The organism is Paenibacillus sacheonensis (genome assembly GCF_009909195.1).
Taxonomy (GTDB): domain Bacteria; phylum Bacillota; class Bacilli; order Paenibacillales; family Paenibacillaceae; genus Paenibacillus_Z; species Paenibacillus_Z sacheonensis.
On record NZ_JAAAMU010000018.1, the window covers coordinates 1 to 115,343 of the forward strand.

Below are 115,343 nucleotides of genomic sequence, written 5' to 3' on the forward strand. Positions count from 1 at the left end.
CACAGAGATATTCAGGCTTACATCCACTTCTACAACCATGAACGATTACAAGCAAAACTAAACGGCCTCAGTCCGATGGAGTACAGGACTAAGGCCGCCTAATTGACTTTATTTATTTGTACTGTCTACTTGACGGGGTGCAGTTCAAAAAAAGTCCTGGCTGCTGCTGTTTTATTGCCTGTTTTCGGTTCGATCAGCCGTTCGTAGAAGCAGCCGCAGCCGGCGTATTCTTCTCGAATAGTTTAGCTGTCGTCACCCAGTGAGGTCGGCCAAACGGCCCGCGAACGGCGGGTCAATGCCCAGAATGAAAGCGCAGAAGCGCTTACGGCGGCACCTAGCCAACAGACGCCGTTCCACCCCGCGTAAGCGTAGACGCGGGTCGAAGCGATCGAACCGGCGGCGCTGCCGATGGAATAGAAAACCATGTAGCCGGCGGTGAGCCGGCTGCGCGCCTCGGGCCGTACGTTATAAATCATGCTCTGGTTCGTGACATGTACGGCTTGAACGGCCAAATCAAGAAGGAGGATGCCGACGATCAAGGCAAGCAGCGAATGTTCGGTATAGCCGATCGGCAGCCATGAAGCGAGCAGCAAGGTCAGGGAGACGCCGGTCGTCCGTTGTCCCTGGCCCCGATCGGCGAGCCGGCCTGCCCGGGAGGCAGCCAATGCTCCGGCGGCCCCGGCGAGACCGAACGCTCCGATGGCGGTATGCGAGAGCGACAGCGGCGGGCTGCTTAGAGGCAGCACCAATGAGGTCCATAATATGCTGAACGCGGCAAAAATCAACAAAGCCAGTACGGCGCGAACGCGCAAGATGCGTTCCTGCACGAACAACCCGCATACCGAGCGAAGCAGCTGCAGGTAGGATAGCGGCGGTCGTTCGCGTTCTTCATGCGGAAGCACGCGGAACAGCACGCCGGCCATAACGAGCGTCAACGCTGCCGAGACGAGATAAACCGAACGCCAACCGGCGAGATCGGTCCATACCCCGGCAAAGGTTCTCGCAAGCAAAATGCCGATCACGACTCCGCTGATGACCAAGCCGATGGTTCGTCCGCGCTCGACGGGAGCAGCCAAAGCCGCCGCGAACGCCACGAGCACCTGCGTAACCACGGCGAGAAGTCCGACCGCAGCTAAGCCTATGAGCAGTACCGTGCCGGTCGGGGCGGTGCCGACCGCGACAAGAGCCAATACGGATAATAGCATCAGACCCGGAATCAGCCGGCGCCGATTCAGCAGATCGCCGAGCGGGACCAACAGCAGCAACCCCGACGCATAACAAATCTGAGTAACGGTAATGACGATGCCGACGGAGGAAGGGGCGATGCCGAACTCGCTCGAGAGCGCGTCCAGCAGCGGCTGCGCGTAGTAGATATTGGCAACGGCCAACCCGCAGGCGGCCGCAAACAATAGTGCCGTATAACGAGACATGGAGGCACATCCTTTCTCGAGAATATAGAATCATACCAAAGAGTATATTATATCGATCGGTACGTTATGTAACAATGCAAATTTAACGTGCGTATACAGCTGCTGTCAAGGGAATTGTTATCGGAAGTGCCTGTGGCAGCCGTGAACGGTTTGACAGGATATCCCTCTGCGTTTACAATCAAACCATACCGAACGATATATATTAAGAGGTGCTGTCATGGTTCGAAAACGGGAATTTGACATGGACATTGCATTGGATGCAGCCATGCAGGTCTATTGGGAGAAAGGTTTCGAAGCTGCCTCTTTAAGCGATCTAACATCCGGCATGGGAATTCAACGGCCCAGCCTGTACGCCGCCTTCGGCGACAAGAAGGAATTGTTCGAAGCCGCGCTGCGGAAATATACGGCCATTCACGCTTCCGATATTCGGGCCAAGCTTCAGAATCGCTCATCCGTGAAGGAAGGGTTCCGCGCCGTGTTCGAAGGCATCGTGGAAGAAGGCTATTCGGAAGGCCGATATCGGGGATGCTTTTGCATTAATACGATGGTGGAACTTGCTCCCCATGATGAGAAATTCGAAATTCTGACCAGGGAACATCAAATGTACCTTTCGGTTCTATTCCAGGAAGCGATTGAACGGGGGTTGCGGTCGGGCGAGCTTGAAGCCGGCATGAACGCGAAAGCGCTGGCACAGACGCTGGTTGTTTCGTTAATCGGACTCACCGTCATGCTGAAATCGCGTCCGGAGCGATCATTTATCAATAATTCCGTAGAGACCATCCTAGCGCTGATGAAATAGATGCCGGGTATATTCTTGGCTTCCAAATTGCTCGAATCGGTTATCGAAGTCCGGAGCGAAGCGTTCGGACTGTTTGACGTGAAAGGACCCCGAACCGGCCGGCACGAAAAAGGGAAAAACTTTTACTAGTTTCGACACGTTATTCGAACGAAAAATAGGGTACACTAGTAAAATCGAAAACTAGTAAGCTAGCTATTCGCAAGAACGGGCATCGATAAGGATGTGAATAAGCAATGCCGGATATGAACCTGTCGGTTCCGGTCCGAACCGGGAGGCGAAGAACGAGCCGCGGGCCATGGCTGCTTACGATGATGCTGCTGTCTTTGGCAGGGCTGATCGTGCTTCATTCGCCTGCGAAGGAACGCTTCTGGCCGGGCGATGAAGCCCGGGATAACGTGCCGCCGCCTCCGCCGGTGACGTCGCTGCATCCGGTCGTGGCCGCGAAGATGATGGAGCTGATCCAGCTGACGTCGAAGGCTGGCATCACGATCCTGGTCACCGACGGCTTCCGCAGCAGCCTGGAGCAGGACGTGCTCTACGAGCAGGGACGAACGGCCAAGGGACAAGTCGTCACGAACGTGAAGGGCGGCGCTTCGTACCACAACTACGGCTTGGCGATCGATTTTGCGCTGCGCACCCCGAAAGGGGACGTGATCTGGGATATGAAGTACGACGGCAACCATAACGGCAAAGCGGACTGGCTGGAGGTTGCGGGCATTGCCAAGACGCTCGGCTTCACTTGGGGCGGGGACTGGAAAAGCTTCAAGGACTATCCGCATTTGCAGATGGATTTCGGCTATTCGATCAGCGAGCTCAAGCGGGGCAAGAGGCCGCCGAACGATGCAAGTCCCAAATAGGAACAGCTCACGAAAACCGTCGTATCCACGGCGGCTTTCGCGATGAAAAGGACCGTGTTGCAAATGGTAATATATGTCTTTCATATTTCCGATTGACATACTAGGTTATGGCCGTTTATAGTAAATCCATTACGAAGATAGAGAAGATAGGATAGGGAGGCAAAATCATCATGAAAATCAAGCCACGCACAGGCTTCGCGCTGGCGCTCATTCTTGCGGTCGTGCTCGTATTGTCCGCATGCGGCAGCAAAGAAGAAAATGCCAATAACGCAGGAAACGCGGGCAATGCGCCGGCGAACAATGCGGCTGCGGGCGGGGACGCTTCGCTCGATTCGTTGAAAGGCAAGAAAATCGCACTCATCATGCAATTTAACCAAGGCACGTTCTCGGCGCAATACGTCGACGGCGTAAAGAAACAAATCGAGAAATTCGGCGGCAAAGTAACGGTGCTGGCGTCGGACAACGATTTGAATAAAATGGTGACCAATCTCGATACGGCGGTCAACCAGAAGTATGACGGCATTCTGATCGACCACGGCAGCGCGGACGCGCTCACGAACGGCGTGAACAAAGCGATCGCGGCTAAAATTCCCGTCGTTGCCTTCGACTCCGGCTTGTCCGTAGAAGCCGTTACGAGCCTGGCGCAGAACGATCAGCTGCTGGCCGAGAAGTCGCTTGAAGCGCTTAAGAAGGATTCCGGCGGCAAAGGCAACATCGTCAAAGTATGGGTAGCGGGCTTCCCGCCGATGGAAACGCGTCAAATCACGTACGCGGAATTCCTGAAGAACAATCCGGATATTAAGGAAATCTCCCAATTCGGCGATGCCAATCAGGCGCAGCTCGACGCGCAGACGCGCATGGAAGCGGTACTGAAGCAGTATCCGGAGAAAGGCAGCATCACGGCGGTATGGGCGGCTTGGGATGAGTTTGCCAAAGGCGTAACGAACGCGATCAAGCAAGCGGGACGCACGGAAATCAAAGTCTACGGCATCGACCTGAGCGACGAGGATCTGGCGCTCATTCAAGATCCGGCAAGCCCGTGGGTTGCATCCGCAGGCGCTGACCCGTCTTCGATCGGCCAAGTTCAGGTGCGTTACCTGTACCAAAAGCTGCACGGCGACCAAACGGACGCGACGGTTCAAATCGAGCCGGTATTCGTAAGCCGCGACGCGCTGCCGACGGACAAGAAAATCACGACGGCGGAACTCGGCGAGTATGTCAAAGGCTGGGGTACGAGCGAGCAAGGCAACACGGACTACCTCAAGGCGCTGGAGCAATCCGTAGGCAAATAAGCAATAAGCTCAAAAGAACGGCGCGGCGAAACCCGCGCCGTTTCCTATGTTTAGCGGTTGTATAGTATTGCCGGGTCGGCTAATGTTACACTATATACGTTATTTTGCCTGTTAAGTTTTAACATGCTTAACGAAGCAGCTGCCTAGTCGTCTAGCAGCTGATGTTTTGTTATCTATGAGTCTAGAAGCGTTAGCACGTTATAATGTGGTTTGGTGAAATGCGACCGAAGGTCGATATGGGCTCGGAGCAACAGCCTATGCTTTCGAAGCCGGCGAATGCTGCATTTCTGTCTCCGACAGTGAACGCAAACCAATCGCCTTAAGCGGTCGCCTTTGTGGGCAAATTTCTACGACTAAATCATTCATATAATGAATGAAATTTGCCCACAACAGCGATTGAAGGCTCATACCGACCGCAGGGAGCGGATGTTCACCATGCGGATTATCCCAAGCGAAGCGTGAAAGGGGAATGTTGATGGGACAGTCCGAACAGCCGGCGCGCCTGCTGCAAATGAGCGGGATCGGCAAATCGTTCGCGGGCGTAGCAGCGCTCAAGAACGTTGATTTCGAGCTGCGCGGCGGCGAGATTCACGCCCTGCTCGGCGCGAACGGCGCAGGCAAGAGCACGCTCATGAAAATTTTGTCCGGCGCGTACGAAGGCGACGAGGGAACGGTCGCGATCGACGGCGAGACGCTGCTCGTCCGTTCGCCGGCCGACGCGAAGAAGAACGGCATCCACTGCGTCTATCAGGAAGTGGATACGTCGCTCGTGCAGCATCTAAGCGTCGCGGAGAATATCATGCTGGATCGTCTGGCTTCCTCGGAAGGCAGCGCGTGGATCGCATGGGGCAAGCTGAACGAGGAAGCGGCGCGGGTACTGGGCCGGCTCGGTTTACGCATCGACGTCAACCGTGCCGTCGCGGATCTGACGCTGGCCGAGAAGCAGCTGGTGCTGATCGCGCGGCTGTTCGCGCAGGAAGCGAAGTTCGTTATCCTGGACGAACCGACGGCGCCGCTCAGCCTGGAGGAAGCGGATCGGCTGTTCGGCCTGATGGACGGCCTGAAGAAAGCCGGCATCGGCATCGTCTTCATCTCGCATCGGCTGCCGGAAGTCTTCCGCGTCAGCGACCGGATCACGGTCATGCGCGACGGGGGCGTCGTCATGAACGAGCCCGCGGGTGCCACGAATGCCGGCGAGGTCATTCGGGCCATGCTCGGCAAGAGCTTCGAGGAGGAATATCCGAAGCTGCCGGCCGTCATCGGCGGTCCGCTGCTGGAGACGAAGGGACTGGCCGCCGGACGGCGGGTCCGCGGCGTCGATCTGACCGTGAGCAGCGGCGAGATCGTGGCCGTCGTCGGGCTCGTCGGCGCGGGCAAGACGGAGCTGTCGCGTCTGCTCTTCGGTGCGGATGTCGCGGAGAGCGGAACCATGACGCTCGGAAGCAAGAACATCCTTCCCCGTTCGCCGGCCGAAGCGGTGGAAGCGGGCATCGTGCTCGTACCGGAAGAGCGGCGCAAGGAAGGCATTCTCGTACGGGAGTCCGTGCTGCATAATCTGAGCCTTCCGATTCTCAAGTCGCTCAGCCGGCTCGGGATTATATCCGGCCCCAAGGAGAAACGGCACGCGGCCGATACTATCGCGCGGCTCGGCATCAAGACCCACCGTGCCGAGACGGCGACCGCTTTTCTCAGCGGGGGCAATCAGCAGAAGGTTGCGATCGGGAAATGGACGAGCACGGATGCGAAGATATTCGTCTTCGACGAACCGACGAAGGGCGTCGACATCGGCGCGAAGCGCGATATTTTCCGGATCATCGGCGAACTCGCGCAGCAAGGCAAGGGTATTCTCTATTTGACCTGCGAATTCGCGGAGGCGCTGGGCCTGGCGGATCGGATTCTCGTGCTGTGCGATGGGGAGATCGTCCGCTCGTTCGACCGGGGCGAGGCGACGCAGGAGGATTTGCTTTACTATGCGAGTGCGGGTAAGGAGGAAATGGCTTGAACAATCGGGTGCTGCAATTCTCGTTTAAATACGGGGCGATCCTCTTCATCGGTATCGTTCTGCTGTTCTTTTCGCTCTACAATGAATATTTCTTGACGTACAACAACCTCGCGGATATTCTGCGCTCCATCTCCATCGTGACGTTCGTCGCGATCGGTGTGACGATCTCGCTGACGGTCGACGGCTTCGATCTGTCCGTCGGCTCGACCGTCTCGCTCGCCACGGTGCTGTCGGCGACGATGATGGTGTGGTATGAGATGCCGCTGGCGGTGGTCATTATCGTGCCGCTCGTGTTCGGAGCGATCGTGGGCCTCATTAATGCGTTTCTTATCGTTAAGGTCCGAATACCGGATCTGCTCGCTACGCTGGCGGTCATGTACATCGTGAGCGGCGTGCATAAGACGTACACGAAGGGCTACTCCATCTACAGCAACATGCAGATGCAGGACGGTACCAAGGCGCCGGGGGCAATCTCCAAACAGTTCCTGTGGATCGGCCAAGGCAAGCTGCTCGGCGTACCGTTTCCGGTCATTCTGATGGTCATCGCGGTCATCGCGGCGCATCTGTTCTTCAAATACACGCGGCTCGGCAGGCAGATGATCATGATGGGCGGCAACGAAGAAGCGGCCCGGCTATCCGGCCTTCGCGTCAAGCGGGTGCGCACGATCGCATACGTCGCGTCCGGCGTGCTTGCGGCCATCGGCGGCATCCTGTTCACGGCCCGCGTCGGCAACGGGCAGGTCGATGCCGGCGCGCCGATGCTGATGGAAGCCGTCGCGGCGGTATTCGTCGGCTACTCCGTCTTCGGCGCAGGGCGTCCGAACATTATCGGCACGTTCATCGGGGCGATTCTGATCGGCGTGCTCGTCAACGGCATGACGATGATGAACGTCGAGTACTACACGACGGACATCATCAAAGGCGCGGTGCTCGTGCTCGCGCTGGCGGTTACGTTCATTCATTTGAACCGCAGGAAGAATTGAATTTGATTGACTACGCCACTTGCGGCGCTGGCCGGATTCTCTTGGGAGAATCCGGCTTTTTTGCGGAGGCCGGCGATTTTTTCGTTATATCGCCTCCATTCACGCCGGCATCCTCACTTCCTTGGCCTGTGAACGTGCGGCGGAATCCATGTAGGGACGTTGAGCCGTTACTAGAAGACATGCATTTTCGCTTCGCTGGCCGAATGCATACGTACTATTTACCAACGGGCATAATAATGGCGGAGTCTGGTAAAAGGAGAGGGACAACGTGTTCTTTTTTGGTAACCTGTCCGGAAAAGGCTGTTTATTTAGTTTGGTCGTCACCATACTAGCCAGCGGTTTGTTCTACCTGATTGGCAGGATGTTCGGGTTTCCCTTTTTTCTATTTGTTCCGTTCGTCTTTCTTCCCTTTATGATGAAGAGAAGATAACAGACAAGAATAATGCTTATGTTCAATTCCTTAGCGGGAAACCAAATCGGAGCCGGGATCTTAAATGCCGCGGGCTCCGATCATGCGCCCGCATCCCAAGACAACCAGTCTTATGACGATCGTTCGATCATTCGCCATTCAGTGCCGAACTCCAACACATGATGGTTGGACGGAAAAGAACGAAAGAAGAAAGAAAAAAGAAGAAAGAGAAGAAAGGAAGAAAGAGAAGAAGAGAAGAAAGAGAAGAAAGAGAAGTCATAAGTTTGCAATGAGGCTGCCGGAGACGGCAGCTTTTTTGCATCAAAATGTCTTGTTTTTCTCAATACTGCTGCGGAGTTCCTCTTAATCGCAATGAACCGGGGTTCTACCCGACATACAACTCCTAGCAAGGAGTTCGTACCAATACTGACCATTGAAAAGGGAAGGCTCGCGCCTCCAATGAGAAATGTATTTGACATGACCCATTGTGTTAGTGTACTATTTCATTAATACAGTTATATGGTATTAAATTCAAATTTCGGGGGAGATTGAAATGGCCGCATGGGCAGCTTCATTCAAGAAGGATTTTCGATTGACAAGATCGTTTTTTTTCGTCGGTTTGGTCATGAACCTCATGATTTTATCGTTAACGTTGTTCATTACCCATGGCGATAACCTGTACCCGTTCATCCCGCTGTTAGCGGTTGTGGCGTTACATGTTTTCTATCTTCCGCTCTTCTTGTTTACCAGCTTGAGGACGGAGGCCGGTCATCTTCACCTCTGGCTCCATAATCCCCAATCGGCCGCCGCCTTGCTCCTTAGCAAGATACTGAACGGGCTGATCATGACGATTATTTCCTTGATCGTTCTATATGCGATGGCGGGTCTATTGCTTATTTCGAGGTTTCATTTAATCGAGCCGCATTGGACGGATACTTGGATGGCAGGCTGGTTGATTTTCGTTCATGTGATTTTGATTTCCGTGGGGATTGGCGTCTGGGTGATCCTTTTATGGTCCCTTTACCATGCGCTTAAATATCGCATCGGGCGTTGGAACTGGTTAGTCATTCTTGCGGCGGTCATCCTGCCAAGCTGGATCGGCAGCTTGTTCGATTCCTCCAGCCTATACAAGATGTTGACGCAATGGGGGAGCTTGGAGATGAATTTCCCGACGTTCTCGATCGATCCTATACCCGCCTATGCGGGTGAATATCTGTATCACTTTATAATTACCGTCGGGCTGTTTTACTTGAGTGCTTGGATTATGGATAGAAAAGCAGAGGTGTAAAGATGGATGGATGAATTTAATTCTTCAAAACCGATTTATCTGCAATTGGCAGATCGGATTAACCGACTAATCGTGAGCAAAGAGCTAAAAGCCGGCCAGAAGCTTCAATCTGTCCGCGAAATGGCGTTATCCTACAACGTCAACCCGAACACCATTCAGCGCACTTACAGCGAATTGGAACGCGAGGGCGTTCTGGAGACCAGGAGAGGCCAGGGCTCATTCGTCACGGAACAAGAGGAGCGACTGATTCAATTGCGCGGGAAAATGAAAGAAGAGCAGATTGAAACGTTTGTTCAAGTCATGCGGGAAATGGGTTTCAGTTCGGACGAGATCGTCTCGGGATTGCGGGACCACTTGCTCAAAATGAATAAAGGAGATGAATCCGTTGATCGAATTGACTAATGTCTCTAAGACGTATAAGAAACGTTCCGTAATTGCGAACATTTCGTTCACGGTGCCCTTAGGTAAAATCATAGGCATCGTGGGCGAGAACGGCAGCGGGAAGTCGACGATACTGAAAATGATCGCAGGACTGCTGCAACCGACGACCGGAACGGTAACGGTTAACGGGGAGAACGCGCACAGAAGAATAAGTAAACACGTGTCTTACTTATCCGACCGGGATTCTTTCTATCCCTTCTTTACGGTAAGAGAGGCAATAGCCTACCAGGCCTCGCAATTTTCCGACTTTAATCTCGCGAAGGCGGAAGAAATCATGGCCTATATGGCACTGGATCCAGACAAGAAAATCAGTGCGCTCTCAAAAGGAAATCGAGGCCGATTGAAAATCGTGCTTACGCTAGCCAGAAATGTACCTTACCTTCTAATGGATGAGCCGTTATCGGGACTCGATCCGATGGTGCGGCATGCGATCGTGAAAGGAATGATTTCTTATCTAGACTTGGAAACGCAGACCCTGATCATGACCAGCCATGAAATCTCGGAAATAGAACCGATATTGGATAGCTTCATAGCCATTAAGGACGGGGCACTGGTTAGAAAGACGGAGGTCGAGCACCTGCACGAATCAGAGGGACTCGGCATAACGGATTGGATGAAAAAGGCGTATCTCGAATGAATTCAACCCGATCGGAGCCGATTGAATGAATGGGATCTCGCTGTTTCGCCTTTATTTGTTGAGGGCGCTGTACGTTCTTGTCGCCGTGGGGCTTGGCATCAAGGTATGGCCTGGAATCATCCATCATGAAAAACCTTGGGAACTGATGGAGGGAGTGGTCCAATGCATGCTGGCCGCCTTTGCCGTTCTATCCGTCCTTGGGCTCCGGTATCCGCTGCAGATGCTGCCTTTGCTTCTGTGGGAAATGACATGGAAGTCGATTTGGCTCCTCGTCGTTGCGCTCCCGCTGTGGTCATCCGGCCATATGGACGAATCGACCTGGGCGACGGCATCGGCCTGCCTGCTGATATTGATTTTTCCGTTTGGAATTCCGTGGCGCTTTGTGTTTGAACACTACCTCAAGAAGCCCGGAGATCGGTTTTACTGAATGCGGCCGGAGAGCGCAGCCAGGGGCTGGCTCGGGATGCAGCAAACGATTCGGTTTGGCTGCCGCATATAATAGCATGCAGAGGAGAGATTCCAATGAATTTTACTAGCAGACAAAGCGCACGCATTGTAGGCGTACTCTTTATTCTTGCTGCCGTTACTTCGATAATCGGTCTTGCTTTATACCAACCCGCCTTAAGTTCCGATTATTTGACTAACGGTTCGAAACACGCCAACCAGACGATACTTGGAGCCGTTATGGAGCTCATTCTGGTCGTTTCGGCGATCGGTACCGCGACTACGATGTTTCCGATTCTAAGAAAGCATAATGAGACGATTGCTCTTTGGCATGTATGCTTCCGATTTCTTGAAGCGATTATTATTACGGTCGGCGTCATCAGCATGTTGTCCCTCGTGACCCTAAGCAGGGAGTTCATAGCGGCAGGGGCAGTGAATGCCGCATCTTTTCAAGCTTCGGGCACTTCGTTGAAAGCCGTGCATGACTGGACATTTTTGCTTGGCCCCAACTTCATGCTGGGCATCAATACGGCGATGTACAGTTATATCTTTTATAAATCCAAGCTCATCCCCAGGTTTATACCCATCTTGGGTTTGGTCGGATCCGCACTTATATTTCTTTGTGCCGTCTTAGTCATGTTCGGCGTCATTGATCAAGTTTCCGTCTGGGGGGCGGTTTTTGCGATACCGGTAGCTGCCAATGAAATGATATTGGCCGTATGGCTTCTCGTCAAAGGCTTCAATGAATCCGCGCTTGCCCCTACTAACAAGCCCAGCGTGTAGAACGAGGATAGAACAGAACGCGGTGAAGCACGGGTACATGTCGCTGCCGTACTCCGCCCGATTCAGGCAGCGCATGCAACATTCGGCAGGCATTCTCGTCTAGCAAGCAAGGGGGCGAGAGACCATGAATACGCGGAAAATGAAATCCGCAATCCTGGCATCGGCGGCTGCCGTCCTGCTGCTGGCCGGATGCGGCGAGCAAGCTTCGAATACGCGGCCTGTTCAGCCCGGCACGGGAAACAGCCAAACGAACGAGCCGGCCAAGGAGCCGGCGGGCTCAACTTCGAACGGCGGCGGCGTCGTGCTGCCGAAGATCGAACTGCCCAGGCAGTCCAATGCGGCTGCGGACATGATCGGATTATTCGTGTACCAAGGCCGAATCTATACGCAGACCGATACGAAGCTCGCGGCGAAGGATGCCAAAGCGCTGCTCGGCGAGAAGGTCGGCCGGACGATCGGCAGCATCGACGAATGGAGCAGCCAGGATGCCTATGCGACGGAGCTGGCCTCATCGATCGGCGAGGCGGATATTTATGCCGTTAAGGGATACGATCCGGCGTTCAGACTCATGTCGTACGCGGAGCAGGACGGGGAAGTCTGGACGGAGCTGTACGAGTGCTTGAACGGCTTCACGGTGAACAGCGGCGCGGATCTGTTCGGGCGTCTCCGACTGGAGGGCAACCTGCAATCCGCGCAATGGGAGACCTTCAACAGCTGGAATGAATCGAAGCGGCATTTGCAGCCGGTGGCGCAGGGCGACGCGTTCGCGGCGTTTCTGGACGCCTTGAACGAAGCGAAACCGGTCGCGTTCGACATCCTTTACAAGCAAGGGATCTATGATAACCCGGACCAGAAGTTCATCTCCCTCACGTTGAAGGACGGCAGCGTCACGCGCCTGCGCCTATTCGGGAACGGGTATGCGAAGTACGCGGGCGCGGCGGTGTTCTTCCGGGTGGAAGATGCCGCCTTCCAAGCCCTGTGGCAGGCAATGGCCTGATCTAAACCTGCAACATTCCGCCAAAGGGTAGATTCTTGCCGCGCCTGCGCTATAATCGGGTTGTTGGCATGATCAAGCATTATCCGAGGAGGAATGAACAGGGATGTTGAACGTCAAGCTAGGAATGCGGATTCCGCCCAAGATCGGCGCGGAGGGTATGGCGCAAACGGCGCAGCTGGCAGTAAACGCAGGACTTGAGGTGTTGGATCTCCCGCGGCTCACGCCGGAATGGAAAGCGGCCTGCGAGGCGGCCGGCCTTGGCTTCGGCTCGATCGACGCGAAGCACACGGCGCAGCTGCTTAGCCGCGACGAAGCGCGCCGCGCGGACGCGGTGGAGGCGACGAAGCGGGAAATGTCCGATATTGCGGCATTGGGAGGCCGCGTGCTGTTCATGTGCCTCGTACCGGAGGATCTCACGCTTCCGCGCAGCGAAGGCTTCGCGATCTGGAAGGATTCCTTCCCGGAAATCGTCAAGCATGCCGAGCAGCAGGGCATCTACATCGCGATCGAGGGCTGGCCCGGACCGGCGCCGCATTATCCGACGCTCGGCTGTACGCCGGAGATGCTTCGGGCGATGTTCGACGCGATTCCGTCGAAGCATTTCGGCTGGAACTACGATCCGTCGCACTTGGTTCGCCTCGGCATCGATTATATCCGGGCGCTCGGCGAATTCGGCGAACGGATCAACCACTGCCACGGCAAGGACACGGAGATTCTCCATGACGAGCTGTACGAATGCGGCGTGCTGGAAGCGACCTTCGGCGCGAAATTCGGTTTCTCCGAGGGCTCCTGGCGGTACACGATCCCGGGCCACGGCGAAGTCGACTGGGGCAAGGTTGCCGTACGTCTCGATCGTCTGGGCTATTCCGGCGCGGTCAGCATCGAGCTGGAGGACCACCGTTTCTGGGGTTCGCTGGAAGCGGAGAAGCAGGGCATCGAGAAGGCGGCACGGCATTTGGCAGCGTATTTCAAATAAACGGCATTCTAATCCATAAGCGGCATTCCGGTCCGAAACGATACGCATAGCCCCAGGCTTGGGCATAACCGAGCTTGGGGCGTTTATTTGCATACGAAGCCTTCGATGGCGATGCGCTATTGCAGCTCTCCTTCCTTGATAATAATTCGGAATATTGAAATAATTGGGCCACAACGAGAACGAATAGCGGGAAAACCCGTTCCGAAAGTAAAAATAGTACACCAAAACTAAAAATAATATCATTATGCGAGGCCCCCTGCTTCAGTAAGATGATAGTAATGGCGAAGAAAGTACATTACCGATGGGAGGCACGGCGCATGCTGAAACTGATGATCGTCGACGATGAGCTTTGGATACGGGAGGGCTTGAGGCAGACCGTCGATTGGACGGCGCACGGGATCGAGTGGATCGGCGAAGCCGAGGATGGCCGGGCGGCGCTTGCGCTGCTGGAGAAGAACGTGCCGGACATCGTGATATCGGACATTCGGATGCCATCCATGGACGGCATGGAGCTCTTGGAAGAGGCGAAGCGCCGGGGAATCGATACGAAGGTGATCCTGATCAGCGGCTTCAGCGATTTCTTCTATGCGCAGAAGGCCGTGAAGCTGGGCGCATTCGATTATATTCTGAAGCCGATCGAGGAGCAGGCGCTGCTCGACATCGTCGACCGCTGCGCCGCGGAAATTCGGAAGCAGCGACAGGCGTTCAACCGGATGGAAGCGCTGACGGATCTCGTGCGGGAAAGCGTCCCGCTCGCCAAGCAAAAGCATCTGGAGCTGTGCCTGTCCCGCCCGACGGCCGCGCATGAGCTGCAGCCGGTCTGGAAGGCGCTCGGCATCGATTTGGACCCTGAGCGGCTCGTCGTCCTGTCGGCCGTCGTCCATGATTGGGGCGAGCGGGGCTTGAACGAGAGCGGCTGCGCGTTATTGCGCTATGCGCTGGGCAATCTGATGGAGGAGATTTTTACCGAAGCGGGCCTGCGCGCGTTGGCCTGCCCGCTCAACGAGCATGAGATGGCCGACGCGGCGCTGATGGTCTCCTCCTGCCGGACAAGGCCGGATCGGCTTGCTCCCGATGCGGGCGGCGAACAGATCTTCGTCGTCGCGGATCGAGCCGTCAAGCGGGCGCTGCAAGTGCTCGGCATTCGAATCAGCATCGGGGTCAGCGGCCCCGGAGAACGAAACCAACTTTTTTTCGCGTTTAGGGAAGCGCTTACATATAACGCGCATTATTTCATTCACGGCGCTAGCCGCGTGTACGGGCCGACGGCGGAAGGATACGCGGCGGCCCCACCGCCGTTCGCGGCTTCGGGCGCGAAACAAGCGGCGCCGGATGAAGCCGCTCAAGCCGCGGCCAAATCGGAGGTGCTCGACACGGCTTGGACCAACCGGATGATACATGCGATGATGCTGTTGGACGAGAAGCGGCTGTCCTCCCTGTTGGACGAACAGACGAAGCTGCTGCGCGAGTGGGTCAAGCAGAGCTCGGCGCTGGCCGTGCGCACGGAGATGAACCTGTACATCGGCCTGCTGTTGACCAAATGGCAGGAGCTTTGCAAAGGCAAGGAGCATTTCAAGCCCCTCGCGGTGACGCATCAGATGAAGCTCCAGCTGTACCGCTGCCCGCTGCGGGAGTGGAAGCAGACCGTCATGAACGCCTTTTTGGTAAAGAATCCGAGCTCGATCGGGCTTGGGCAGAAGCGCAGCATCGATAAAGCGCTGCGATACATCCACGACAACTTCCACCTCGGTATCAGTCTTAACAACGTAGCCGAAACCATCTACTTGAATCCCTCGTATTTCAGCAGAATGTTCCATGAAGAGGTCGGAGAGCCGCTGAGCAAGTATCTGATCCGCATTCGCATCTCGAAGGCGAAGGAACTGCTCGAACAGACATCCCTCAAAATTTACGAAATCGCCGACCTGGTCGGCTATAAGGATTTTCGGCATTTCGTCAAAACCTTCAAGGATTGGGAAGGTATGACGCCGGCCCAATACCGCAATTACGGCGCGTAGCAGAGAGGGGCGACCATGCTGACGTTCTTACGAAAATCCAACCTTGCTTCGGTCGGAGTCAAGGTATTCGGCTTCTATGCAGCCAGCATTCTCATTATCGTGACCGTCATGGGCTATCTATCGTACGGCAAATCGGCGGAAATCATCGAAACCAAGGTCGGCGGCATGGCGCTTCAGAACGTGCATCAACTGAGCAAACGGATCGATACGATCCTGGCGGGCTACGAAGACCGGTCGATGCTGGTCTTGGGCAACAAGGAGATCCAGAAGCAGCTGAGCGGCAAGTTCCGGAGCGAACTGGAGCGAATCGACACGAACAACGCCAACACGGCTTTTCTCGCGAACCTCGTGAATTCGCGGAACGACATGAAAAATATTTATCTGCTGGGAGAGCGGGGCGCTTCCTTCCGTTATTCGCCGCGGGATTCTTTCCCGGCCTTTAACCCGTACGCGGCCGATTTCTCCAATACGACCTGGTACGAGCGCATCCGCAAGGCGGAGGGGGGCATCGTCTACTTCGGCATCGGGCCCTCGCTGATCCGGGGCGCGGAGCCGAACGCCAAGCCCGTATTTTCCTTCGGCCGGGCGGAGAGGGACATCGCCAGCGGCGGCGAAGTTATCGGCGTGCTGCTGTACGAGGTGGAAGCGGCGGAGATTACGGATTTGCTGTCGGAGATCGACTACGACGGGTCGGGCGTGAACGTCCTGGTCGACAATGACGGGGCAATCGTCGGCGACAAGGACGGCCTGCTGGGGGCGACCCGCCTCGGCCTTCCTTTAGCGAACGCCCGCCAAGGCCTGTTCGGCCGCATGATCGACGGGGAGAAGAAGCTGGTCGTCTACAATCGGCTCGAAACGGCGGATTGGACGCTGGTCGGCATGCTGCGCGGCGCGAACCTGATGAAGGAAGCGCGCGATATCCGCTGGTATATGCTGATGCTGGGGCTCGCATGCTTCACGATCGGCATCTTGCTGGCCGTCTTTATCGCCGCATCGGTCCACCGGCCGCTTCATCGGATGATCCGCGCCATGCGCAGGGCCAAGAACGGCGATTTCGACGTGCGCATCGCGGACAAGCGCGAGGATGAGTTCGGCTATCTGTTCCTTCATTTCAACGGCATGGTGTCCCGCATCAAGGAGCTGATCAACGAGCTTTACGTGCAGAAGCTGCTGGAGCAGGGGCTGCAGCTGAAGATGCTGGGCTCGCAGATCAACGCGCATTTTCTGTACAATACGCTCGATTCCGTGCATTGGATCGCACGCATTAACAAGGTGGACGACATCAGCACGATGGTTTTCGGCCTGTCCAAGTATTTGCGCCTCAGCTTGAGCGAGGGCAGGGACGAGGTCAACGTCGACCAAATCGTTCAATTGATCGACAGCTACATCATGATTCAGAAGGTCCGTTACCGGGATAAGTTCGCCATGCATCTGCATGTGGAGGAGACGCTGGGCGAGTACAAGGTGCTCAAATCCATCTTTCAGCCGATCGTGGAGAATGCCATCTATCACGGATTGGAGAAGAAGCCGGGCAAAGGAAGGCTCGACGTCTCGTTCCATCGCGAGGGCGGATGCCTGAAGTTCGTCGTCGTCGACGACGGCAACGGCATGCAGCCGGATAAGCTGAGCGAGCTGCAGCAGCTGCTGCGAAGCGAGGCGGCCATCGAAGGAAGCCATTTTGCGCTCCGCAACATCAACGCCCAAATCCAAATCGCCTACGGCATGCAGTATGGCATCGAGATCGACAGCAGCTGCGGACAAGGCACCCGCGTCGAGCTCACGATTCCGCTGGTCAAGGGAAGCTCTGCCAGACAAATCAGCTAATCCGCCGCGTTCCGCCGAGGATTGCGGATATCGCGAGGCATGGAAGGAGGAGGACTGAAATGTTGAAGACGCTGTTGATGCGCAAGAAGGCGGCCGCGTCGCTGCTGGCCGTTCTCATGGGGGCCGTGCCGCTGCTGCATGCCTGCGGCAGTGGGGACGATAACGGGGCCGGGTCGGGTATCGCGGAGGAGGCGGTCGGCGATCCGGTGACGATCAGCTTCTGGTTCCCGTGGGGCGGAGACTTCGAGAAGGAGTTCCGCGATAACGTGGTTACCCCCTTCGAGACGAACAATCCCGATATCAAAGTCCGGATGTCCTTCGTGGAGAACTCGGATAATTCGCAGGCATCCGACAAGCTGCTGACGGCCATCGCGGGCGGCAAAGCGCCGGACGTCGCGATGTTCGACCGATTCCTCGTGGGCGAATGGGCCGAGATGGACGCGCTCGAGGACTTGTCCGCGGAGGCCGAAGCGGACGGAATGGCAGGTATCTATTATCCCAACGTATGGTCGGAAGCGCAGTACGAGGGAAAGACGTACGCGCTGCCGTGGAACGTGGACAGCCGTGCCATGTTCTACAACAAATCCATGATGAAGGAGGCCGGCCTCGATCCCGATAAGCCGCCGAAGACCATCGCCGAGCTGGATCAGATGGCGGAACGGATGTTCAAGCGCAACGCCAGGGGAGAATACGATCAAGTGGGCTTTATCCCTTGGCAGGCGCAGGGCTTCCTCTATACGTATGGCTGGAATTTCGGCGGGGAATGGGAGCGGAACGGGAAGCTGACGCTCGATGATCCGGCGATTCTGCGGGCGCTGCAGTGGATGCAGGGCTACGCCAAGAAATACGACGCCGCGAAGCTGGAAAGCTTCTCGGACGGAATGAGGCAGTCCGGCACGAACCCGTTCGTATCCGGCAGGGTCGGATTCGCCGTGGAGGGCAATTGGCTGCTCAACGGAATGGGCGCGGCTCGCTTCGAATGGGGCGTGACGCCGATGCCGACGGCGGACGGCCGCTCCTCCGGGTCCTGGTCGGGGGGCTGGTCGTTCGTGATGCCCAAGGGCGCCGAGCATAAGGAGCAGGCTTGGCGGTTCATGAAGTTCATCGCCGGCAAGGAGGGATCGCTGTTATGGGCAGGGCGCGCGGCCGCGGGCAAGTACGATCTGACCAGCATTCCGGAGGTGAACGAACGGCTCGGGCTGGACAAAAAGAAGGATCTGAGCGTATTCGTCAAATTGCTGGAGCATGCCCATATTCGTCCGGTGACGCCGGTAGGGGGGTTCCTGTGGGACGAAATGTACCGCGTGCAGCGGTTGGCCGTCAGCCTGCAGGGGGAGCCCAAGGCGCTGCTGGGCGAGATGAAGAAGAAGGTCGACGCCGAGCTGGCCAAAGTGAAGGCGAGATCGACAGGAGGCGGAGGCTGAACATGCAGCCTTGCATGCGGAATTCGCAGCGCGCCGGAGTCTTGCTCATGACGGATTCATCCGCGTTGAATTCATGGCATTACGCATTCATAGCATTAATATTCGCAGCGTGAAGTTTCTTCGCGCAAGAGGCTGTCCCGACGTCATGAAGATGACGGAGGGGCAGCCTTTGCGTTATCCGCCTCGTGAAATCGGGTCAAAATACTACACCAAACCTAAAGGCGCTCGCATTACCCCGATCCGGTAATTCCTCTACACTAGAAGAAGGTTGACCGATTCCCAATCGACCATATCGAGGAGGCTTGAAGGTGAACAAAAGAAGAAGGAGCATGCATGCGAGACCGGAAATGATAAAGATTCTTGCGGCCGTGGTATCGCTAAGCGTGGTATTGGCGGGCTGCGGAGGGTCGAACGGGGGCGGCGAATCGGATACGGGCAACGCGGGCAGCAATGCCGATGCCGATGCCGGGGCGAAAGCGAACGACGCGGCAGGCACGGGCAACGCCGCAGGCGCGGGCAACGAGGCGGCGGCCGGCGACAAGAACGCCGACGCGGCAGGCGGCGATGCGGCCGCGGGCAGCGGGGAGAAGATCACGCTTACGTTATGGGGCTGGAGCGGCAAGTTCCAGACGGATTTCACGAAGATCGTGATCGGCGAGTTCGAGAAGGAGCATCCCAACATCAAAGTGAAATACATGCCCGACCAAGGCGGCAACGACAAGCTGACCACGCTGATCGCCGGCGGCACTCCGCCGGACGTGGCGATACTGGACCGCTTCTTGGCGGGCGCCTGGGCGGCCAAGGGTTCCCTGGAGAGCTTGACGCCTTATCTCGAGATGGACAGCGAGATCAGCGGCAACGATTACTATCCGGCCGTCTGGGCGGAGGGCAACTACAATAACGAAGCGTACGCGATGCCGTTCGGCACGGACAACCGCGGACTGTATTACAACAAGACGCTGATGAAGGAAGCGGGCCTCGACCCGAACAAGCCGCCGACGACCATCGACGAGCTGGACAGCATGGCGGAGAAGATCTTCAAGAAATCGACGAGCGGCGGGTACGAGCAGGTCGGCTTTATTCCATGGATGGGCCAGAGCTATCTGTATACGCAGAGCTGGAACTTCGGCGGCGAATGGACGAAGGACGGCGAGTTGACGCCGAACGACCCGCAGATCGTGAAAACGCTCGAATGGATGACGGGCTACGCCAAGAAATACGACATGGCCAAAATCAACAAGTTCAACGACGTCATGGGCAAGACCGGCATCAATCCGTTCTGGACGGGCAAGGTCGGCTTCATGGTCGACGGCAACTGGATATTGAACGATCTGAAGAGCAACGCGAAGGTCAAGCCGACCTTCGAGTGGAGCGTTGCGCCGATGCCTTCCGAGGAAGGGTACCCGCAGACGACATGGGCCGGCGGCTGGTCCTTCGCCATGCCGAAGGGCGGCAAGCACCCGCAGGAAGCATGGGAGCTGCTGAAGTTCATTACGGGGTACAAAGGCACGCTGCTCTGGGCCAAACGCGCGGACGCGGGCAACGATATCACGGCCATGCCGAAAGTCAACGAGGAGATCAAGATCGCGGATAACCCGCAGCTCAAAGTATTCCTGGACATGATGCCGAACGCTCATTTCCGTCCCGTCACCCCGGCCGGCCAGAAGATGTGGGACGAAACGTTCCGCGTGCAGGATCTGGCGTTGAACGGCAAGGGCGAGCCGAAGAAACTGCTGGACGAAGTCAAGAAGAACGTGGACAGCGAGCTCAAGAAACTGCAGGCCAAATAGCGAACGGACTCGGAAGGGGGCGGGAAGCCGCACCCCTTTCCCGCGCGCGGCGCGGACGCAACGAAACGATAAAGAGGTGAAGGGCTTGAATCGGCAGCGGAACAAGGCATGGAAACGGAAGCGGATCGCGCTGGTCGCGATAGCCTGCTTGGCGCTCCTCGCGACCTTTGGCGACAACCCTCAATCCTACGCCAGCGAGCGATTGCGGGATCGCACCCAGAATCAAGGAAATCTGCAGACGGATGCGGAACAGCTGTCCATGGACGCCATCCTGCAGCCGACCTACGGCAAGACGCTGGCGGCTTATGCGGAGAAGGGCTATACACCGGCCGATCAGCCGGACGACGCGTGGAACGCGAATCGATATTCGGCGTTCGGGGGCGCGAAGCCGCCGTCGGAGACGGTGGACGGGCAGACCTCCGCGCTGGTCTGGGACAAAGCGACGACGTGGCTGGAATGGACCGTGGACGTGCCGGCGGACGGCCTCTACAATTTGAACGCCCGGTACTATCCCCTCGCAGGAAAGCGGCTGCCGATCCAGCGCGAGCTGCTCATCGACGGGAAGAGTCCTTTCCGCGAAGCGCAGCGCATTTATTTCTATCGCAATTGGCTCGATCAAGGCGAAGTGCTCCTGAACAATCAAGGCGACGAGGTGCGCCCGAAGCAGATCGAGCGGCCCGTCTGGATCGAACAGCCGATCGTCGACGGAAACGGGCTGTATCCGGCGCCTTATCAATTCTACTTCGCGGCGGGCAAGCATACGATCCGCATGAATTTCCTGACGGAAGCGATGGCGGTCGACTGGATCTCGCTGACGTCGCCGAAGCGGCCGCCAAGCTACGACGAGGCGGAGCAAGCGTACCTCGACCAAGGCTTGGAACCGGTTCGGGACGTCAACGTCAAGGTGCAGGCGGAGAACAATCCGACCAAGTCCGATCCGACGATCCGGAGGGAATCGAACGGCGATCCGCTTACGGAACCGGCGGGCGACGGCAGGATCCGGCTGAACGCCTTCGGCGACTGGCGCTGGAGGAAGGGCGGCCAGAAAGCCTCTTGGACGTTCGAGGTGCCAAAGGAAGGGTTGTACAAAATCGGACTGAAAATCGGGCAATGGTGGGGCGACGGGCTGCCGTCCTATCGCCAGATTCTGATCGACGGCGAGGTTCCGAACAAGGAAATGGAGCTCTATCCGTTCAGCTATTCGCGGAACTGGCGCATCGAGACGCTGCACCGGGATAACCCCAAGACGGGAGAGGCCGAGCCGCTGCTGATGCATCTGACGGCGGGCGAACACACGATTACGATGGTCGCCGAGGTCGGTCCGTATCAAGGCATCGTCGAAGCGCTGACGGAGGATACGCAGAAGCTGTCCGATCTCTATCGGCGCATCATCATGGTCACGGGGCCGACGCCGGATCCGAACTTCGAATACGAGCTGGGGAAGAAGGTGCCCGAGCTCGTCGAGGACTTGAAGGCCATCGCCGACAACCTGCTCGTCCAGATGGACGCGCTGACGGCGATATCCGAGAAGGTCCCCAGCACGGTGAGCAGCCTGCGCATGATGAACCATACTTTCGAGCGGATGGTCAACAATCCCGACTCGATTCCGCGGCAGCTCTCGGAGCTCAGCAACAGCCAAACCAGCCTGAGCACGCTGCTGACGGGCCTGCAGAACGTACCGCTCGTGCTGGATTACCTGCTGATCAGCGCGCCGGACACGGACTATCCGAACGTGAAGTCGAATATCTGGCAGAAGTCCGTCAGCACGCTGAAGAACTTCGCGGCTTCGTTCACGAAGGATTACACCGGCGTCGGCAGCGTCTATGGCGACGGCAAGGGCGCGGCCGCGAAGGAAGAAGGACCGGTGCTCGAAGTATGGGTATCCCGGGGCAAAGAGTGGGCGGAGATCATGAAGGAAATGGCTGAGGAGGATTTTACACCGAAGACGGGCATTCGCATCAACGTGAATACGCTGCCCGCCGGACAATTGAATTCGGGCTCCGTCAATACGCTGCTGCTGGCGGCAAGCTCCGGCAAAGCGCCGGACGTGGCGACGGGCGTCGACGCGCATCTGCCCGTCGAGTTCGCGATCCGGGATGCCACCGTCGACTTGTCGAAGTTCCCGGATTACGCGGAAGTCAGCAAGCGGTTCCTGCCGGGCGCGCTCATCCCGTTCCGGTATAACGGCGGCAACTTCGCGCTTCCGGAGACGCAGGACTTCAACGTGCTCGTATACCGCAAGGATATTCTCAAGGAACTCGGCGTCAGCGTGCCGCAAACCTGGGAGGATACGTACGCGATGCTGCCGGTCCTGCAGCAGAACGGGATGCAGATGTATTATCCGATCTCGTCCCTCGGGTTCATGCCGTTCCTCTATCAGAACGGCGGCGAATTCTATCAAGCGGACGGCAAGAAGTCGGGCCTCGATTCGCCGGAGGCCTTCCAAGCTTTTACCGAATGGACGGAGCTGTACACGAACTATAAGTTCCCCGTGTCGGCCAATTTCTTCAACCGGTTCCGTACCGGGGAGATGCCGATCGGAATCGCGGATTATCTGACCTACGTGCTGCTGTCGACCGCGGCGCCCGAATTGGTGGGACGCTGGGGCGTCGCGCCGTCGCCGGGCCACGAGAAGGCGGACGGCACCATCGACCGCACGAGCGGCGGGAACGTCCAGTCCGTCGCGATCTTCAAGCAGTCGCAGCATCAGGAGGAAGCCTGGGAGTTTCTGAAATGGTGGACCAGCACGGAGAGCCAAGTGCAGTTCGGCCAAGAGCTGGAGGCGCTGCTCGGCGTCGAGGCGCGCTGGAATACGGCGAACGTCGAAGCCTTCACGCAGCTGCCCTGGCCGGAAGACGACTTGAAGGCGCTGACGGATCAGTGGAAGTTCTACAAGGAGCAGCCGTACGTGCTTGGCGGCTACTTCACGGCGCGCAACATCGATAACGCGTGGAACCGCGTCGTTCTGGGCGGCACGAACATTCGGGAATCGCTGGAGCAGGGAATCAAGGACGTCAACAAAGAGCTCGCAGCCAAGCAAAAAGAATTCGGGTTCTCGCCGGATTAGCGGCCTTGGGAGGAGGAGCGGCATGGAAAGCAGCGTGGAAATATCGAATCCGCTTCGGGTGACGGCCGAGAAGCCCAAGCGGTTGAAATTGAAATTAACGCAGGCAGGGAAGAAGGCGGCGCTGGGGTATCTGTTCCTCAGCCCCTTCCTCATTCTCTTCATCGTCTTCACGGTCGTGCCGGTCATTCAGTCCGTCTATCTCAGCTTCACCTATTACAACATGCTCCAGCCGGCGAAATGGGTCGGCCTCTCGAATTACAGCGTCTTGTTCCTGGAAGACGATACCTTTATCAAATCGATCAAGAACACTTTCGTGTTCGCGGTCATCGCCGGTCCGCTCAGCTACTGCCTGTCGTTCATGCTGGCATGGGTGATCAACTCGCTGCGGGCCAAGATGCTGTTCTCCCTGGCCTTCTACGTACCTTCGATTACGAGCGGCATCGCCCTCTCGATCGTCTGGCTGTACATTTTCTCCGGGGACCGCTACGGCCTGCTGAACAACTGGATGCTAAGCTGGGGGATGATCAGCGAACCGATTCTATGGACGACCGATCCGGACAGAATCATGCCGGTCATCATAATCGTGTCTTTGTGGATGAGCATGGGAACGGGCTTCCTGGTCTTCCTCGCGGGGCTGCAGAACGTATCGCCCGAGCTGTACGAGGCCGGGGCGATCGACGGCATCTCCAGCCGGTTCCAGGAACTGTGGTACATTACCGTGCCGCTGATGAAGCCGCAGCTGCTGTTCGGCGCGGTCAACTCCATCGTCGCCGCGTTCGGGGTGTTCGACATCGCCGTGGCCATCGCCGGCATGCCAAGCCCCAACTATGCGGGACATACGATCATCTCGCATTTGTTCGATTATGCCTTCATTCGCTTCGAGCTTGGCTACGCCTCTTCCATCGCGGTGTTCCTGTTCTTCTTGACCTTCGGCTTGGGCAGGATCGTGATGAAGCTGCTGTCGTCCAAAGAACAATAGGGAGGCCGAAGGACGTGACGATGAATTACGGAAAATGGGTTGCCCGCTTCAACAGGGGATTGCTGTACGCATTCATGATCGCGTTGGTCGGCTTCACCGCGCTGCCGATCATCTACATGGTATCGACGGCCTTCAAGCCGCTTAACGAGTTGTTTCTGTATCCGCCGACGTTCTTCGTCCGCAAGCCGACGCTGCGCAGCTTCTTCGACCTGCTGACCGCCACGGACAGCTCGGTCGTCCCGTTCACGCGCTACATCTTCAACAGCGTGTTCGTCTCCGGCTCCATCGTGGCGGCCAGTCTGATCGTCTGCTGCCTCGGCGCGTTCGTGCTGTCCAAATTCAAGCCGCCGGGCGCGAGTTTCATCTTCGCCGTCATCCTCTCCGCGCTGATGTTCGCGCCGCAGGTGACGCAGATTCCGACCTATATGATCGTATCGAAGCTCGGTCTCGTCAATACCTATTGGGCGCTCATTCTGCCGAAGATCGCCGTCGCCTTCAACATCTTCCTGATGAAGCAGTTCTTCGATCAGATTCCGGACGCCTTGATCGAGGCGGCCCATATCGACGGCGCGTCGGAGTGGAAGATATTCTGGAAGGTCATCATGGCGGTCAGCAAGCCGGCCTGGGCGACGCTGATCATTTTCTCCTTCATCGGCAACTGGAACGATTATTTCTCGGCGCTCGTGTTCACGACGAGCGAGACGATGAAGACGCTGCCGCTCGCCATCCAAACGCTGGCCGGAGGGCCGGGCGTCGTCGCGCGGTCGGGCGCGCTCGCCGCGGGCACGCTGCTGGTCACGCTGCCGCCGATCTTGATCTTCATGCTGTTCCAACGGCTGGTCATGAATACGATGGTTCATTCCGGGATCAAATCTTAGGGGGCGGAGAGGATGCACAAACGAATAACGGCGGCCGTACTCGGCTGCCTGCTGCTGCTGTGCGGCGGGCTGCCCGCCTATGCGCTCCCGCAAATGTCCTATACGATCGATCCCATGTACGGGTATAAAATCCCGATTCCGCTGACCTATTCGGTCGACAAGGTCATCCTGGACATCGGCGATCAAGGCTTTAATAAACCGAGCGACCTGTTCATCGACGACAAGGGACTGCTGTACGTGGCGGACACCGATAACGATCGGATCGTGAAATTGAACGCCGACGGGAAAGTGCTGGGAAGCTACGGCAAGGAGCAGGGCGTCGATCTCGACAAGCCGGGCGGAATCTTCGTCGACCAGCTCGGCGATATGTTCGTCGCGGATACGGGGAACGGGCAGGTCGTCCACCTCTCTCCGGAGGGCAAGGTCATCGAAGCTTTCGTCAAGCCGGAGTCGAGCCTGCTCAGCCCGGATATGGAGTTCGCCCCGGACAAAGTCATCTTGGACCGGCGCGGCTACCTGTACGTGCTCAACAAGAACGACTACAGCGGCTTTATGATGCTCGACGCGCTGAACCGGTTCCGCGGCTATATCGGCGCGAACCGCATCCCGTTCGATTGGAAGAAGCTGCTCGTCCGGGTGCTGGCGACGCCGGAGCAGCGGGAGCAGCTGAACAACGAGGTTCCGCCGCAGAACGCCAACTTGACGCTGGACGGGAAGGGCTTCATCTATACGCCCACCGTGCTGATCGATACGGATCAGATCAAGAAGTTCAACGCCATGGGCGAAAACATCTACAAGAAGGCCGCGTTCGGCCAGTCTTCCATCGACAGCGGCACGATGGAGCTGCCGTACTTCGTCGACCTGGCCGTCGATCAATACGGCGTCATCAATGCGCTGGACGCGATGTCGCGCAAGATTTACCAGTACGATCAAGAGGGAAACCTGCTTGCCGTGTTCGGCGGCCAAGGCGACGTGAAGAGCCGGTTCGAATACCCCGTCAGCATCGTGACGGACAAAGCGGGCAAGATTTACGTGCTCGACCGGGACCGGAACAACATTCAGATTTTCCAGCCGACGCGGTTCGCGGACTTGGTCCATCGGGCGAGCCAGCTGCATTACAGCGGGCGCTACCAGGAGGCGCTCGTCCCCTGGAAGGAAGTGCTGACGATCGACGAGAACTATCCGCTCGCTCACCGCGGCGTCGCGAAAGCGCTGATGAAGGAAGAGCAGTGGAAGGCGGCGATGAAGGAATTCAAGCTGGGCGAGGATCAGGACGGGTATTCGAAGGCGTTTGCCGAGTACCGGCATGATATCATGCGCAAGTATCTCGGATGGCTGATCATCGGCGCGGCACTGGTCATTTATGCGGTATACCTTCTGGTGAGAGGGATGATTCGCATCACGAACTCCGTCATAAGGAGGTACGGCTATTGAATAAAGCGTTGGTCATGAAACGAACCGGGCTGCGTTCGGCGCGGCTCGCCATCGCGGTTCTCTTCCGTCCGTCGGAGAGCTTCGAGGAGCTGCAGCGAACGAAGAACTTGATGGCGGCCTTCGTGCTGATCGTGCTGACCCTGTGCGTCCGGATCGCGACGATCTACATGACGAGCTTCCATATTACGTCGCTTCAGCCCGAGAATGCCGATCTGAACCTGGAAGTGATCCGTTTCGTGGTGCCGCTGGTCTCCGGCGTCATCGCCTGTTATCTGATTACGGCGATCATGGACGGCGAAGCTTACTTCAGCCAGATCCTGACGGCGATGTCGTACGCCTTGATTCCGTACATCGTGTTTGCCATTCCGCTCGCGGCCGTCTCCCGGATCATGTCCAGAGGCGAGCTCGGGCTGTACAACAGCATCAATCTCATCGTGTGGGTATGGGTCGCGCTGCTGATTTTCATTCAGCTCAAGGTGCTGAACGATTACACCTTCTCGAAATCCGTCGGCGTCATGCTTTTGTCCATCTTTGCCTTCTTGATCTTCTGGGGAACGGTCGGCCTCGTCTTCGCGCTGACGAACCATGTGCTGCAATTCGTTCGCGAGGTCATCGTAGAGGCCCGCTATTTAATGGAGAAGTGAGGAGGGGAACCCGATGAGGATCAAAGCCAAACGCTGGCTCTACTACGCAACCGTCGGCTGCGTCGTCGCCGCGCTGGTGCTCTTGGCGCTGCCTTCCCTGCGGAGTGCCGTCGAGCGGGCGCGGACGGAGCTCGATCCGGCGAAAGCGGCCGCTGCCGCGGCGGCGGAAGCCGATGCGGCGGCCGAAGACGAACCGGCAGGCGGAGAACCGGCCCCCGAGCCGGGGGCTTACGAGAGGATCGCGCAGACGGACCGCCTGGAGCTGCTGTTCCGCGCCTCCGATTCCGCGATCGCCGTCAAGGACAAGAGCAACGGGCATCTCTGGGAGTCGGCCGTGCCGCAGAAGGAGGTCAGCGCCGACGGCAACGAGCTCTGGACGGCCAGCAGCCAGTCGATCTTCCACTTGACGTTCGCGGACCCCGACCTGCCGGCGCTCGAAACGCAGGAGACCAACTCCGCGCTGGAGCGGCCCGAGATGAAGACGACTCCGCTGGATAATGGCATCTCCGTGCATTACGAGCTGCCGCGGCTGAAGATGAGCTTCGATATGAACTTCCGGCTGAAAGACGATGCCTTGGAAGTCACGATTCCGGGGGCATCTATCCGGGAATCGAAGAACAATTGGCTCATGGCGATCTCGCCGCTGCCATTCTTCGGCGCGGCGACGGATCGCGATCAAGGCTATTCCGTCTATCCGGACGGCTCCGGCGCGTTGTCGACGTTCAAGCGCATTCATCCCACGTATTTGAATCCTTACCGCGCCAGCGTGTACGGTCCGGACACCATCGATTTCAACAGCATGACGAGGCAGATGAACGCCATGCTGCCGATCTTCGGCCAGAAGGTCGGGGACAACGCCTTCCTCGGGATGATTACCGAAGGTGAGTACGACGCGAACATCCTGTTCTCTCCGAGCGGTTATCTGATCGACTTGAACCGCGTCTCCTCGGAGCTGGTCTACCGCCGGGATTACGAGGCGGTCAAGAAGGACGGGAACTTGACCAAGAAACCCGAGAAAGACTTGATCCGGGAAGACCATACGATTCGCTACGTGTTCCTGAGCGGGGAAGAAGCCGACTACAGCCATATGGCCGCGGCTTACCGCAATTACCTGGTCGACGAACAAGGCGTGCAGCCGCGGATCAAGAAGGGGGATCCCATTCCGTTCGGGCTCGACCTGCTAATGGGCATCAAGCAGGATCGGATCCTGTTCGACAAGTTCATCGCGACGACGACGTTCGACGAAGCGCAGCAGATCATGGCGGACTTGGGCCGGCAGGGCGTCGGCACGATCTCCGCGAATTTGCTCGGCTGGACCGGCAAGGGCTACCTCGCCTATCCGTCGGGGAACGAGCCGTCCGCGAAGCTGGGCGGACTCGGCGGCTTGGAGAAGCTGAGCGAATACGCCAAGAAACAGGGGATTCAGCTGTTTCTGCAGGACAATTACGTCGACGCCTGGAAAGGCATCGACGGGTTCTCCACGCGCACCGACGTCGTCGTGGGAGCGAACCATTTTGCCGTCACCGACCGGTACAGCGAGTCCTTCAACTTGAGCGCGGGCAAGCAGAACAAGCAGTTCCAGTCCAAGGTGCTCGATCCGCTGCGCAAGCTGTCCGTCTCGGGCATCAATTTCGACGGCATCGGGTATCAGGACTACTACGATTACAATTCCGATTACCCGGCGACCCGCGAGGGCACGGCCGCGCATTGGATGCAAATGATGGAGAAGTCCGTGAAGCAGTTCGGCGGCGCGGCCTCGATCGGCGGCAACGGGTACAGCCTGAAGAACTCCTCGCGCCTGTTCGGCATTCCGATGGAGGACAGCGGCTACTTCTTCACCGACGAGACGATCCCGCTCTATCAGATGGTCGTGCACGGGCTCATCCCGTATTCCGGCGATGCGCAGAATCTGTTCTACGACCCGCAGCTGCAATACCTCAAGATGGTGGAATACGGCTATATGCCGTACTACCAATTCACGATGAACTACGCCGACGAGCTGAAGGACACCTATTATAACGACTTGTTCAGCTCCGATTACAAGAGTTGGTCGGCGCAGGCGATCCGGCAGTACAAGGAAATGAACGAGAAGCTGGCGCCGCTGTGGTCCCAGGCCATGACGTCGCACCGGAAGCTTCGGAAGGATCTGTACGAGGCGGCCTACGAGGACGGCACTAGGGTCTTCGTCAATTATTCATCGGGTGAACTCCAGGCGGATTCGCATACCGTGCCGGGCAAAAACTTCATCGTCGTGCCGAAGGAGGGATAACATGAGAGGGAGAAGGCTCAGTCTCGAACGAAAGAAGATGATGGCGGGCTATGTCTATATCGCGCCATGGGCGATCGGCTTCGCGTTGTTCATGCTCTATCCTTTGGTGTATTCCATATGGCTGAGCTTCCACGAGGTGGCGAACGTCGGCAATTTCGAGCTGAAGTCGGTCGGCTGGGACAATTTCAACAAGGCGTTCGTGCTGGACACGAAGTTCATCCCGCTGTTTATCTCGGTCATCCAGGACGCGCTGATCAATACGCCGCTCATCCTCGTATTCTCGCTGTTCATCTCGATCCTGCTCAATCACAATATCCGGGGACGCGCGTTCTTCCGGGCGGCGTTCTTCCTGCCGGTGCTGATCGGCTCCGGGCTCGCGATGCAGCAGCTGCTGTACGCCGGCGTCGGGAAGGACACGATGGTCAACGGCATCGGGGTGCCGGACGAAGTCTTCCTCTACATGGGGCCGACGTTCTCCCAGATCGTCTTCGACATGCTGAGCCGTTTGACGGTCATCTTCTGGAAGACGGGCGTGCAGATCCTGCTCTTCCTGGCCGGTTTGCAGGGCATCTCCGTATCGCTCTACGAGTCCGCGAGATGCGACGGGGCGACGGAGTGGGAGATGTTCTGGAAGATTACGCTCCCGCTCATGACGCCGATCATCCTGCTCAATCTCGTCTATACGTGCGTGGATTCGTTCACGGACATCAACAACCGGATGATGGTCTACATCAAGGATACCGCCTTTACCAATATCGAGATGGGCTATGCCTCCAGCATGGGCTGGATCTACTTCTTGTTTATTTTCCTGCTGCTCGTTCTCGTGTTCGTTTCTACCCGGCGGCTGGTCGTGTACACCGGCGAAAAATAAGAAGCAAGGAGGCGTACGCATCGTGAAGTCGATACCGGCATCGAAGGCGAAGCCGCGCTTGGCCGCGCTCGCCGAGGCGAGTGTCCGCGGCAAAGCGGCGGCCGCGATCCGCAACAACACCGTCATCAATCGCATCGGGAGCAAGAGCCGCTGGGTCGGATTCATCTACCGGCTGTTCGTTTATCTCATCCTGATCGATCTGGCGTTCGTATTTCTGTATCCGTTCATTTACATGACGACCACCGCGCTCAAGCAGCCCGCGGATTTGATGGATTTTACGATCAAATGGATTCCGACGAGCCTCGCATGGGAGAACTTCTATTACGGCATGAAAGGCCTCCAGTTCTGGACGCACTTCAACAATTCGGCGCTGATCGCGGTCGCCAGCGTGGTCGGGCAGGTCTTATCCTGCTCGTTCATCGCTTACGGCTTCGCCCGCATCAAGTTCCCGGGGCGCGAGGTGCTGTTCGTCCTCTGCATGTTCACGATGATCATTCCGCCGCAGACCATCATCGTGCCGTTGTTCATGCAGTACAAGACGATGGGCTGGCTCGACAGCGTGCTGCCGCTCGTCATTCCGTCGTTCTTCGGCAACGGGCTGCGGGGCGCGCTGTTCATCTTCATCTTCCGGCAGCTGTTCCGCGGCTTGCCCTGGGAGCTGGAGGACGCCGCGCGGGTGGACGGCTGCGGCAGCTTCCGGGTCTACTGGAAGATCATCATGCCGCTGACGCCGCCGGCGATCGTCGTCACGACGCTGCTGTCGCTCGTCTGGCATTGGAACGACTTCTTCGAACCGTCGATCTATCTGACGAGCGAAGAGAAGTTTACGCTGCCGATGATGCTCCCGCGGCTCTATCAATCGCTCGATACGCTGACGGGCAGCACGTTCGAGGTGTTCAGCCTGCCGGTGGTCATGGCCGCGACGTTCGTTTCGCTCTTGCCGATGCTGCTGGTGTACCTGTTCCTGCAGCGGTATTTCATTCAGGGCGTGGAGCGTTCGGGATTAGTTGAATAGAGGGAATTGCGGGGAAAGGCATGACCTACGGTCGGTAGGGACCTCCAATCGCTGTTGTAGATCGATTTCTCTGATTATATGAAAGATTAAGCGGTTGAAATCGATCTACAAAGGCGACCACTTCGTTTTTCCGATCTCCTACCGACCTGCGGTCACTTTTTCACCTCTATTCAGGGGGTGGCGGAAAGGAAAACCTAAACCAAATTCGGGAGGTAAGGACAATTATGAGCAAAGTACGGATCGGTTTCATTGGCACGGGCGGCATCGCGGGGCTGCATGCCCGTCAGCTGCAAGAACTGCCGGAAGCGGAAATCACGGCCATCGCGGATACGAGCGAGATCAGCCGCGAGCGGTTCATGGAGCGGTTCGGCCTGTCGGACATCGGCGTCTTTTCGGATTATAGGGAGATGCTGCTGCAGGCGGGTCTCGACGCCGTCATCATCTGTTCGCCGGGACACGCTGCATTTCCAACAGGCCTACGACGTCCTGGACAGCGGCCGGCATGTCCTGATCGAGAAGCCGATGACCTGCTCTTCCGCGGAGGCGGAGCTGCTGCTCCGGAAGGCCGAAGACGCGGGCAAATTGATGCAGGTGTCCTATCAGCGCCACTTTCAGCCCGAATTCCTGTACATTCGGAGCGCGATCGCGAGCGGCGAAATCGGCAAGCTGACGTCCGTCACCGCTTCGCTGTATCAGCAATGGCGGCAAGGGTCGCCGGGCTCCTGGCGGGCGAATCCGGCGATGTCCGGCGGCGGCTTCCTGATGGATTCGGGCAGCCACATCATCGACGTGCTGCTCTGGACGACCGGGCTGACGCCCGTCGAGGTGAAGCCGCAGCTCCATATGCACGGCTCGACGGTGGAGATCGACACCTTCACGTCGATCCGGTTCGCCGAGGGGCAGGTCGCGGGGCTGAACCTGGTCGGTTATTCCCCCTGCTGGCATGAGACCTTCGTGTTCTGCGGCGAGGAAGGCGGCATCTTCTACGACAACGGCGCCATTACGCTGCGCCGATTGAAGCAGGAACCGATCGTGCCTGAGCTTCCGAAGCAGGAAACGAACCAGGACAAGAGCTTCATCGACGCCATTTTCGGCCGGCACGAGGTGCTGGTTCCGGGCGAGTTCGCTTTAAAGGTCGTGAAGCTGTCGGAGATGATCTACCAGGCCGCCGGCTACGATCCGAACGCGGCGGTGACGGACGCCGGAGAGGAGCAGCCGGCATGAATATGAAGCTGGGCATGCGAATCCCTCCCAAGATCGGGGCGCAGGGAATGGAGAAGACGGCGGAGCTTGCGGCAGCCGCAGGGTTGGATGTGCTGGATCTGCCGCGGCTGACGCCGGAATGGAAAGTGGCCTGCGAAGGGGCGGGACTCGGCATCGGGTCCGTGGACGTCGGGCACACGGCGCAGCTGCTGAGCCGCGACGAAGCCCGCCGCGCGGATGCGGCGGAGGCCGCGAAGCGGGAGATGTCGGAGATCGCGGCGCTGGGCAGCCGCGTGCTGTTCATGTGCCTCGTGCCGGAGGATCGAACGCTTCCGCGGAGCGAAGGCTTCGCGATCTGGAAGGAGACCTTCCCGGCGATCGTCAAGCATGCGGAGCGGGAAGGTTTGTACATCGCCATCGAGGGCTGGCCGGGGCCGGCGCCGCATTATCCGACGCTCGGCTGTACGCCGGAGATGCTGCGGGCAATGTTCGACGCGATTCCGTCGAAGCATTTCGGCTGGAACTACGATCCGTCGCACTTGGTTCGCCTCGGTATCGATTATATCCGGGCGCTCGGCGAATTCGGCGAGCGCATCAACCACTGCCACGGCAAGGACACGGAGATTCTCCATGACGAGCTGTACGAATGCGGCGTGCTGGAAGAGACCTTCGGCGCGAAGTACGGTTTCTCCGAAGGCTCCTGGCGGTACACGATCCCTGGCCACGGCGAAGTGGACTGGGGCAAGGTAGCCGTTCGGCTCGATCGTCTGGGCTATTCCGGCGCGGTCAGCATCGAGCTGGAAGACCATCGTTTCTGGGGATCGCTTGCGGCGGAGAGCCGGGGCATCGAGAAAGCGGTGATGCATTTGGCGAAGTACTTTAAATAAACGGCTTTCCGATTTCTAGCGCCGATTTCCATATTAGTGCTTCTATCGATACTAGCGCTCCTATCGTTCCTATAAAAACATCATTCCGATTTCAACGTTTTGCACAAAAAGCCCCAAGCGCGGTAAAAACCGCGTTTGAGGCTTTTTGTGCGTACTCGACTACCGGCTTGCCGGCGCAGGCCCGGTCGAGGCGCGCACGAGCAGCGACGTGGGCAGCAAGGTTTCTGTCAATGGCAGGTCCGGGTTACACAGCCGGGCGAGCAAACGTTCCACGGCGCATTCCGCGTATAACGGGAGATTAACGTCCATCGTGGTCGTAGGCGGCGTGGCGAGCCGGGACAGATAGCCGTTGTCGAAGCTGACGATCGAGGCATCTTCCGGCACGCGGCGTCCCATCTGCTGCAGCGCCGAGTTCACCATGAACCCGAAACCGTCGTTGACGCAGAACCAAGCCGTCGGCTGCGAAGGCAGCTGCATCAGCCGCTCTCGCACCGCGTCGTTCTCCTCGACGGCATCGGTGATCAGCCATTCCTCGCGAAGCGGCAGGCCGAGCTCGAAGCCCGCCAGGCGGACACCCTCCAGCCGCTCGTAGTAACTCGGCGATAGCCGGGTATTGCCGATAAACCCGATATCGCGATGGCCCAAATCCGCCAAGTGCTGCACGGCTTCGAAGGCGCTGAACCGATTGTTGGTCAGGATCGCATCCGCCTGCAGCGCCGGGTGATGATGATCGATCAACACCGCGGGGATGCCGGTGTCCAGCACGGCTTGAATGTAAGGGGTTGTGATATGCGAGAGAATGAGCACCCCGTCAACCGTGCGGTCTTGCAGGAATTCCGGCAGCGCGAGCGAGCTTGCCTGCTCGGGACTGATGGATTGTATGAGAAGACCGCAGCCGTTGCGGCTCAATTCTTTATCTACGCTCAGATAGATATCTCCGAAAAAGCTCTTCATCGAGAACGCGTAGTCCGAGGCAATGAGGGCAATGATACGCTTGGAACCCGAAACCGCGGCGGAATCCGATTGGCGCTTCGCGTACGTATAGCCCAATTCGGCTGCCGTCTGCACGATCAGTCGCCTTGTATCCTCGCTCACGCCGGGTTTTCCCGTCAATGCTTGAGAAACGGAATTTTTGGAGAGATTAAGCTTGTCGGCCACGTCTTGCATCGTCACTTTCGTTTTCAATACCGTTATAACCTCCGTTGCGGTCTGTTTCTGAGTATAAGAGATAGACCTGTCATTCTCATTGTTCCCTAATTACAATAGGCCTGTCAAGTGGAACAATACGGTGCGAATGCTGGGTCGCTAATACTGTCTATGTTATTTGTAACGTTACAAAAGTGACTGTATGGCATTACATATTTGAAAACATATCGTTACTTTAAATTATTGTCACTTGACTATAATAATTACAAGTAGCATAATAGGTCTCGTTATCACGTTGTGTGTTAGGTTTTATCGGTCCTCTACTTAAGGTTTCTCATTACATTACAGCATGGAGGGTTTCGTAAAAATGAAGAAAAGAAGTTCGGCATTACTTATGGTCACGCTTTCAGCCGTGTTGCTTTCGGCCTGCTCGACAGGACAAGGCACGGCGACGAACGATAACGGCAATACTGCCGCGGGCGGGGTGACGACGATTGAATTTTGGGCGGCGCCGAATCCGACGCAGCAGGCTTACTGGCAAGAGATGGCTAAGGCTTACCAAGCCACCAACGATAAAGTAAAGATCAACGTCAGCGCGATCAAAGAATCGCCGACATCGGAAGCCAGCATCCAGTCGGCCATCGCCGCGAAGAGCGCGCCTACGATGTCCGAGAACATCAACCGCGGCTTCGCGGCGCAGCTGTCGGACAGCCAGGCGCTCGTTCCGCTCGATACGCTTGCCGGCTTCTCCGACGTGATTAGCAGCCGCAGCATGACGAAGACGATCGAGCCATGGAAGTTCGCCGACGGCCATCAGTACGTGCTGCCGATCTACTCCAACGCGATGCTGTTCGGCTGGCGGCTAGATACGCTGAAGGAACTCGGCTACGACGCGCCGCCGAAGACCTACAGCGAAGTGCTCGAGGTTACCAAGAAACTGAAAGCCAAATACGGCGACAAGAAATACTTGTGGGCGAAGCCGGATCTTGCGGATCCGACCGCTTGGAAACGCTGGTTCGACTTTTACATGCTGTACGACGCTGCTTCCGGCGGCAATAAGTTCATTGAAGGCAACTCCTTCACGGGCGACGAGAAAGCCGGCACCGAGGTGTTGACCTTCGTGGACAACCTGCGCAAGGAGAAAGGTATTTTGGCCCGTCAGGTCACGGATCCCTTCGAGAACGGAACAGGCATCTTCACGGATGTGGGTCCTTGGACGTTCACGACTTGGGCGCAGAAATATCCGAACCTGAAGTATAACGACACGTACACGCTGAGCATGCCGCCGGTACCAGACGGCATCGATCCGGCGCAAAGCAAAACGTTCGCCGACACGAAAGGCCTCGTCATCTACGCGTCCGCGACGAAAGCGCAGCAGCAAGCAGCCGTCGACTTCATCAAATGGGTATACAGCGACGCCGCGAACGACGCGAAATGGTTCAAGGAAACGAACCTGCCGCCGGCGCGCGACGATCTCTCGACCAACGAAGCATTTAAGCCGATTCTGGATGCAAGCCCTCAGCTGAAGCCTTACGCGGAGAATGTGCCGAATGCCGTACCGCCAATGGACAACGCGAAATACAACGACCTGCAAACGATTATCGGCGTTGAAGCGTTCAACAAGGTGGTCAAAGGCCAAATCGCCCCTGCGGACGGATGGGCAGCCATGAAGGCGGCACTGGAAAAAGCCCTGAAATAAGGGAGGATTCCAAACATGGAACAACGCAACAATAAATTGGGCTGGCTCTTCACCAGCCCTTATCTCATCTACTCCGTCATTTTCTTCTTCATTCCGTTGATCTGGACGTTCTTCTTGTCCGTCACGGACTGGAATTTGATCAAACCGACGTTCAATTTCGTCGGCATCAGCAATTTCAAGGAAGCGCTGCAATCGCCTAACGTGCATGCGGCTTTCTGGAACACGTACCGCTTCATGTTGATTTTCGTTCCGCTCGTTACCGCGCTGGCCGTTGGCGTAGCCGTCTTGGTCCATGGCTTGCATCGCTTCAAGGGCTTGTTCTTAATCGGGTTCTTCCTGCCGTACCTTAGCTCCGGCGTCGTATCGGCGCTGATCGTGAAGGGTCTGCTGTCTTATACCAGCCCGATCAATACCGCGCTGCGCGGCATCGGCATCAATGTCGACTGGCTCGGAACGCCGTTCACGGCGCTCTTCATCGTCGGTCTCATTCTCGCTTGGAAATTCACGGGCTACTATGCCCTCATTATTACGTCCGGCCTCGAGAGCATCGACAAGGAAGTGTACGAGGCTGCCGCGATCGACGGGGTCAAAGACGGGCAGCGATTCTGGCGCATCACGCTGCCGCTTCTGTATCCGTCGCTGTACACGACGCTGATTCTGGCGTTCGGCGTTACGTTCGGCATCTTCACCGAGGTCTACCAACTGACCGGAGGCGGTCCGGGCAATGCCACGAACACGTGGCAGATGGAGATTTTCAAGCAGGCGTTCTCTAACCTGCAGAGCGGTTACGCATCGGCGGTCGCGCTGCTAGCATCGATCGCGACGTTCATCTCGATCTACATCATCCGCAAATTACTCGAAGTTTGGGGGAAGCGCAATGGTTGGGTCTAAACGGCACAGCGGCGCAAGACGGACCATCCGTTACGCGCTTGCCATCGTGCTTCTTCTCATCATGGTGTATCCGTATCTGTACATGGTGCTCAGCTCCTTCGCGGATTGGGCGCAAATCGACAAGACGCTTATTCCGACGAAATTCACGCTGCGTTCGTACGATTGGCTGTTTACGGGCGGGGATACCGGCATCACGCGGCCATGGCTGCACGCGTTCATGAACAGCGTGATCGTATCGATCAGCTCCACGGTGCTGATGATGGCATTCGGCGTCATGGTGGCCTACGCGCTGGCCAAGTTGAATTTCTTCGGACGCAAAGCGATCGATAATTTCGTGTTGTTCCATATGTTCTTCCCGGCGATCATTTTGCTCATTCCGACGTTTCTGATCATTCAGCGCGTCGGTTTGTACGATACGTATTTCGGGCTTATTCTGCCCAAAGCGGTCAGCCTGTGGGCGATCTTCATGTATACGAACTTCTTCAAGGCGGTGCCGCAGGTGTTCATCGAAGCGGCCCGTCTGGACGGGGCGTCCGATCTGAAAATCATGTACCGCATCATGCTGCCGATGTCGAAGTCGATCACGACCGTCATCTTCCTGTTCCTGCTCATGGAGCGCTGGACGGAGCTGCTGTGGGATATGATCGCCGTCAAGAGCGATTCGATGCTGACGCTGAACGTGCTCCTCTCGCAAATGTTCGGGCCTTACGGTTCGTTCCCGGGACCGTTGTACGCGGCATCGACGATTTTGACGCTTCCGATCATCATCATGTTCGTCATTTTCAGCAAGAAGTTCAAAGAAGGCATGCAGTTCAACTTGAAATAAAACAGTTTGAAATCAGGCACTTGGGTGAGGAGAGAGAAGGATGGCTTCAGGATTGGAACAAGGCAATCGGCCGCAGGCATGCGGGGAACTGCTCGCGGCTTACCGCGCTTCCGGCGCGCGCGCCGAAGACGCGGAGCGCATCGCATTCGGCGGTCATGCCGACAAGGACGTCTACAATATAGCCGCGCCGTTCGCGGACAATGGCGTGACGGTTATTCCGGGACGCGTGGAATCGCGCGACAGCGAGCATGCCGAGGTCGTATTCTTCGCGGAGCAGGCCGGACAATGGCTGCCGCTTGCGGATGCGCCGGTGCTGGTGCTGCAGGATCCGTTCCACAGCCGGATCGGCGGGGAATTGATCGTGGGCGGCGTGGAGATCTATCCGCATCCCGTGAACGAAGGCGCCCTGATGTGGCGCACGGTCTTCTACCGCGGTCAAGACATCCGCAGCCTGAAGCCGTTCTTCAAAGGGCCTGACGGCATGAAAGACCTTCGCCTCGTCGAGCTCGCGGACGGATCGATCGGCGTATTCACGCGGCCTCAGGGCGAGAAGGGCGGCCGCGGCAAGATCGGCTTCGCGCGCGTGAAATCGCTGGAGGACTTGTCGCTGGAGGCGATCAACGAAGCGCCGCTGCTGGAAGGCCAGTTCGCGGAAGGCGAGTGGGGAGGAGCCAACGAGGCGCATCTGCTCGAAGACGGACGGGTCGGCGTACTCGGCCACGTCGCGAATTTCGACGACGCGGGCAACCGGCACTATTACCCGATGGCGTTCGTGTTCGATCCTTCGGACGGGACGTTCACGTCGATGAAGCTGATTGCCGAACGCAGCAAGTTCCTGCCGGGTCCTTCCAAACGGCCGGATCTGCAGGACGTCGTCTTCAGCGGCGGCCTGGTTCGCCGCGAAGACGGCACCGCCGTGCTGTACGCGGGCATCAGCGACGCGGACGCGCAGCGAATTGTAATCGACGACCCGTTCCAAGGTCTGTAAGAGCAGGGCTAACGCTGCTGTAAAGAGAGATAACCTACTGTAAATGCAGAGATAACGTACTGTAAATGCAGAGATAACGTACCTATAGTTAAAGATAACGTACTTTTAAATATAGAGATAACGTACCTGCAAGCATAAAAAGCACCGAGCTTGGATTTGGATAGGAGTATACTACAGAGGAGTTAACGCTATGAATATTTACCGCTATGAACAGAATCCGCTGGTGACCCCGGCGGCCGTGAAGCCGCATCGCGACGATTTCGAAGTCATCGGTGCGTTCAACGCCGGCATCGCGGAGTATAATGGCGAAGTCATCATGCTGCTTCGCGTGGCCGAGCGTCCGATCAGCCCGGATCCCGAGGTGGTGCTGGCGCCCGTGTACAACGTGGACACCAAGGAGCTGGAGCTCATTCCGGTCCGCAAGGACGATGAACGTTACGATCTGTCGGATCCGCGCGTCATTATTCTGAAGGAGTATGCGCCGGCGTTTCAATATCTGACGTCCCTGTCGTACCTTCGCATCGCGCGCAGCAAGGACGGGCATAACTTCACGATCGACGAGAAGCCGTTCCTGTATCCGTCCGAATCGCTCGAGACGTTCGGCATCGAGGATCCGCGCATTACCCAAATCGGAGATACGTATTACATTTACTACTCCGCGGTATCTCCTGTAGGTATCGGCGAGTCGCTCGTCTCGACGAAGGACTTCGTGAACGTGGAACGCCACGGCATGATTTTCGGTCCGGACAACAAGGACGTCCTGATCTTCCCGGAACGGATCGGCGGCAAGTATTACGCGCTGCACCGTCCGACGACGAAGAGCGTCGGCCGTCCGGAGATGTGGATTGCCGAGTCCGACAATCTGCTCTACTGGGGCAATCATAAGCATCTGATCGGCCTGCGCGACGGCATGTGGGACAGCGGCCGCCTGGGCGGCGGCGCGGTTCCGTTCCGTACGGAGCGCGGCTGGCTCGAGCTGTACCACGGCGCGACGCTGGATCACCGCTACTGCATGGGCGCGGTGCTGCTCGACCTGAACGATCCGTCGAAGGTCATCGCCCGTTCCGTCAAGCCGGTCATGGAGCCGGAAGCCGACTATGAAGCGAACGGCTTCTTCGGCGGCGTGGTGTTCTCCTGCGGCGTCCTCGTGGACGGCGACCGGGTGCGCATGTATTATGGCGCCGCGGACACGTCGATGGCGTGCGCGGAGCTGAGCCTGCAAGAGATTTTGGACAGCCTGGAAGAGGTTTAATCGAAATTCGTACGAGAATAGAGCAGCTGCTTGGAGACGCGGGTCGTCTGGAGCAGCTGCTTTTTGCATTGTTTGCGAATGGGGATTCCAGCCGATAGCGGGTTGACAAGAAGGTATCCTAGAGTTAGGATGTAATTATAATAATATTAAGATAAATAATAGTAGGATATCGGCATAGGAGAATGAGTCTTGATGTCTGTTGGCGTTCAAATATGCAGCGGCTGCGCGAAGCGAGCCTCGAAAGGAAGGGACTAATAATGAAGAACATTCGAATCTATTCACCGGATCAACAAGTGAGCGAGGTATTCCCGGGAGGCAGCATTACCGTGCAAAAGCCGATCGGGTTCCCGCATCAGGATTCCGTCGTGCGGCGCGTCGGTCCGCTGTTTTATTGGTCTTGGGCACATACGGACAATGAAGGCGGGATCGGGCTTCACCCGCATGAAGGGTTCGAGATCATGTCGTACGTCTTGAACGGGAAGCTGATTCACGGCGATACGCTGGGCACGGAGAGCGCCGTTGGCCAAGGCGGCATTCAGGTCATGCAGACCGGCTCCGGCGTCTCCCACAAGGAGAAGTTCTTCGGTCCCGACGGGGAAGCCTTCCAGATCTGGCTGGAGCCGCATTTGAGCGAGGCGCTGAAGCGCCGGCCGACCTACGCCGACTATCGGCACGAAGACTTCCCGTTGGCATCGCCGGCTCCCGGCGTCAGCGTGAAGACGATTCTCGGCGCCGAATCGCCGATCGAGCTCGTGACGGACGCGAAAATGTGGGACATCACGGTGGAACCGGGCCATGCGCACGAACAGGACATTCCGCCGGGGTACACGTGGGCGGCGCTGGCGGTCCGGGGAGACGGCACATGGGAAACGCCGGATGGGGACGGCGAATCCGTACCGTTCCGGCATAAAGACTTTAGCGTGATCGATGCGGCGGACGGCGGCAGGCGTATCGTCCTCCGGGCAGGCAGCGATCGGGCGCTTCGGATGGCCGTGATCGAATTGCCGGCGGAGGTCGACTATCCGCTTTACCGCAAATAAAACATCTCGCAGAGCAACAAGCGGCTATCTCCTATTGGAGGTGGCTGCTTGTTTGTTTATGCTTCCGTTCGTTCCACCTGGCAGACCGTCTCCCACCAACGGCACGATATCCCGCCAAGCTTCGTTTTATGAAAAGCGTTTTCATAACTCCCCGCCCTGACCCGCCCAAACCTCTAATCATTGCGATAGAAAACCAATCGTTGTCTTCTAGTTCCCGTTTCCCCCTGTCCGTATAATTAGCGTACAGAGGTGATCGCATGCTCGAGAGACTGGCAAAATACCGTTCCCAGTACATTATGATCGCACCGGCCGTGATCTTATTGTTGTTGTTCAGCTACATTCCGATGGCCGGCATTCAAGTCGCGTTCAAGAACTTCCACATCGGCTACACGATTTGGAACGCTCCATGGACCGGGCTTGAGAACTTCTCTTTCCTGAAAGACGACCAATTCTGGGTCGTAGTCAAGAATACGATCATCATCGCGGTGCTCAAATTCGTCTTCGGCTTTCCGGCGCCGATAATTCTCGCCCTCCTCATCAACGAGGTGCGGCACAGCGGGTTCAAGCGGTTCGTGCAATCCGTCAGCTACCTGCCGCATTTCTTCTCCTGGATCGTCGTGGCGTACATTCTCCAATCGCTGCTGACGCTGGACGGGGGGCTGGTCAATCAATTCGTGACCAAGACGGGCGGCGACCCGATCTTCTTCCTGGGTTCGACGGAATGGTTCCGCCCGATGATCGTGGCGAGCGGCCTGTGGAAGGAAGTCGGCTGGAATACGATCCTGTACCTGGCGGCCATCACGACGATCGACCCGCAGCTGTACGAAGCGGCGAAGGTCGAGGGCGCGGGCCGAATGGCGCAGATTCGCCACATCACGCTGCCCGGCATCATGCCGACGATCTCGATCGTGCTCATCCTGAGCATGCCGAGCCTGATCGCGGTCGGGATGGACCAGATTTATCCGCTCATGAATCCCGCCAACCAGCCTGTCGCGGACGTGCTGGACACGTATATTTTGCGAAGCGGGCTGCAGCAAGGCTACTTCGGAATGGCGACGGCCGTCGGCCTGCTGTCCTCCGTCATCAGCTTGATCCTCGTGCTCGTCACGAACCAGACGGCGCGCAAAATCAACGGGGAGGGGCTCTGGTAGGCTATGAAACGATCGGCAGGCGACAAAACGAGTCAAATCGTCATCATCGTGCTTCTATTGCTGTTATGCTTTACGGTCATCTATCCGTTCCTATACATGCTGGCCATTTCCTTGAACGAGGGACGCGACGCGGCCAAAGGCGGCGTATACCTGTGGCCTCGCAGCTTCACGCTCTATAATTTCCGCATCGTGCTCGGCAACGAGATTATCCAGCATTCGTACTGGATTACGATCGGCCGCACGCTTCTCGGGACGGTCACGGGACTGCTCGTCACGCTGCTGGCCGCGTTCGGCTTGTCTTACCGGGCGCTCCCGATGCGCGGAACGATTCTCGGCTACGTGCTGCTGACGATGCTGTTCAGCGGCGGATTGATCCCGTTCTACATCCAGCTTCACGATCTCAACTTGCTTAACTCCTTCTGGGTCTATATCGTGCCGAGCGCGTTCTCGGCGTGGAACATGTTCGTCATGATGAAGTTCATCGGCGGCATTCCCGAAGCGCTCATCGAATCGGCGGAGATGGACGGCGCCCATCCGTTCCGGGTGCTCTGGTCCATCATCCTGCCGCTGTCCAAACCGATGCTGGCCGCGCTTGGCTTGTTTACGGGCGTCATGCACTGGAACGATTGGTTCGCGGGGGCATTCTTCGTCTCCAACCAGAACTTGATTCCCGTGCAGACGTTCCTGCAGCAGCTGCTGTCCGCGCAGGACATCTCGGCGGTGCTCGGCGGGAACAACAACGTGGAAGCGCTGGCCCGGGGCTCGAGCTTGGCCAACGTCACGCTGATGTCCATCAAGATGGCCACGGTCATGGTGAGCGCGATTCCGATCCTATGCGTCTATCCGTTCCTGCAGCGCTACTTCGTCAAAGGCGTGCTGATCGGTTCCGTGAAAGGCTAGTCCGAGGAAGCGGCACGGCACGCAGCGGGAGCTCGGGACTAATCGGGTCCCGTGGATACAAATAAAGGAAACGGGCCGCTCGACAGCAGGTGTACGGAAACACCATATATAATGGAGATACAGAAAGGGGAAGCAGCAGATGAAAGCATTCACGGCAAAAAAGAGCATGGCCATCGGCTTGGCGGCGCTTATGCTCGGCTTGACGGCATGCTCCAGCAGCGGAAATAATAACGGCGGCAATGCGGGGCAGGCGAATACGAACGCAGCCGGGGGCACGGCTTCGAACGCGGGCGATACGGCCGGCTCCAAGGATTTCAAGCTATGGCTAGGCTGGACCGCGACGATCAACAACGACAGCATGGTGCAGAAATATTGGAAAGAGCATGAACCGGGCATCGAAGTGAAACTGGAAGCGACGCAGGGCGATGCCATGACGGCGCTCAACCTGAAGCTGAACACCGGCGGCTTCGAGGATGCGGCCTTGTTCAACCGAAGCGATATCGTCAATTCCTCGATGATCCGCTCGAACAGCATTCTTCCGCTCGAGCAGTATTTCGATATGCCGGACAAATACCCCGGCTTGGCTTCCATTCCGAAGCTCTACCTGGACGCCATGAAGGACAAGGACGGCCACATCTGGTCGATTCCGACCTGGTTCGACCAGAATCCCGAAGATCCGTGGCCGGGCTGGGCATCGCTGGGCTGGTTCGTGCGGAAGGATATTCTCGATAAGACCGGCATGAAAACCGATGATCTGAAGACGATCGCCGGAATCGAGAGCTATCTGAAGGCTGCCGCCCAGCAGAAGGATCCGTCGGGCAAGCCGTACATTCCGCTCAGCTTCCTGTCCGACGCGAACGACGAGAACGTCATTCTCAGCACGTTCGGAGTCTCGACCTCGACGGCCGGCGGCGTTATTCCGGTCGAGAAGAAAGGCGACGGCTACGAGTTCATCTACGACAACCCGCAGTACAAAGCGGCTTACCAATGGATGAACCAAATGTACCGCGAAGGTCTCATCGATGCCGAGGCCATCACGGACAAGGCGGAGCGCTACAAGGAGAAAACCAAATCTGGACGCATCGCGATGAACGCCGGCGGATTCTTCAACATGGACGCGCATATCTGGGAGATCCTCGACGGACCGACCGAGCCGGCCTGGTTCTACGAGACGATCCCGTACCCGCAAGTGCCGGGCGTCGATCATATCGGAGCCAACCAAATCGTCAATCCGTTCCCGGGCAACGACTTGTATATCAGCAAGGATACGAAGAACCTGAACGCCATTCTGGCCTTCACGGATTATATGCTGCAGCCGAAGCCGGAGCAGCAGCAGGTCGCGAACGAAGGTCCGGCCGGCGTATACTGGAACTGGGTCGACAAGCCGCTGGGCCTGTGGAAATTCACGGACGACAACTACCAGCAGCTGCACGATTCGGGGGATGCGGCCAAGATCGCGAGCACGAATCCCGGTTTGTACGGCATCTCTTCCTACAGCAATGAGTGGTATCCGTGGTGGAACTATGCCGTTACCAATCCGAAGGGCCGGCAGAAAACGATCGATTTCACGGAAGCGATCGGCAAGATGGGCGGCGTCCGCGTCGCGCAGCCGTACGACATGGTGAAAGCGAAGCCGGGCGGCCTATGGGAGAAATACTTGCCCGAGCTGGAGAACGTCCGCAAGGAGTTCAAGGCGAAGCTGCTGATGGCCAAGGACGACAAGGCGTTCGAAGCGGCATGGACCGACTTCCAATCCGCGCTCGAGAAACGCGCCCACTGGAGCGAGCTCAAGCAGGAATGGAACACGACGCTTCAAGAGGAGACCGCGGCCAAGTCGTAATCTTGACCGCAGCGCAATGAACGAAGCCGATTCGCGACGCATGTTCCGATCGGAACCGAATCGAACGCATCGAGAACGAATTGAATCAAACCGAGTCGAATCGAACCGATTCGCATCGCATGTACCGATCGGAATCGGAATCGCAGCCTTCCTGACCAAGGGGAGCCGTCTATATGACGGCTTCCCTTTCGGCACGATTCGGCGCGGACGGCCTGCCTGCAGGCGATAGCTTCCTGTTAACCGGCCGGGAGGCGTATGATATACTCCGTTGTGAAAGGGGAGGAAGCCTTGCGACTGCAATGGAACAGATGGATATTGGGCTTCACCCGCAGATTGAGCCTGCGGAACAAGATCGTCGTGCTGTACGTGCTGATCCTGCTGCTGCCCACGCTCGTGCTGAGCAGCGGCGCCGTGTACGGCGTAATCCGCAGCTTTCACCACAGCTATACGAACACGGCGGAGGAGGCCGTGCGGCAGACGGCACAGATCGTCGACTTCAGCAAGAAGAGCTATGACCTGCTGGCCGTCCGGACGGCCACCGACGGCGAGCTGATCGCCAGGCTCGGCCGCGAATACGCGGACATGTCCGAGGTCGTGGACACGGTCAATTACGTGGACCGCACATTCCTGATCACGAGCAAATATTTGCCGGGCATCGCGGACTTCCGCATCTACCATACGAACGAGACGCTCGTTCAAGACGGGCAGCTGCTGTGGCGCCCGGAGGCGCGAATGCTCTCGGGCATGGAAGAGCGCTCCTGGTACGAAGCGGCTGAGAAATCGGACAGTCCGCTCTACTGGAGCAGCGTGCCGGGCAATGCCGATCAAACCGTCATTACGCGCAAAATCATCGACAATACCGGGAATCTGCTCGGCGTGGTCTATATTCTATTGAACTACGATACCGTGTTCGGCGAATTGCTGGATCATCCGTTCAACGACGGCAGCTTGTATATCGTCGACGATGCCCATCGCATTCTTGCGGCGACGGACCGCGCGGATATCGGCAAGCGCTTGCAAGTGAAGGATTGGGGCGACGGCAGCGCCTCCGGAGGAGGAAGCGAAGCCGGAACGGGCGGGGCGGCGCCTTTGCAGGGGGCGGCCGGATCGGGAACGTCCATAGCGGCAGCTGCGGCGGCGGAGAAAAGCGACGAGCTCGACCTGACGGGCACGAAGGACATGCTGATGACCCAGCCGTTGTCCTCCCACTGGACGCTCGTGGCGCTGATGCGCACGAAGCATCTCGACAATCAGAACCGGATGGTGCTCCTTCTGATCGTCAGCATCGTAACGTTCTTCCTGCTGCTCTCGCTGTCGCTGATGACGACGATCGTCCGGAATATCGTCCGGCGGATCCGCAAGCTCGGCAGCCGAATGGGCGGGCTGTCCCGGGGCGAGTTCGAGGCTTCGGTCCGTTACAGCGAGAACGACGAGCTGGGCGAGCTGGAGAACCGGTTCAACTCGATGTCGGAGCAGCTCGGCAAGCTGGTCGAGGACATTACGAAAGCCGGACTCGCGGAGAAGGAGCAGGCGTTCAAGGCGCTACAGGCGCAGATCAATCCTCATTTTATCTACAATTCGCTGGGATTGCTGCGCTGGCGGGCGATGGATGTGGACGATCAGGAGCAAATCCAGATTATCGACGCGCTGACGACGTTTTACCGGATCACGCTGAACAACCAGATCAGCGCCATTCGCATTCGGGACGAGCTCGAGCATGTCAAAGCCTATCTGGACATTTGCCAGTTCCGCTATCCGGGACGGGTGAAAGTCGAATGGGCGATCGACGACGGAGCGCTCGATTTCTATACGATCAAAACCGTGCTGCAGCCGATCGTGGAGAATTGCTACCTGCACGGCGCCATCACCCGCAAGCCGGGGGCGCTGATCCGTATAACCGTCGATCGCGAAGCGGAAGGCATGATTCGGATGTCCGTCTACGATAACGGGCAAGGGATCGACCCGCAGGTTCTTGCGGACATCTCGCAGGGCGTGCACGCGGGCAAAGGCAGCGGATTCGGCACGCCGAACATCAAAGAAAGGCTTGCGCTATATTTCGGGACCGGCGCCGAGCTGACGATCGGCAGCGAGCCCGGCGAATGGACGCTCGTATCCATCGTATTCCCGGCTTGCGCCGTAGAGCCGATGATCAGGAGGGAAGCTTAACATGCTTAAAGTTCTCATTGTGGACGATGAGCCTTCCAATATTCAGGGCCTCGTCCGCTATATCGACTGGCAGTCGCTCGGGTACGACAAACCGATGACGATGGAATCCGGCGAAGAAGCGTTGGAGGAGCTGCGCGCGGTCCCCTTCGACGTGCTCATCTCCGATGTCTCGATGCCCGGCATGAACGGCATCGAGCTCGTGGCGGGCGCCAAGAAGCTGTATCCCCATCTTCAGGTTCTCATGATCAGCGGCTACAATGAATTCGAATTCGTGCAGGATGCCATTCATGTCGGGGCGCAGGCCTACGTGCTCAAGCCGCTGAAGATGGAGGAGGTGTCGAGCCGCCTCGCGGGCTTCCGGGAGACGCTGGACAAGATGCGCAGCATCGTCGACCAGACGAGCGAGCTGGAGAAGAAAGTATCGGAGAGTCAGAAGCTCGTGAAGGAACGGTTCGTAACCGACCTGATCGCGGAAATTCCGCAGACGGACGAGATGCTGGCCTCTTGGAATAACTTGATGGCGCTGCCGGCCGTGGCGGAAGGCTTCCAGATCCTCGTGTTCGGCCTGGATCATTTCCTGTCGCCCGGCAAGGAGGCCAAAGACAGGATTCTTCTTGCAAGCGGATTCAAGCAAACCGTCGAGGTTGGCATGTCCGATACCGAACCGATGTTTCTGGCTCAGATCACGCCGGACGAGATCGCCGTGCTGCATTTCGGACGGACGCCGCAGGCGCGCGCGAAGCTCGAGAAGCGGCTGCCGTTCGTCCAGGGCATGATGAGCGAGCAGTACGGCGCCACGGTCACCATAGGCTGCGGCCGGACGGGCGCCGCTTGGGAAGACGTGCCGCTCTCATATAAGGAGATCAAATTCATGATGGCGCGGGCGCGGCTCATCTCGGACGGACAGATCGTGCGGCACGATTACATCGACCGCAGCGAGTTCCAGGCTTTCCGGCTGAGCGAGGAATTCATGCCGAACATCGTGAAGCTGATGGAAGCGGGCGATTCCGCGAAGGTCGGCGCATACATGAACCGCATCCTGGACGTGCTGCTGGCCCAGGAGCAGGCTTCATTCTCCTACGTGCAGGCATTCGGCATGAGTTTCTTGAGCGAACTGGTTCGGAGCTTGAAATGGAAGGACGATGCCGACGGCGAGATGAATATCCTGATGTGGCGCCGGATGCTCGATTGCGGCAGCACGGGACAAATTATTCTGCTGCTGAACGATTACGTCGACCGGTACATGACGATCGAGAAGAAGGAGCGCATGAACCAGCAGCATAATCTCATCAAGCGCATTGCCTCCTTCATCGAGGAGCGGCTTCAGGAGAATTGGACGGTCAAGCAGCTGGCGGAAGAGTTCAGCCTGAACGCGAGCTACCTCAGCGTCCTGTTCAAGCGGGAGATGGGGAAGACGATCTCCGAATTCGTCCAGGAGACCCGCATCAACCGGGCACGGCTGCTGCTGAAGGATCCGGGCATCAAGGTGTACGAAGTGGCGGATCAGGTCGGCATCCAAACCTCCGCGTATTTTACGTATTTGTTCAAGAAGCTGGTCGGCTGCACGCCGCAGGAGTACCGGGACTATAATTGACATTCTTATTATTGCGGGAGCGGGTGGAGCTGAGCAAAGAGGTGCACCCCGTGCACCCGTGCACCACATTAGCACACGGCTGGTTGATGTTTCACTCGGAGCCGCCAGCCTGCCGAGCAGAAGCCTTCCCGGATTACATGCGGCGGGCCTGGCCCCGAGAATTTCTTCAACGCTTCTTCAATTCTCCTCCGAGCCTTCGGCTCGAGCTGCCCACAATCCAAAAAGCGGCATTCTCCTATGGAGAATGCCGCTTTCATTATAATGCCGGAAATAATCTCTTTCTATTCAACCGTCACGTTCGCGTACTTGTTCGTGATCAATACGTCTTCGAGCTTCGCCTTCCACTCGGCTCTGTTCTCGCAGTTCGGCGAGATGACGATGCGGCGCAGCTTGTCCGTATTGAACGCGAGCGGATAATGCTTCTTCTGCTGGCCGAATTGCTTCTTGTTCTGCGGCAGCAGCAGCGCACGCACTTCGTTCTCCTGGCTGGACGCGCTGTCCTTGACCAGCAGGCTTCTGAGGTCGATCCAAGTCGATTTGGCCATGTCCGGATTTTGATCCAGGATTTGCTTGATTTCGTTCTTGGTCGGCAGCTTTTGACCGGTTTCCTTGCGGAACGTAGTCGTGAAATCCTCAACGATGAAGCTGTGGATGAAGTTGACCATATCGACCGTATCCTTCTGGCTGTACAGGTCAAGCGGCGTGTAGGCTTCCTCTTGGCCGCGGTTGTCCTCCATCAAGCCCGAAATCACGTCGTGGATCACGTTGGTGTAGGCTAGCTGCTGCTTCTCCAGCTTGCTGATGTACGCCGCCAAAATGTTCGTGAACGTCGTATTTTCCTGCGCGATGCCATCCATGAACTGCGTCATGTCGTCGTCGTTGTCGGCTTTCAGCTTCTTCACTTTCTCGGCATCGGTGTAATGCACTTTATTGAACAGCAGCTGGAAGCCGCGCGGCGCGGTCAGCGGATTCGATTCGAATTCGAAGGCGATCTCGCCGTTCGCGGCGTCCGGTGCCGCGGCTTCCGTTTCATTGAAGCTGGCCACGAAGCTGTGCTGCTTAATCAGGTCGGTTAGCGATCCGCCGAGGGATACGCCGTTCTGATAAGCGACTTTGCGCAGTTGAGCGGCCAGGAACGTATGCGTGAAAAACTGCTTTTGGTTTAGGTTCGGCGTCGTAACCATCAACTTAAGCGCTTGCTTGAAGGTTGCGATCAGATCTTGCGTATAGTGCAGGCGATTGAATTCATTCATGTAAAATAAAATGTCGTCCTGTTCGCTCATGCTGCCAACGCGTGTCAGCCACAGCTCCTTGGAGCTTAAAATGCTGGCGGCGCTGTTAATATCTCTTGAGTAATGTACGATCATGTCAGGTGCTCCCTTTTCCCATATGAAAATAATCTAGTACTTCTTACATTATGCAGTAACTTACCGATTCTGTCCCCTATGAATTCATTGGATGACACGTCAGTATTCGACAGATGTGGAAAATATCCTGCCTTGCTGGCAGACTGTCCAAATAAACCCATTTCATTTTACCATAAGAATGCCTCTGATCCAGCAGGTATAAGACAAGTTTACCGAAGAAATCCGGGCGTCGCAACTTTTTGGGGAGCGGCTGGCGTCGGAAGCGTGGTTTGTGCGCAACGCCGAAAAAGGCGCCGGGATCACGCAAGCCTCGCAAGACAGTCACAGCGTGCACAATTCCAGTCGCACAATGGACACTTGCCGGAGAGGATCATGTTAGAATGCAACTATAAGAGAAAGCGCTATCATCTATCATCCTATCATCTTGGTTGAGCCAGAAAGGAGGCAAGGCAGCATGCCCAAGGCAAAACAGAATCTACTGTCCAACGCGGCCGTGCCTGTTCGCAAGCCGTTACCCCCGGCCTATGGGAAGCAGATCATGGAGCCGTATAAGCCGAAGCATGGACTGAGGCACCGCATTCTGCAGCACAGGACGCTTTATCTGCTGTTCATTCCCGTATTCGCCTATTTCGTCCTCTTCAAATATTGGCCGATCGCGATGGCCTGGATCGTGGCCTTCAAGGAGCTGCAGCTCGGCTCGGGCGTCTTCGACAGCCCCTGGGTCGGCCTGCAAAATTTCCGCGACATCTTCGGCTCCCCGGACATTCCGAACGTCATCCGCAATACGATCGAGATCAGCTTGCTGCGGCTCTTGTTCGGCTTCTTCCCGCCGATCCTGCTGGCGATCATGTTCCACGACATGGTGACGCGAAGACTGAAGAAGTGGCTGCAAACGTTCGTGTACATTCCGCATTTCTTCTCCTGGGTCATCGTGTTCGGCGTCGTCTTCGGCTTCTTCTCCGTCGGCGCCGGCTTCGTCAATAACATGCTCGACGCGCTGGGCTTTGCCCGGCATGAATTTCTCCTCGACGCGAACTGGTTCCGGCCGATTCTGATCGGTTCCGCGCTGTGGAAAGAGGTCGGCTGGAGCACGATTATCTACCTGGCCGCGCTCGCCACCGTCGACGCCCAGCTCTACGAGGCCGCGGTGCTGGACGGCGCAGGTCCGCTGAAGCGGATTCGCTACATTACGCTGCCGAGCATCATGCCGGTCGTCACGTTCGTGCTGTGCATCAACCTCGGCTTCCTGCTGAATGCCGGAGGCGAGCAGGTACTGCTGTTCTACAACGACGCGGTCATGGACCGGGCGGATATAATCGATACGTGGGTGTACCGCGAAGGGCTGGCACGCCTGCAATTCAGCATTGCCGCTGCCGTGGGGCTGTTCCAGTCCGTCATCGGGCTAGCGCTTGTCGTCATCTGCAACGCCTTCGCGAAGAAGATATCCGGCCGCGGAATTTGGTAAGGGAGGCAAGGAGCGCCAATGATCCATTCGAAAGCAGACCGTATCTATCAGATCGTCATTCATATTATCGTGATCGCGATCGTCGTCTCGGCGATCTTCCCTTTGATTTATGTGCTCGGCATGTCGCTGACGGGCCAAACCGAGATGATGGAGCGCAACTATTTCGTCATTATCCCGCATGAGCCGACGTTGTCCTCCTATGAGCGAATCCTCTCGTCGCCGCTGATCTGGAAGTCGTTCTTCGTCTCGGTCTTCCGAAGCGCCGCGGGCACGCTGCTGATGCTGGCGCTTACCGTCGTCGGCGCCTATGTCTTGTCCGTCCGGACGCTGCCGGGACGAAGCGTCATGCTGTTCCTCGTGCTCGGCACGATCCTGTTCAACGCGGGCCTTATTCCAACGTATCTGGTCGTCAAGAAGCTGGGCTTCGTCGACTCGATCTGGGTGTTGATTCTCTTGTACCTGGTCGACAGCTTCGGTCTGCTCGTCATCAAGATCTTCATCGAGAACCTGCCGGACGGCCTGATCGAGGCAGGCAAAATCGACGGCGCCGGCGATATCCAGATGCTGCTCCGCGTCGTCGTCCCGCTGGCGGCCCCCGCGCTTGCCGCGATCGGCCTGTTCAGCATCGTCTTCCATTGGAACAGCTGGTTCGACGCGATGGTCTATCTGAACAATGCGTCGCTCTTCCCGATGCAGCTTATCCTGAAGAACATGCTGACCGCCGCGTCCGGCGACATGATGTCGACCTTCCTCAGCAATACGGCCGGCGTGACGCCGGAATCGATGAAGATGGCGACGGTTATCGTGGGCACGCTGCCGATCCTGCTCGTCTACCCGTTCCTGCAGAAGCACTTCGTGAAAGGCGTCTACCTGGGCGCGGTGAAGGGTTAGGCGGTTCGCGCAAGCAATTCTCGTAGGCAATTTTCGTAGGCAATTCTCGTAGGCAATTCTCGCAAGCAATTCTCACGAGCGCTTCTGCAAGCCGCTCCGGCAAGCGATTCTCCGCATAAAGCTGGCTAAAATTCGTTGCATAGGAAGCACCGCGGGCTTCTTGGCATAGCATGATCCATTTCATGAATGTAAAGGGGATGCCACATGATTCGAAAGACTTCGTCAGCGGCCGTATCGCTGCTGCTCTTACTATCCGTCCTGCTCGCCGCCTGCAGCAACAACGGGGGCAACGACGACAATACGACGAACCAAGCAACGGGCAATGCCGCCAAGGGAAACAATGCAAAAGAAAACGACGCGAATGGCGGCAGCGCCGGGACCGACGATGCGGCCAAACCCGCCGACTTGACCTATCCGGAGAAGTTCCCGGACGTGCCGAAGGCCGTCGACTACGACGCCAGCTACGCGTACGACGACATGAGCAAGCACTATAACGTGGATATCATGCTGAACGGCTTCGTCAATCAGCCGGCCACGCAGGATAAGATCAAGGATTTCTACGAGAAAACGTTCAATATGACGCTGACGTTCACGCACTTGGTTCGCGACGATCTCGTCAATAAGACGAACGTGCGATTCGCTTCCGGCTCCGCGCCCGACGTTGTCGCTTTCGGCAGCTCGGACGACCGTTCCGTGGCGCAGGCGCTGTTCAAGCAAAAGCAGCTGCTCGACGCGACGGAAATGCTGCCTTATATGCCGCAGATGATGACGTACGTCACGCAGGAGTACAAGAACTGGGCCACGGATAACGGCAGCATGGTGGGCATTCCCCGCCTGCCGACGTTCCCGGACGTATGGGGCAACTTTATTCGCCAGGATTGGCTGAAGAAGCTTGGCATGGAAATGCCGAAGACGCCGGATGAATTGTTCGCCTATGCGAAAGCAGTCACGACGCAGGATCCGGACGGCAACGGCAAAGCCGACACCTATTTCATGGGCGCGGCAGGCGGAGGCCAAGGCTGGGGCATGCTCGGCGGCCTGATGGATATGTTCGGCCATCGCAGCTGGAACGTGAAGGACGGCAAGATCAACAATCCGATGCTGGACGGCACGACGAAGAATTACTTGACCTTCCTAAAGAAGCTCAACGACGAGAAGCTGCTGGCGCCCGACTGGTATACGATCCAATGGGAACCGTTCAAGGCGTACACGATGCAGAACAAGATCGGGATGGTCAACTACCCGGGCTGGAACCTGCTTCAGGAGCAGTTCTCCGCATCGAAGGGCGACGCGGCGACGATCGAGAATTGGGCGCCGGTGCCTCCGATGAGCGCGACCGGCGAAGAGGGCAAGCTGGGACCTGGCGGAGCGCCGGGCGGCATCTACATCTTCTCCAAGAAGCTGGCGGACGACCCGGGCAAACTGAAGCGGATCGCGCATTTCCTCGATGCGGTGCAGTACCCGAACAAATACTATTGGGTCGGCAATCAAGGCGGCGGTCCGGAGATTTGGCCGGATTACACGAAGGTCGTCAAGGACGAAGCAGCCGGCACGTACTACTACGATTCCGACATGGTGAAGCTGCAGAACGATATGAAGCCCGAGCTCAAGGGCATGATGGATTGGCAGTCCGTCGCATACACGCTGATCTGGGAGAAGCACAAATATTCGCCCGAAGTGCCTTATAACGAGCCGGGAGATAAGTACCAGGATGTCGTCAGGGCTTACCCGCGGCAGACGAATTACGATATGCTGCTGAACCTGCCGGGCGCGACCGTCAACAAGCTGAGCGATTTTACGAAGAAGAACGAGATCGCCTTCGTGCTTGGCAATCGCGATCTTGCGGATTGGGATAAGTACGTCGAGGAGTGGAAGAAAGCCGGCGGCCAAGAGCTGATCGACGCAGCGGCCGAGCAATTGAAGGCAGAGAAGCCTTAAAGGGCTAAACCCTGCATGGCCGCCGCCCTTCGGGAAGCCAACCGCGCTTTGCTCGCCGGCATCTCGCGCAGCCCCCCGCGCGAGGTGCGGCGATGCGCGTTGGGCTATCGGCCTCATGTGCCGTGTCTCCAAGCGTAATTCAGGCCATCCGTGACCTCCGCTTCCCCATGCACCTCATTCTTCGTCGTGGCAGATGAAGGATGGGGTGTATAATGATTCCAGGCACTCGAAGAGACAAGGGGGAACGTCGGGATGTTAAGCGAGCGCATCGGCGCCAGGACGAAACTGCTGGTATGGCTGATCTTGCCGAGCATCGTGCTGCAGGCGGTCATGATCCTGCTGACCCAGCACAATACGGCCGATTACTTGCGCGATACTCAAGATACGGCGCTCCGGGGGATGGTCGCGCAATCCGTCAAGCTGATGGAGAACCAAATGAACGATCTGGTGCTCAACGTCCTGGGCATCGAGGATGACATTAAGAGCGAGGACAGGACGCCGGCTAATCTGATCAACACGATGGAAGCGGTGGCGCATACGAGGCCCGAAGTGATTCGCGGACTGGTCTACGTGCCGAATGACGAAGCGATCGTCGGCTACCCCGAATATTTCTGGAACAGCTTCGGGCAGAAAGAGCTGGCGATCATCAAGGCGCAGACGAACCGCTCCCAGAACGAGGTCGTGTGGTCGGAGCCGTTTCGCTCGACGCTCGCGTCGACGGGAACGAACAGCCTCGTCAGCATCGTCACGAAGCAGCTGTTCGACGAGGACGGCACGCCGCGCGGCGTATTGGCGTTCGTGACCGACGTCATGAACCTCGTGGAGCGAAGCGCCGCTTTCGCCGGCAGCTACGATACGAGCACGCTGCTGTACGATCGGCAGGACGCGCTGATCTACTCCATGACGATCGTCGCGCAAAACAATTTGGAAATGGTATCTTACCAGCAGCAAGAGTTGAAAACGCTGTCTTCGGCGGAGAAGCATTTCGAACGCAATCATCAATATTACGTCGTGTCCGCCATGAGCCAAGTGCCCTATTGGAAGGTCGTCGTCGTCGGGGACGTGAAGAAGCTCGAGGATAATTATCGCCCGGTCGTCCGGTTCGCCATGATCGCGCTGATGATCGGCTTGATCGGCTTGATCGGGATCTACGTCGGCGTCTCCTGGTGGTTCACGCGTCCGATCATGGCGTTGACCCGGGGGATCCGCAAAGTGGCCCGGGGTCATCTGAACCACAGCTTCGAGGTCACCCGCAGGGACGAATTCGGAGAGATGGCCCGGGAAATCAACCGGATGCTGCGAACGATTCAGGAGCTGATCGCCTCGCTGGAAGAGAAGGAGCAGCAGAAGAGGAAGGCCGACTTTCAGGCGCTGCTCTCGCAAATCAATCCGCATTTTCTGTACAACACGCTGAATACGATCGATATCATGGTGGATATCAGCAGCAAACCGGATATTCACAGGGTCATGGGCGTACTTATCAGGCTGCTCAAATACGGGCTCGACCGTACGATGGATTTGCGGCCGCTCAAGCAGGAAATTAACTACGTGAACGATTATTTGACTATCCAATCGGTCCGCTACGAAGGACAGTTCCATTTCTCGGTCGACGTGCCTGCGGAAGAGCTTGGGCGCATACCCGTACTGAAGCTGGTGCTGCAGCCGTTGGTCGAGAATGCCGTCTTCCACGGACTTCGTCCCTTGACCGACCGCCAAGGCATGCTCAGCGTCGTATCGAGACGCGAAGGCGAAGATCTTCTGATCGCAATCGCGGACAACGGCGTCGGGATGACGGAAGAGCGCATCGCGCAGCTCATGAAGGGAAAGCTGGACGAGATGGACGCCGAGGAACAAGGCGCGTACCATATCGGCTTTCGGAACGTGCATGAACGCATCCAGTTGTATTACGGACCCGGGTATGGCTTGCAGGTACAGAGCTGGCCGGGGCAAGGGACGACCATTACGGTGAGGTTGCGAATCGTGCAGGAGGGGGATGCGAATGTCGGAGGCACTCAGGCTGCTGCTGGTCGATGACGAGCCGCTCGCGCTTCGCAGGATCAAGAGCTTCAATCTGCGCAGCCACGGCTTCGAGATCGTAGGGGAAGCGTCGAACGGCAAGCAGGCATTGGATTGCTTGGAACGGCAAAATATCGATATCGTGATCACGGACATCGGCATGCCGGTCATGAACGGGCTGGAGCTGCTGAAATGCCTGCAGACGCAGCCGGCTCCGCCCAAGGTCGTGCTGCTGACCTGCTACGAGGATTTCGAGAAGGTGCAAACGGCGCTTCGTTACGGCGCGCAGGATTATGTCACCAAGGTGCTGCTGAGCGAGCAGGAGCTAATCGACGTATTGCTGCGCGCGGCCGATTCGCTGCGCGCCGAAGAACCGCAGTCCCATGCAGACGAGACGCCGGCGGAGCAGTCGGATCCGCCGTTGATAACTGGCGTGACGAGAAGCGAGATCAAGGAAGCGCTGCTGGTCATCGAGCAGAACTTCGCGACGATCGATCTCGTCGAAACCGCGAGGCGCGTCAATCTCAGTCCGAGCTGGTTCGCCTCGTTATTTCGCTGCGAGACCGGGGATAGCTTCCACGGCTACGTAACGGCGACGCGACTCCGGGAAGCCAAGAAGCTGCTGCGAACGACCGATTACAAAGTCTATGAGGTGGCGGAGCATGTGGGCATCCCGAACTACCGCTATTTCTCTCGGCTGTTTGCGGAGCATACAGGCGTGACGCCGTTGGTTTACAGGAAGAACAGGCTGGAATAACGACGGTCAGTCATGAGCTCGGATGGGCGACAAATGTAGGATGAATGTCCGGTAAAATGACAATAAAATAGCGATAAACGTAACGTAAAATATAATGATAAATGCATGTCGAACAAGCCGAAGCGGATAGGGAAATCCTGTCCCCCGCGGCTTGTTTTTCTTTATATATGAATTGTATACATTCTGCATATTATCATATGGACAGCGCTTTCTTGCCGTGCTATATTGCGGAGTGAAGCGAATAAAGGGAATCGTAGAATCAGAGAGTTGGGCACTATCGATCGTCGGCTTGCCACTTTGTAACCATGCGGAGGGAATCACATGTCGATCAAGACTGCTTTGCCGTGGCTCGGCATCAGCGAGAATCGCCGGTATTTGGTCACGGAGGACGGAGCGCCGTTCTTCTGGCTGGGCGACACGGCTTGGGAATTGTTTCACCGGTCCACGCGGGAGGATGCGGATCATTATTTGGCCAACCGCGCGGAAAGAGGCTATACGGTCATTCAGGCGGTCGGGCTTGCGGAGTACGGAGGCTTGACGGAGCCGAATGCATACGGCAGATGCCCGCTGCACAAGATCCAAGGCGCATATGACCCGGCATCTCCGGACGTCGATGCGGAGCCGGGCGGTTACACGTATTGGGATCATGTCGATTATATCGTGGACAAAGCGGCCGAGCTGGGCCTGTACATCGCCCTGCTGCCGACGTGGGGCGACAAATACCATATTGCATGGGGCGAGGGACCGGACATCTTTACGCCGGACAACGCGAGAGCTTACGGACGCTGGCTCGGCGAACGTTACCGCGACCGTTCCAATATCATCTGGGTACTGGGCGGCGATCGGGCGCTCGTGGAATATCGGCATTTCCAAATCGTCGGCGGGATGGCGGAGGGGCTTGCCGAAGGAGACGGAGGACGCCATTTGCGCGGCTTTCATCCTCAGGGCGGACAGTCGTCCTCCAAGCATGTGCACGACGAGGCGTGGCTGGATTTCAATATGATCCAGTCCAGCCATGGCCATGCCGAGCGGGATAACTACAAGCTCGTCGCCGCCGATTACGCGCGCACGCCGGTCAAGCCGACGCTGGAATCCGAGCCTTGCTACGAGGACCATCCGCGGGGGATGAACCCGGCCAACGGTTATTTCGACGAGGCGGACGTGCGCAAATCCGCGTATTACGGCATATTGTCGGGCGGCTTCGGCATCACGTACGGACATCACTGCGTCTGGTCGATGAACAAGGAGCCGAATCGCACGTTCATCATGTCGTGGCGGAATGCCATCCTTCGTCCGGCCGCGGCGCAGATGCAGCATGTCCGGAATCTGGCGGAGTCTCGTCCGATGCTGGAGCGCGTGCCGGATCAGGACCTGATCGCGTCCAACGAAGAAGGCTCCAACTATGCGGTCGCGGCCAAGGGCGAGCGGCATGCGTTCCTCTACACCCCGAACGGGCTGGCGCTTCAGGTAGCCATGGGACGTATCGCGGGCAGCGAAGTGACGGCGTCCTGGTTCGATCCGCGGACGGGGGAGACGACGGCGATCGGTACGTTCCCGAACGAAGGCGAGACGGCGTTCCTGCCTCCTATTGCCGGCAGGGGCAATGACTGGGTGCTCGTGCTGGATTCCATCTAATAACGAAGAACGAAACGAAGAACAGGGTCGGGAACGGCGAAAGGAAGTCATGGAAACGATGAGAGTGCTCATTATCGGAGGAACCGGCACGATCAGCACGGCGATTACGGAACAGCTGCTCGCGCGCGGCGACACGGACGTATGGCATTATAACCGAGGCAGCCGTCTGGCCCCCGAAGGGGTGCGTACCTTGACCGGCGACAGGAGGAATTTCGCCCGGTTCGAGGCGCAGATGGCGGAGGCGGGGCGGTTCGACTGCGTCATCGACATGGTCGGCTTCAGGCCGGACGAAGCGGAGAGCGCGGTTCGCGCGTTCACGGGACGTGCCGGGCAGTATATCTACTGCAGCACGGTCGACGTCTATACGAAGCAGGCGGAGCGTTATCCCGTCGCCGAGGACGGTGCGCGGGACGCGCTGCCATCGTTCCCTTATGCATATAACAAGGTGCTGAGCGAGAATATTTTGCTGCAAGCCCATCACCCGCAGCATTTCCCGGTTACGATCTTCCGACCGGCGCAAACCTACGGCGGGAGCGGGACCGCGGTCGCTTCCCTTGGCGACGGCGTCAGCCAGATGAAGCGGCTCCGGGAGGGCCGCCCTATCATCGTTCACGGCGATGGAATGTCGATCTGGTCGGCTTGCCACCGCGACGATGTCGCGCGGGCGTTCGTTCGGGCGATCGGCAACGAGGCGGCGTTCGGCCGAGCGTATAACGTGACCGGCGAGGAATGGATGCGCTACGATTTCTATTGGGAGGCAGTCGCAAGGGCGCTTGGAGCGCCGGCGCCTGCGCTTGTGCACATCCCGACGGATCTGCTGAGCAGGCTGCTGCCGAAGCGGGCGGAATGGTGCGCGGAGAACTTCCGCTATAATAATATCTTCGATAATTCCGCAGCCAGACGCGATTTGGATTTTCGCTATACGGTCACGTGGGAGCAGGGCATTCGCGGCGTCATCGCCGAGCTCGACCGGACCGGCGCGATCGAAGCGGCGGCCGAGCAGCCATGGTACGATGAACTGCTGGCAGCCTGGTCCGAAGCGGGCCGGGTCATGGGTGAACGAATGGCCGGCTTGGACGGATAGATGGATAAATGCGGTTAAATAAGCGTTGAAAATCATGTGAATGACCGAAGAAATCCCGGAGGCGGCTTACGTCTTCGGGATTTTTATGCGGGGGCTTGGACCGATGCGTTCTACGGATCGACCGGGGTCGCGGCGACAGGCGAGCAGGCTCGCGCTTATGGTATAATGGCGCAGAGAAACCAAGCAAAGGCGGTCATTCGCAATGTTAATTCCTATCGCGTCCCGGCTGGACGAAGCCGAGATTCAAGAGCTGCTGGGCTGGTCGGTATTTCCCGAGCCGGAGAAGCTTCAGAACGCAGTCGACTTATACAAGAACGGAACGACGCATACGCTGCTCGGCTACGAATCCGAAGGCGACATCATCGGCGTCATCGGCTACCATCGCCCGAGCGAAGGCGTAATCGAGATCGCGCATATTGCCGTTACGCCCGAAGAACGGTTCAAAGGCTACGGAAGAGGGCTGATTCTCGAGCTGCTGGCATTGGAGAATCCGACCGCGCTCGTGGCGGAGACCGATGACAATGCCGTCGACTTCTATCGGAGCAGCCGGTTTACGGTGGAGAGTCTCGGCGAGCTGTACCCGGGCGTGGAGCGGTATCGCTGCACGTACGATCCGGAGGCGTTCGAGGACGAGGAAGAGGACTAGGACGATGGCGGGGTCATGTTTGAGTGCGAAGCTTGGTGCCGAAAAGCTGCAGTAGCGCAGCTTTTTGAGCCCCGGGTGGCGAATTCGTGCCGAAAAGCTGCAGTAGCGCAGCTTTTTGAGCCCCAGGTGGCGTAATCGTGCCGAAAAGCTGCAGTAGCGCAGCTTTTTGAGCTCCGTGTGGCGAATTCGTGCCGAAAGCTGCAGTAGCGCAGCTTTTTGAGCCCAGGTGGCGAATTCGTGCCGAAAAGCTGCAGTAGCGCAGCTTTTTGAGCCCCACATACGACGTTTTCTACGAACAAGGATAGAAAGAGGAGCTGCCGCGGCAGCTCCTCTTTGTTATTTGACCGTTAGCAATGCGATTCCTAGACTACTGATCAAGCCGATCGTAATTGCACAGCGCCCTTAGCACGTCAATTGTTAAGATGCTTCGAACAGCTGTTGCAGAATCAATGCCTGCAAGCCATCCGGCGCGAACTTCGCGAGGTACATACAGCAGCGAATCGTGAACGTTTCCATCGGCCGTTCGACCTGCATCCACCTCCCATCGACAGTCACCAACCGCCAACCGCCGACGCCAACCGCCAGCCACCACCGCCAACCATCAAGAGCACCAAGCACCAAGCACCAACCGCCGACGCAACCATCAAGTACCAACCCCCGAACCCCGAACCCCGAACCCCGAACCCCAAACCCCGAACCCCGAACCCCGAACCCCGAACCCCGAACCCCGAACCCCGAACCCCCAACAAACGCGAATAAACGACGGGGCAAATGCCTCCTCGTTTATTCGCAACTCGTATAATAACTCATCTGCACGCACTCATCTACTCAACACACGTCTACTCTCTTAAACTATTTAACCGACTTAATAATTAACGCCGCAGCATCCAGCTCCGCCCCGCCGTAGATCGTAATCGTGCGCGTCTCGCCCGGCAGCAGGTCGAAGTAGTGATCGCTCAGCCTCACGTCGTCCGGCAGTTCGAAATGAACCGCATGCGCGTAAGCGTCAGCGGTCAGCGTGAGCAACAGATCGCCGCCGACGGCTGCGCTGTGCGCGATCGCCACGTTCGCCCCCGGAAGCGCAAGCGTCCGTATGTCGCCGGGGCGCAGTACTGCAGGCTGCATGCGTTGCGGGTCCGCGGTCGGAACTGCTGCGAAGAGACCACCCTTGCGGTCTGCGTGCGCGAACCGGTGCACGACGCCGCGGAAGCGGGCGGGGATGACCACGTCGACCGTTTCCGTCTGCCGCTCGCTCCCGTCGAACGCGATGAAGCCGCATGCCAGCGTTTCGCGTATCGCTTCGCCCGTCTCGTTCACGGCCGTCACTTCGATCGTGCCGGCCTGCTCTCGCAGGATCAGCTTCGCGGGCGAGAAAGCCCGGCGGACGCCGTAGTAGGACAGCTTGCGTTTCAAATAATAGTCGACGATCGTCCAGCCGACCTCGCCCCAGCAATCGTTGTACATCCAGAAGAGCGCGCCGGAACAGAAGCTCTTGCTGCGAATCGCTTCCAGCGAATATTGGTACATCAAGCTTTGGCAAAGTCCCGCGTAATGCAGGTATTCGTCCAGGCTGAGGTCGTCCTTGTCCGCGTAATGCTTCCGAATGCCTGCAACGACGGTATCCGCCTCGAACGTGTTCGTGTGCAGCCGCCACACCTTGCTCGACGTATCAATCGCCGCCCCGTCGAAATACGTCTCGATCGACGATCGCCGGCAGGGTCCGATGTAACCGTACTCCGACACGAACTTCGCCTGAACCTCGTCATAGATTTCCGGGGTAATCCGCCTCGCCATCTCCGGATTCATCGTGCCGTCATGCCAATGATGCCGATCGCCCATCGCATTGCCGTTCGGATGGATGCCTCCGTAAGGCGAGCTGTTCCAATACGGAATATGCGGGCTGTTGCGGCGGATCCATTCCGGCGCGATCTCGTTGTACACGACAGCGCCGCCGTAGAAGGCCGGATGCCGCGTATTGTTCCACCATTCGTCGAAGCCCCAATGATTCTCGTTGTTGCCGCACCAGAGCGCCATGGCCGGATGGTTGCGCAGCCGCCGCGTCTGGTAGTCGATTTCCCGGGACACTTCTTCCTTGAACCAGTCCAGATGGTCGGGATATTTGCCGCAGGAGAACATGAAATCATGCCAGATCAGGATGCCGCGCGCATCGCAAGCCTCGTAGAAAATATCCCGTTCGTAAATCCCCCCGCCCCAAATCCGCAGCATGTTGAAATTCGCTTCCGCTGCTTCGTCGACCAGTGCCGTATATTTCTCGTCGCTGACGCGCGCGATAATGGCGTCCGCGGGAATCCAGTTACCGCCCTTGCAGAAGACGGGGACGCCGTTCACCTCCAGCGTAAACTGGCGCTCCGGCTCGTCTCCCGTCGCCGCGACGGAATCCGTATTGATGCGCACCGTGCGGATGCCGACCTGGAACGGCGGATACGCAACGATCTCGTCGCCGCAGCTTATGGATGCTTCGACCGTATACAGCGGCTGGGCGCCCATTCCGTTCGGCCACCACAGCTCCGCGTCCGGCACGTCGGCCTCGTACGCGAGATAGTTGAGCCCCGAACGGAGGCAGATCGGCTCGCGGATGACCGCCGCCTCGCCGCTGCCGTCCGGACGAAGCAGCCGAAGCGACAGCTCGGCTTCCCGCGTCTGGAACGGGTGCAGCTGCTCCGCTTCCACCTCGAAGGCGATGCGAGCCGTATTCGCTTGCGCAGCGGCAGGACCGCTGCCCGCGCTTCCGCTCCCTGCGCCATGCGCCGATACTGGCGCGCCACCCGCGCTTCCGCTCCCTGCGCCATGCGCCGAGACTGGCGCATCACCCGTGCTTCCGCTCCCTGCGCCATGCGCCGAGACTGGCGCGCCACCGGCGCTTCCGCTCCCTGCGCCATGCGCCGAGTCAGGCGCGCCACCGGCGCTTCCGGCCCCCGGGCTATGCGCCGAGTCGGATGTGCCGTCCGCCTGCGACGGCACGCGGACCGTCACCGCGCTGACGGCGCGGATGGCCACGGCGCGTTCCGCCTCCAGCCACACGCCGCCGACAATGCCGGTCGTGGCGATGCGCGGCCCCCAGTCCCAGCCGTAGACGAACTGCGCCTTGCGCACGTTGGCGCGGCGCTGGTCGCCGCGATAGCCGACGGCGTCGTTTTTCATTTCGGCCAGCGTGCCGTCCGTCATGGCGATATCGCTTTCCGAGACATGCTCCAGGCCGGAGGTTACCCGGACGAGCAGCTCGTTATTCCCTTCGGTCAGCATGGCGCGCACGTCGCGGCGGAACGGGTAGAAGGCGCTGCGATGATGGCCCAGATGGATGCCGTTCAGCCAAATATCCGCTTCGGCGTCCAACGCCTCCATATGCAGCATGAGACGGTCGCTCGCAAGCAAATCCTCCGTGACCAAGAAGCCTTTGGCAAACCACCATGACCGCTTCTCCGTCCATTCGGCCGCGAAGCAGTAGTCGGCGAGTACCGGATCCTGGATCCGCCCTTGCTCGATGAGCGGCATATGAATATCGCACGGAAGCGCGGCCACGGGCAGCCAGCCGTCCGTCTTGCGCTGAACCCGGTACGCTTCCTCCGGTCCGCAGGACAGATCCTCATCCGTTAAACGCCAGTCTTCGTTCAGTTGCAACCGCATGTGCAGCCCTCTTTTCTCAAAATTACGTTATGCTGACAGCGTAGCATTGTAAGCGGTTCAGTTCTTCATTTCTACTGACGATTCATTGCGCTGTGCTGATATAATGGGGGTAAAGGAGCGTGCCGCAATGCTGCATTTGAAGGCCGACGAGCTGATCGATCCCGAGCTGGAAACGATGTTCTACTATCACCGCAAGCTCAACTACTGGACGATCGTGCATGACCATGATTTTTACGAATGTTTCCTGATTACGGACGGCCGGGTGCATCATATCGTGAACGGCGTCAGGCAGCTGCTGACGGAAGGCACGCTGCTGTTCATTCGCCCGCATGATACGCACAGCTACGAGCGAGTGGGGGAGGAAGAGGCGGAGCTGCTGAATATTAATTTTCGCTCCTCGATGATGGAGCAGGCGTTGGCGTACCTGGGCGAAGGCTTCTCGGCGGAACGGTTGACCGATGCGGAACTGCCTCCCCAATGCACGCTGTCGAGGGAGGACGCGGCTTGGCTGATTCGGCAGTACGAGCGCATTCAGACAGGAGCGGCCGAGGGGAACAGGCAGGTTCGGAGCGCAGCGCGGGGGATGCTGATCGAGCTGCTGGACCGTTTCTTCGGACCTCCCGGGGCAAGCAGCCGACCGGATGCGCCAGCGTGGCTGAACCAGCTGCTGGAGCGTATGAAGGACAAGTCCATGCTGGCGGAAGGGGTGGAGGCGTTCTACCGTCTGACGTCGTATTCCCCGGAGCATGCGTGCCGGGTGATGAAGAAGCATTACGGCGTCTCGCCGACCGATTGGATCAACGACCAGCGGCTGGCTTATGCGGCGCTGCTGCTGACGCAAGGCGAAGCGTCCATACTGGCGATCTCCCTGGAATGCGGTTACGGCAGCCTCAGCTATTTCTACAAAACGTTCGCGGACCGCTTCAAACAGACGCCGGCCCACTATCGCCGAACGCATCGCAAGACGGCTATTCCCGTACATGGACCTGCCTGGCAGTGACGGAAGGAAGGATGGCCAATCAAGCTTCGTGCGACCCCGTTCGCGGCCATTCGAAGACATCCCGCTTGCAGGCATGCATTAATCCGACTTATAATCATCAGACTGCGATTCATTGGGAGGCGACAAACGATGATTTATTTGGAGACGGAGAGACTCCGGTTCCGCGATTGGGAGGCGGAGGATCTCGAGCCGTTTCGGCAGATGAATGCGGACGAGACCGTCATGCGGTATTTTCCCAACAGGCGGACCGCCGAGGAGACGGACGCGTTCCACCGGTCGATTCAGGTCGAGCATAAGGCCTGCGGCTTCGGACTCTATGCCGTGGAAGCGAAGGCGACGGGCGAATTTATCGGGTTCATCGGCTTCCATCGGGCGGTGTTCGAATCGGATTTCACGCCATGCATCGAGATCGGCTGGCGGCTGCGGCAGGAGGCTTGGGGGCAGGGATTCGCGACGGAGGGAGCGGCAGCCTGCCTGCGTTACGGCTTCGAGACGCTTGGCCTGACGGAGGTGTACAGCTTCACGGCCGAGGCGAACACCCCCTCGCGCAGCGTCATGATCAAAATCGGCATGCAGTACGTGAAGTCGTTCGATCACCCGAAAGTCGAACCGGGCCATCCGCTTCGGCGGCATGTGCTTTATCGCATCGCGAGACCGTAACCTTCACCCAAACTCGCGAAACACCGTCCGCCGCAGCTCCGGCCATTCCTTCTTGATGATGCTGAAATACACGTCGTCCCTGCACTCGCCTTCCGCATTCTCGTAATTGCAGCGGAACAAGCCTTCCTGCTTGGCTCCGAGCTTCAGCACGGCACGCCGAGACCGCAGGTTCTCGGCATCGACGCTGAATTGCACGCGGTTGAAGCCCAGCGTCCCGAACGCATAGCGCAGCAGCTCGTACTTGACGGCGCGGTTCAGGCCGGTGCCGCGGTAAGCTTCTCCGTACCACGTCCAGCCGATTTCCAACCGTTTGGCCCCGAACTGGATATGCCCGAATCGCGTCGAGCCCGCGACTTCGCCGGTCTGCCGGTCAACGACGATAAACGGGTAATGCGTGCCTGCATCCCGGCTGGCCAACGCCTCTGCGATGTAGGCCTGCAAGTCGTCCTCGCCGCGAACGATAATTCCGGCGAAGGCATGCAGCTCCGGGTCGGTAATAATCCGGCGAAGCCCCTCCGCGTAGTCGCTGCTGAATGGCACCAGCTTTACGCGTTCGTTCTCCAGCACGATCTCGCCTGCATACCAATCCTTCATGCCCATTCCCCTTTCCGATCCAATCTTGGCAAACTTACGTACGGAACCTGTCGCTCATTCGCGAGCTTGCTTAAACATACAACAAATCCCCCGTTCCGAAGAATGGAGGATTTGACGAGTCATTGGCACTATTTGCGTAATGACGACTATTTGCGTAATGACGACTATTTGCGTAAAGGAAGACTATTGCGCGGAAGAAGGTTTGTCCGCCGGGACCGGCAGCGTATAGGTTAACGGCTTATCGTTCGTGGCCAGCGGGCTGTTGTCCTCAAAATACAGCACGTCGCCGGCGCGCTTCACGAAGTGCAGCCTGTCGCCATAATAAGGCGTGTCGTTCGTCGTGGCGTACTTGGCGCCTTCCGCATCCAGCAGCTTCTCGTACAGCTTGACGGTTCCGCCCGAGCGACGGTCGACGAGCGTAAGCAGCCCGGAGCTGTTCGGACGAATGAGGAGGAAATCATCGTCGATGCCTTCGACGAAATAGTCGTCTTCCTCGCCGCCCAGCTTGACGAGATCGATCGTTTGCTCCACGTTGCCGGTACCGTCTTCGATGATCCGCAGCGTTCGGCCGTCCGTGAGCAGCAAGTGATTGCCATAGGACTTGACGTTTTCTTCGTATCGCAGCCAATAGCCGACACTTGCCTTCCGAATGACGGCGCCGTTCTTAAGGACGAGCGTGAACACATGATTATTGATATGCGGTTCGCCATAGTTATCGAGGATGGTCAGGTAGAGCAGGCCGCCCTTGGTAGGCTGGAATTTCATGGTTACGCCGTCGAACAGCTGCGAGCCGAGATCGGCAAGCTTCACCGGATCGCCGTTCTTGCCGCCGCTCGCGAACAGTTCGCCCGTGCCCTTGACGATGCTGTACGTGCGGCCGTTATACGTCTGGCTGACGCCCGCATAGGTATGCAGGTTCTTGGCGCTGAAGACATGGTTCTTCGCGTCCCAGGCAATCGAGTTTCCTTCAAGCGTCATGACCACATAGCGGGCGCTGACGTACAGCTTTCCTTGACTCATGAAAGGGGCGGGCACTCCTCTTACGGGGGCGCCGTCCAAGACGGCGGAGGTGCTTCCGATCCGCACGGCCGTGCTTCGGCCATAACCGGTAAAATCGGCGCGTTGATGCGCATTGTCCCACTGCATCCGCATGCCTGCCATTTCGAAGGCGTCGGCCGGGAGGTAGACCGTTCCGTTCTTGTTCATGGCGCTCACTGTCGAGACGCCTCCGCTATCCCAGGACAGCCGGGCATAGGCGGGCGTACTAGCGTGGGCCGCGGCAGGAGCTGCAATAACCGGAGCCGCGAGCGAGGCGGCAAGAACCGCCGCTGTCAGCCATTTGTTCCTCAATGAAACCATCGCCTTTCCTGCGCTTAATAGCCACTATTTCTCTAGTCGTAGACGACGCGGTTCGACAGAAAGTTGCGTACCCGCGAAGGAGGCGGCGTTGACACGGCCAGCCTTAAGTCAGGGCTGATCCGCTGCTTGAAACGCAGCGCAATCGGCGCCTCGGTTCCAACGTCTCGCGGGCTCGAAAGCCGCATCGCCTCTTCAAATTGGACGCATCCAGCGTCGAATAGTTGCACGCGCCGCGCGTAGGAGCCGCGGAGACGCACCCTAAGCTGTTCACTCAACTATACAAAAGTAAGTAACTTGTTGTATGATGAGCGTATACTTGAAGTTCACGCTTGCGGCACTCTAGAATGCATAGCTTTTATTAATAATCGTAAATAGAACTGAACCATACAGGGGAGTTGGAACGAACAATGCTGCCATCGTTGTTTATATGCCACGGTTCGCCGATGATGGCCGTGGAAGAGTCGGATTATACCGAATTTCTGAAGGAGACCGGGGCAAGATTCCGGCCCAAAGCGATCGTGATTTTCAGCGCCCATTGGGAGGCGGGGGCAGTGACCGTGTCGTTCGCGGAGGGGCCCCTGCCGACGATCTACGATTTCGGCGGGTTCCCGGACGAGCTGTACCGCATGACGTATCCGGCGCCGGGATCGCCCGAAATTGCAGCCAAGGTGGAGGAGAAGTTCCTCGCGCACGGGATCGACACGCACCGGGACCCCGAGCGCGGCTTGGATCACGGTTCATGGGTATTTCTCCGCCACATGTATCCGAACGCCGACATCCCGGTCGTGACGATTTCCGTCAATCCGTTCCTGCCGGCAGCGCAGCAGATCGTCATCGGCGAAGCGCTGCGAGGCTTGGGAGCGGAAGGCATTCTCGTCATCGGCAGCGGCACGACGGTGCATAATTTCAACGAGATCAAATGGAAGCAGGAGCATGCCGAGCCTTGGGCGGACGAATTCGACCAGTGGATCGCGGACAAGGTCGTACACCGCGATACCGAGGCGCTCGCGAATTACGAACGGCTCGCGCCGCATGCGAGACGCGCCGTGCCGCGGGCGGAGCATTTCGTCCCGCTGCTGCTTGCTTACGGCAGTTCTTCGGGAGAGGTCAAGCCGCGCGCGTTGTTCGAAGGGTTCCAAATGGGTACGTTCAGTCTGCTGTGCATGGAAATGTAACGCGGGCCATCCGCAGTTACTAGGCGTTGGTCTTAGCCGGTTTTCTCCATTGTCATGGAGGAGCCGGCTATTTGCGCGGAGACGAGAGCGATGGACAACGTATGCCTGCGCCGCTGTCCATCCTTTCCCTGCGTAATTGCTCATTCTTCCGCTGCTCGGGTCGGCCAGTTATGCAGGAAAAAGATCGCGCTTCGCGAATGCTTTAACCAATCAATATCGACATAGGCCGACAATCGGCACTGGGAGGATTCGCTTATGGCAGCGGCAATCGAATCATCGTATCTGAATCACATTACGGCAGCGCTCCAGCAGCATTGGCCGAGCAACCGGGCCGTGAACATCGTATGCCACGGGCACAGCGTGCCTTCGGGTTATTTTGCGACGCCGGTCGTGGATGCCATGAACGCGTATCCGCACCTGCTGCGGGCGAAGTTGGCGGAACGGTTTCCTTTTGCTGTCATGAACGTGATCGTCACCGCGATCGGCGGGGAGCAATCGGAGCAGGGAGCGGAACGCTTCGGCAGCGAGGTGCTGACGCACAGGCCCGACGTGCTGACGATCGATTACGCGCTGAACGATCGGGGACTCGGTCTCGAACGGGCCGGCGCGGCATGGCGCTCCATGATCGAGGCGGCGCTCGCGCAGGGAACGAAAGTGATCCTGATGACGCCGACCTGGGAGAGCAGCTACGCCGATCCGCAATCCGACGCCTGGCGGCAGTTGTGCGCGCACCGGGATCAGGTCGTCGCGCTGGCCGAGGAATACGGCGTCGGGCTAATGGACAGCTTCGGGCTGTTCGAAGACTACGCCGCGCGAGGCGGACAAGGCTCCGACCTGCTCTCTTGGGTGAATCACCCGAACCGCAAAGGGCACGAGCTGGTTGCGGAGGGCTTGCTGAGATGGTTCAATTACTTGAATTGGCGGCCATGATGCGGATTCGAGAAAAAGGTGGAAAAAGTACAACGAACTTACGGAGATAAGCCATTGAGCGGATTCCGTGCATCGGGGAAAATGAAAGCGTGCAGCATTACCGGAACCGTCCCATGTTTCCGCAGCTTCGCCGCTCGCGGTTCGGCATGGCAGGCGCTATCCATGGAGGAGAGATGAGCATGCTTAACCTGACCGAAGAGCAGTTGAAGCAGTATGACGAACGGGGATATATCGTGTTCGACCGGTTGTTCAGCGAGGCGGAGATCGACGTTATCCGCGAGCCGATCGACCGGCTGGACGAGGAATCCGCGCGCCGCTTGGCGTCGGGCCGGGATTTCATCAGCGCGGCGAACCAGATCAACTTTACCAGCCATTTGAATTACCAGCATCCCGATATTCAGAAGTTCATCGCGGATCAGCGGTTCGTGGACATTACGACGACGCTTCTCGGACCGGATACGCGGCTGTATTGGGATCAGTCCGTCTATAAGCGGCCCGAAGCGAACCGGGATTTCCCTTGGCATCAAGATAACGGCTACGTGCCGACGGAGCCGATTCATTATTTGACCTGCTGGCTGGCGCTCGAGGATTCGACGATCGAGAACGGCTGCATCTATGTTCAGCCCGGCTCGCATAAGCAGGGTTTTGTCGAGCACGTGTATTCGGAGATCGGCTACGTCTGCTATCAAGGCGAGGATCCGGGCACGCCGGTAGAGCTGAAGAAGGGCAGCATGGTCGCGTTCCATTCCCTATTGTTCCATCGCAGCACGCCGAATCAGAGCCAAAAGACCCGCAAAGGCTACGTGATTCAGTACTCCGTCGTCGGTTCCTTCAACCCGGATACGGGCAAAGAGTTCTTGAACGGACCGATCATCGCGCGGGACGGCAAGAGCGCCTATACCGGCTTTGTCACGCAGGCCGAGGTCGAGCGGAGCACGGGTACGCGTGTCTAAAGCGATCCGCTGCTGCGCAAACAATCTCCAAACGAAAGGAGCGGCGGCATGACAGGAAACTTCTTCGAGGGGGGCTGGCGCGTGCGGCCGTCGGCTGTGGCCCATGCGTATTACCCGTCGCTCGATATCCAAAATATCGTGTATCCGCATTGGGTCGTAAGCTTCGTCACGGACGGCGAGGTCGAATTGCAGGCCGGCGGCGTGACGCGGCATGCCTTCTCGGGACAAGTCATGCTGCATGCGCCGCATCTCCCCTTCTCGGAGCGATCCGACCGCGGCGGCAATCACCGCTGGTTCGTGGTCGAAGCGGCCAATGATCACGGGATGGAGCTGCTCCGGCTGTATCCCGTCGGCGAAGTGACGACGATCATGGATCCCGGAAAATATATACAAGTATTCGACCAAATGCTCGCGGCGTGGGGAGACAAGGAAGGGGCATTTCGGGAGATGGAGATCTCCAGCCTGTGTCAACTGCTCCTCTTCTATTTGCTTCAGAGCTGGGAGCGGGGCGGCAGAACGCCGCGTTCGCTGCCGGCTTCGAAGAACGACAAGCGGTTTCAGGTGCTGATCACGCACATCAACGCCAAGCTGGACGAGAAAGTAAGCCGCGAGCAGCTGGCCGAGCTCGTGCACATGAATCCGAACTATCTCGACCGCATCTTTGCCGAGAAGTTCCGGCTGACGCCGATGCAGCTGCTCCGCGAGCTCCGGCTGCGCAAGGCTAGGCGGCTGCTGGAGCAGACGGAACTGCCGCTCTCCCAGATCGCCGTCCAATGCGGAATGGGCGACGCGGCTTATCTCAACCGCCAGTTCGCCAAGAGCTGCAGCATCACGCCTGGCGCATACCGGGAGCGGGCGCGGCTCGCGAACCAGAATTATTATGGGGGATAGGCGGGTGCAACTATAGTGAATCGTACTAGCGTGCTTCCGCTAATCCGTAAATTAACGAACAGTAAAAGAGCCTCGGCATACACCGCCGAGGCTCTTAATTTACTGACGTGAATGGCTCGCGTGCTTAATTATCGGCGAGCTTCAGAATCGCCACGCCATATGGCTCTAGTACGAGCTTACCGTCCACTGGTCCGTCGCCGAGCAGGTTGACGACTTCCTTATGGACAGCGACCGTTGCTGGGGTGCTGCCGTAATTCAGCAGGAATGCGAGCAGCTCGCCGTTCTTGTCGCGCAAGCCGAGCTCCACCTGCCGCGGCGCATCGATCCAGTCTGCCGGCGTTGCGATCGGCAGCTTCTCCAGCACCGCGTCCGCGGCTGCATCGTTGAACGCCGCGCCGTAGTACCAAACCTCGCCTTGGCCGTAAGGCCGGCGCGTCATGGCCGGCTTGCCGGCATAGTAGTCGCCGTCGTACACGGCAACCGTCTCGACCGAAGGATCTTCCGGGCGAAGGATTTCATTAAACAGGAGCGCCGTATATTTCGCATCCTCTTGTCCGTAGCCTTCAGCGAACGCGATATCCGGCGGCGTGCCGCTGTCCGCGATGACGGTGAAATCCTCGACCGTGATGCCGCACAACGATGCGACCGGACCCGGGAACGGCATCATTCGGCATTGGCCCGTCTCGTCCTTGAAGCCGGTGCGGCTGCCGAGTATAAGCGTGCCTCCCCCGGCGACATAAGCCTCCAGCAGCGCAGCCGTGTCATCCGACATGATTGCGGCATGCGGGTAGACCAGCACCTTGTACTTCGCCAAGTCGGCGAGCGTCGTTTTGCGGCGCATGTAGATGATATCGACCGGGATATGGCGGAATTGGAAGGCTTTGAACCAGGCATTGCCGCTTTGTCCGCTGAGCGGCCCCTGCCAATGGTCGAATTCGCCGTCCCACTCGTTCTCGTAATCGCGAATAATGGCCGCTTCCGCTAGGAACGACGCGCCCGTAAGCTGCTGGCCGACCGCGGCAAGCTCATGGCCGACGCGCGTTGCTTCCGCGACGCGGCGGTTATCCTGGTTATGGTAATCGTTGATGCCGTGCCAATAAATCTCCGTGCCCATCGTCGCCGTCCGCCAGCGGAAATAGAGGATCATATCCGCGCCGTGAAGGATCGACTGGTACGTCCAGAGGCGCATTTGACCCGGCTTCGGCGCGGGGAGCTTCATGCGGTTCACCCAGCCGCCTGGACCCGATTGCTGCTCCATGATGCAGAAGAGCGGGGAGATGGAGCGGATGGCGCTCAGGCTGGACGACCAGCGCCGATCGAGCAGCGGGTTGTCGCCTCCGTCCGGGTACGCCACCGCGAACAGCGGGTAGGAATCGTACGAGAAGAAATCAAGCAGCTCGTCCGTCAGCTGATGGCTGTCCAGGTGGCCGAACAGGCCGTTCGTCGTTACCCAGTGGTTCGGGCAAAGCTCGCGCAGTACATCGGCCTGCACCTTCGCGAACGAAATCACGCTGTCGGAAATAAAACGTTTCTCGTCGAGCGCATGATGCGGGTTCGGCGAGTCGTTGACGGTCGCGCGCGGCAGATAGACTTGGCTCCAGTTCGTATACGTCTGGCTCCAGACGACCGTGCCCCAAGCCTTGTTCAAGCGGTCCAGCGTCTCGTACTTGGCCTTCGCCCACTCGCGGAACGCGGCATGGTCGGCGTCGGAATAGAAGACGGACGTCTCGCAGTTGAACTCGTTGTCGAGCTGCCACCCGATCACGGCCGGATGATTCGCGAAACGCTCCGCCATCTTGCGGGTAATGCGCTCGCAGAGGTCGCGGTAGATGGGACTGTTATAGTTGTAATGCCTGCGCATGCCGTGGCGGTACGTGACGCCCTTCTGCGAGACGTTCAGCACCTCGGGGTATTTCTCCGTCAGCCAAGCCGGCGGCGTTGCCGTCGGCGTGCCCATGATAACCTGCAGTCCATGGCGATGGGCCGCGTCCAGCGCGCGTTCGAACAGGTCGAACCGGAATTCGCCTTCGACGGGCTCGAAGATCGTCCAAGCGAACTCGCCGACGCGAATGACGGACATGTCCATCTCGCGCATCCGGCGAAAATCATCCTCCCACAGCGTTTCTTCCCAGTGCTCCGGATAATAACAGACGCCGAGCATGAACGCGTCCGTACGGAAACTTTTGCTCATGGTTGCATATCCCTCCCGATATCCTATAAAATCATTACTAAACTTAGTTTAGAACGAAAGGGAATCGATTTCAACCGCTAATTTTGACGTTTTCCGGCTTGAAAGGGATGCCCTTCCACATACGGGAACAGTCCATGCATTCTGATATAATGGACGAGACTAGAGCCGAAGAGGGGCATGCAAGCATGAACAAGCAGACACGCAAAGCAACGATCAAGGACGTCGCGCGCCATGCCGGCGTTTCTCCGACGACGGTGTCTTTTCTATTGAACGGCAAAGAGGATCAGATCAGCGAAGAGACCCGGGAACGCGTGCATGCGGCGATTCGGGAGCTCGATTATACGCCTAACGCGCTCATCCGCTCGCTGCAGGCGAGGGAGACGCGGACGATCGGGTATTATTTTGGCGCGAACGTGCTGGCCAATCCGTATATCAACGAGTTTTTCGTCGGCTTGCACGAGGCGGCGTCGGACTTGGGTTACGATTTGCTCGTCTATCGCCGCCCGCGCGAGGAACTGGAGCGGACGACGTTCGCGGACGGCCGGGTCGACGGCGTCGTATGCTGGCCGAATACGGAGGCGGAGCTGCGGCTGTTCGCGGCGGACGGACTGCGGACGCCGGCCGTCTTGTTCGCGGACACGGATCTGGAGGAACCCTGCAGCGTCGCGGCCAATGATGCGCAAGGCATTGCCGAGCTGATGGAGCATCTGCTGGCGAGGGGCTGTGGACGGTTCTTCTTCGTTGGGAACTATCATGCAGGATTGCATCTGAGACGCAGGCTGAGCCGATTTCAAGAGGCGCTTGCTTGCAAAGGTCTTCGATTCGAGGAATGCCTGACGACCTTGCTCGATTGGGAGGAAGGGATGCTGCGGGCGTTCGCGCGACGGTTGAAGGCAATCGCGGAGACTTCCGAGACGCGGATTGCCGTATGCTGCAGCCACGACCTGGCGGCGGAGCAGCTGATGCCCGAGCTGCTGGCGGCCGGTCTGCGCATCCCGCAGGACATCAGCCTGACCGGTTATGAAGCGACGAATCGCGCGGGCATCACGACGGTGAAGCAGCCGGTACGGGAGCTGGGCAGAGCGGCGGCCGAGCGGGCCGTCGCCCGGATTACGGGCGGTAAGGCGGTAGGGAGCTTGCGTATGGATACGACGTTTATGGTCGGGACGACGAGTTGATTGGGGTTGTTCCTGTAACGGACTAGACGCTGACCGGCAGGACAATAACGGACAGGGCTATAACGGGCCGAACAATATCGGACCCAACAATACTCGACCGAACAATAACGGGCCGAACAATATTGGACCTAACAATACTTGACCGAACAATATCGGACTGAACAAGTGATAGCGAAGTCGAGGCTGCGGAATATTTCCGCGGCCTTTTTTTGCATATCGGGTTCGCGGAATCTGCCGGCAAGCCGCGTCGAGATGCCAAATTCGCTCGTCGTATGCCGGCAATTCGCAGCGAAGCCGCCGCCGAACACGTCTCAAGAAAACAACGGTGTCAGCTCCGACTGGCGGCCGCGGGCGATATATTCCGCCGGGGTCATGGCGCTGTATTTTTTGAAAATCCGGAAGAAATAGGACGAGTCGTAATAACCCAAATATTGCGAGATGCCGGCGATGGTCATGTCGGAGTCGAGCAGCAGGTTGCAGGCCTCGAGAAGCCGAAGCTGGTGCATGTACCGGATCGGCGGCTGCCCGAAGACTTCCTTGAACAAGGCGGTCGTATAGTTCGGCGAGCGATGGATCAGCCGGGCCAGCTGCTCGATCTCGATCGGCTCGCGGTAGTGCTCCAGCACGTAGTGCCTCACGATCTGCGCGTACTGCATCTTGATCGGCGTCATCTCCGGCTTCTCCAGCTCCCGCGAGAGAATCCCGATGAGCTCCTGCGCGATGCCGAGGCAGATGAAGGACCGGAAGCTCTCGCTGCCGCGCATCTCCTCGTAGAGGCGTTCGAACCGCCGCTGGGCGTATTGGAAGTTGGCCAGCCGGAATCGCAGGAACCGTTTTTGGTCGAGGAACGGGATACCCGTGCCGCTCCCCGGCTCGAGGGTGAACAGCGCGGTATACTTCTGATGCGGGCACCCGGGCAGCGTCTCGCCGCAGCGAAGCGTCGATTGCGGGATGTACATAAAGTCCCCTCGCTCCGCGATGACATCTTCTCCGTTGATCCGGTAGCGCACTTTCCCTTCCGTGACGAGAACCAGGATGTTGTAAGCAATCACTTCCTGCTGCGTCCGCCAATGAGGAATGAAATTATCGAAATGTACACTCATGATCTGAATCATACTAGCGCACCTCAAGTTCCAAAGTTGTGAAAATCCTATCATAGCATGGAGATGCGGACAATCCCTTTTATTAATTCCGTCCAAAAAGATAGGAATAGAAATGTACAAGATAGAATCGAAATGTACGTGACTGCCTGCAAAAGCAAAACCTATAATACACCTACAGCCAGTGAAGAGATACGCTGACATTCGTTCGAGACATACCTGACATACGGATTGCGCTAACGGATGAAACATACGGGAGGGAATCTGTTATGAATAAAATGCAAAAGGGCATCGGCGGCGCGGCGGCTTTATTGCTGCTTAGCCAATTAGTCGCTTGCGGCGACACGAGCGGGAACGGGAACGGCAGCATTGACGGTGCGTCCGTCACGACAACCGGCGAGAAGACGAACGAGGGAGCGAAAGCGGAGCAAGTGACGCTGCGGATCATGGACTGGAGCGACAGCATCAAATCGGTGCGCGAGGAATTCCACAGAAAGTTCATGGAAAAGCATCCGAATATCAAGATCGAGTACACGCAGCTCACGATCGACCAATTCAAGAACACGATCCTGACGGCGGTCAAGTCGGGCGAGGCGCCGGATCTGTTCCCCGTTCCCACGGGCATGAAGCTGTCCGCGCTCGTGAAGGACGGCTGGTTCCAGCCGCTCGATCCGTACATCGACCAAAGCTTCAAGGATCAGTTCATCGACGGCACGTTCCAGAACGGCACGACGGTCGTGGACGGTAAGATCTATTCGATTCCGGAAGCGGAAGCACTGCCGAGCAGCCTGCTGTTCTACAATAAGAAACTGTTCCGGGAAGCGGGCCTCGACCCCGAGAATCCGCCGAAGACGTATTCGGAATTCCGCGAAGCCGCGAAGAAAATCACGGAAGCCGGCAAAGGCAAGTATTATGGCATCATCGAAGGCGGCAAGCAAAATAACCGGTGGCTGACGACGGCCAAGGAATGGTCGTCCCTCGCAGGCGCCGGCCTGAACGGCAACTCGCCGATCGACCTGGCGACGGGCAAGGCGACTTACGATTCCGAAGCGGTGCAGGGCGTCTTCTCCCTGTTCGCGGGGCTGCGAGACGACAACAGCTTCCACCCGAACACGATGAGCATTTCCGCTCCGGAGGCGCGCGCGTTGTTCGGTCAAGGACAAGCCGGATTCATCGTGCAGGGCGCTTGGTGCATCGGGGTGTGGAACAAGGACAACCCGGATCTGGAATATGGCGTCATGGCGCCGCCGGTGCCGGACTCGGGCCGCAAGGGCTCGATCCCGATCACGAGCAGCCAGCCTTGGATCGGCTTGTCCGCCGACTCGAAGCATCCGGAGGAAGCGGCGCTGTACCTGAAGGAGTACTACGGCGGCGACTTCTTCCAGCAGGAGCGGGTCAAGTCCGGAGACGCGTTCTCCGTCGTCAAAGGCATCAACGAGAAGTATTCGACGGTCGAGCAGTTGAAGCAATATTACGCGCTGGCGCACGAGTATGGCCATTTGGTGCCTGATCCGAACATCGGCAATCCGGAGGCTTCGGCCGTTTTCGCGCAGTACAAGGACGTTCATCCGGACCTAGGCGAGCTGCTCGGCGGCACGGTGTCCGGTGCGTTTAAGGATTTCAAGACACCGCTGACCGCCTACTCCGGCCAAGTGGACAAAGCGTGGACGTCGGCGATCGACGCCGCGAAGAAGGAGGGCGCCAACGTCGATGCATCGAACTTCGTATTCGACAACTGGGATCCGATGAAGGACTTTCTGGCGGAGGACTACAAGTCGGCCAAATAAAGAGGAGCGGACAGCGGCGCCATGAGCCGCTGTCCCGTCCTGTTTCCAGGATGAAGGAGGGGAAAAGAGATCGCAATGAATCCATCGCATGCAAGACCGGGGAAGGCTGCTGCTTCCGTCCGAACGACGCCCGTCCGATTGAGCTTACGTTCGCGCCGAACCGCATGGTGGTGCTGGTTGTTCGTCATGCCGAACTTGGTCTTCTTCGCCTTGTTCCAAGGCTGGCCGATTCTCGCCAACTTGCATTACGCCATGCTGGATTGGTCCGGCATCAGCACGGGAGCCAAGTTCATCGGACTGGATAATTATAAGGAACTGATGCAAGATCCGTATTTCTGGAAGGCCTACAAGCACAGCTTTCTCTTTATGTTCGAAGCCGTTCCATTGCTGCTGCTCGGCGGTCTTGTCTCAGCCGTCCTGCTGAACAATCCGCTGATGAGATTGGCGAAGACGTACCGGACGCTGCTCTTCATTCCGGTCGTTACGACCGCTTCCGTCATCGGCATCATCATGGTGTATATCTGGGGCTCGACCGGAGCGGTGAATTATGCGCTGCTGAAGCTGCATCTGCTCGATAAGCCGGTCAATTGGCTCGGAGACCCCCATTGGGCGATGTTTACCGTCGTCATGATCTACGTATGGAAGAACCTTGGCATCAACATGATCTACTGGCTGGCGGGCCTGCAAAGCATCCCGAGGGAGCTGTACGAAGCGGCCAAAATGGACGGCGCGGCGCCGTTCAAAACCTTCATCCATATCACCGTTCCATTAGTCGCCCCGGTCGGTCTCGTGATTCTGCTGCTTGACGTGTCGGGAGCCCTGAAAGTGTTCGACATGATCAAAACCATGACCGACGGCGGTCCGTTCTTCGCGACGGATGTCGTCTCGACTTATATTTACCGGTACGCGTTCTCCAGCGAGATCGGACTGCCGAGGCTTGGCTATGCATCGGCGGCAGGAATCTTCTTCGCGTTTACGATCGTTCTGTTGGCCATTGCGCAAGCAGTTATCCGCGGTTCCTTCCGCTCGCTCGGAAGGAGGAGAGGCGCATGAGAATCGCGACCCGGACCATATACCATATCGTGTTTGCGGTGCTGTCTCTCCTGTGGATTTATCCGTTTCTGTGGATGCTGGCGGCGTCCTTCAAGACGCAGAACGAATTTTTTGCCAAAGGGCTCAGCCTGGTGCCGACGAATTGGGACCTGTCGAACTTTCGGCGCGCCTGGACGAACGGCAATTTCGAGGCGTATTTTCTGAATTCCGTCATCGTGGCGGCGTCCGTTATCGTGATCGTACTGGTCATTACGTCGACCTGCGGTTACGCGCTGGGGAGATATTCGTTTCGGGGCAAAGGGGTTATTCTGGCCGTGCTCGGCGCGAGTATCTTCGTGCCGCTGGAATTTTCCATCATTCCGGTCTTTCAGCTCATTAAGAATTTGGGGCTGATGAATTCCCGTATGGGCGTCATTCTAGCGGAATCCGGCGGCGGGCATGTACTGTTCGTGCTGCTCTTCGCGAGCTTCTTCCGGCAGGTACCCAAGGAGCTGGAGGAAGCGGCAACGATGGATGGCTGCGGCTTCCTTCGTACTTACCTGAGCGTCGTCCTGCCGCTCTCGAAGCCGATCATCGGCAGCGTCGTTATCATGCAGTTTATCTGGACGTGGAACTCGTTCCTGCTGCCGCTGGTACTGACCCTCAGCAGTCCGAATCTGCGAACGTTAGCCGTCGGACTCTACGCGCTGCGCGGGGAGAATGTCGTGGACTGGACGGGAATCGCGGCCGGAGGCACGATCGCGCTGGCGCCGATCATCGTGATCTTCCTGCTGCTGCAGCGGTATTTCGTCGACGGCATCGCGGGAGCCGTGAAGGGTTAAAGGCCGGCGTTCGTAAATGCGCCTATTCTAGTGTCCGAGGGCGTTTTAATGGATTCTGAACACAGGAAAGCAACCAGAAGCATGCGAAATTAATCAGGAACGTTCTAATTTGTGAACGCCAAAGGAGCGGATGACGAATGAGAGTATTATTGTTGGATTTGGATTCGACGCGGCCCGATCATTTGGGCTGCTACGGCTATGGACGGAACACGTCACCGAACATCGACCGGATCGCCGCCGAGGGCGTACGCTTCGACAACTACTACACGTCGGATGCACCATGTTTTCCATCCCGGACGGCGTTGATGACGGGCCGTTTCGGCATCCATAATGGCGTCGTCGGCCATGGAGGCACGGCTGCGGACGTTCGGCACGAAGGGGAGGAGCGGCAGTTCCGTTCCCGTTTGGCATCGGAGAGCTTCCCTTCGCTCTTCCGGCAGGCCGGCATGAAGACGGCGCTCGTCAGTCCGTTCGGAGAGCGGCACTCGGCGTGGACATTCTATGCGGGCTTCAACGAAATCCATAACACGGGACAAAGCGGCCAAGAATCGGCGGAGACGGTCACGCCCGTCGTGCTGGACTGGATCGAGCGCAACGCGGACCAGGACGATTGGATGCTTTACGTCAACTATTGGGATCCGCATACGCCATATCGGGCACCGGCTTCCTTCGGCAATCCGTTCGAGAACGAACCGCTGCCGGCTTGGATTACCGAGGACGTATTGGAAGGACATATGCGCAAGGTCGGGCCGCACAGCGCGAGCGAGATCAACATGTACAACAGCGAGACGTCGCCCGCCTTTCCGCGGCATCCCGGAGAAATACGTTCGATGGACGGCCTGCGCACGATGATTGACGGGTATGATTGCGGTATTCGTTACATGGACGAGAACATCGGCGCGATCTTTGACCTGCTGGAACGCAAAGGCGTGATGGAGGAGTTAATCGTCATCATTACGGCGGATCATGGCGAGAACATGGGCGAGCTCGGCATCTACGGCGAGCATGCAACGGCGGATCAAGGGACCTGCCGTATTCCGATGATCATTCGCTGGCCGGGACTGCAGCAGGGAACCGTCGACCGCAGCCTCCATTATCATCTCGATCTTCCGCCGACGATCGCCGAGCTTCTCGGCCGAGCGCCGGCGCCGATCTGGGATGGAAGCAGCTACGCCGGCGTCCTGAAGACGGGCGAGGAGAACGGACGTGATTATCTTGTCGTCTCGCAATGCGCCCACGTTTGCCAGCGCAGCGTGCGTTTCGGAGATTGGCTGTATATCCGAACCTATCACGACGGCTATCACTTGTTCGATAAGGAAATGCTATACAACCTGGCAGAGGATCCGCATGAGCAGCATAACGCGGCGAAGGATCGGCCGGATTTGTGCCGGGAGGCGGTCTATCTGCTGAACGAGTGGCATGACGATATGATGTCCACGATGCCGCATGACGTCGATCCGCTGTGGACGGTGATTAAGGAAGGCGGGCCGTATCATGCCAAGGGCTTCCTGCCTCAGTACGCCGAGCGTCTCCGTCAAACCGGGCGCGGGGATGCGGTGGAGGAATTGATTCGGCGGCATCCGCGGGAGATGGAGCAGGCGCGATCGTAGCGTGAAGTGGAGATGTGTATAGGGCGTAACATGTGGATAGTTGGAAAGCAGTAGGGGTGCCCGTAGGGCATCTCTTTTTGCTATTCACAGTTTGGGAGGCTGTGAATAAATGTTCATCGCGGGAAGCAGTCGAGGCGGCACGGACGCTGATACTTTGACCAGGGCCATTGACGCCTATTCGGATTGGGACCTTGTTCACATAGTGAAGCCCGTTCAGGGGATTTAACCTTATGCGACTCGCTGAACGTCATCTTGCTCTTCGGGTGGGAGCCCGTCCGCACAAGAGCCCGTACTACGGCGCATGCTGGCAGCCTGAATCGAGACGGCTCCGGGGCACGCAAAACTAATCCACAGTTGTCCACAGACTTATCCCCATCATACACAGGGTCCAAAGTGCTTAATGGCATAAGTATTTAGAGCTAATAAACATATCCACAGATCGAGTTATCCACAATAGGATAGCGAAATGGAACGAGATGAGTGCGGTGCTGCGCCTAGCAAATTTCGGCTTTGTGAAATCCGTCCTCGCCGCTGTCTGAAGTTCGTAGCTCGTCGCTGAACGCGTCTGCGCCTAGCAAATTTTGGCTTTGTGAAATCCGTCCTCGCCGCTACCTGCAGTTCGTCGCTCATTGCTGAACGCGTCTGCGCCGAGCAAGTTTCGTCTTTGTGAAGTCCATCGCTCCCCGCTGTCTGCACTTCGTCGCTCGTCGTTGATCCGCGTCTGCGCCGAATACATTTCGGCTTTGCGAAAACCATCGCTCGCCGCTATCAGAAGTTCGTCGCTCGTCGATATCGGCGTCTCCACCGAAACAGTCCACGCCTGAACGAGCGTTTAAGCACCGCATCGCCTAACCGACTCGCTTGCCCGACCGGCTTTCCTTCACCGACTTCAAGGAAATAAGTGCAGATCTGCACTTATTTCGACTATTTAACGAGGCTGAAGAGGAATAAGTGCAATAATGCACTTATTTCCTCAGTTTCGCGTTCGAAATAACTAACATCGGCTAAATAGTTGCATATATGCACCTATTTCCGTTTTTGGCGCCCAATGAGCAAAAATAGTTGCAGATCTGCACTTATTTTGATCCTGACTTATTAAATTACCGTTGAATCCACTAGCCACGCATTTACCTGTTGCCCCATACAAGCATTCTGCCGGCTATTCTACAGCTCTGCACCAAGCGATCCGCCGATCTGCCGGCTATTCTACAGCTCTGCACCAAGCGATCCGCCGATCTGCCGACCAGCCTACAGCTCTGCACCAAAGCGATCCGCCGACCAACCTGCAGCTTCGCACCAAGCGAAGCGCCAGCCAACACCAGTCGCCACATCAAACGATCTGCCACCCGATTACCGCCCCGCACCAAGCGATCCAACGACCACTCTATGATCTCTGAACCAAGCGACCCGCCATCCAATACAAGTCACCTCACCGAATGATCCGCCTTTCTACCTACTCCTCTACCTACTTTTCTATCTGCCTACAACAGTTTGCCCGCATTGGGCTGCAGCTCGTATCGAACGACGCGTTTGCCGTCCGTCCCCGCAACGGGCGCGAGCATCCCATGGTCGCATAGTAACGCCAGCGAGCGCACCACGGTTCGATAGTTCAGCCGGAGATGCCTCTTGACGTCGATCGTGCGCAGCGGTCTAGCGAGCGTGTAGGCTAGGCGGATGATCTCCTTCTCGTGTACGCCGGCAGAGGCGACCGGCAGCGCCTGCGTCTGGTAACGTCCGAGCAGCATCCGAAGCAGCGTTATGCAAAGTTCGGGTCGGTGCGCAACGTCGTCGTAGGCGAAGGAAACGACCTGATACCCCATCGCGGCCAGAAACGTCTCCCGGTTCAGCTCGTTGCAGTATTTTTGCCGGTCCATGTCCCGCACGTGAGGTACGAAGCCCTTGATCTCAATAATGAGTTTCACCGCCGGAGCGAGCCACGCAAAATCGCAGAAATACGCCAGCCCGCGCCAATCCAGCACCTCGAAATCCGGATGCAAATCATCGAATTGACCGAACATCGGCCACCATACTTGGCGGCAAAACAGTTTCTCCGCCTCCCGGTGTCCGCGTTCCAGCCTGCCTCTGCGTTCGCCGTCGCGCCGCTCCAAATGAAGTTCCAAAAATGCGCCGTGCGCCTGTTCGAATGTCATCTACGCTTCCTCCCCAAAATAAAAAAACGCCCCGGCCCCATGCGCGGCATGGAGCGGGACGTGCTTCGTCTCGTTGACGTAAGTATAGCGCAAGAAAGGGGAGGCGGCTAGCCTAACTTATTATGCGGCTCGCAACGAACGAAGTAGGAGCGGCATACGAACACGCTTGTAGGCAGGCGCCGACGATAGCGGCACTGGCTAGCTTTTAGCTTAGACAACTAGGTCGGATAAGCGGGGGGCGCTCGGCGGATGCTGAGAGCGGCCCGCCTGCTTACAGACCCCCCGCATCTAATCCGCGTACCTAATAAACGACAGCACCAAATCCTGCCGGTAATCCCCGAAATCCGCGCCGAACAGATTCAAGCCGCGGCAGTTTTCCGCATCCTCGCTCACTTCCAGCCGAACGCGGATCGGTTGGTTGTACTGCAGTCCGAGCGAGGCGATCGTTGCTTGCGTGGACGCTTCCCCGTTGACGAGGCTTCCGTCCTTCGTGACGCGCCATTCCGTCAGCTGGCCGTATTCCGTGCCGCTGCGCCATTTGTCCGGCGTCAGCTTGCCCTTGCGGTCGCCAAGATCGCCCGGGCTCGTAAAGGTGCCGATCTTCACGTCGTTGATATAGAGCGCGATGTCGGAGGGCCAGTCCATCTGGAAGGAGGACGCCTCGGCGCACAGCTCCGCGCTGAAGCCGAGCTCGTCGATCGTGACGCCGGGCGGCATCGGATTGGCAAAATAATATTCCACGTACCCCGCGCCCGAAAACCAAAGCAGCGAGGCTTCGAACCGCTCGGGCATGTAGAAGGAGCGCGGGTCGTCGACGGAGCCGACATGCGCGCATTCCTTGGTCACGATGCCGCAGGTCGGCTGGACGGAACAGTGAGAAAACATCCCGATCGGCATGTGCAGCTGTTCCGTACGGTGAAGTCCCTCCCCGGGCTTCGCCGGCAGGTCGAGCTGGATGGAACGGCAGGTGGCCGAACAAATTTTCTCCCGGTTGGTCCCGAGCGTCGAGGAGACCAGCTCCACGCCCTCGAGAATCTGCACGTTAATCGAGACGGTAGGCTGGGCCACGCCAAGCGCTTCGGCCAGCTGGCTGATGCTCATCGGTTTCTCGCCGAGCGCCTCCAGAATCCGTACGCGAACGTCGCCGGATAACGCTTTGGCCACGTCGACGATGCGGGAAGAGGGGTAACGCATCAGATCTTGTTTCGGTTCGCTCATTGCTCGTAATCAGCCCTTCGTCGGTCGTTATCGTTACAAGTAGTGTACAAGAAAATAAGTATATTGTAAAAGTATAATACATATTGATTTAAATATATACCGGTGCTAGAATGAGGGAAAATCCACCCCACCCGAAAGGTTGTGCACAACTCATGGCAGCACAAGCATTGCAAACGGCGGCAGCGACATTGCCGCGCCCCGAATATCCGCGCCCGGACTGGCAGCGTCAGGATTGGCTGAATCTTAACGGCGCTTGGTCGTTCCGTCTTGAAACGGAAACGAATGACAGCGGTTCCACCCAGTCGGCAGCCGACTTCAACAGCGAAATCATCGTTCCTTTTTCTTGGGCAAGCCCGCTGTCCGGCATCGGCCGCAGCGAAAGCGGAATCGGCTGGTACAAACGCGAGGTCACATGGTCCCCCGAGACGAGCGGCTCGCTCGTATTCCTGCGCTTCGGCGCGGTGGACTACCGCTGCGACGTATGGGTCAACGGCACGCATGCCGGTTCCCACAGCGGCGGTTATGGCACGTTCGAATTCGATGTCACGTCAGTATGGAAGCTGGGCGAGGCCAACCTGATCGTGGTGCGGGCGGAGGATTTCGACGCGAAATCGCAGACGCGCGGCAAGCAGGGCTATGGCGAAATCCGCGGCATTTGGCAGCCGGTATGGCTGGAATCGCGTCCGCAGGCGCACGTGCAGTCGGCCAAATTCATCACGAAGATCGACGGCAGCATTCAAGTGGAAGCGGCCGTGGCGGCAAGCGCGCCCGGAGAGGCGGAGCTGCGCTTTGATTTCAATGGCGGAACCGTGTCGCATACGGAGCGCGTCGCATTGGCGCCGGGCGTGAACGTCGTCAGCGCATCGTTCCGGGTCGAGGATCCGCAGCTGTGGAGTCCGGAGACGCCTTTCCTGTACGAAGGCGAGATCACGCTGGCGAGCGGCGAAAGCACCGACCGCATCGCGACGTATTTCGGAATCCGCGAGATCGGCACCGCGCTGTTCGGCGACCGCAAGTATCGCTGGATCACCTTGAACGGCAAGCCGGTGTACCTGAACGGAACGCTGGACCAGGCTTTCCACGAAACGGGCTTCTTCACGTATCCGACGGACGAGGAAATGCGGGACGAGATTTATTTGGCCAAACGCCTCGGTTTGAACTTCATCCGCATTCATATTAAGCCGGAAGAGCCGCGCAAGCTGTACTGGGCGGATAAGCTCGGCATGATGGTCATGGAAGACATGCCTTGCTTCTGGGGCAACCCCGACGAGGTTGCCCGTCCCGCGTACGAGCGCGAAGCGAAAGAAATCATCGACCGGGACTTCAACCATCCGTCGATCTTCTCGTGGATCATGTTCAATGAGACTTGGGGTCTGCGGACGGATGCAGAGACGATCAGCTTGACGAGCGGCAACGCCGATGCCGAGGCGACGTATTTGCCGGAAACGCAGGAATGGGTGCGCTCCGTGTACCGCTGGGCGAAGAGCGTCGATCCGACGCGGATCGTCGAAGAGAACTCGCCATGCAACTGGGATAAGGTCGAGTCGGACATCAACACGTGGCATTTCTACATTAATGGCTACGAAGAAGTTCGCGCCCACGTGACGGAGGTCGTCGAGAATACGTATCCGGGCTCGTCCTTCAACTGCATCGGGGGCAACGTCCAATCCGACGCGCCGCTGATGAACAGCGAATGCGGCAACGTCTGGGGCTTCAAGAACGGCGCCGGCGACAGCGATCTCGCTTGGCATTACCGGTACATGATGAACGAATTCCGCCGCCATGACAAAATGTGCGGGTTCGTCTTCACCGAGCTGCGCGACGTGACCAACGAGTTCAACGGCTACTACCGCCTGGACGGCCGCGAGAAATTCTTCGGCTACGAAGGCTTCGTGCCCGGCATGTCGCTTGCCGACCTGCATTCGGCGGACTTTATCGTCATCGATGCGCCGCCGTGCCAAACGGTTCAAGCGGGCGCAGAGGTCTCGATCCCGCTGCTGGCGTCGAGCTATTCCGACCGTTACCACGGGCAGCAGCTGCAGCTGGGCTGGGAGCTGTGGCATGACAACCTCGGGACCCGCGTGACGGGCGACCGCGGCACGGTAGCCCTGGATTGGAACGGCTACGGCGTGACGCCGATCGGCGAGCCGCTGACGTTCAGTCTGCCGAAGCAGGATGCGGTCGCGGTGCTGGCGCTGACGCTTCGCGCGGCGGACGGCACGGTCGTGACGCGCAATTTCATCACCTTCGACGTGCGCGGTGCCAGCGCGGACGGCGCGCCGGTCTATGATGCGGAAGGCCGATTCATTGCCGTGCCGGTCACGGATTTCGCGGAGCAAACCTTTGCGCATCAATGGAACGCCATCCAAGAAGGCAAGACGAACGGCGGCAAGTCGGGTCATTTCGTTTATGACGTCGCTTTGCCGGATGCAGGCGAGCAAGCGCTGATCCAGCATGTCGTGCTGGCGTTCGAAGCGAGTTCCAAACGGCTCCTGGCCCGCAATGTGGAAGGAGCGCGCGACCGCAACCATACGATCAGCATGATGCATGGCGCGGACGCGGCGGTGGAGTACAACTCCAACACGTACTATATGACCGATAACGAGCAGCATGAGTCGTTGATCCATGTTCTCGTGGACGGGGAGAAGGTCGCGTCGTTCCTGCTGCCGGACAATCCGGCGGACAGCCAAGGCGTGCTGTCGTACCAGTACCAGGAAGTCCAAAATAAGCTGGACGAGGCAGGCTCCTACGGTTACCTGTGCAAAGTGACGCTGCCGAGCAGCATCACGGCGAAGCTCGACCGCAGCCGCGGCTTCAAGCTGACGCTGGAAGCGGGCGAAGGCGGACTGGCGCTGTACGGGCGGAATGCGGGACGTTATCCGATCGATCTGCTCGTTCAAGTGAAATAAATTCGTGCGCCAAGACCGCGCAGCATAGAAGCGGCAGTTGCGGATGCGGCAGTTGCCAGTGCGGCAGCTGCCAATGCAGCTGTTGAACGAAATAGAGAAACCCACGTCACGGACGTCGGGTTTCTTTTTTTATGCAACCCCAGCTGCCGCAGTTCCGTGGAACCGCCTAATAATTTCATGCGGCATTCCCGCTTGAAATTAGGTTGACCGCGGGTAAACAGGATTAACAACTTAGGGGCCGCGCAAGAACGCGGCAAGCCGTCTTGCATTCGCGGCTAACGCAGGAGAGCAAAGTCGCTGCATAACCGGCGACGAGATTAATCATTGTCAGGTGACAGAGGGGTGCAAGCATGGAACGGAATCAACCAACACCACCAGCAGGATCCGCTTCCTTCGAATCCGCCTCCACGGTGGCGGACAAACCGATACGCGAAGCGCTGTTTCAGCTGCTTTTTCCTTTCTCGCTCAACGCGGATTGCCATCAGCCGATGAAAGAAACGCTTCTGCAGGCAGAATTCTTGCCGTTCCGGCTGGACGACAAGGATGCGGAGACCGCCTACTACGGTCCGCGGCACCGCGTCTCGCACCGGGATATGGAACGTTACTATTTGCCGTTTACGAATCATGTGCTGTTTCCGGCAGAAGACAACGGCGAGAGCTTCCAGCGCTTCAGCAAACGGATGGATCTGCGGGCGGCGCTGCATACGCGTTTCTTCGACGCGCCTTTCGTCATTCATTCCGTCGACGTCATTCTCTGCCCGTTCGATACGGGCTTCATCACCCTGCGGGTGGAGATGATCAAGCCGGACGCCACGTTCACCGAGGCGATCGAATTCGTGGAACGGCTGCGCGCGCTTCAGGATGCCCATGCGGAGGATCGCGCTTCCTGGGTGGAGCATGAGGGCGACCGCTATGAGGAAGTGCAGGATTTTATCTTCCAGGCCATCGTGCCGCACACGGTGAACTATCTGGACCGGTCGCCGATGGATGGCGCGTATTTCGAGGAGCTGCCCTATCTGATCGACGAGCGGATGTATGTCATTGCGTTCTACGCGTTTCCCGAGCACGAAGAGATTACGTTGTTCGACCGTTACCGGGCCGCAAGGCTCGACGGCTTCGGAGAGAACGGCAAGCCGTGCATCAGCGCGACCCATTTGCCCTATATCGAATCGTACTGCCGGCATACCGGGTTGGACCGCTGGGCGCCGTATGCGTATTATTTTACGGACGAAACCTGCTTCTGCAATTTGAACCGTCTGAATTCGGCGCGCGCGGACGGCATTGCCAACAAGCTGTACGGCGAGTATTATTACGGCCTGCTGCTGAACCTATTCCACCGCATCGTGCTTCTGAAGCTGTCGAATGCATACTCCCGCGTGCAGCTGGAGCGTTCCCCCGAGCAGACCGAGGTGCTCATTCGCGACATCACCGCCTTTTCGGCCAAATACGACTTCCTGGAGGTCGTGTCCCAGTCGCAGGGGAGGGAGATCTTCATCCAGATCCGGCGCGTGTACGGCAACGACGAGCTGTTCCAAGACGTGAAGCAGACGCTGAACGACCTGTACAAATACCAAGAGAATTCCACCTCGAAGCGCTCCAGCTACTTGCTGACGGTTCTGACGATCTACACCGTCATCAGCGGCATCTACGGCATGAATCAGGTCATCGAGGACCTCAAGGGGCCGATCAAGTGGGGCAAAATGAACGGATATTCGCCGTTCGAGTGGCTCGCGCTCGCCGTGACGGTGACGGGGCTGATCGTCGCGTTCCTGCTGTCGGGCAACGTGCTGTGGAAGTGGGGACGCGATCTCGTGAAGCGGCTGTCGCGATGAGTGCCCGGCATAGGCTGTCCGACCTCGAATTTGACGCTTGGACGGCTTATCCGGTTTAACCCGCTATCGTCCATGGCCATGCTGATCATACCGGCTGTTGGCGACAGGGATAGCCGTCCCGAAACGAGGTGAAAGCTCGCGTGCTGTTCACGCCGATCAAACCGATGATCGTCTCCATGGGGAAGGAGGCGTTCGATGACGAGCATTATTTATTCGAGCCCAAATGGGACGGATGGCGCCTCTTGCTGCACAAACAAGGCGGCCGTCTTGAGGCCTATACGCGGAATGGAAACCGCGTCACGGAGAAGTTCCCGGAACTGCGGGAAGCCGTATCCGCCATCCGGGTGCCGGAAGCGATTTTGGACGGAGAGGGCGTCTGCCTGCGCGGGGACAGGACGGTGTTCGACGACTTCGCTTACCGCGGGCGGCTAAGCGACTCGCGGCGCATCGCGGCCGCCGTGCGCACGCATCCGGCGACGTTCATCCTGTTCGACGTGCTGCAGACGAACCAGTCGCATATGCAGGAACCGCTGACGACGAGGAAAGCGCGATTGCAGGAAGCCGTTGCCTCTACGGACGTGCTGGCGCTCACGGCTTATGTCGAAGGACAAGGCAGGGCGCTGCAGAACTGGACCATCGCACGCGAACTGGAGGGGACCGTAGCCAAGCGGCGGAATTCCGTCTATCGCCCGGGGGTCGTTTCGAAGGATTGGATCAAAATCAAAAATGTCCAGACGATCGATGTCATCATTCTCGGCTACCGGTCGAAGCCGCGCTTCGGTCTCGTCGTGGGGCTGCATTTCAGGACGGTTCGCTATAAGCCTGTCGGACTCGTCGAGTTCGGCTTCGCCGCCAGGGACAAGCAGGCTTTCCTCGACATCGCGCAGGGACTGCGGACGACGAACGACGGGAAAACGCAGTGGATCGAGCCGAGGCTCTGCTGCCGCATTCAATACCTCGAACGAAACGACCGCCATCAGCTGCGGACGACGGTGTTCCGGGGGTTTCTCTTCGACAAACGGCCGGAGGACTGTTATTGGACGTATTAGCGAGCAGCGCGCTATGAAGAATGGGCTGCAGCAAGACATCTTCTTCTGGCATGCTAATCGTGCTTATATGGGATGTTCTTCAAATAAAGGTCATTTCTTGATGAGTCTCGAATACAGAGACGATGTTGTATGGGGATCGATACTTGCTGCAGAAGGAGTGAACCGCTTGACGCATTCACGACTCATACTCTTTGAGGGCATTCCAGGATCGGGAAAGTCGACGACGGCACGATCGGTTTCGATTCAATTGGAGAGAGCAGGTATGGCGAATCGTTATTACCATGAATTAGCGAGTGACCATCCCATTAACTTTTTCAATGAAATCTACTTAACTCCGGAAGAGTACGCCGGCATCGGTGCCAGGTTTGACTCGCTTCCCCCTGTGACCGCGAAATGGGACAACCTGTATCGGGTCAATATCCTGCAGCTTAGACGAAGCCACGCCATTACGGATCTCGCTGAAACGATGAAGGCGCTGTTCCCGTATTTCTGGATCCATGACCCTGCCCGCTATCTCCCCGTTGCTAGATTGAAGATGCGATCCTTCGTGCAAAACGTCGCTGCCGGGCAGCAGCTTGAGATTTTAGATGGCGGCCTCGTTCAGTTTTTTACGGACGGCTTGTTGTTGAACGGCTTCTCCAAGTCGTTTATCGTTGGCGAACTGCAAGCTTTGCTAGGCGAGCTCCAGGACCTGCATCCCTTCCTCATCTATTTCTCGCCTTCGGATATCGAAGGCTCCATCCGGCAAACGTTCGCCGCGCGAGGGGAGGTCTACAAAGTCGGACGGCATTTCCCATATGCGCAGGGCAAAGAGAAGGATGACTTGCAATTATATGTGGATTTTTTGACGGACTATCATGATATTGCGCGGGAATTCGTAACGCAGACCAACGGCCGCAAGCTGGCTGTCGATAATTCCAATCGGGAATGGACGGATTACGAGCGGGACATTCTCCGCCAATTTGGCGTGGAGCCTGTCGATGCTGCCGTTGATCCTATTCCATTCGCCAGCCTCACGGGCGAATACGGTTGGCAGGATAAGACCTTTACGATCACCTGGGAGCAGGGGACGCTATATGCCAGCTACAACACGTACAAGAAGCGACTGATCCCGAAAAGCGAGACGGAATGGTATATTAGCGACAATTCGGTGGAATTGCATTTCGTCCGTTCATCGGATGCCGATGCGTCTGCGGATTCTTTCACCATTGGCGGGAGCGACATCTCTCAGGACTGGAGCAGGACGGGTACGCAGTTCGTTCGCAACAGGACGGGCGGGGCGGGTTGATGGCGTATATGATTCGACGGGCGAGATTCGAGGATACTGAAGCGGTTGAAACGTCGAGCAGAGAACTGACTGAGCGATAGCGTCGGCGAGAGGGAAATTCGATTGGAGAAGGTGATATACCCATGAACACACGCATTCATATTCGGCCAATGACCGGCGCGGATGTCGAGTCCGTCTATCGATCGTTGGATCAATTCGAGATCGGGAAGCCGCTCGATTATATCGCGCGGTGCTGGGAGGAGAACGTATCCGGCAGGCGGGTTACGCTGATCGCGGAGGGCGAGAATCGGTTTGCCGGTTGGCTGCATCTGGTGTTCCGGTCGGACTATGCGTATTTCGCGGAGCGAAATATTCCCGAGATTAATAATTTGGACGTCCTTCCGCCCATGCGCCGTCTGGGAATTGCCAATGCATTAATGGAAACCGTCGAACGAATCGCGTTCGACCGGTTCGGCATCGTCGGCGTGGGGGTGGGTCTCTATTCGGATTATGGCAGCGCACAGCGGCTCTACGCGAAGCGCGGTTATGTCCCGGACGGAAGAGGCTTGATGTATCTGGGGGAACCGGCAAAGCCCGGCGATTATGTGCAAGTCGGCCACGACTTGGCCTTGTATCTGATTAAAGAGCGAGCATGACTCGTTCCGGTCGTTCGCGCAAGCGGGATAGACGAGAAGCAAGAGGCGGCGGGGTCCCGATCCCGGCTGCCTTGTTTTGTGTACGGCTGCCCCAATCGATCTTCTGCCGGTAAGAGGAATTGCGCGGCCAATCGCGAAAAGGTAACTTTAGCAGGGAAGAGCGGGTAGAAGCCAGTTACCGCCGCGAGCTTGTGAAGTGAAGCACGTTATGTTCAGCGTTGTCGTAAGCGCTCTCTTGCCTGCGGATGCGCATGGCGGACGAGCCGGATAACCCGCATTCTCGGCTGCCCGATCTTTAACCATATGAACCATTCGGCGCCCTGCCTGCATGCGGGGGCCGTCATTCCGAACCAACATTAACGGGAAGAGGTGCTTGCAGATGGCGAAAATAACGGGTATCAGATGCATTCGCACGCGGAAGAACGGAACATGGACCATCGTGAAGGTGATGACGGATCAAGACGGCCTGTATGGGATCGGCTCGGCGAACGACTATTACAATCCGGAGGCGGTCGTGCAGGTCATCGAGCAGCTGCTCGCGCCGCAGCTGATCGGCCGGGAGACCGGCAACATCGAGGATATGTGGCAGACGATGCAGCTGAGTTCATACTGGCGCAACGGATCGATCCTGCAGACGGCGATCGGCGGCATCGATGTAGCGCTGTGGGACATCAAGGGCAAGGAAGCGGGCCTGCCGATCTACCAATTGCTCGGCGGAGCTTGCCGGGCGGCGGTTCCATGCTACGGGCATGCCGGCGGCCGCGACGTGCAGGAGCTGATCGAGGACGTCCATCGCTATAAGGAGCAGGGCTACACGGTCATCCGCGCGCAGCTCGGCGGTTATGGCGGCGGAGGCTTCATTCCGCGCGGTCAAGCGAACGTGCCCGTGAATTCGTGGGCAAAGGAAGCCGTCTTCGACGAGCAGGCGTACGTGCAGGCGATTCCCGCCATGTTCGAGCAGCTGCGCCTGGCATTCGGCGCGGGGACGCAGTTCACGCATGACGTTCACGAGCATCTCTCGCCGATCAATGCGGTCAAGCTGGCGAAGCGGCTCGAGCCGTACGACTTGTTCTTCCTCGAGGATGCGCTGCCGCCGGAGCAGCTGGGCTGGTACCGCCAGCTGCGGCAGCAGAGCGCGACGCCGCAAGCCGTCGGCGAGCTGTTCACGAACCCGCAGGAGTGGACGCCGCTCATCACGGAGCGTCTGATCGATTTTATCCGCGTGCGCGTATCCAAGGCCGGCGGCATCAGCGCCTGCCGCAAGCTCGCCGCGCTCGCGGAGGCGTTCGGCGTCCGCACCGCTTGGCAGGAGGGCGGGGAGAACGATCCGGTCAATCAGGCGGCGGCCGTTCATTTGGACATGGCCGTATGGAATTTCGGCATTCAGGAGATCAATCATTTCAGCGCCGAAGAAAAGGAAGTATTCCCGGGGCTCGTGGAACGGAAGGGCGGTTACCTGTACGTGTCCGGCAAGCCGGGGCTTGGCCTCGACTTCGACGAGGAGAAGGCCGTGCTGCTCGCGGGCGAGGATTGGGACAGCCGAAGCTACCATCAGCCGTATAAGCTGGATCGCAAGGCGGACGGCACGCTGGTGAGACCGTAACGTCTGGAACCATCGGAACCAACGGAATGACTGGAACGAACGGAATAACTTGAACCAAACAACGACAGGTTCACCACAAGGGAGGAAGAACAGCATGCAAACGATCGCCGTAACCGGAGGAGCCGGCAAGCTCGGGAAGTATGTCGTGCAAGAGCTCATTCGCCAAAATTATCGCGTCATCTCGCTCGACCAGAAGCGCGCCGCCGACCTGCGCTGCAAGCAAATCATCGTGGATATGAACGATCTGGGCCAGGTGGCGAGCGCGCTGCAGGACGTTGACGCCGTCATTCATCTCGCGGCCATTCCGTCGCCGACGGGTTTTCCGATTCCGCTCATCTTCGCCAACAACGTCATGGGCAGCTACAACGTGCTGGAAGCGGCGTCCATGCTCCGCATGAAGCGGGTCGTCATGGGCTCCAGCACTTCCTGTTACGGCTTCGCTTGGGCGGCGAAGCCGTTCTCGCCGCAGTACTTGCCGATCGACGAGGCGCATCCGCAGCTGTCGCAGGAAGGGTACGGTTTCTCCAAGACGGTCGGCGAGCTGACGGCGGAGATGTTTCACCGCCGGAACGGCCTGAACGTCGTCAACCTGCGATTCTCGTTGATCGCGGCGCCCGAGGAATACGAACATATGCGCAAGAGCATCGACAACCCGGTTGACGGCGCGAAGATTCTATGGAGCTACATCGATATCCGGGATGCCGCCAAGGCATGTGTCGCTTCGCTGCACCCGAAGACGGACGGCGCGATCGCATTGAATATTACCGGCGACGACACGTTCTCTTCCGTCGACACGTTGGAGCTGCTGCGCGAATGCTGCCCGGACGTGACGGATCTGCGCAGCGAATTCGCGGGCAGAGAGCCGTTGTTCAGCAACCGCTTGGCGAAGGAAACGCTGGACTGGCAGCCGGAGCATTGCTGGAGCGACGCGCTGTCCTAGCGTTGCCTGTTTAAAGAAGTGGACTTCACAATAAAAATCACCTGCTCCGCATAGCTGGAGAAGGTGATTTTTGCATGGGCAGAACCGGAATGGCCGGCGGCAATCGCGCTGGCCTCTCGCTGCCGGATTAATTGACCGCAGCAGGCCTCCGGTTTAAATATAGGTCAACAACTGATCGGCGTTCCGCCTCATATCCTCGGTGCGCTCCCTAAAGGCGCAGTAGGCAATATGATCCAGCCCGATATGGATGAGACAGCAGAGAAGGCGCTCCTGCATCTGCTCGGGAGGGCCGCCGTGGCTGTCCCAATGCCGGTCCAGTATTTCCTGCAGATCGATCCCCTGCCACTGCGGATACCAGGACCACCAATACAGAAACCAAGCATGATCATAGAGCGGGTCGCCATAAAACGCATTCCCCCAATCGAACACGCCCGTGAGCTTCCCTTCGTCCACCAGCACGTTCCGGTTCAAGAGATCGTTATGGACGATCCCCCAGCATTCCGGAAGCCGGGGAACGAGTAAACGAAGTTTCTCTATTCCGGCATCGAAGATCCCCGCCTCCCTTGGCGAGGCGTCAAGCCGTTCGCGCCAGCCGGCAAGCCTGTCTCTAGGCTCGCTCACTGATAATAGCTCGGCTCCCCAGCTCCGTCCCGTCCCTGCAGGACGCCAAATGCCCACTTCCTGCGTATCCCGGAGATCGAGCTTCTGGAGCTCGTAGAGCGCGTCGAGCAATTGCGGGAGGACTGTCTTTATACCCTTCTCGTCAAGCTCGTCGAGGTGCGCGGTTCCTTGAACGCGCTCGGATACGGCGTAGAAGCCGCTCTCCGTCTCGCCGACCTCGATGACTTTCGGAATCGGCAGGGCCGGCATGGAATGAGCTCCCATCGCGCGATCCTTCTCGAAATCACCTCGGTAAGCGCCGAAACGAATGACCCTATCGCGTCCGTCCAGCGTGAACGAATATGCGCTCGACCAATCGCCGGATGCGAGCGGCGCTAGGTTCTTAGCGCGGTCGCCGAAGCGCTCCTTCACGAAACGGTCCGCGGTTTGACCCAAGTCTTTCATGGCAATCCCTCCTGGTCGGTAGACTTTATCCCGTTAAGGTGATTTTAATGCTTCGGTGATAAGATAACGACAGGAAGTTGATGAAGAAGGTGATGTTTTTTTGAAAAGGCTGCTCCGACAAGCTCCGCTCCTGTGGATGCTGACCATCCCGTTGATCGGCACGCTGTACGCCATGCAGGACCATGCCAGGTCGAGCATGCATATCCTAGCGACTGAAGTGGACCGCATCACGCCGTTTATACCGGTCTTTTCGCTGTTTTACATGGTGTGGTACCCGTTCTTATTCGTGACGCTCGTTTTGCTTTTCCGCAAACGCCGCGTGGCGTATTACCGGACGCTCGCTGCCGTATGCCTCGGGATTTTGACAGCCAATATGGCTTTCCTGCTGTTCCCCACCTACGTGCCTCGTCCTCCGCTCGGCACGGGCTGGAACTTTCTCGTGCCGCTTACCTACAGGCTGGATGAACCGTATAACGGATTTCCGAGCATTCACGTGCTGACATGCTATCTGATGCTGCGCGGTTCGGAGGTTTTGCCGAGGTGGACGCGCCGGGTGGTCATCGCGATGGCGGTATTGATCATTATGTCTACGCTGTTCATCAAGCAGCATGTCCTTGCGGACGCCGCCGGCGGTATCGCGGTAGGCGAGGCCGTATTCCGAATCGCGGGGCGACTGTTCAAACCCAAGCCTCTTGCTATGCCGCATGGCGATCCCGCCGCGACGGAATCCGTATAAGAAGCTGCCGCATGCCAAGCGGCGGCTTTATTCATTTCCCCGAGAGGATTGCGCGGGCTTCTCCCGAATATCCAATAACAGGGATTTCATAGAAATAGGAGGCGCGGAATATGGAGAAATCGGCGTCCAGGGGAACGGCTATCGGTGCCGTGAATTGGATCGAGAAGAAGGCAGCGCTGGATGAATTGCTTATGCAAGCGGACAAGTTGTCCGTTCAACCTATGGATCAAGGCTTCGAAGCCGAAGTGAGGATGATCCGCGCGGATATCGGAAGTTTCGTCCTGAAAGTCTGGAACAGAAGCTCCAAGCCGGATATCCGGTTTCAATACCGGTTGCTGGATACCCTGTCCGAACGCGGCTTGTCCGTCTCCTCTCCGGTGGGCTGGGGAATCGACGAGAACGGCAATCAGGTGCTGCTGACATCCTTTGACGGTACGCCGATCCGCAAGGTGAATGAACGGAAACTGGCAGATCTGGCCGGCATTCTGTCGAGCATTCATCGCATTCGCGTGGAAGAGCTGGAGGACCGCGGCCTGCAGCTTCCGAAGTACGAGATGATTCATTACTTTTTCCCTGGAATTGACGATCATCCGGACCTAGCCCGGTTAGCAATGACGCTCGTGCAGCGGATGCCAATAAGGCAGGATCGCATCATTCATGGCGATTTTCATTTGGCCAATCTGCTGGAGGATAACGGCCGATATACCGTTATCGATTGGACGAACGGTCAACTCGGGGATGCCCGTTATGATTTTGCCTGGGCGCTGACTTTGTTGCGCATCTACGCCTCGGATCGCAATGCGGCACGGTTCCGTGCCGCGTATTTGTTGGACAACGAGATTTCGCGCGAGGAACTCGAGGCGTTCGGCGCGCTGGCCTGTCTCCGATGGCTGCTGCTGCATAGAGGCAGCGGCGTGCCTGCCGGGCCAACGACGATGAAACGCGTGAAAAGCCTCATCGCCGGCAATCCGTTCTTGGCGGGGATGGCTGCTGGGATTTGACCGAGGCGGCTGGATTGGCGTGGAATGGAGAGGGTAGGCGGGAAAATACGGCTTCGGCTTGCAATTGCCTCCCGCATGCATAAACAGCCCCGGCTTCAGTGCGAAGCCGGGGCTGTGCGGTTTAATTAGACCGCCGTAGCAGCGAAGTGGTAAGCTTTTAAGACGATCCGTGCATGAAGAGCAACCCGCTACGACTTGGCAGCGTATTTCCGGTCCAGCAGGACGCAAATCATAGTGAGCAGGAGCGCTCCTCCGACGAGCGCGGCGCCGACCGGAGGGAGGTCTTTCAAGGACAGATGCGTAATGACGGTCCCGCCGATGAACGCGCCTACCGCATTGCCAAGGTTGCCGGCGGAATGGCTCGTCGTGGAGGCGAGCGCGGGCGCAGACTTGGCCAGGCTCATGATGCGCACCTGCATGCCCGGGAAGACGGCGAAGGTAGCGGTGCCCCACAGGAAGACCGTTGCAACGGCGGCGATCTGGTTGTGAACGGTGAAGGTGAACACGGCCAGGATGATGCAGATCGCGGCGTATAATCCGAGAACCGTAGGCATCAGTTTCCAATCCGCGAGCTTGCCGCCGAAGATGTTGCCGATCGTGACGCCGAAGCCGAAGAGCACGAGAATCCAAGTTACGCTATGTTCGGCAAACCCGGAGATCTCCACCATGAGCGGAGTAATGTAGGTGAAAATCGTGAACAGGCCGGCGTTGCCGAGTACGGCAATGAGCAGGAACAATAGCAGCCGGGGATTCGCCAGGGCGGTTACCTGCTTCGAGATGCTGACCGGCGTTTCCTTCTTCAGTTTCGGAATCAAGAGGACGATGGCGATAAGCGTAATGACGCCCATGAGCGCGATCGCCGCGAACGAGGCGCGCCAACCCATGTGCTGGCCGATGAAGGTTCCGAGAGGCACGCCGATAATGTTGGAGATCGTGACGCCGGCCATCATCATGGACACGGCCCCGGCCCGCTTGTCGGGCGCGACAAGGCTGGACGCAATGACGGCCCCGACGCCGAAGAACGTGCCGTGCGTGAGCGCGGTCAGCAGCCGGGCGCCCATAAGAACGGCATAGCTCGGCGCGAACACGGAGATGGCGTTGCCCAGGATGAAGAGCCCCATGAGGAAGCATAACAGCTGCTTCTGGGGGATTTTGTGCGTCAGCACCGTCAGGATCGGCGCACCGACCGCAACGCCCAGCGCATACATCGTAATGAGTTGTCCGGCAGCGGAGATACTGACGTGCAAGTCATCGGCAACGTTCGGAAGAATGCCCATGATGACGAATTCCGTCATGCCGATCGCGAAAGCGCCGAGGGTCAGGGAGAGCAGCGGCAGGGAGGAGGATTGTTTCTTGACGGTTGCCTTGCCAGGGGCGACATGCGATAATTCCATGATGTTAAAAATCACCTTTCGCTTTGTGTCATGAAGCCTATGCGGGGTTGTTGCATAACCTTTTGCGGGGAGCTTTCTTCCTATTGTGTGGGGTCCCGGGCGGGGAAGCAATACCTTTCAATGAAATGACAATATTTTATGCGAATTAAGTTGGATGGCCAGAAAAAATGGCGGGCAGCCGAGGTTGACTTTCAAATCATGTTGTAACTATAATGGTTACAACGAAAGGGTGTTGGGCATGCAAATCAGCAGCAGGTTTTCCATCGGCGTACACATCTTGTCCTTGCTGGCCGTGAACTCGGGCGCGCATCTCACATCGGAATGGATCGCCGGCAGCGTCGGAACGAATCCGGTCGTCATTCGCCGCGTGACGGGACAGCTGAAGAAGGCCGGGCTTGTAGAGGTGCGTGCAGGCAGCGGCGGAGCCACGCTGGCGCGGGGATTGGAATCGATCACCTTGCTGGACGTGTACCGTGCCGTCGACGCCGTGGAAGAAGGCAAGCTGTTCCATATGCACGAGCAGCCGAATCCGAACTGCGAGGTCGGCGCCAATATCGAGCATGTGCTGCGACTGCTGATGCTGAAGGCGCAGGACGCGATGGAAGGCGTGCTTGGAGCGGTGACGATGCGGGAGCTCGTCGACGTGCTGGCCGTCGAGATCAAGAGAAGCGCGGTGAAGTGAGGGCGCTTTTCTTTTTGGAAGCGTTGTAACTGTTATGGTTACAACGGTGAGCGAGAGACAAGCAGAACAGCTGCCGCATACCGCCCCTTTCGAAGGCAGACGTCATTATAAACCAAATTCACAGGAGGTTATCGATTATGAAGATCGCAATTATCGGTGCAAGCGGCAAGGCAGGGAGCCTCGTCGCGAAGGAAGCGGCGGCAAGAGGACATGAGGTAACGGCCATCGTCCGCAGCGCGGCCAAAGCGGCAGCAGCGGGATTGAACGGCTTCGCCGTGCTGGAAAAGGATATCTTCGACCTGAACGCGCAGGATCTCGGCGCCTTCGACGTCGTCGTGAACGCGTTCGGCGCCTCTCCGGGGCAGGAACGCCAGCACGTGGACGCGGGCCGCTCGCTGATCGGCGCGCTGCAAGGCGCGCCCGGAACGCGCATGATCGTCATCGGCGGAGCGGGCAGCCTCTACGTGGACGAAGCGAAGACGGTTCGTCTCGTCGACACGCCGGAGTTTCCGGAGATGTACAAAGCGACGGCGCTGGCTGCGGCGGACCACTTGGAGGATCTGCGGGCAGCTTCCGGTATCCGCTGGACGTTCATGAGCCCTGCCGCATTCTTCGACGCGGCAGGCAAACGCACGGGTACGTACCGCGCCGGTACCGACTGGCTGCTGGTCAACGCGAAGGGCGACAGCTACCTCAGCTATGAAGACGGCGCGCTCGCGCTCGTCGACGAGATCGAGCGGCCGCAGCACGAGAACGCGCGCTTTACGGTCGTATCGGAAGCCGATTAACGGACTGCGGCGATGTGAGTATCGGTCGCGAGGCGGGTGTGCATGGCAGTGCGTGTAAGGCGCGGTAAGCTAGTGCGGTGCGTGTAAGCGCGGTAAGCCAGTGCGGTGCACCAAAACAGTATGCCCATGCGGTGCGTACCAAAGCAGCGCGCCGAAATTGTGCGCAATAGCCGTGCGCCAACATAGTGTGCAATAGCCGTGCGTCAAACAGGACCCCGTGCGGTGCCCCACAGCCGGTATTTAAAGCAGTGCCCCAAAGTGGTGCCCCAAGCAATACTCTAAAGCGGTGCCCCAAAGTGGTGCCCCAAGCAATACTCTAAAGCGGTGCCCCAAAGCGGCGCTCCAAGCAGTGCCCCAAAGCAGTGTTCCAAAGCCAATGGCTTTGGGGCACTGTTTTTTGTTTTGTATGCAGGATGGACCCGACGGCTGGAAGTCTGGTGAAGAGCTGTACGGAGTGCAATTCATCGGTCTCGCCGGCTGGAAATCCGGCGAAGAGGTGCATCAGGTGCACTATAAATTGAAAGAAACCGGCGTTTTTTAAACGGAGGTTTTTCTCTTTTGTTTTCAAGGTTCCAAATTAGGGCTACGTATACGACGGTGGCGGATACATCAGCAAGCGGGGGAAGTTGCCGATCGTGTAACGTACGTAAGCTTGTGCTGATTCCCAACTTCTAACGATTGCCAGCGGTGCTATTCCCCCAAAAACACGGCTAAATAAACCCTAACGGTTGTGACAGACGTTATCGGGCGCATTGAAGCTGATTTGCACAGAAAGTCTTGGAATAAGCCTCCTGACACGCGTTAGCGATATAAAGTAGACATTTTAAGCCAAATAAGCATCTATACAAGCGTTAGCTGCAAGGTGCTTTAGCTCTAGGTTGATTTTCGCAAGCAGGGCTACAATGGCTTGCATCTGCGATCTGCAATCCTATAAGTTCCGGGATTTTTGATTTTCTCGACATTCTGAGGTACACCACGTCTACCACAAGAGTCTCGCCGGCAGGAAATCATTGCGAAGAGGTGCACCAGGTGCACTACATCGGTCTTGCCGATAGAACCCTCTTCGAAAGAAGGTTCAATTGGCAACCCGTACACGATATCAAGCCTGCCGGCCAGCCCGTCGGCCAATTAGGCGTCCCTATTTCCCCGCGCTCAATGGCAGCTGCACGAGGAACGTCGTCGACTCCCGCGGCACGCTTCTCGCGCTGATCCGCCCTTTATGCTGCTCCACGATCGACTTGGCGATCGCGAGTCCGAGGCCGTAGCCGCCTTTCTTGCGGGAGCGGGACGCATCGATGCGGTAGAAGCGGTCGAAGATCCGCTCCAGATGCTCCGCCGCGATGCCTTCGCCGGTGTTGGTGACGGCGAGTTGAACGTCGTGATGGCGCCTGCTCATCTTGAGCGCGATGGAGCCCTCCGCATTAGCGTATTTGACGGCATTGTCCAAGAGAATCATGACGACCTGCTTGATTTGCTCGCTGCTGCCGCGGACGGTAAGGCCCGGTTCGATCTCGTAGCTGAGCGAGATCTGCTTCTCGAAGATGACGGCTTCCATCGTCAGAATGACGCTTTCGACCGCTTCGCTGGCATCGAACGGGGCGTAGATCATGCGCTCCCGCGAGTCGTCCATCTCGGTCAAGTACAACAGGTCGCCGGTCAGCGTCTTCATGCGCTCCGTCTCGGACTTGATATGATGCAGCCATTTGGCCTGCTCGCGGATCGGATCGTCGCTGTTGGCGAGCAGCACGTCCGCATGGGTATTGATGACGGCCAGCGGCGTCTTCAATTCATGCGAAGCGTCGGCGATGAACCGTTTCTGCTTGTCGAAGGCATCCTTGACGGGCGCGATCGACCGATTCGCGAAGTACCGGCTCGTGAAGAAAATAACGATGAGCATCGCCAGCCCCACGGCCAGGAACGTATAGACGAGATTTCGCAAAATCGTCTGCTGTGCCGTCACGTCCAGATAGACGATGTCGTGGCCGGATCCGTTGTTCAGCACCAAGTACGCCCAGCGATTGCCTTCGAGGGTGAAGCGTCCGATGTCCGACCTGCCGGCGGCGGCTTTCTTCGCGGCCAGCGCATAGAAGTCCGCGTCCATGTCGAACCGCGAGATCGTTGCCTTGATCGTCCAATCGCCGTCCGTCTGCAGCAAGAACGATACGGATCGATCCGGCAGCGGGCTGCCGCTGCCGGATCCGTTCATGGGAGGGGGACTCCCGTCGCCGCCGGGACTCGGCATGCCGCCCCGGCCGCCACCCCCGCCGCCCTTGTGGTTGTCGCCGGGACCGCCGCCGCCCTGTTTGTGGTAGAACTCCGCGACGCCGTGCAGCTCCATGTCGGTATCGCTGCGCACGTTCTGATAGGTGATCGTGTAGATGGCCGCGAACGCCACGAGCATCATGCAGGAGATGATGACCATGTTCAAGATCATGAAGCGGTTCCGAAGCCTGCTGAACATCAGTCGGTCGCCTCCAATACATAGCCGACGCCGCGAATCGTATTGATACGGACGGAGGCGTGCAGGAACGTCAGCTTTTTCCGCAAGAACGAAATATACACTTCCACGTTATTATGCTCCACTTCCGTATCGAATCCCCACAGCTTCTCGATGATTTGTTCCTTCGACGTCACCGCGCTTTTACGGGTCATCATCAGCTCCAGCAGCTCGCTTTCTTTGAGGATCAGCTTGAGCTCCTTGCCGCCGCAGGCCAGCTTCAGCGTCGACGTATTCAGTTCGATATCCCCGAACTTCAGCGTGTCGTCAGGCATCACTTCCCCTTTGCGTCTCAGGGCCGCCCGAATTCTCGCGAGCAGCTCGCCCGTCGAGAACGGCTTGGCGACATAGTCGTCCGCGCCATGGTCGAGCCCCGTGATTTTGTCGTCGGTTTCTCCTTTGGCGGTCAGCAGAATCACCGGCGTCGCGACGCCTTGCGCCCGCAGCGCCTTCAAGACGGAGATTCCGTCCAGCTCGGGCAGCATGATGTCGAGCAGCAGCAAATCATAGATGCCGCTTAGTGCGTAATCGAGACCGGATTGGCCGTCATGCGCGACGTCGACCGAGTAATGATGTTTCTTTAGGATTTGGGTCAGCGCTTCCGCCAAATGCACCTCGTCCTCTACGATTAACAGTCTCATGCGCCTGTTCCCCTTTGCGTCCTATATCGTGTAGCGGATTACACGCTTCATTATAGGCACCGAACCTTTAACGAACCTTTAATTCAATTTAATCGCTGCCGGGCCGGGGCGCAAATAATAATTCGGACGCCTTTACAAACATTTAAGATTCGTTAAAGGTTCGGGTTCTAAGATACAGTCATGGAACGGCGGGCGGCGCCGGCACGAAAGGAGCGAAAGCCTGCATGGCGATCGAAGTATTCAATCGTTACGAGAATAAATACCTGATGGACACGAACGCCTTTCATCATATTTATAACCGGCTGCTGGCCAGCATGGTGCCTGACGAGTACAACAGGGACGACGAATTTTATGCCATTAGCAATCTCTATTATGATACGGAGCATGATTCCTTGATCCGCGCCAGCCTGGCCAAGCCGAAGTATCGGGAGAAGCTGCGCATTCGGGCGTACGGTATCCCGGAGCATGACGCGAAAGTGTACCTGGAGCTGAAGAAGAAGGTATTCGGCCTGGTGAACAAGCGAAGAACGGCGCTCAAGCTGCACGAAGCGTATGATTTTGTCGGGTCGGGCATCGCGCCGGAATTCAGAACGGGCATGAACAAGCAGGTCATCCAAGAACTCGGCTATTTCCTATCGCGTTACGAGCTGAAGCCGAAGCTCTATCTGGCATATGACCGAATCGCGCTCTTCAGTAAGGAGAACCGGGATCTGCGCATCACGTTCGATACGAATATCCGGTCGAGGCGGTACGAGGTCAAGCTCGAGAACGGCGATTACGGGGAGCAGCTGATGGAGCCGGGGCAATGGCTGATGGAAGTAAAGGCCGAGAAAACCGTCCCGGTCTGGCTGTCCCGGCTGCTGTCGGAGCTCGGCATGTTTCGGACGAGCTTCTCCAAGTACGGCAACGAATACAAACGATTGAAGCGGAACGAAAGGAACGGCATCCTCGCTGCCGGGACTGAAAACAGCGAAAGGGAGAGCGTACTTATATGATCGATTCTATCCTGACGACGGCGGCGGAGGGCCAGGCGCTCACGTTCACCGATGCTTTATTGACCATTGTCGTATCCATTGCGCTGGGAGCGCTGATCAGCTGGACGTACATGCGGACGCAGGCGACCTATACGCAAAATTTCGCGCTCACGATGATCGTGCTGCCCGCGATCGTCGCCATCATCATTCTGCTGATCGGCAGCAACATCGCGAGAGCGTTCAGCTTGGCAGGGGCCTTCTCCATCATCCGGTTCCGCAGCGCGCCGGGCGACCCGAAGGATATCGCGTTCGTCCTGTTCACGATGGCGGCCGGTCTGGCCTGCGGCGTCGGCTCGCTCGACTACGGCATTTTGTTCACGATCGTGCTCTGCGGGCTGATGTTCGTGCTGCGCGCCATGAATTTCGGGGGTAAGCGGGCAGCGCAGAAGCTGCTCAAGGTGACGATCCCGGAGAATCTGGGCTATGAAGAAGCGTTTGACGAGGTGTTCAACCAATTCGGCATCGCCTACGAGCTTCGCAAGGTGAGAACGACGGAGCTAGGCAGCCTGTACGAAGTGGTCTATGCGGTAACGATCGACGAACGCACGAACCAGAAGGATTTTCTCGACGCCATCCGCTGCAGGAACGGCAATTTGGATATTACTTTAACGATGAGTCCCGCGACGGCTGAGTATTAACTGACATACTTGTGCGTGTTTAGGGTGGTATGTATTTAATCGTTTGAGTTTTTTATATGGTTAAGCAAAGACGGCCCAGCGCAGCACCGGCAATTGCAGGCGAGAGTGACTTTGGCGCAAAGCACCGCGGGAACGATCGCCGAGATAGGCGGTACGAAGCGGGGAGCTTATTTAACAATCCGAGAGGAATGATGAATGATGAACCATTCGCATACGGCGAAGAAATTAAGCGCTCTTCTATTATGCGCCGTTCTATTATCCGCATGCAGCGATAACGGCACTCCGACGACCGATGCCAATTCGGGGACGGCCAATGCGGCCGCCGAGACCGCGCAGTCCGGCACGGCTGCATCGACGCCCGTGACGCTGGCGAGCCTCAATCTAGCGGAGGTAGTCGAGTATAAAGATAACGACGCGTATGCGGACTGGACGACGGGAGAATCGACGAAAATTCAGTTGAACGGCTCCGGGGCGGTTATCGGCGGTTCCGGGGCGGCTGCGAAGGACGGCACGATCGCGATAACGGCGGCCGGTACCTACGTGGTGAGCGGAACGCTGGATAACGGCCAGATTGCCGTCGACGTGAAGGACAAAGGCACGGTGCGCCTCGTGCTGAACGGGGCGGAGATTCATAGCAGCACGACATCCGCGATATACGTTGCCGAAGCGGGCAAGTTGGTCCTCTCCCTGCAGGAGGGAACCGAGAACGCGGTGTCGGACGGCACCGAATACGTCTATCCGGATACGTCTACGGACGAGCCGAATGCGGCGATCTTCAGCAAGGACGATCTGACGGTCAACGGCAGCGGGAAGCTGGTCGTTCAAGGCAATTACAATAACGGCATCGCGAGCAAGGATAAGCTGAAAATCACGGGCGGCCAGCTGGAGGTTCATGCCGTGGACGATGCCGTCATGGGACGCGATCTGGTTGCCGTGCAAGCAGGCGAATTCAAGATCGAAGCCGGCGGACACGGCATCAAATCGACGAACGACGCCGAGGGAGAAGAAGGCGTGATCGCCATCGGAGGCGGAGACTTCAACATCACGTCGGGTGAAGACGCCCTGCATAGCAGCGGCGGTCTTCTCATCAGCGGCGGGAATGTCCAGATCAACGCTGGGGATGACGGCGTACATGCGGAGATCGGGCTTGCGATAACGGGCGGCACGGTCAATGTCGCGGAGAGCAATGAGGGACTCGAAGCCCCTTCCATCCTCATCGCGGACGGCACGATCAGCGTCGTTGGCAGCGACGACGGCGTGAATGCCGCCTCGGGCAGCAGCGAGACGGCAGGCGAGGACGGTCCTGGCGGAGGCGGCGGAGGCGGATTCGGAAGCGGAGGATTCGACGGCAATCTGCCGGATGGCATGGCGCAAGACGGCGACACGGCGGACGCCTCGAAAGGCTCGGCGTTCGGCGGTAAATCGACCGGGAGCGCGCTGAATGATGCATCCGGGAGCGGAGCTGCCGACGGAGCGGACAACGGAGCTGCGCCAGACGGGACTGACGCCGGAATCCCGCCCGGCGGTTTCGAAGGCGGCACGCCTCCTGACGGCGAACCGCCGGGCGCGCCTCCGGAAGGCGGGGCCCCGGGCGGCATGCCGGGCAGCGGCGGCAGCAGCATGCTGACGATCGCCGGCGGAACGTTGACCGTCAATGCGCAAGGCGACGGGCTTGACGCGAACGGTTCGATCTCGATGTCCGGCGGTACCGTCATCGTTAATGGGCCGACGATGAACGGCAACGGCGCGTTGGATTACGACGGCAGCTTCGTGATGACGGGCGGCATCCTCGTCGCCGCCGGAAGCTCCGGCATGGTGCAGGCCACGTCCGATCAATCGACCCAATCGGGCATTCTGATGACGTACTCGAAGGCGCAGCAAGCAGGTAAGCTCGTTCATTTGCAGGACAGCGCGGGCAGCGACATGCTTACCTTCGCGCCGCTCAAGGATTACCAGGCTGTATTCGTCAGCTCGCCGAAGCTGAAGACCAACGCCTCGTATCTCCTCTATTCGGGAGGCAAGTCGAGCGGTACCGCGGCGAACGGCCTCTATGAGGGCGGGGTCTACGAAGGCGGGACGAAGGTCGTGGCGTTCAAAGCAGCCGCGCTCGTCACGTGGGTGAACGAATCGGGCGTTACCGAAGCGCGGAGCGGCACGGGCGGTCCAGGCGGAGGCGGCGGATTCGGCGGACGTGGCGGAGGCGGCGGAGGCGGTGTAAGAGGTCAACGGCAAGGCGGTAGCGGGACAACGACCCCGACCGACGGGGGAACGTCGTAAGAGAAGGATTCAACTAAGAAACCGGCAGCAGGGCGTCAAGCACCTGCTGCCGGTTTCTTTATTTAATAGGCGGGTGTCACGGTCCGCGAGGCGGGAATAGGATATCACAGGTGACATCTTGGTAACGGAGGAACAGCTTATGAACGATGCTAGGCAAGTGCCCGTAACATATGGGCAGCAGCGCGGCTTTCCGGGCGCCGGCGCCTTGGGCGGCATGCTCGGGGGAACCGCTCTGGGCAGCTTGATGGGAGGCGGCGGCTACCCCAAAGGCGGTCTCATGGGCAGCATGCTGGGTGGCGGATCCAAAGGAGGCTTGCTCGGCACCATGCTCGGCGGCGGGGACGCGAAGGGCGGATTAATAGGCAGTATGTTAAAAGGCGGCTTTCCGGGAGGAGGCTTCTCCGGTAAAAAATTCCCCGGAGGAGGCTTCCCAGGTGGAGGTTTCCACGGAGGCGGCTTTTCGGGAGGCGGTTTCCCAGGAGGGGGCTTCCCCGGAGGCGGCTTTCCTGGAGGAGGATTTCCGGGTGGAGGTTTTCCTGGAGGAGGCTTCCCCGGAGGGGGCTTTCCCGGAGGAGGTTTCCCGGGAGGAGGCTTCCCGGGAGGAGGCTTCCCAGGAGGGGGCTTCCCGGGAGGAGGCTTCCCCGGAGGTGGCTTCCCTGGTGGTGGCTTCCCCGGAGGCGGCTTTCCTGGAAGCGGCTTTCCTGGAGGAGGCTTCCCCGGAGGCGGCTTTCCAGGAGGAGGCTTCCCCGGAGGAGGCTTCCCCGGAGGAGGTTTCCCAGGTAGCTTTCTCCCCGGAAGAGCCTCCCAAGAAGCAGCAGGCTGAGCGTATGCAGCGAGTGAATATCGACAACAAAAGGTCCGCCATATGCATATGGCGGACCTTCCGGCTTATCCAAAAATTCTGGCTCACGCCTAACGGTCGTCAGCGTCGTTATTCCTCGAAAAATACAGCTGCATAACCGCTAACGGTTATGGGTAGCGTTATTTGGCGCATAGAGGCCGCTTAACACGGAGAAGTCTCTCCGTAAGCCTCCTGACAACCGTTAGCGATTTAAAATGGCCATTTTGAACGGAATAGCGCTCCGTATAATCGTTAGGAAAAATGTCACTCGGTTGATTTTCGCAAGCATGACGAAAATGGGCGGCACTGGAAATCAGCAGGCCAATAAACGTTCGGAAACTTCCGCCGCAAGCTGAACTCTCGTAACATGCAGCTGTTTCGCTGCAGCCCGAAAAGTCCAAAGGTCGAAGCCATATCCATATGGCTTCGACCTTTCATGGGGAATTTATGCATCTCGAAAGCAACTTTTCTAGTCCATCTGACCTCTAGTCTAGAGCGCCGCAAGTATGCCTTCCGAGCAGCTTTCAGTTGACCCGGCCTCCAGGTAGCGGAAGTGGTGCTAACTGCGGCTAGGACAACTCCCGCTGCTCGAACAACCGCGCGATCTCGATGATGACCTCTGTCGCTTTCCGCATCGTATCGAGGGAGACGTACTCGAATTTGCCGTGGAAATTCTCGCCGCCGGCGAAGATGTTCGGCGTCGGCAAACCCATGTAAGACAGCTGGGAACCGTCCGTGCCGCCGCGGATGGGCGCTACGATCGGCGCGATGCCGAGATTCGTCATCGCTTCGTGCGCGATATCGACGATGTATTTGACCGGCTCGATCTTCTCGCCCATGTTGTAATACTGGTCCTTCAGCTCGAGCACGATGCGATCTTCCCCATACGTTTGGCGGAACTCTTCCACGATTGCCGTGATGGTCGCCTTGCGGTGCGCGAAGATCTCCCGGTCATGGTCGCGGATGATGTAGACGAGCTTCGTCTGCTCCGTGTTCCCCTGGATGGAGATCAGATGATAGAATCCCTCGTATTCCTCGGTAAACTCCGGCGCTTCGCCTGCGGGCAGGCGGTGATGCAGCGCCATGGCGATTTTGGAGGAATGGATCATTTTGTTCTTGGCGGTGCCGGGATGAACGTTCACGCCCTTCACCGTCACGACCGCCTGGGCGGCGTTGAAGCTCTCGTACTGCAGCTCGCCGAGCGGTCCGCCGTCCATCGTGTAGGCGTAGTCCGCGCCGAAGGCCGGGACGTCGAACTTATGCGCGCCGCGGCCGATTTCCTCGTCCGGCGTGAATGCGACGCGGATGCGCCCGTGCTTGATCTCGGGATGTTTCACGAGATAGGCCATGGCGGTCACGATCTCCGTGATGCCCGCTTTGTCGTCGGCGCCGAGCAGCGTCGTGCCGTCCGTCGTAACGAGCGTATGTCCCTTGTAGCCGGACAGCTCCGGAAACTTGCGGGGCGAGAGCACGATGCCGAGCTCGCGGTTCAGCTCGATATCTCCGCCGTCGTAGTTCTCGACGACCTGGCGCTTGACGCCGTCCCCGGTGAAATCCGTCGCGGTATCCATATGCGAGATGAAGCCGATCGTCGGCACGCGATCACGCTCCGTGTTGGCGGGCAGCGTCGCCATGACGTAACCGTTCTCGTCCAAGGTGACCTCCGTCAGGCCGATCTCGCGCAGCTCGCGCTCCAGCAGGCGGGCCAAGGTCCATTGTCCTTCCGTGGAAGGGCAGGTATCGCTTTCGTCGTCCGATTGCGTGTTGATCTCTATGTAGGAGGTAAATCGCTTCAGCAATTCTTCTTTCATCGGGTCCATCGGGGCACGCTCCTTCGCGCTATAATTTCCAACTATTCATTCCTATCGTACCACAAGTTATAATGGGATGTATAAGAGCGGCGCAGGGGCGTTTTTCCAGGAGGGGGCCTGGAGAATATGGCATGACACCCTACAGCGGCCGCTCGTGACGCGCCATCGTACCGACTATTCTATCTGGCAAGGGAGTCCTGTAATTGAATTACTTGAGGCCTTATTTTCGCCGCTTCGGCAAACCCTTCTTGGCGGCGATCCTGTTCCTGACGCTTGAAGCGATGTGCGATCTTCTCCAGCCGACGCTGATGTCGCGCATCATCGACGTGGGGGTCCAGAACAAGGACTTGGACTACGTCGTCCGCTTCGGCGGGTACATGCTGCTCGTTACGGCATTCGGCGCCGCCGCGGCAACCGCGCGCAATATCATCTCGAGCCATGTGTCGCTTAACTTCGGCACGAGGCTGCGCTCGGATTTGTTTCGCCAGATCCAGACGCTGGGCGCCAGCAGCATCGACAAGTTCGACCGTGCTTCGCTCGTTACCCGTCTCACGAACGACGTGACGCAGATGCAGAACTTCACGAACGGACTCATGCGTATTTTCGTCAAATCGCCGCTCGTCTGCATCGGCAGCCTGATCATGGCCGTTCGGCTCAATCCGCCGCTGTCCCTGGTGCTGGCCGTCGTCGTGCCGATGGTAGCCGTGCTGATCGTCGTCAACATGCGCGTCGGCTTCCCGCTCTTCGGCAGGGTGCAGAAGGCGCTCGACCGCTTGAACGGCGTATCGCGGGAATACCTCTCGGGGGTTCGCGTCGTCAAGGCCTTCAATCGTTTCCCGTACGAGTCCGGCAAATTCGCCGGCGTGAACGATTCCTACCAAGAGATATCGTCGCGCGCCATGCGGATGATGTCGATCTTCGGCCCCGGCATCATGCTGACGGTCAACTTCGGCATCGCGGCCGTCATTTGGATCGGCGGGCAGCGGGTCGATAGCGGCCATATGCAGGTCGGGCATATTATCGCATTCATCAATTATATGACGCAGATTCTGTTCTCGCTGCTCATGATTTCCAACGTCTTCACCATGTTCGTTCGGGCCAAGGCTTCTTCGGATCGCATCGGCGAAGTGTTCGCCGAGCACGATGCCATGACATGGAGCGAGAGGGAGCCGGAGGTGCCGGAGGTGCCGGGGAGCATTGCGTTCAACAACGTATCGTTCGCCTACAACGGGACGGAATCCGTGCTGCGCGGCATCACGCTCGAATGCCGGCCTGGCGAGACGATCGGCATCATCGGATCCACGGGCTCGGGCAAAAGCACGCTCGTCAGCCTGATCCCGCGGTTCTACGACTCGGACTCGGGCAGCGTGACCGTAGACGGCACGGATGTCCGGGAAGTCGATCCGAAGCGGCTGCGGGAGCGGATTGCGATCGTGCCGCAGCAAACGGTGCTGTTCACCGGAACGATTCGGGACAATCTCCTCTGGGGCAAGGAAGACGCCACCGAGGAAGAGATGCGGCATGCGGCCAAGATGGCGCAGGCCGAGGATTTCATCGAAGCCTGTCCGGAAGGCTACGAGACGAAGCTCGGGCAGGGCGGCGTGAATCTGTCGGGCGGCCAGAAGCAGCGGCTCTCGATCGCGCGGGCACTCGTGCGGCAGCCATCGATCTTGATCCTGGACGACTGCACGAGCGCGGTCGATGCCGCGACGGAGTCGCGCATCAAGGCGGCGCTGCGCGAGTATGCCGAAGGGCTGACCTGCCTGCTGATCGCCCAGCGCATCACGTCCGTGATGGACGCCGAGCGGATCGTCGTGCTCGATAACGGCGAGATCGTCGGGTCGGGGACCCATGACGAGCTGCTGCGGGACTGCCGCGCGTATCAGGAAATCTACCGGTCGCAGACCGGCAAGGAGGCGAAGGCCAATGTCTGAGCGCGACGCGAATGCAGCGAATAAGGCAGGGCGTTCATCCGCCGGAGCGGCGGATGCGCCCGCGCCGCCGCCGATGAACATGCCGGGCCGGGGCGGGCCCATGGGACGCGGCGGGCCTGCAGCCAAGCCGAAGAATTTGAAGGCTACGCTCCTGCGGCTATGGTCGTATTTCGGCGGCGAGCGCAAGCTGCTGACGTTCATCTTCCTCATCGTGCTGGTCGATTCGATCATCATGCTCGCAGCGCCTTACCTGATCGGCGTGTCGATCGACGCCATGACGAAGGATGGCGGCAGCGTCGATTTCGGCTCGCTTCAGATCGCCTTGATCGCGCTCGTCGTTTCCTATATTGCCGACGGCGGCTTGACGTTCATGCAGGGCTGGCTGATGGCGGGAACGTCGCAGCGTATCGTCGGCCGGCTGCGGGCGGCGCTGTTCGAGAAGCTGCATCGGCTGCCGGTCCGCTTCTTCGACTCGCGGACGCACGGCGACCTCATGAGCCGGATGTCCAACGACATCGATAACGTAAGCAACACGGTCGCGCAGTCGGCGGCGCAAGTGATGACGGGTTCGATCTCGATCGTGGGCGCGCTCGTGATGATGCTGATTCTCAGCCCGGTGTTGACCTTGGCGAGCCTGATTACGGTACCAGCCGTCTACTGGCTTGCCCGGGCGATCGCGCGCTCGACGGCCCCGCTCTTCAAACAGCAGCAGAGCAAGCTCGGCAAGCTGAACGGCCACGTCGAAGAAACCATCTCCGGCATTCAGATCGTCAAAGCGTTCAACCGCGAGGAGAAAGCGATCGCCGAATTCGACGCCGTCAACGCCGAGCTGTGCGAGGTCGGCATCAAGGCGCAGATCCGTTCCGGGTTCCTGATGCCGATCATGAACGTCATTAACAACCTCGGCTTCGCGGCCGTAGCCATCGTCGGCGGTCTGCTGGCGGTTAACGGCCATATTACGGTCGGCGTCATCGCGAGCTTCCTCAGTTATTCCCGGCAGTTCGTAAGGCCGCTCATCGACCTGGCGAATCTGTTCAACGTGCTGCAATCCGGCGTGGCCGGCGCGGAGCGGGTGTTCGAGGTGCTCGACGAGCAGGAAGAACCGGACGATCCGCCGGGCGCGGCGTCGCTTGTCAATCCGCGCGGCCGCGTCGTCTTCGATCACGTGTCGTTCGGTTATCGGGCGGATGTACCGATACTGAGCGACGTCAGCTTCGATTCGGCGGAAGGCACGATGACGGCCTTGATCGGCCCCACCGGAGCGGGCAAGACGACGATCGTCAACCTGCTGACGCGGTTCTACGACGTGACGGCCGGTTCGATTACGATCGATGGCCGCGATATCCGAAGCTACACGAAGGACAGCCTGCGCCAGGCGTTCGGCATCGTGCTGCAGGATACCTATCTGTTCGCCGGCACGATCCGCGACAACATCAAGTACGGCAAGCCGGACGCCACGGACGAGGAAGTGGAGCGCGCGGCCGCGCTCGCGAACGCCGCTTCCTTCATCCGGCGGCTGCCGCTGCGGTACGATACCGCGCTTGCCGAGAACGGCAGCAACCTGAGCCAGGGGCAGCGGCAGCTGCTCGCCATCGCGCGGGTGATCCTGGCCGATCCGTCCATTCTCATCCTCGACGAGGCGACGAGCAGCATCGATACCCGGACCGAGCTCCATATCCAGGACGCGCTGAAGGGCGTGCTTCGCGGCCGCACGAGCTTCGTCATCGCCCATCGCCTGAATACGATCCGGGATGCCGACACGATCATGGTGATCGACAAGGGCAGCATCGTGGAGCGCGGCTCGCATGAAGAGCTGATGGCCCGCAGGGGCGTGTACTACGAGATGTTTACGAACCAATTCGGAGCGGTGCTGAGCGGATAACGCAGCGAGAATCGTAGGTGGAGCAGGCACGGCAGTGCTGCGAGGAAGATTTTCGGCAGAGCGGGAGTGACGAGGATGGGCGTTGAATTAAAGCCGGTGACGATCGACAACTGGTATGCCTGCACGCAGCTTCAAGCCAAGGAAGAGCAGCAGTCCGTCTTTCCGGCACCGGTCGTCTATTGGATCGCGGAATCGAAGTACTCGGCCGATTTTGAATTGCGCGCGGTGTACGCGGACGATCGCGAAGCGGAACGATTAGTCGGCTTTATCGTATTCTGCCCGAAGCCGGACAAGGACGGGAACTGCTGGATTCCTGCTTTGTTGATCGACGGCCGTCATCAGGGCAAGGGTTACGGGCGAGCGGCGATGGAGCGGCTGATTGCCTGCATGACCGAGATGAACTGCGCCAGGCTCATGATCGGCCATCGGCCGAATAATGCCATCGCCGGCCGTCTGTATGAGTCGCTGGGCTTCAAGAAAGTCAACGACGACGAGATCGACGGCGAGATCGTGCGGTTGCTGGTTACTGGCGGAGCCTTGCCGGAGTGAGGCGCTCGCTTAACATCTTGCATCCGCGAGCTGTTGGAGCAGCACGGGATGCTTGAGTAACCAGCGGTGCGA

General features: G+C 58.2%; 90 protein-coding genes and 1 pseudogene. 75 read left to right on the top strand and 16 right to left on the bottom strand.

The features are described from left to right. Positions 1–9: 9 nt before the first annotated feature. The gene (locus GT003_RS25190; protein WP_428842605.1) at positions 10–102 is read left to right on the top strand and encodes an IS3 family transposase; all 93 of its coding nucleotides are present in this window, start codon (positions 10–12) and stop codon (positions 100–102) included. Positions 103–242: 140 nt separating this feature from the next. On the opposite strand, the gene GT003_RS25195 is transcribed toward GT003_RS25190, so the two are convergent. Beyond that, entirely contained in the window at positions 243–1,430 is a 1,188-nt protein-coding gene (locus GT003_RS25195) for an MFS transporter (RefSeq protein ID WP_161703171.1), read from the bottom strand. A 217-nt stretch (positions 1,431–1,647) separates the two neighbouring features. On the opposite strand from GT003_RS25195, the gene GT003_RS25200 reads away from it, so the two are divergent. From GT003_RS25200 to GT003_RS25325, 27 genes and pseudogenes are all read left to right on the top strand, one after another. After that, on the top strand, positions 1,648–2,229 hold the full coding sequence (locus GT003_RS25200; protein WP_161703173.1) for a TetR/AcrR family transcriptional regulator: 582 nt from the start codon (positions 1,648–1,650) through the stop codon (positions 2,227–2,229). Positions 2,230–2,462: 233 nt separating this feature from the next. Next, positions 2,463–3,086 (top strand): M15 family metallopeptidase, encoded by a 624-nt coding sequence (locus GT003_RS25205; RefSeq protein WP_420831480.1) that lies wholly within the window; start codon positions 2,463–2,465, stop codon positions 3,084–3,086. A 170-nt stretch (positions 3,087–3,256) separates the two neighbouring features. Continuing rightward, on the top strand, positions 3,257–4,378 hold the full coding sequence (locus GT003_RS25210) for a sugar ABC transporter substrate-binding protein (protein ID WP_161703175.1): 1,122 nt from the start codon (positions 3,257–3,259) through the stop codon (positions 4,376–4,378). A gap of 475 nt (positions 4,379–4,853) precedes the next feature. Then, positions 4,854–6,380: a sugar ABC transporter ATP-binding protein gene (locus GT003_RS25215; RefSeq protein WP_239566100.1), complete on the top strand. Its 1,527-nt coding sequence runs from the start codon at positions 4,854–4,856 to the stop codon at positions 6,378–6,380. Continuing rightward, the gene (locus GT003_RS25220) at positions 6,377–7,363 is read left to right on the top strand and encodes an ABC transporter permease (protein ID WP_161703177.1); all 987 of its coding nucleotides are present in this window, start codon (positions 6,377–6,379) and stop codon (positions 7,361–7,363) included. Before GT003_RS25215 ends, GT003_RS25220 begins: the two co-directional genes overlap by 4 nt. A gap of 1,001 nt (positions 7,364–8,364) precedes the next feature. Then, positions 8,365–9,060 carry a hypothetical protein gene (locus tag GT003_RS25225; RefSeq protein ID WP_161703179.1) on the top strand — a complete coding sequence of 232 codons (696 nt, stop codon included), beginning with the start codon at positions 8,365–8,367 and terminating at the stop codon, positions 9,058–9,060. 6 nt (positions 9,061–9,066) lie between these two features. Further along, positions 9,067–9,462, top strand: coding sequence for a GntR family transcriptional regulator (locus tag GT003_RS25230; RefSeq protein WP_161703181.1), 396 nt, complete (start codon positions 9,067–9,069; stop codon positions 9,460–9,462). Next, on the top strand, positions 9,437–10,138 hold the full coding sequence (locus GT003_RS25235; protein ID WP_161703183.1) for an ATP-binding cassette domain-containing protein: 702 nt from the start codon (positions 9,437–9,439) through the stop codon (positions 10,136–10,138). Before GT003_RS25230 ends, GT003_RS25235 begins: the two co-directional genes overlap by 26 nt. 25 nt (positions 10,139–10,163) lie before the next feature. After that, positions 10,164–10,565, top strand: a complete 402-nt coding sequence (locus tag GT003_RS25240; RefSeq protein ID WP_161703185.1) for a hypothetical protein — start codon at positions 10,164–10,166, stop codon at positions 10,563–10,565. A gap of 95 nt (positions 10,566–10,660) precedes the next feature. Continuing rightward, on the top strand, positions 10,661–11,365 hold the full coding sequence (locus GT003_RS25245) for a DUF4386 domain-containing protein (protein WP_161703187.1): 705 nt from the start codon (positions 10,661–10,663) through the stop codon (positions 11,363–11,365). Between the two features lie 124 nt (positions 11,366–11,489). Then, positions 11,490–12,362: an amino acid kinase family protein gene (locus tag GT003_RS25250; RefSeq protein ID WP_161703189.1), complete on the top strand. Its 873-nt coding sequence runs from the start codon at positions 11,490–11,492 to the stop codon at positions 12,360–12,362. Between the two features lie 103 nt (positions 12,363–12,465). Continuing rightward, entirely contained in the window at positions 12,466–13,338 is an 873-nt protein-coding gene (locus tag GT003_RS25255) for a sugar phosphate isomerase/epimerase family protein (protein WP_239566101.1), read from the top strand. Positions 13,339–13,655: 317 nt separating this feature from the next. Continuing rightward, on the top strand, positions 13,656–15,353 hold the full coding sequence (locus GT003_RS25260) for a response regulator transcription factor (RefSeq protein ID WP_161703192.1): 1,698 nt from the start codon (positions 13,656–13,658) through the stop codon (positions 15,351–15,353). Positions 15,354–15,368: 15 nt separating this feature from the next. Beyond that, entirely contained in the window at positions 15,369–17,177 is a 1,809-nt protein-coding gene (locus GT003_RS25265) for a cache domain-containing sensor histidine kinase (protein WP_161703194.1), read from the top strand. 59 nt (positions 17,178–17,236) lie between these two features. Further along, on the top strand, positions 17,237–18,601 hold the full coding sequence (locus tag GT003_RS25270) for an ABC transporter substrate-binding protein (protein WP_161703197.1): 1,365 nt from the start codon (positions 17,237–17,239) through the stop codon (positions 18,599–18,601). Positions 18,602–18,909: 308 nt separating this feature from the next. Then, positions 18,910–20,391: an extracellular solute-binding protein gene (locus GT003_RS25275; RefSeq protein WP_161703199.1), complete on the top strand. Its 1,482-nt coding sequence runs from the start codon at positions 18,910–18,912 to the stop codon at positions 20,389–20,391. Between the two features lie 85 nt (positions 20,392–20,476). After that, positions 20,477–23,458 (top strand): extracellular solute-binding protein, encoded by a 2,982-nt coding sequence (locus GT003_RS25280; RefSeq protein WP_161703201.1) that lies wholly within the window; start codon positions 20,477–20,479, stop codon positions 23,456–23,458. 22 nt (positions 23,459–23,480) lie between these two features. Further along, positions 23,481–24,437 (top strand): carbohydrate ABC transporter permease, encoded by a 957-nt coding sequence (locus GT003_RS25285; protein WP_161703203.1) that lies wholly within the window; start codon positions 23,481–23,483, stop codon positions 24,435–24,437. A gap of 20 nt (positions 24,438–24,457) precedes the next feature. Then, positions 24,458–25,315: a carbohydrate ABC transporter permease gene (locus GT003_RS25290; protein WP_161703370.1), complete on the top strand. Its 858-nt coding sequence runs from the start codon at positions 24,458–24,460 to the stop codon at positions 25,313–25,315. A gap of 12 nt (positions 25,316–25,327) precedes the next feature. Further along, entirely contained in the window at positions 25,328–26,749 is a 1,422-nt protein-coding gene (locus tag GT003_RS25295) for an NHL repeat-containing protein (protein WP_161703205.1), read from the top strand. Continuing rightward, on the top strand, positions 26,746–27,393 hold the full coding sequence (locus GT003_RS25300; protein WP_161703207.1) for a Yip1 family protein: 648 nt from the start codon (positions 26,746–26,748) through the stop codon (positions 27,391–27,393). Before GT003_RS25295 ends, GT003_RS25300 begins: the two co-directional genes overlap by 4 nt. A 13-nt stretch (positions 27,394–27,406) precedes the next feature. Continuing rightward, entirely contained in the window at positions 27,407–29,662 is a 2,256-nt protein-coding gene (locus GT003_RS25305) for a DUF5696 domain-containing protein (protein WP_161703209.1), read from the top strand. A gap of 1 nt (position 29,663) precedes the next feature. Further along, positions 29,664–30,533, top strand: a complete 870-nt coding sequence (locus tag GT003_RS25310; RefSeq protein ID WP_161703211.1) for a carbohydrate ABC transporter permease — start codon at positions 29,664–29,666, stop codon at positions 30,531–30,533. Positions 30,534–30,555: 22 nt separating this feature from the next. Beyond that, positions 30,556–31,548, top strand: coding sequence for an ABC transporter permease subunit (locus tag GT003_RS32665; RefSeq protein ID WP_161703213.1), 993 nt, complete (start codon positions 30,556–30,558; stop codon positions 31,546–31,548). 224 nt (positions 31,549–31,772) lie between these two features. Beyond that, a pseudogene (locus GT003_RS32670) lies at positions 31,773–32,088 on the top strand (Gfo/Idh/MocA family protein); the annotation flags it as partial. 45 nt (positions 32,089–32,133) lie between these two features. After that, positions 32,134–32,772, top strand: a complete 639-nt coding sequence (locus tag GT003_RS32675) for a Gfo/Idh/MocA family protein (RefSeq protein WP_239566108.1) — start codon at positions 32,134–32,136, stop codon at positions 32,770–32,772. Next, positions 32,769–33,638: a sugar phosphate isomerase/epimerase family protein gene (locus tag GT003_RS25325; protein WP_161703215.1), complete on the top strand. Its 870-nt coding sequence runs from the start codon at positions 32,769–32,771 to the stop codon at positions 33,636–33,638. Before GT003_RS32675 ends, GT003_RS25325 begins: the two co-directional genes overlap by 4 nt. A 159-nt stretch (positions 33,639–33,797) precedes the next feature. Here GT003_RS25325 and GT003_RS25330 read toward each other — a convergent pair whose 3' ends face one another. Further along, positions 33,798–34,823, bottom strand: a complete 1,026-nt coding sequence (locus GT003_RS25330) for a LacI family DNA-binding transcriptional regulator (protein ID WP_161703217.1) — start codon at positions 34,821–34,823, stop codon at positions 33,798–33,800. Between the two features lie 328 nt (positions 34,824–35,151). Between GT003_RS25330 and GT003_RS25335 the strand changes: the two genes are divergently transcribed. The 11 genes from GT003_RS25335 (at position 35,152) to GT003_RS25385 (ending at position 49,131) form a co-directional block, all read left to right on the top strand. Beyond that, on the top strand, positions 35,152–36,483 hold the full coding sequence (locus GT003_RS25335; RefSeq protein WP_161703219.1) for an ABC transporter substrate-binding protein: 1,332 nt from the start codon (positions 35,152–35,154) through the stop codon (positions 36,481–36,483). A gap of 15 nt (positions 36,484–36,498) precedes the next feature. After that, positions 36,499–37,374, top strand: coding sequence for a carbohydrate ABC transporter permease (locus GT003_RS25340; protein WP_161703221.1), 876 nt, complete (start codon positions 36,499–36,501; stop codon positions 37,372–37,374). Then, complete coding sequence (locus GT003_RS25345; protein ID WP_161703224.1) at positions 37,361–38,200, top strand: carbohydrate ABC transporter permease; 840 nt, start codon at positions 37,361–37,363, stop codon at positions 38,198–38,200. Before GT003_RS25340 ends, GT003_RS25345 begins: the two co-directional genes overlap by 14 nt. 40 nt (positions 38,201–38,240) lie before the next feature. Beyond that, positions 38,241–39,188, top strand: coding sequence for an MTP-1 family protein (locus GT003_RS25350; RefSeq protein WP_161703226.1), 948 nt, complete (start codon positions 38,241–38,243; stop codon positions 39,186–39,188). Positions 39,189–39,378: 190 nt separating this feature from the next. Next, positions 39,379–40,440: a BtaManbiosPhlase gene (locus GT003_RS25355; RefSeq protein WP_161703228.1), complete on the top strand. Its 1,062-nt coding sequence runs from the start codon at positions 39,379–39,381 to the stop codon at positions 40,438–40,440. Positions 40,441–40,697: 257 nt separating this feature from the next. Further along, a complete protein-coding gene (locus GT003_RS25360; protein WP_161703230.1) occupies positions 40,698–41,480 on the top strand; it encodes a pirin family protein in 783 nt (260 codons plus the stop codon). A gap of 257 nt (positions 41,481–41,737) precedes the next feature. Continuing rightward, positions 41,738–42,631 (top strand): ABC transporter permease, encoded by an 894-nt coding sequence (locus tag GT003_RS25365; protein WP_161703232.1) that lies wholly within the window; start codon positions 41,738–41,740, stop codon positions 42,629–42,631. A 3-nt stretch (positions 42,632–42,634) separates the two neighbouring features. Then, a complete protein-coding gene (locus GT003_RS25370) occupies positions 42,635–43,531 on the top strand; it encodes a carbohydrate ABC transporter permease (RefSeq protein WP_161703234.1) in 897 nt (298 codons plus the stop codon). Positions 43,532–43,670: 139 nt separating this feature from the next. Next, positions 43,671–45,371, top strand: coding sequence for a type 2 periplasmic-binding domain-containing protein (locus GT003_RS25375; RefSeq protein WP_161703236.1), 1,701 nt, complete (start codon positions 43,671–43,673; stop codon positions 45,369–45,371). A 288-nt stretch (positions 45,372–45,659) separates the two neighbouring features. Then, positions 45,660–47,537 (top strand): cache domain-containing sensor histidine kinase, encoded by a 1,878-nt coding sequence (locus GT003_RS25380; protein WP_204798969.1) that lies wholly within the window; start codon positions 45,660–45,662, stop codon positions 47,535–47,537. Between the two features lies 1 nt (position 47,538). After that, positions 47,539–49,131: a response regulator gene (locus GT003_RS25385; RefSeq protein WP_161703240.1), complete on the top strand. Its 1,593-nt coding sequence runs from the start codon at positions 47,539–47,541 to the stop codon at positions 49,129–49,131. Between the two features lie 281 nt (positions 49,132–49,412). Here GT003_RS25385 and GT003_RS25390 read toward each other — a convergent pair whose 3' ends face one another. Next, entirely contained in the window at positions 49,413–50,498 is a 1,086-nt protein-coding gene (locus GT003_RS25390) for a hypothetical protein (RefSeq protein WP_161703242.1), read from the bottom strand. A gap of 454 nt (positions 50,499–50,952) precedes the next feature. Here GT003_RS25390 and GT003_RS25395 point away from each other — a divergent pair, with 454 nt between their 5' ends. The 8 genes from GT003_RS25395 to GT003_RS25430 all read left to right on the top strand — a co-directional run bounded on the left by GT003_RS25395 (position 50,953) and on the right by GT003_RS25430 (position 60,930). After that, positions 50,953–51,963: an ABC transporter permease gene (locus GT003_RS25395; RefSeq protein ID WP_161703244.1), complete on the top strand. Its 1,011-nt coding sequence runs from the start codon at positions 50,953–50,955 to the stop codon at positions 51,961–51,963. 18 nt (positions 51,964–51,981) lie between these two features. Then, positions 51,982–52,854: a carbohydrate ABC transporter permease gene (locus GT003_RS25400; protein WP_161703246.1), complete on the top strand. Its 873-nt coding sequence runs from the start codon at positions 51,982–51,984 to the stop codon at positions 52,852–52,854. A gap of 204 nt (positions 52,855–53,058) precedes the next feature. After that, positions 53,059–54,792, top strand: a complete 1,734-nt coding sequence (locus GT003_RS25405; protein WP_161703248.1) for a type 2 periplasmic-binding domain-containing protein — start codon at positions 53,059–53,061, stop codon at positions 54,790–54,792. 252 nt (positions 54,793–55,044) lie between these two features. Beyond that, positions 55,045–56,826, top strand: a complete 1,782-nt coding sequence (locus GT003_RS25410) for a sensor histidine kinase (protein WP_161703250.1) — start codon at positions 55,045–55,047, stop codon at positions 56,824–56,826. Continuing rightward, entirely contained in the window at positions 56,792–57,565 is a 774-nt protein-coding gene (locus GT003_RS25415) for a response regulator transcription factor (RefSeq protein ID WP_161703252.1), read from the top strand. Before GT003_RS25410 ends, GT003_RS25415 begins: the two co-directional genes overlap by 35 nt. A 321-nt stretch (positions 57,566–57,886) precedes the next feature. Then, positions 57,887–59,200 carry a glycoside hydrolase family 140 protein gene (locus tag GT003_RS25420; protein ID WP_170312339.1) on the top strand — a complete coding sequence of 438 codons (1,314 nt, stop codon included), beginning with the start codon at positions 57,887–57,889 and terminating at the stop codon, positions 59,198–59,200. Positions 59,201–59,249: 49 nt separating this feature from the next. Beyond that, on the top strand, positions 59,250–60,284 hold the full coding sequence (locus GT003_RS25425; protein WP_204798970.1) for an NAD-dependent epimerase/dehydratase family protein: 1,035 nt from the start codon (positions 59,250–59,252) through the stop codon (positions 60,282–60,284). 202 nt (positions 60,285–60,486) lie between these two features. Beyond that, the gene (locus GT003_RS25430) at positions 60,487–60,930 is read left to right on the top strand and encodes a GNAT family N-acetyltransferase (RefSeq protein WP_161703254.1); all 444 of its coding nucleotides are present in this window, start codon (positions 60,487–60,489) and stop codon (positions 60,928–60,930) included. Positions 60,931–61,782: 852 nt separating this feature from the next. Here GT003_RS25430 and GT003_RS25435 read toward each other — a convergent pair. Further along, a complete protein-coding gene (locus GT003_RS25435) occupies positions 61,783–64,575 on the bottom strand; it encodes a beta-mannosidase (protein WP_161703256.1) in 2,793 nt (930 codons plus the stop codon). A gap of 127 nt (positions 64,576–64,702) precedes the next feature. Between GT003_RS25435 and GT003_RS25440 the strand changes: the two genes are divergently transcribed. Together GT003_RS25440 and GT003_RS25445 are read left to right on the top strand one after the other, a co-directional pair. Then, on the top strand, positions 64,703–65,575 hold the full coding sequence (locus GT003_RS25440; RefSeq protein WP_161703258.1) for a helix-turn-helix domain-containing protein: 873 nt from the start codon (positions 64,703–64,705) through the stop codon (positions 65,573–65,575). A gap of 129 nt (positions 65,576–65,704) precedes the next feature. Beyond that, positions 65,705–66,235: a GNAT family N-acetyltransferase gene (locus tag GT003_RS25445; RefSeq protein ID WP_161703260.1), complete on the top strand. Its 531-nt coding sequence runs from the start codon at positions 65,705–65,707 to the stop codon at positions 66,233–66,235. A gap of 3 nt (positions 66,236–66,238) precedes the next feature. Here the strand turns inward: GT003_RS25445 and GT003_RS25450 are convergent, their stop codons facing one another. Both GT003_RS25450 and GT003_RS25455 read right to left on the bottom strand, forming a co-directional pair. Beyond that, the gene (locus GT003_RS25450; RefSeq protein WP_161703262.1) at positions 66,239–66,829 is read right to left on the bottom strand and encodes a GNAT family N-acetyltransferase; all 591 of its coding nucleotides are present in this window, start codon (positions 66,827–66,829) and stop codon (positions 66,239–66,241) included. Positions 66,830–67,012: 183 nt separating this feature from the next. Continuing rightward, on the bottom strand, positions 67,013–68,179 hold the full coding sequence (locus GT003_RS25455; RefSeq protein ID WP_161703264.1) for a stalk domain-containing protein: 1,167 nt from the start codon (positions 68,177–68,179) through the stop codon (positions 67,013–67,015). A gap of 416 nt (positions 68,180–68,595) precedes the next feature. On the opposite strand from GT003_RS25455, the gene GT003_RS25460 reads away from it, so the two are divergent. The 4 genes from GT003_RS25460 to GT003_RS25475 all read left to right on the top strand — a co-directional run bounded on the left by GT003_RS25460 (position 68,596) and on the right by GT003_RS25475 (position 72,137). After that, the gene (locus tag GT003_RS25460) at positions 68,596–69,363 is read left to right on the top strand and encodes a DODA-type extradiol aromatic ring-opening family dioxygenase (RefSeq protein WP_161703266.1); all 768 of its coding nucleotides are present in this window, start codon (positions 68,596–68,598) and stop codon (positions 69,361–69,363) included. A gap of 255 nt (positions 69,364–69,618) precedes the next feature. Continuing rightward, positions 69,619–70,293 carry an SGNH/GDSL hydrolase family protein gene (locus GT003_RS25465; protein WP_161703268.1) on the top strand — a complete coding sequence of 225 codons (675 nt, stop codon included), beginning with the start codon at positions 69,619–69,621 and terminating at the stop codon, positions 70,291–70,293. A gap of 179 nt (positions 70,294–70,472) precedes the next feature. Then, a complete protein-coding gene (locus tag GT003_RS25470; protein WP_161703270.1) occupies positions 70,473–71,246 on the top strand; it encodes a phytanoyl-CoA dioxygenase family protein in 774 nt (257 codons plus the stop codon). A gap of 48 nt (positions 71,247–71,294) precedes the next feature. After that, the gene (locus GT003_RS25475; protein WP_161703272.1) at positions 71,295–72,137 is read left to right on the top strand and encodes an AraC family transcriptional regulator; all 843 of its coding nucleotides are present in this window, start codon (positions 71,295–71,297) and stop codon (positions 72,135–72,137) included. Between the two features lie 124 nt (positions 72,138–72,261). Here the strand turns inward: GT003_RS25475 and GT003_RS25480 are convergent, their stop codons facing one another. Next, entirely contained in the window at positions 72,262–74,328 is a 2,067-nt protein-coding gene (locus GT003_RS25480) for a beta-galactosidase (protein ID WP_161703274.1), read from the bottom strand. A gap of 185 nt (positions 74,329–74,513) precedes the next feature. Between GT003_RS25480 and GT003_RS25485 the strand changes: the two genes are divergently transcribed. Beyond that, the gene (locus tag GT003_RS25485) at positions 74,514–75,506 is read left to right on the top strand and encodes a LacI family DNA-binding transcriptional regulator (RefSeq protein WP_161703276.1); all 993 of its coding nucleotides are present in this window, start codon (positions 74,514–74,516) and stop codon (positions 75,504–75,506) included. A 311-nt stretch (positions 75,507–75,817) separates the two neighbouring features. Here the strand turns inward: GT003_RS25485 and GT003_RS25490 are convergent, their stop codons facing one another. Then, positions 75,818–76,609, bottom strand: coding sequence for an AraC family transcriptional regulator (locus GT003_RS25490; protein WP_239566102.1), 792 nt, complete (start codon positions 76,607–76,609; stop codon positions 75,818–75,820). 266 nt (positions 76,610–76,875) lie between these two features. Here GT003_RS25490 and GT003_RS25495 point away from each other — a divergent pair, with 266 nt between their 5' ends. From GT003_RS25495 to GT003_RS25510, 4 genes are all read left to right on the top strand, one after another. Continuing rightward, on the top strand, positions 76,876–78,393 hold the full coding sequence (locus GT003_RS25495) for an ABC transporter substrate-binding protein (protein WP_161703292.1): 1,518 nt from the start codon (positions 76,876–76,878) through the stop codon (positions 78,391–78,393). Between the two features lie 75 nt (positions 78,394–78,468). After that, positions 78,469–79,446, top strand: a complete 978-nt coding sequence (locus GT003_RS25500; protein ID WP_161703294.1) for a carbohydrate ABC transporter permease — start codon at positions 78,469–78,471, stop codon at positions 79,444–79,446. Then, a complete protein-coding gene (locus GT003_RS25505; RefSeq protein ID WP_161703296.1) occupies positions 79,443–80,267 on the top strand; it encodes a carbohydrate ABC transporter permease in 825 nt (274 codons plus the stop codon). Before GT003_RS25500 ends, GT003_RS25505 begins: the two co-directional genes overlap by 4 nt. A 137-nt stretch (positions 80,268–80,404) precedes the next feature. Then, on the top strand, positions 80,405–81,877 hold the full coding sequence (locus tag GT003_RS25510; protein WP_161703298.1) for a sulfatase family protein: 1,473 nt from the start codon (positions 80,405–80,407) through the stop codon (positions 81,875–81,877). Positions 81,878–83,358: 1,481 nt separating this feature from the next. Here the strand turns inward: GT003_RS25510 and GT003_RS25515 are convergent. Both GT003_RS25515 and GT003_RS25520 read right to left on the bottom strand, forming a co-directional pair. Next, complete coding sequence (locus GT003_RS25515; RefSeq protein WP_161703300.1) at positions 83,359–84,027, bottom strand: DUF559 domain-containing protein; 669 nt, start codon at positions 84,025–84,027, stop codon at positions 83,359–83,361. Positions 84,028–84,315: 288 nt separating this feature from the next. Beyond that, the gene (locus tag GT003_RS25520; RefSeq protein ID WP_161703302.1) at positions 84,316–85,245 is read right to left on the bottom strand and encodes an ArsR/SmtB family transcription factor; all 930 of its coding nucleotides are present in this window, start codon (positions 85,243–85,245) and stop codon (positions 84,316–84,318) included. Positions 85,246–85,397: 152 nt separating this feature from the next. On the opposite strand from GT003_RS25520, the gene GT003_RS25525 reads away from it, so the two are divergent. The 7 genes from GT003_RS25525 to GT003_RS25555 all read left to right on the top strand — a co-directional run bounded on the left by GT003_RS25525 (position 85,398) and on the right by GT003_RS25555 (position 95,501). Beyond that, on the top strand, positions 85,398–88,154 hold the full coding sequence (locus GT003_RS25525) for a glycoside hydrolase family 2 protein (RefSeq protein WP_161703304.1): 2,757 nt from the start codon (positions 85,398–85,400) through the stop codon (positions 88,152–88,154). A gap of 350 nt (positions 88,155–88,504) precedes the next feature. Next, entirely contained in the window at positions 88,505–89,986 is a 1,482-nt protein-coding gene (locus GT003_RS25530) for a CorA family divalent cation transporter (protein ID WP_239566103.1), read from the top strand. A gap of 140 nt (positions 89,987–90,126) precedes the next feature. Next, entirely contained in the window at positions 90,127–91,035 is a 909-nt protein-coding gene (locus tag GT003_RS25535; protein ID WP_338046017.1) for an ATP-dependent DNA ligase, read from the top strand. A gap of 262 nt (positions 91,036–91,297) precedes the next feature. Then, on the top strand, positions 91,298–92,323 hold the full coding sequence (locus GT003_RS25540; protein ID WP_161703306.1) for a hypothetical protein: 1,026 nt from the start codon (positions 91,298–91,300) through the stop codon (positions 92,321–92,323). A 122-nt stretch (positions 92,324–92,445) separates the two neighbouring features. After that, positions 92,446–92,958: a GNAT family N-acetyltransferase gene (locus tag GT003_RS25545; RefSeq protein ID WP_161703308.1), complete on the top strand. Its 513-nt coding sequence runs from the start codon at positions 92,446–92,448 to the stop codon at positions 92,956–92,958. A 379-nt stretch (positions 92,959–93,337) separates the two neighbouring features. Beyond that, positions 93,338–94,561, top strand: a complete 1,224-nt coding sequence (locus GT003_RS25550) for an enolase C-terminal domain-like protein (RefSeq protein ID WP_161703310.1) — start codon at positions 93,338–93,340, stop codon at positions 94,559–94,561. A gap of 94 nt (positions 94,562–94,655) precedes the next feature. Then, on the top strand, positions 94,656–95,501 hold the full coding sequence (locus GT003_RS25555) for an NAD-dependent epimerase/dehydratase family protein (protein WP_161703312.1): 846 nt from the start codon (positions 94,656–94,658) through the stop codon (positions 95,499–95,501). Between the two features lie 153 nt (positions 95,502–95,654). Here GT003_RS25555 and GT003_RS25560 read toward each other — a convergent pair whose 3' ends face one another. Next, positions 95,655–96,566, bottom strand: coding sequence for a phosphotransferase family protein (locus GT003_RS25560; protein ID WP_161703314.1), 912 nt, complete (start codon positions 96,564–96,566; stop codon positions 95,655–95,657). A 100-nt stretch (positions 96,567–96,666) separates the two neighbouring features. Between GT003_RS25560 and GT003_RS25565 the strand changes: the two genes are divergently transcribed. Next, on the top strand, positions 96,667–97,302 hold the full coding sequence (locus tag GT003_RS25565) for a phosphatase PAP2 family protein (RefSeq protein ID WP_161703316.1): 636 nt from the start codon (positions 96,667–96,669) through the stop codon (positions 97,300–97,302). Between the two features lie 110 nt (positions 97,303–97,412). Continuing rightward, positions 97,413–98,303, top strand: a complete 891-nt coding sequence (locus GT003_RS25570; protein WP_161703318.1) for an aminoglycoside phosphotransferase family protein — start codon at positions 97,413–97,415, stop codon at positions 98,301–98,303. Positions 98,304–98,491: 188 nt separating this feature from the next. Here GT003_RS25570 and GT003_RS25575 read toward each other — a convergent pair whose 3' ends face one another. After that, positions 98,492–99,697, bottom strand: a complete 1,206-nt coding sequence (locus GT003_RS25575) for an MFS transporter (RefSeq protein WP_161703320.1) — start codon at positions 99,695–99,697, stop codon at positions 98,492–98,494. A gap of 238 nt (positions 99,698–99,935) precedes the next feature. Here GT003_RS25575 and GT003_RS25580 point away from each other — a divergent pair, with 238 nt between their 5' ends. After that, positions 99,936–100,379: an Rrf2 family transcriptional regulator gene (locus tag GT003_RS25580; RefSeq protein ID WP_161703322.1), complete on the top strand. Its 444-nt coding sequence runs from the start codon at positions 99,936–99,938 to the stop codon at positions 100,377–100,379. 137 nt (positions 100,380–100,516) lie between these two features. Continuing rightward, the gene (locus GT003_RS25585) at positions 100,517–101,167 is read left to right on the top strand and encodes an NAD(P)-dependent oxidoreductase (protein ID WP_161703324.1); all 651 of its coding nucleotides are present in this window, start codon (positions 100,517–100,519) and stop codon (positions 101,165–101,167) included. 1,138 nt (positions 101,168–102,305) lie between these two features. On the opposite strand, the gene GT003_RS25590 is transcribed toward GT003_RS25585, so the two are convergent. Together GT003_RS25590 and GT003_RS25595 are read right to left on the bottom strand one after the other, a co-directional pair. After that, a complete protein-coding gene (locus tag GT003_RS25590; RefSeq protein WP_161703326.1) occupies positions 102,306–103,628 on the bottom strand; it encodes a sensor histidine kinase in 1,323 nt (440 codons plus the stop codon). After that, positions 103,628–104,305 carry a response regulator transcription factor gene (locus tag GT003_RS25595; RefSeq protein ID WP_161703328.1) on the bottom strand — a complete coding sequence of 226 codons (678 nt, stop codon included), beginning with the start codon at positions 104,303–104,305 and terminating at the stop codon, positions 103,628–103,630. The genes GT003_RS25590 and GT003_RS25595 overlap by 1 nt, the downstream gene beginning before the upstream one ends. Positions 104,306–104,529: 224 nt before the next feature. On the opposite strand from GT003_RS25595, the gene GT003_RS25600 reads away from it, so the two are divergent. The 3 genes from GT003_RS25600 (at position 104,530) to GT003_RS32920 (ending at position 108,254) form a co-directional block, all read left to right on the top strand. Beyond that, positions 104,530–105,300, top strand: a complete 771-nt coding sequence (locus tag GT003_RS25600; protein WP_161703330.1) for a polyphosphate polymerase domain-containing protein — start codon at positions 104,530–104,532, stop codon at positions 105,298–105,300. After that, positions 105,297–105,977 (top strand): DUF4956 domain-containing protein, encoded by a 681-nt coding sequence (locus GT003_RS25605; protein WP_161703332.1) that lies wholly within the window; start codon positions 105,297–105,299, stop codon positions 105,975–105,977. The genes GT003_RS25600 and GT003_RS25605 overlap by 4 nt, the downstream gene beginning before the upstream one ends. A 198-nt stretch (positions 105,978–106,175) precedes the next feature. Further along, complete coding sequence (locus GT003_RS32920; protein WP_161703380.1) at positions 106,176–108,254, top strand: carbohydrate-binding domain-containing protein; 2,079 nt, start codon at positions 106,176–106,178, stop codon at positions 108,252–108,254. Positions 108,255–108,529: 275 nt separating this feature from the next. On the opposite strand, the gene GT003_RS33180 is transcribed toward GT003_RS32920, so the two are convergent. Beyond that, on the bottom strand, positions 108,530–109,150 hold the full coding sequence (locus GT003_RS33180; RefSeq protein WP_420831481.1) for a pentapeptide repeat-containing protein: 621 nt from the start codon (positions 109,148–109,150) through the stop codon (positions 108,530–108,532). Between the two features lie 514 nt (positions 109,151–109,664). Next, complete coding sequence (gene pepT, locus GT003_RS25620; RefSeq protein WP_161703382.1) at positions 109,665–110,906, bottom strand: peptidase T; 1,242 nt, start codon at positions 110,904–110,906, stop codon at positions 109,665–109,667. Positions 110,907–111,109: 203 nt separating this feature from the next. On the opposite strand from pepT, the gene GT003_RS25625 reads away from it, so the two are divergent. The 3 genes from GT003_RS25625 (at position 111,110) to GT003_RS25635 (ending at position 115,271) form a co-directional block, all read left to right on the top strand. After that, the gene (locus GT003_RS25625; protein ID WP_161703336.1) at positions 111,110–112,840 is read left to right on the top strand and encodes an ABC transporter ATP-binding protein; all 1,731 of its coding nucleotides are present in this window, start codon (positions 111,110–111,112) and stop codon (positions 112,838–112,840) included. Positions 112,841–112,913: 73 nt separating this feature from the next. Next, positions 112,914–114,722: an ABC transporter ATP-binding protein gene (locus GT003_RS25630; RefSeq protein WP_161703384.1), complete on the top strand. Its 1,809-nt coding sequence runs from the start codon at positions 112,914–112,916 to the stop codon at positions 114,720–114,722. A 75-nt stretch (positions 114,723–114,797) separates the two neighbouring features. After that, positions 114,798–115,271 carry a GNAT family N-acetyltransferase gene (locus GT003_RS25635; RefSeq protein ID WP_161703338.1) on the top strand — a complete coding sequence of 158 codons (474 nt, stop codon included), beginning with the start codon at positions 114,798–114,800 and terminating at the stop codon, positions 115,269–115,271. The last annotated feature ends 72 nt before the right edge of the window (positions 115,272–115,343 follow it).

Excerpts from the sequence above, each read along its gene's own strand:
- GT003_RS25195 (WP_161703171.1), bottom strand. The coding sequence starts at position 1,430 with ATGTCTCGTTATACGGCACTATTGTTTGCGGCCGCCTGCGGGTTGGCC.
- GT003_RS25200 (WP_161703173.1), top strand. The coding sequence starts at position 1,648 with ATGGTTCGAAAACGGGAATTTGACATGGACATTGCATTGGATGCAGCC.
- GT003_RS25205 (WP_420831480.1), top strand. The coding sequence starts at position 2,463 with ATGCCGGATATGAACCTGTCGGTTCCGGTCCGAACCGGGAGGCGAAGA.
- GT003_RS25210 (WP_161703175.1), top strand. The coding sequence starts at position 3,257 with ATGAAAATCAAGCCACGCACAGGCTTCGCGCTGGCGCTCATTCTTGCG.
- GT003_RS25215 (WP_239566100.1), top strand. The coding sequence starts at position 4,854 with ATGGGACAGTCCGAACAGCCGGCGCGCCTGCTGCAAATGAGCGGGATC.
- GT003_RS25230 (WP_161703181.1), top strand. The coding sequence starts at position 9,067 with ATGGATGAATTTAATTCTTCAAAACCGATTTATCTGCAATTGGCAGAT.
- GT003_RS25235 (WP_161703183.1), top strand. The coding sequence starts at position 9,437 with ATGAATCCGTTGATCGAATTGACTAATGTCTCTAAGACGTATAAGAAA.
- GT003_RS25240 (WP_161703185.1), top strand. The coding sequence starts at position 10,164 with ATGAATGGGATCTCGCTGTTTCGCCTTTATTTGTTGAGGGCGCTGTAC.
- GT003_RS25245 (WP_161703187.1), top strand. The coding sequence starts at position 10,661 with ATGAATTTTACTAGCAGACAAAGCGCACGCATTGTAGGCGTACTCTTT.
- GT003_RS25250 (WP_161703189.1), top strand. The coding sequence starts at position 11,490 with ATGAATACGCGGAAAATGAAATCCGCAATCCTGGCATCGGCGGCTGCC.
- GT003_RS25255 (WP_239566101.1), top strand. The coding sequence starts at position 12,466 with ATGTTGAACGTCAAGCTAGGAATGCGGATTCCGCCCAAGATCGGCGCG.
- GT003_RS25260 (WP_161703192.1), top strand. The coding sequence starts at position 13,656 with ATGCTGAAACTGATGATCGTCGACGATGAGCTTTGGATACGGGAGGGC.
- GT003_RS25265 (WP_161703194.1), top strand. The coding sequence starts at position 15,369 with ATGCTGACGTTCTTACGAAAATCCAACCTTGCTTCGGTCGGAGTCAAG.
- GT003_RS25270 (WP_161703197.1), top strand. The coding sequence starts at position 17,237 with ATGTTGAAGACGCTGTTGATGCGCAAGAAGGCGGCCGCGTCGCTGCTG.
- GT003_RS25285 (WP_161703203.1), top strand. The coding sequence starts at position 23,481 with ATGGAAAGCAGCGTGGAAATATCGAATCCGCTTCGGGTGACGGCCGAG.
- GT003_RS25290 (WP_161703370.1), top strand. The coding sequence starts at position 24,458 with ATGAATTACGGAAAATGGGTTGCCCGCTTCAACAGGGGATTGCTGTAC.
- GT003_RS25295 (WP_161703205.1), top strand. The coding sequence starts at position 25,328 with ATGCACAAACGAATAACGGCGGCCGTACTCGGCTGCCTGCTGCTGCTG.
- GT003_RS25305 (WP_161703209.1), top strand. The coding sequence starts at position 27,407 with ATGAGGATCAAAGCCAAACGCTGGCTCTACTACGCAACCGTCGGCTGC.
- GT003_RS25310 (WP_161703211.1), top strand. The coding sequence starts at position 29,664 with ATGAGAGGGAGAAGGCTCAGTCTCGAACGAAAGAAGATGATGGCGGGC.
- GT003_RS32675 (WP_239566108.1), top strand. The coding sequence starts at position 32,134 with ATGCAGGTGTCCTATCAGCGCCACTTTCAGCCCGAATTCCTGTACATT.
- GT003_RS25325 (WP_161703215.1), top strand. The coding sequence starts at position 32,769 with ATGAATATGAAGCTGGGCATGCGAATCCCTCCCAAGATCGGGGCGCAG.
- GT003_RS25335 (WP_161703219.1), top strand. The coding sequence starts at position 35,152 with ATGAAGAAAAGAAGTTCGGCATTACTTATGGTCACGCTTTCAGCCGTG.
- GT003_RS25340 (WP_161703221.1), top strand. The coding sequence starts at position 36,499 with ATGGAACAACGCAACAATAAATTGGGCTGGCTCTTCACCAGCCCTTAT.
- GT003_RS25345 (WP_161703224.1), top strand. The coding sequence starts at position 37,361 with ATGGTTGGGTCTAAACGGCACAGCGGCGCAAGACGGACCATCCGTTAC.
- GT003_RS25350 (WP_161703226.1), top strand. The coding sequence starts at position 38,241 with ATGGCTTCAGGATTGGAACAAGGCAATCGGCCGCAGGCATGCGGGGAA.
- GT003_RS25355 (WP_161703228.1), top strand. The coding sequence starts at position 39,379 with ATGAATATTTACCGCTATGAACAGAATCCGCTGGTGACCCCGGCGGCC.
- GT003_RS25360 (WP_161703230.1), top strand. The coding sequence starts at position 40,698 with ATGAAGAACATTCGAATCTATTCACCGGATCAACAAGTGAGCGAGGTA.
- GT003_RS25365 (WP_161703232.1), top strand. The coding sequence starts at position 41,738 with ATGCTCGAGAGACTGGCAAAATACCGTTCCCAGTACATTATGATCGCA.
- GT003_RS25370 (WP_161703234.1), top strand. The coding sequence starts at position 42,635 with ATGAAACGATCGGCAGGCGACAAAACGAGTCAAATCGTCATCATCGTG.
- GT003_RS25375 (WP_161703236.1), top strand. The coding sequence starts at position 43,671 with ATGAAAGCATTCACGGCAAAAAAGAGCATGGCCATCGGCTTGGCGGCG.
- GT003_RS25385 (WP_161703240.1), top strand. The coding sequence starts at position 47,539 with ATGCTTAAAGTTCTCATTGTGGACGATGAGCCTTCCAATATTCAGGGC.
- GT003_RS25390 (WP_161703242.1), bottom strand. The coding sequence starts at position 50,498 with ATGATCGTACATTACTCAAGAGATATTAACAGCGCCGCCAGCATTTTA.
- GT003_RS25395 (WP_161703244.1), top strand. The coding sequence starts at position 50,953 with ATGCCCAAGGCAAAACAGAATCTACTGTCCAACGCGGCCGTGCCTGTT.
- GT003_RS25400 (WP_161703246.1), top strand. The coding sequence starts at position 51,982 with ATGATCCATTCGAAAGCAGACCGTATCTATCAGATCGTCATTCATATT.
- GT003_RS25405 (WP_161703248.1), top strand. The coding sequence starts at position 53,059 with ATGATTCGAAAGACTTCGTCAGCGGCCGTATCGCTGCTGCTCTTACTA.
- GT003_RS25410 (WP_161703250.1), top strand. The coding sequence starts at position 55,045 with ATGTTAAGCGAGCGCATCGGCGCCAGGACGAAACTGCTGGTATGGCTG.
- GT003_RS25415 (WP_161703252.1), top strand. The coding sequence starts at position 56,792 with ATGTCGGAGGCACTCAGGCTGCTGCTGGTCGATGACGAGCCGCTCGCG.
- GT003_RS25420 (WP_170312339.1), top strand. The coding sequence starts at position 57,887 with ATGTCGATCAAGACTGCTTTGCCGTGGCTCGGCATCAGCGAGAATCGC.
- GT003_RS25425 (WP_204798970.1), top strand. The coding sequence starts at position 59,250 with ATGGAAACGATGAGAGTGCTCATTATCGGAGGAACCGGCACGATCAGC.
- GT003_RS25430 (WP_161703254.1), top strand. The coding sequence starts at position 60,487 with ATGTTAATTCCTATCGCGTCCCGGCTGGACGAAGCCGAGATTCAAGAG.
- GT003_RS25435 (WP_161703256.1), bottom strand. The coding sequence starts at position 64,575 with ATGCGGTTGCAACTGAACGAAGACTGGCGTTTAACGGATGAGGATCTG.
- GT003_RS25440 (WP_161703258.1), top strand. The coding sequence starts at position 64,703 with ATGCTGCATTTGAAGGCCGACGAGCTGATCGATCCCGAGCTGGAAACG.
- GT003_RS25445 (WP_161703260.1), top strand. The coding sequence starts at position 65,705 with ATGATTTATTTGGAGACGGAGAGACTCCGGTTCCGCGATTGGGAGGCG.
- GT003_RS25450 (WP_161703262.1), bottom strand. The coding sequence starts at position 66,829 with ATGAAGGATTGGTATGCAGGCGAGATCGTGCTGGAGAACGAACGCGTA.
- GT003_RS25460 (WP_161703266.1), top strand. The coding sequence starts at position 68,596 with ATGCTGCCATCGTTGTTTATATGCCACGGTTCGCCGATGATGGCCGTG.
- GT003_RS25465 (WP_161703268.1), top strand. The coding sequence starts at position 69,619 with ATGGCAGCGGCAATCGAATCATCGTATCTGAATCACATTACGGCAGCG.
- GT003_RS25470 (WP_161703270.1), top strand. The coding sequence starts at position 70,473 with ATGCTTAACCTGACCGAAGAGCAGTTGAAGCAGTATGACGAACGGGGA.
- GT003_RS25475 (WP_161703272.1), top strand. The coding sequence starts at position 71,295 with ATGACAGGAAACTTCTTCGAGGGGGGCTGGCGCGTGCGGCCGTCGGCT.
- GT003_RS25480 (WP_161703274.1), bottom strand. The coding sequence starts at position 74,328 with ATGAGCAAAAGTTTCCGTACGGACGCGTTCATGCTCGGCGTCTGTTAT.
- GT003_RS25485 (WP_161703276.1), top strand. The coding sequence starts at position 74,514 with ATGAACAAGCAGACACGCAAAGCAACGATCAAGGACGTCGCGCGCCAT.
- GT003_RS25490 (WP_239566102.1), bottom strand. The coding sequence starts at position 76,609 with ATGAGTGTACATTTCGATAATTTCATTCCTCATTGGCGGACGCAGCAG.
- GT003_RS25495 (WP_161703292.1), top strand. The coding sequence starts at position 76,876 with ATGAATAAAATGCAAAAGGGCATCGGCGGCGCGGCGGCTTTATTGCTG.
- GT003_RS25500 (WP_161703294.1), top strand. The coding sequence starts at position 78,469 with ATGAATCCATCGCATGCAAGACCGGGGAAGGCTGCTGCTTCCGTCCGA.
- GT003_RS25505 (WP_161703296.1), top strand. The coding sequence starts at position 79,443 with ATGAGAATCGCGACCCGGACCATATACCATATCGTGTTTGCGGTGCTG.
- GT003_RS25510 (WP_161703298.1), top strand. The coding sequence starts at position 80,405 with ATGAGAGTATTATTGTTGGATTTGGATTCGACGCGGCCCGATCATTTG.
- GT003_RS25515 (WP_161703300.1), bottom strand. The coding sequence starts at position 84,027 with ATGACATTCGAACAGGCGCACGGCGCATTTTTGGAACTTCATTTGGAG.
- GT003_RS25520 (WP_161703302.1), bottom strand. The coding sequence starts at position 85,245 with ATGAGCGAACCGAAACAAGATCTGATGCGTTACCCCTCTTCCCGCATC.
- GT003_RS25525 (WP_161703304.1), top strand. The coding sequence starts at position 85,398 with ATGGCAGCACAAGCATTGCAAACGGCGGCAGCGACATTGCCGCGCCCC.
- GT003_RS25530 (WP_239566103.1), top strand. The coding sequence starts at position 88,505 with ATGGAACGGAATCAACCAACACCACCAGCAGGATCCGCTTCCTTCGAA.
- GT003_RS25540 (WP_161703306.1), top strand. The coding sequence starts at position 91,298 with ATGGCGAATCGTTATTACCATGAATTAGCGAGTGACCATCCCATTAAC.
- GT003_RS25545 (WP_161703308.1), top strand. The coding sequence starts at position 92,446 with ATGAACACACGCATTCATATTCGGCCAATGACCGGCGCGGATGTCGAG.
- GT003_RS25550 (WP_161703310.1), top strand. The coding sequence starts at position 93,338 with ATGGCGAAAATAACGGGTATCAGATGCATTCGCACGCGGAAGAACGGA.
- GT003_RS25555 (WP_161703312.1), top strand. The coding sequence starts at position 94,656 with ATGCAAACGATCGCCGTAACCGGAGGAGCCGGCAAGCTCGGGAAGTAT.
- GT003_RS25560 (WP_161703314.1), bottom strand. The coding sequence starts at position 96,566 with ATGAAAGACTTGGGTCAAACCGCGGACCGTTTCGTGAAGGAGCGCTTC.
- GT003_RS25570 (WP_161703318.1), top strand. The coding sequence starts at position 97,413 with ATGGAGAAATCGGCGTCCAGGGGAACGGCTATCGGTGCCGTGAATTGG.
- GT003_RS25575 (WP_161703320.1), bottom strand. The coding sequence starts at position 99,697 with ATGGAATTATCGCATGTCGCCCCTGGCAAGGCAACCGTCAAGAAACAA.
- GT003_RS25580 (WP_161703322.1), top strand. The coding sequence starts at position 99,936 with ATGCAAATCAGCAGCAGGTTTTCCATCGGCGTACACATCTTGTCCTTG.
- GT003_RS25585 (WP_161703324.1), top strand. The coding sequence starts at position 100,517 with ATGAAGATCGCAATTATCGGTGCAAGCGGCAAGGCAGGGAGCCTCGTC.
- GT003_RS25590 (WP_161703326.1), bottom strand. The coding sequence starts at position 103,628 with ATGTTCAGCAGGCTTCGGAACCGCTTCATGATCTTGAACATGGTCATC.
- GT003_RS25595 (WP_161703328.1), bottom strand. The coding sequence starts at position 104,305 with ATGAGACTGTTAATCGTAGAGGACGAGGTGCATTTGGCGGAAGCGCTG.
- GT003_RS25600 (WP_161703330.1), top strand. The coding sequence starts at position 104,530 with ATGGCGATCGAAGTATTCAATCGTTACGAGAATAAATACCTGATGGAC.
- GT003_RS25605 (WP_161703332.1), top strand. The coding sequence starts at position 105,297 with ATGATCGATTCTATCCTGACGACGGCGGCGGAGGGCCAGGCGCTCACG.
- GT003_RS32920 (WP_161703380.1), top strand. The coding sequence starts at position 106,176 with ATGAACCATTCGCATACGGCGAAGAAATTAAGCGCTCTTCTATTATGC.
- pepT (WP_161703382.1), bottom strand. The coding sequence starts at position 110,906 with ATGAAAGAAGAATTGCTGAAGCGATTTACCTCCTACATAGAGATCAAC.
- GT003_RS25630 (WP_161703384.1), top strand. The coding sequence starts at position 112,914 with ATGAACATGCCGGGCCGGGGCGGGCCCATGGGACGCGGCGGGCCTGCA.
- GT003_RS25635 (WP_161703338.1), top strand. The coding sequence starts at position 114,798 with ATGGGCGTTGAATTAAAGCCGGTGACGATCGACAACTGGTATGCCTGC.